General features: G+C 38.9%; 104 protein-coding genes, 1 tRNA gene, 1 pseudogene and 1 riboswitch (1 of these 107 only partly in view). Of the genes and pseudogenes, 22 read left to right on the top strand and 84 right to left on the bottom strand.

All coding sequences use genetic code 11. From position 1 onward, the window contains the following. Positions 1 to 110 precede the first annotated feature (110 nt). The 4 genes from ACMKPP_RS01470 to ACMKPP_RS01455 form a co-directional block, all read right to left on the bottom strand. Positions 111 to 857, bottom strand: a complete 747-nt coding sequence (locus ACMKPP_RS01470; RefSeq protein ID WP_004698107.1) for a BUD32 family EKC/KEOPS complex subunit — start codon at positions 855 to 857, stop codon at positions 111 to 113. A gap of 461 nt (positions 858 to 1,318) precedes the next feature. Then, positions 1,319 to 2,194 (bottom strand): CoB--CoM heterodisulfide reductase iron-sulfur subunit B family protein, encoded by an 876-nt coding sequence (locus tag ACMKPP_RS01465; RefSeq protein ID WP_004698224.1) that lies wholly within the window; start codon positions 2,192 to 2,194, stop codon positions 1,319 to 1,321. Further along, positions 2,194 to 3,156, bottom strand: a complete 963-nt coding sequence (locus ACMKPP_RS01460; protein ID WP_008714753.1) for a succinate dehydrogenase/fumarate reductase iron-sulfur subunit — start codon at positions 3,154 to 3,156, stop codon at positions 2,194 to 2,196. Before ACMKPP_RS01460 ends, ACMKPP_RS01465 begins: the two co-directional genes overlap by 1 nt. 1 nt (position 3,157) lies before the next feature. Then, on the bottom strand, positions 3,158 to 4,876 hold the full coding sequence (locus ACMKPP_RS01455) for an FAD-binding protein (protein ID WP_418369196.1): 1,719 nt from the start codon (positions 4,874 to 4,876) through the stop codon (positions 3,158 to 3,160). Positions 4,877 to 5,763: 887 nt separating this feature from the next. On the opposite strand from ACMKPP_RS01455, the gene ACMKPP_RS01450 reads away from it, so the two are divergent. Together ACMKPP_RS01450 and ACMKPP_RS01445 are read left to right on the top strand one after the other, a co-directional pair. Next, positions 5,764 to 6,438, top strand: coding sequence for a response regulator transcription factor (locus tag ACMKPP_RS01450; protein WP_004698139.1), 675 nt, complete (start codon positions 5,764 to 5,766; stop codon positions 6,436 to 6,438). After that, positions 6,416 to 7,831: a sensor histidine kinase gene (locus tag ACMKPP_RS01445; RefSeq protein ID WP_004694649.1), complete on the top strand. Its 1,416-nt coding sequence runs from the start codon at positions 6,416 to 6,418 to the stop codon at positions 7,829 to 7,831. The genes ACMKPP_RS01450 and ACMKPP_RS01445 overlap by 23 nt, the downstream gene beginning before the upstream one ends. Before the next feature lie 168 nt (positions 7,832 to 7,999). Here the strand turns inward: ACMKPP_RS01445 and ACMKPP_RS01440 are convergent, their stop codons facing one another. The 4 genes from ACMKPP_RS01440 to ACMKPP_RS01425 all read right to left on the bottom strand — a co-directional run bounded on the left by ACMKPP_RS01440 (position 8,000) and on the right by ACMKPP_RS01425 (position 11,888). Further along, on the bottom strand, positions 8,000 to 9,313 hold the full coding sequence (locus ACMKPP_RS01440) for a DUF445 domain-containing protein (protein ID WP_058948265.1): 1,314 nt from the start codon (positions 9,311 to 9,313) through the stop codon (positions 8,000 to 8,002). Further along, entirely contained in the window at positions 9,310 to 10,545 is a 1,236-nt protein-coding gene (locus tag ACMKPP_RS01435; RefSeq protein ID WP_058948266.1) for a DUF445 family protein, read from the bottom strand. Before ACMKPP_RS01435 ends, ACMKPP_RS01440 begins: the two co-directional genes overlap by 4 nt. A 96-nt stretch (positions 10,546 to 10,641) precedes the next feature. Next, positions 10,642 to 11,343: an MBL fold metallo-hydrolase gene (locus tag ACMKPP_RS01430; RefSeq protein WP_123138172.1), complete on the bottom strand. Its 702-nt coding sequence runs from the start codon at positions 11,341 to 11,343 to the stop codon at positions 10,642 to 10,644. Positions 11,344 to 11,531: 188 nt separating this feature from the next. After that, complete coding sequence (locus ACMKPP_RS01425) at positions 11,532 to 11,888, bottom strand: winged helix-turn-helix transcriptional regulator (protein WP_004694640.1); 357 nt, start codon at positions 11,886 to 11,888, stop codon at positions 11,532 to 11,534. A gap of 440 nt (positions 11,889 to 12,328) precedes the next feature. On the opposite strand from ACMKPP_RS01425, the gene ygiD reads away from it, so the two are divergent. Further along, positions 12,329 to 13,123: a 4,5-DOPA-extradiol-dioxygenase gene (ygiD, locus tag ACMKPP_RS01420; RefSeq protein ID WP_123138173.1), complete on the top strand. Its 795-nt coding sequence runs from the start codon at positions 12,329 to 12,331 to the stop codon at positions 13,121 to 13,123. 170 nt (positions 13,124 to 13,293) lie between these two features. Here ygiD and ACMKPP_RS01415 read toward each other — a convergent pair whose 3' ends face one another. The 5 genes from ACMKPP_RS01415 to ACMKPP_RS01395 form a co-directional block, all read right to left on the bottom strand. Continuing rightward, the gene (locus ACMKPP_RS01415) at positions 13,294 to 13,839 is read right to left on the bottom strand and encodes a glutathione peroxidase (RefSeq protein ID WP_418369195.1); all 546 of its coding nucleotides are present in this window, start codon (positions 13,837 to 13,839) and stop codon (positions 13,294 to 13,296) included. A gap of 31 nt (positions 13,840 to 13,870) precedes the next feature. Then, positions 13,871 to 14,665: a hypothetical protein gene (locus ACMKPP_RS01410; protein WP_101928560.1), complete on the bottom strand. Its 795-nt coding sequence runs from the start codon at positions 14,663 to 14,665 to the stop codon at positions 13,871 to 13,873. A 277-nt stretch (positions 14,666 to 14,942) separates the two neighbouring features. Further along, positions 14,943 to 15,602 (bottom strand): DUF542 domain-containing protein, encoded by a 660-nt coding sequence (locus ACMKPP_RS01405; protein ID WP_101928561.1) that lies wholly within the window; start codon positions 15,600 to 15,602, stop codon positions 14,943 to 14,945. 262 nt (positions 15,603 to 15,864) lie between these two features. After that, complete coding sequence (gene pta / locus ACMKPP_RS01400; protein ID WP_008602113.1) at positions 15,865 to 16,863, bottom strand: phosphate acetyltransferase; 999 nt, start codon at positions 16,861 to 16,863, stop codon at positions 15,865 to 15,867. A 57-nt stretch (positions 16,864 to 16,920) separates the two neighbouring features. Beyond that, positions 16,921 to 18,135 (bottom strand): ATP-binding protein, encoded by a 1,215-nt coding sequence (locus ACMKPP_RS01395; RefSeq protein ID WP_101928562.1) that lies wholly within the window; start codon positions 18,133 to 18,135, stop codon positions 16,921 to 16,923. A 345-nt stretch (positions 18,136 to 18,480) separates the two neighbouring features. On the opposite strand from ACMKPP_RS01395, the gene ACMKPP_RS01390 reads away from it, so the two are divergent. Beyond that, on the top strand, positions 18,481 to 19,158 hold the full coding sequence (locus ACMKPP_RS01390; RefSeq protein ID WP_105087231.1) for a lactate utilization protein: 678 nt from the start codon (positions 18,481 to 18,483) through the stop codon (positions 19,156 to 19,158). Here the strand turns inward: ACMKPP_RS01390 and ACMKPP_RS01385 are convergent. Together ACMKPP_RS01385 and ACMKPP_RS01380 are read right to left on the bottom strand one after the other, a co-directional pair. Then, the gene (locus ACMKPP_RS01385; RefSeq protein WP_004694625.1) at positions 19,136 to 19,411 is read right to left on the bottom strand and encodes a helix-turn-helix domain-containing protein; all 276 of its coding nucleotides are present in this window, start codon (positions 19,409 to 19,411) and stop codon (positions 19,136 to 19,138) included. The two genes, ACMKPP_RS01390 and ACMKPP_RS01385, sit on opposite strands and share 23 nt — an antisense overlap. A 501-nt stretch (positions 19,412 to 19,912) precedes the next feature. After that, positions 19,913 to 21,265 (bottom strand): NAD(P)-dependent oxidoreductase, encoded by a 1,353-nt coding sequence (locus ACMKPP_RS01380; RefSeq protein WP_004694624.1) that lies wholly within the window; start codon positions 21,263 to 21,265, stop codon positions 19,913 to 19,915. Positions 21,266 to 21,698: 433 nt separating this feature from the next. Between ACMKPP_RS01380 and ACMKPP_RS01375 the strand changes: the two genes are divergently transcribed. Then, positions 21,699 to 22,886 carry a MalY/PatB family protein gene (locus ACMKPP_RS01375; RefSeq protein WP_077707782.1) on the top strand — a complete coding sequence of 396 codons (1,188 nt, stop codon included), beginning with the start codon at positions 21,699 to 21,701 and terminating at the stop codon, positions 22,884 to 22,886. A gap of 217 nt (positions 22,887 to 23,103) precedes the next feature. Here ACMKPP_RS01375 and ACMKPP_RS01370 read toward each other — a convergent pair whose 3' ends face one another. From ACMKPP_RS01370 to ACMKPP_RS01340, 7 genes are all read right to left on the bottom strand, one after another. Then, a complete protein-coding gene (locus ACMKPP_RS01370; RefSeq protein ID WP_418369194.1) occupies positions 23,104 to 24,750 on the bottom strand; it encodes a DUF438 domain-containing protein in 1,647 nt (548 codons plus the stop codon). 322 nt (positions 24,751 to 25,072) lie between these two features. Then, positions 25,073 to 25,702, bottom strand: coding sequence for a superoxide dismutase (locus ACMKPP_RS01365; protein ID WP_418369193.1), 630 nt, complete (start codon positions 25,700 to 25,702; stop codon positions 25,073 to 25,075). A gap of 369 nt (positions 25,703 to 26,071) precedes the next feature. After that, positions 26,072 to 26,611 (bottom strand): cysteine hydrolase family protein, encoded by a 540-nt coding sequence (locus ACMKPP_RS01360; protein WP_155085814.1) that lies wholly within the window; start codon positions 26,609 to 26,611, stop codon positions 26,072 to 26,074. 230 nt (positions 26,612 to 26,841) lie between these two features. Beyond that, entirely contained in the window at positions 26,842 to 27,354 is a 513-nt protein-coding gene (locus ACMKPP_RS01355; RefSeq protein WP_024061508.1) for a phosphatidylglycerophosphatase A family protein, read from the bottom strand. Between the two features lie 10 nt (positions 27,355 to 27,364). After that, entirely contained in the window at positions 27,365 to 27,760 is a 396-nt protein-coding gene (locus ACMKPP_RS01350; RefSeq protein ID WP_418369192.1) for a hypothetical protein, read from the bottom strand. A gap of 100 nt (positions 27,761 to 27,860) precedes the next feature. After that, positions 27,861 to 28,205: a zinc ribbon domain-containing protein YjdM gene (locus tag ACMKPP_RS01345; protein WP_004698208.1), complete on the bottom strand. Its 345-nt coding sequence runs from the start codon at positions 28,203 to 28,205 to the stop codon at positions 27,861 to 27,863. Between the two features lie 127 nt (positions 28,206 to 28,332). Beyond that, positions 28,333 to 28,695 (bottom strand): MerR family transcriptional regulator, encoded by a 363-nt coding sequence (locus tag ACMKPP_RS01340; RefSeq protein WP_058948280.1) that lies wholly within the window; start codon positions 28,693 to 28,695, stop codon positions 28,333 to 28,335. Between the two features lie 66 nt (positions 28,696 to 28,761). Here ACMKPP_RS01340 and ACMKPP_RS01335 point away from each other — a divergent pair, with 66 nt between their 5' ends. Continuing rightward, positions 28,762 to 29,139 (top strand): carboxymuconolactone decarboxylase family protein, encoded by a 378-nt coding sequence (locus tag ACMKPP_RS01335; RefSeq protein ID WP_058948281.1) that lies wholly within the window; start codon positions 28,762 to 28,764, stop codon positions 29,137 to 29,139. Between the two features lie 489 nt (positions 29,140 to 29,628). Here the strand turns inward: ACMKPP_RS01335 and ACMKPP_RS01330 are convergent, their stop codons facing one another. Next, a complete protein-coding gene (locus ACMKPP_RS01330) occupies positions 29,629 to 30,126 on the bottom strand; it encodes an ECF transporter S component (RefSeq protein ID WP_058948282.1) in 498 nt (165 codons plus the stop codon). A gap of 233 nt (positions 30,127 to 30,359) precedes the next feature. Between ACMKPP_RS01330 and ACMKPP_RS01325 the strand changes: the two genes are divergently transcribed. Further along, on the top strand, positions 30,360 to 30,926 hold the full coding sequence (locus tag ACMKPP_RS01325; protein ID WP_004694596.1) for an NAD(P)H-dependent oxidoreductase: 567 nt from the start codon (positions 30,360 to 30,362) through the stop codon (positions 30,924 to 30,926). Between the two features lie 66 nt (positions 30,927 to 30,992). Here ACMKPP_RS01325 and ACMKPP_RS01320 read toward each other — a convergent pair whose 3' ends face one another. From ACMKPP_RS01320 to ACMKPP_RS01300, 5 genes are all read right to left on the bottom strand, one after another. Next, a complete protein-coding gene (locus ACMKPP_RS01320) occupies positions 30,993 to 31,580 on the bottom strand; it encodes a hypothetical protein (protein WP_058948283.1) in 588 nt (195 codons plus the stop codon). A 131-nt stretch (positions 31,581 to 31,711) separates the two neighbouring features. Next, on the bottom strand, positions 31,712 to 32,032 hold the full coding sequence (locus ACMKPP_RS01315; protein ID WP_287510862.1) for a barstar family protein: 321 nt from the start codon (positions 32,030 to 32,032) through the stop codon (positions 31,712 to 31,714). A gap of 70 nt (positions 32,033 to 32,102) precedes the next feature. Continuing rightward, on the bottom strand, positions 32,103 to 32,648 hold the full coding sequence (locus ACMKPP_RS01310) for a hypothetical protein (protein WP_058948284.1): 546 nt from the start codon (positions 32,646 to 32,648) through the stop codon (positions 32,103 to 32,105). Positions 32,649 to 32,906: 258 nt separating this feature from the next. Next, positions 32,907 to 32,983: transfer RNA gene (locus tag ACMKPP_RS01305), tRNA-Arg, on the bottom strand. A gap of 48 nt (positions 32,984 to 33,031) precedes the next feature. Further along, positions 33,032 to 34,039: a 5'-nucleotidase, lipoprotein e(P4) family gene (locus tag ACMKPP_RS01300; RefSeq protein ID WP_058948285.1), complete on the bottom strand. Its 1,008-nt coding sequence runs from the start codon at positions 34,037 to 34,039 to the stop codon at positions 33,032 to 33,034. 269 nt (positions 34,040 to 34,308) lie between these two features. Between ACMKPP_RS01300 and ACMKPP_RS01295 the strand changes: the two genes are divergently transcribed. Next, the gene (locus tag ACMKPP_RS01295; RefSeq protein ID WP_058948286.1) at positions 34,309 to 35,190 is read left to right on the top strand and encodes a hypothetical protein; all 882 of its coding nucleotides are present in this window, start codon (positions 34,309 to 34,311) and stop codon (positions 35,188 to 35,190) included. A gap of 153 nt (positions 35,191 to 35,343) precedes the next feature. Here ACMKPP_RS01295 and ACMKPP_RS01290 read toward each other — a convergent pair whose 3' ends face one another. The 9 genes from ACMKPP_RS01290 to purB form a co-directional block, all read right to left on the bottom strand. Then, positions 35,344 to 36,807, bottom strand: a complete 1,464-nt coding sequence (locus ACMKPP_RS01290) for a catalase (protein WP_058948287.1) — start codon at positions 36,805 to 36,807, stop codon at positions 35,344 to 35,346. 316 nt (positions 36,808 to 37,123) lie between these two features. Continuing rightward, a complete protein-coding gene (locus ACMKPP_RS01285) occupies positions 37,124 to 37,408 on the bottom strand; it encodes a hypothetical protein (protein ID WP_004694573.1) in 285 nt (94 codons plus the stop codon). A gap of 88 nt (positions 37,409 to 37,496) precedes the next feature. Then, positions 37,497 to 38,885 carry a DNA polymerase IV gene (gene dinB, locus ACMKPP_RS01280; protein WP_287510859.1) on the bottom strand — a complete coding sequence of 463 codons (1,389 nt, stop codon included), beginning with the start codon at positions 38,883 to 38,885 and terminating at the stop codon, positions 37,497 to 37,499. A 2-nt stretch (positions 38,886 to 38,887) separates the two neighbouring features. Continuing rightward, the gene (locus tag ACMKPP_RS01275) at positions 38,888 to 39,232 is read right to left on the bottom strand and encodes an ArsR/SmtB family transcription factor (protein WP_004694570.1); all 345 of its coding nucleotides are present in this window, start codon (positions 39,230 to 39,232) and stop codon (positions 38,888 to 38,890) included. A gap of 539 nt (positions 39,233 to 39,771) precedes the next feature. Then, on the bottom strand, positions 39,772 to 41,055 hold the full coding sequence (locus ACMKPP_RS01270) for an adenylosuccinate synthase (RefSeq protein ID WP_008602060.1): 1,284 nt from the start codon (positions 41,053 to 41,055) through the stop codon (positions 39,772 to 39,774). Between the two features lie 74 nt (positions 41,056 to 41,129). Beyond that, entirely contained in the window at positions 41,130 to 41,402 is a 273-nt protein-coding gene (locus ACMKPP_RS01265; RefSeq protein ID WP_004698285.1) for a helix-turn-helix domain-containing protein, read from the bottom strand. 1 nt (position 41,403) lies between these two features. After that, a complete protein-coding gene (locus ACMKPP_RS01260) occupies positions 41,404 to 41,757 on the bottom strand; it encodes a type II toxin-antitoxin system RelE/ParE family toxin (RefSeq protein WP_255263897.1) in 354 nt (117 codons plus the stop codon). A gap of 273 nt (positions 41,758 to 42,030) precedes the next feature. Next, positions 42,031 to 43,203 (bottom strand): MFS transporter, encoded by a 1,173-nt coding sequence (locus tag ACMKPP_RS01255; protein WP_004698296.1) that lies wholly within the window; start codon positions 43,201 to 43,203, stop codon positions 42,031 to 42,033. A 120-nt stretch (positions 43,204 to 43,323) separates the two neighbouring features. Continuing rightward, positions 43,324 to 44,619 carry an adenylosuccinate lyase gene (gene purB, locus ACMKPP_RS01250; protein WP_008714679.1) on the bottom strand — a complete coding sequence of 432 codons (1,296 nt, stop codon included), beginning with the start codon at positions 44,617 to 44,619 and terminating at the stop codon, positions 43,324 to 43,326. Between the two features lie 429 nt (positions 44,620 to 45,048). On the opposite strand from purB, the gene ACMKPP_RS01245 reads away from it, so the two are divergent. Then, complete coding sequence (locus ACMKPP_RS01245) at positions 45,049 to 45,459, top strand: CAAX protease (RefSeq protein WP_418369191.1); 411 nt, start codon at positions 45,049 to 45,051, stop codon at positions 45,457 to 45,459. 67 nt (positions 45,460 to 45,526) lie between these two features. On the opposite strand, the gene ACMKPP_RS01240 is transcribed toward ACMKPP_RS01245, so the two are convergent. The 7 genes from ACMKPP_RS01240 to ACMKPP_RS01210 form a co-directional block, all read right to left on the bottom strand. Then, a complete protein-coding gene (locus ACMKPP_RS01240; protein WP_418369190.1) occupies positions 45,527 to 46,357 on the bottom strand; it encodes a hypothetical protein in 831 nt (276 codons plus the stop codon). A gap of 4 nt (positions 46,358 to 46,361) precedes the next feature. Continuing rightward, the gene (locus ACMKPP_RS01235; protein WP_012864957.1) at positions 46,362 to 46,766 is read right to left on the bottom strand and encodes an ExbD/TolR family protein; all 405 of its coding nucleotides are present in this window, start codon (positions 46,764 to 46,766) and stop codon (positions 46,362 to 46,364) included. Next, positions 46,763 to 47,368, bottom strand: coding sequence for a MotA/TolQ/ExbB proton channel family protein (locus ACMKPP_RS01230; protein WP_012864958.1), 606 nt, complete (start codon positions 47,366 to 47,368; stop codon positions 46,763 to 46,765). Before ACMKPP_RS01230 ends, ACMKPP_RS01235 begins: the two co-directional genes overlap by 4 nt. A 265-nt stretch (positions 47,369 to 47,633) precedes the next feature. Beyond that, entirely contained in the window at positions 47,634 to 47,891 is a 258-nt protein-coding gene (locus ACMKPP_RS01225) for a hypothetical protein (RefSeq protein ID WP_295816737.1), read from the bottom strand. Between the two features lie 346 nt (positions 47,892 to 48,237). Next, the gene (gene meaB, locus ACMKPP_RS01220) at positions 48,238 to 49,491 is read right to left on the bottom strand and encodes a methylmalonyl Co-A mutase-associated GTPase MeaB (RefSeq protein ID WP_012864962.1); all 1,254 of its coding nucleotides are present in this window, start codon (positions 49,489 to 49,491) and stop codon (positions 48,238 to 48,240) included. Then, a complete protein-coding gene (gene scpA, locus ACMKPP_RS01215) occupies positions 49,484 to 51,673 on the bottom strand; it encodes a methylmalonyl-CoA mutase (protein WP_295816741.1) in 2,190 nt (729 codons plus the stop codon). Before scpA ends, meaB begins: the two co-directional genes overlap by 8 nt. A 4-nt stretch (positions 51,674 to 51,677) precedes the next feature. Further along, positions 51,678 to 53,840 (bottom strand): methylmalonyl-CoA mutase family protein, encoded by a 2,163-nt coding sequence (locus ACMKPP_RS01210; RefSeq protein ID WP_295816743.1) that lies wholly within the window; start codon positions 53,838 to 53,840, stop codon positions 51,678 to 51,680. A gap of 290 nt (positions 53,841 to 54,130) precedes the next feature. Beyond that, positions 54,131 to 54,306: riboswitch (cobalamin riboswitch) on the bottom strand. A 168-nt stretch (positions 54,307 to 54,474) separates the two neighbouring features. On the opposite strand from ACMKPP_RS01210, the gene rarD reads away from it, so the two are divergent. Beyond that, a complete protein-coding gene (gene rarD, locus ACMKPP_RS01205) occupies positions 54,475 to 55,371 on the top strand; it encodes an EamA family transporter RarD (RefSeq protein WP_418369189.1) in 897 nt (298 codons plus the stop codon). A 76-nt stretch (positions 55,372 to 55,447) separates the two neighbouring features. Here rarD and ACMKPP_RS01200 read toward each other — a convergent pair whose 3' ends face one another. Continuing rightward, positions 55,448 to 56,347: a DUF3829 domain-containing protein gene (locus ACMKPP_RS01200; RefSeq protein ID WP_418369188.1), complete on the bottom strand. Its 900-nt coding sequence runs from the start codon at positions 56,345 to 56,347 to the stop codon at positions 55,448 to 55,450. Between the two features lie 132 nt (positions 56,348 to 56,479). On the opposite strand from ACMKPP_RS01200, the pseudogene ACMKPP_RS01195 reads away from it, so the two are divergent. The 3 genes and pseudogenes from ACMKPP_RS01195 to ACMKPP_RS01185 form a co-directional block, all read left to right on the top strand. Further along, positions 56,480 to 56,821, top strand: a pseudogene (locus ACMKPP_RS01195) (EamA family transporter); the annotation flags it as partial. Positions 56,822 to 57,028: 207 nt separating this feature from the next. After that, entirely contained in the window at positions 57,029 to 57,271 is a 243-nt protein-coding gene (locus ACMKPP_RS01190) for a type II toxin-antitoxin system HicA family toxin (RefSeq protein WP_418369187.1), read from the top strand. Between the two features lie 9 nt (positions 57,272 to 57,280). Then, positions 57,281 to 57,658, top strand: a complete 378-nt coding sequence (locus tag ACMKPP_RS01185) for a type II toxin-antitoxin system HicB family antitoxin (protein WP_308521740.1) — start codon at positions 57,281 to 57,283, stop codon at positions 57,656 to 57,658. A gap of 215 nt (positions 57,659 to 57,873) precedes the next feature. Here ACMKPP_RS01185 and ACMKPP_RS01180 read toward each other — a convergent pair whose 3' ends face one another. Beyond that, positions 57,874 to 58,533, bottom strand: a complete 660-nt coding sequence (locus ACMKPP_RS01180; protein ID WP_418369186.1) for a TPR end-of-group domain-containing protein — start codon at positions 58,531 to 58,533, stop codon at positions 57,874 to 57,876. 134 nt (positions 58,534 to 58,667) lie between these two features. Between ACMKPP_RS01180 and ACMKPP_RS01175 the strand changes: the two genes are divergently transcribed. Continuing rightward, the gene (locus ACMKPP_RS01175; protein ID WP_227037232.1) at positions 58,668 to 58,775 is read left to right on the top strand and encodes a type I toxin-antitoxin system Fst family toxin; all 108 of its coding nucleotides are present in this window, start codon (positions 58,668 to 58,670) and stop codon (positions 58,773 to 58,775) included. 263 nt (positions 58,776 to 59,038) lie between these two features. Here ACMKPP_RS01175 and ACMKPP_RS01170 read toward each other — a convergent pair whose 3' ends face one another. The 11 genes from ACMKPP_RS01170 to ACMKPP_RS01120 form a co-directional block, all read right to left on the bottom strand. Continuing rightward, entirely contained in the window at positions 59,039 to 61,861 is a 2,823-nt protein-coding gene (locus tag ACMKPP_RS01170) for an FAD-binding and (Fe-S)-binding domain-containing protein (protein ID WP_311574457.1), read from the bottom strand. 498 nt (positions 61,862 to 62,359) lie between these two features. Further along, positions 62,360 to 63,154, bottom strand: a complete 795-nt coding sequence (locus tag ACMKPP_RS01165) for a sulfite exporter TauE/SafE family protein (protein ID WP_412198391.1) — start codon at positions 63,152 to 63,154, stop codon at positions 62,360 to 62,362. Positions 63,155 to 63,179: 25 nt separating this feature from the next. Then, positions 63,180 to 63,629, bottom strand: a complete 450-nt coding sequence (locus ACMKPP_RS01160) for a GNAT family N-acetyltransferase (protein ID WP_418369185.1) — start codon at positions 63,627 to 63,629, stop codon at positions 63,180 to 63,182. A 12-nt stretch (positions 63,630 to 63,641) separates the two neighbouring features. Next, the gene (locus ACMKPP_RS01155) at positions 63,642 to 65,186 is read right to left on the bottom strand and encodes a ClC family H(+)/Cl(-) exchange transporter (protein WP_004694533.1); all 1,545 of its coding nucleotides are present in this window, start codon (positions 65,184 to 65,186) and stop codon (positions 63,642 to 63,644) included. A gap of 298 nt (positions 65,187 to 65,484) precedes the next feature. Continuing rightward, positions 65,485 to 66,636, bottom strand: coding sequence for a lactaldehyde reductase (gene fucO, locus ACMKPP_RS01150; protein ID WP_302498867.1), 1,152 nt, complete (start codon positions 66,634 to 66,636; stop codon positions 65,485 to 65,487). 499 nt (positions 66,637 to 67,135) lie between these two features. Then, a complete protein-coding gene (locus ACMKPP_RS01145; protein WP_418369184.1) occupies positions 67,136 to 68,284 on the bottom strand; it encodes a glycoside hydrolase family 3 N-terminal domain-containing protein in 1,149 nt (382 codons plus the stop codon). Positions 68,285 to 68,568: 284 nt separating this feature from the next. After that, the gene (locus ACMKPP_RS01140; protein ID WP_004694527.1) at positions 68,569 to 68,802 is read right to left on the bottom strand and encodes a (2Fe-2S)-binding protein; all 234 of its coding nucleotides are present in this window, start codon (positions 68,800 to 68,802) and stop codon (positions 68,569 to 68,571) included. 339 nt (positions 68,803 to 69,141) lie between these two features. Further along, on the bottom strand, positions 69,142 to 69,774 hold the full coding sequence (locus ACMKPP_RS01135) for a site-2 protease family protein (RefSeq protein ID WP_004694525.1): 633 nt from the start codon (positions 69,772 to 69,774) through the stop codon (positions 69,142 to 69,144). 9 nt (positions 69,775 to 69,783) lie between these two features. Next, entirely contained in the window at positions 69,784 to 70,554 is a 771-nt protein-coding gene (locus ACMKPP_RS01130; protein WP_418369183.1) for a carboxymuconolactone decarboxylase family protein, read from the bottom strand. A gap of 89 nt (positions 70,555 to 70,643) precedes the next feature. After that, positions 70,644 to 71,042 (bottom strand): hypothetical protein, encoded by a 399-nt coding sequence (locus ACMKPP_RS01125; protein WP_004694522.1) that lies wholly within the window; start codon positions 71,040 to 71,042, stop codon positions 70,644 to 70,646. Between the two features lie 154 nt (positions 71,043 to 71,196). Beyond that, positions 71,197 to 71,715, bottom strand: coding sequence for a MarR family winged helix-turn-helix transcriptional regulator (locus ACMKPP_RS01120; protein ID WP_418369182.1), 519 nt, complete (start codon positions 71,713 to 71,715; stop codon positions 71,197 to 71,199). A 256-nt stretch (positions 71,716 to 71,971) separates the two neighbouring features. Between ACMKPP_RS01120 and ACMKPP_RS01115 the strand changes: the two genes are divergently transcribed. Further along, on the top strand, positions 71,972 to 72,562 hold the full coding sequence (locus ACMKPP_RS01115) for a nitroreductase family protein (RefSeq protein ID WP_418369181.1): 591 nt from the start codon (positions 71,972 to 71,974) through the stop codon (positions 72,560 to 72,562). 92 nt (positions 72,563 to 72,654) lie between these two features. Here ACMKPP_RS01115 and ACMKPP_RS01110 read toward each other — a convergent pair whose 3' ends face one another. Beyond that, positions 72,655 to 73,692, bottom strand: a complete 1,038-nt coding sequence (locus tag ACMKPP_RS01110) for a heavy metal translocating P-type ATPase (protein ID WP_418369180.1) — start codon at positions 73,690 to 73,692, stop codon at positions 72,655 to 72,657. Between the two features lie 311 nt (positions 73,693 to 74,003). Between ACMKPP_RS01110 and pgtP the strand changes: the two genes are divergently transcribed. After that, entirely contained in the window at positions 74,004 to 75,326 is a 1,323-nt protein-coding gene (pgtP, locus tag ACMKPP_RS01105) for a phosphoglycerate transporter protein PgtP (protein ID WP_418369179.1), read from the top strand. A gap of 108 nt (positions 75,327 to 75,434) precedes the next feature. Here pgtP and ACMKPP_RS01100 read toward each other — a convergent pair whose 3' ends face one another. The 7 genes from ACMKPP_RS01100 to ACMKPP_RS01070 form a co-directional block, all read right to left on the bottom strand. Further along, positions 75,435 to 76,208 (bottom strand): hypothetical protein, encoded by a 774-nt coding sequence (locus tag ACMKPP_RS01100; protein WP_418369178.1) that lies wholly within the window; start codon positions 76,206 to 76,208, stop codon positions 75,435 to 75,437. Between the two features lie 410 nt (positions 76,209 to 76,618). After that, a complete protein-coding gene (locus ACMKPP_RS01095) occupies positions 76,619 to 76,972 on the bottom strand; it encodes a Spx/MgsR family RNA polymerase-binding regulatory protein (protein WP_004698187.1) in 354 nt (117 codons plus the stop codon). 86 nt (positions 76,973 to 77,058) lie between these two features. Further along, a complete protein-coding gene (locus ACMKPP_RS01090) occupies positions 77,059 to 77,379 on the bottom strand; it encodes a HigA family addiction module antitoxin (protein ID WP_004694508.1) in 321 nt (106 codons plus the stop codon). 118 nt (positions 77,380 to 77,497) lie between these two features. Next, positions 77,498 to 77,680: a type II toxin-antitoxin system RelE/ParE family toxin gene (locus ACMKPP_RS01085; RefSeq protein WP_270279071.1), complete on the bottom strand. Its 183-nt coding sequence runs from the start codon at positions 77,678 to 77,680 to the stop codon at positions 77,498 to 77,500. Positions 77,681 to 78,035: 355 nt separating this feature from the next. Continuing rightward, entirely contained in the window at positions 78,036 to 78,752 is a 717-nt protein-coding gene (locus tag ACMKPP_RS01080) for a DUF554 domain-containing protein (protein WP_295818008.1), read from the bottom strand. Between the two features lie 451 nt (positions 78,753 to 79,203). Beyond that, entirely contained in the window at positions 79,204 to 79,809 is a 606-nt protein-coding gene (locus ACMKPP_RS01075; RefSeq protein ID WP_418369177.1) for a DNA-3-methyladenine glycosylase I, read from the bottom strand. Beyond that, a complete protein-coding gene (locus tag ACMKPP_RS01070) occupies positions 79,809 to 80,252 on the bottom strand; it encodes a hypothetical protein (protein ID WP_418369176.1) in 444 nt (147 codons plus the stop codon). Before ACMKPP_RS01070 ends, ACMKPP_RS01075 begins: the two co-directional genes overlap by 1 nt. Before the next feature lie 474 nt (positions 80,253 to 80,726). On the opposite strand from ACMKPP_RS01070, the gene ACMKPP_RS01065 reads away from it, so the two are divergent. After that, positions 80,727 to 82,061, top strand: a complete 1,335-nt coding sequence (locus tag ACMKPP_RS01065; RefSeq protein ID WP_418369175.1) for a hypothetical protein — start codon at positions 80,727 to 80,729, stop codon at positions 82,059 to 82,061. 205 nt (positions 82,062 to 82,266) lie between these two features. Here the strand turns inward: ACMKPP_RS01065 and ACMKPP_RS01060 are convergent, their stop codons facing one another. Beyond that, positions 82,267 to 82,803 carry a flavin reductase gene (locus ACMKPP_RS01060; protein ID WP_418369174.1) on the bottom strand — a complete coding sequence of 179 codons (537 nt, stop codon included), beginning with the start codon at positions 82,801 to 82,803 and terminating at the stop codon, positions 82,267 to 82,269. Positions 82,804 to 83,701: 898 nt separating this feature from the next. Continuing rightward, complete coding sequence (locus ACMKPP_RS01055; protein ID WP_418369173.1) at positions 83,702 to 84,961, bottom strand: hypothetical protein; 1,260 nt, start codon at positions 84,959 to 84,961, stop codon at positions 83,702 to 83,704. A gap of 516 nt (positions 84,962 to 85,477) precedes the next feature. Between ACMKPP_RS01055 and ACMKPP_RS01050 the strand changes: the two genes are divergently transcribed. Further along, positions 85,478 to 86,896, top strand: a complete 1,419-nt coding sequence (locus ACMKPP_RS01050; protein ID WP_418369172.1) for a sodium:solute symporter family protein — start codon at positions 85,478 to 85,480, stop codon at positions 86,894 to 86,896. Positions 86,897 to 87,479: 583 nt separating this feature from the next. Here ACMKPP_RS01050 and dcm read toward each other — a convergent pair. The 12 genes from dcm to ACMKPP_RS00990 form a co-directional block, all read right to left on the bottom strand. Beyond that, complete coding sequence (gene dcm / locus ACMKPP_RS01045) at positions 87,480 to 88,709, bottom strand: DNA (cytosine-5-)-methyltransferase (RefSeq protein ID WP_418369171.1); 1,230 nt, start codon at positions 88,707 to 88,709, stop codon at positions 87,480 to 87,482. 27 nt (positions 88,710 to 88,736) lie between these two features. After that, positions 88,737 to 90,791: an AIPR family protein gene (locus tag ACMKPP_RS01040; protein WP_418369170.1), complete on the bottom strand. Its 2,055-nt coding sequence runs from the start codon at positions 90,789 to 90,791 to the stop codon at positions 88,737 to 88,739. Between the two features lie 12 nt (positions 90,792 to 90,803). Next, positions 90,804 to 91,676 carry a PD-(D/E)XK motif protein gene (locus tag ACMKPP_RS01035; RefSeq protein WP_418369169.1) on the bottom strand — a complete coding sequence of 291 codons (873 nt, stop codon included), beginning with the start codon at positions 91,674 to 91,676 and terminating at the stop codon, positions 90,804 to 90,806. A 27-nt stretch (positions 91,677 to 91,703) separates the two neighbouring features. Beyond that, complete coding sequence (locus tag ACMKPP_RS01030; RefSeq protein WP_418369168.1) at positions 91,704 to 94,466, bottom strand: Z1 domain-containing protein; 2,763 nt, start codon at positions 94,464 to 94,466, stop codon at positions 91,704 to 91,706. Between the two features lie 27 nt (positions 94,467 to 94,493). After that, positions 94,494 to 95,924 carry an ATP-binding protein gene (locus ACMKPP_RS01025; RefSeq protein ID WP_418369167.1) on the bottom strand — a complete coding sequence of 477 codons (1,431 nt, stop codon included), beginning with the start codon at positions 95,922 to 95,924 and terminating at the stop codon, positions 94,494 to 94,496. 383 nt (positions 95,925 to 96,307) lie between these two features. Next, on the bottom strand, positions 96,308 to 96,916 hold the full coding sequence (locus ACMKPP_RS01020) for a hypothetical protein (protein ID WP_418369166.1): 609 nt from the start codon (positions 96,914 to 96,916) through the stop codon (positions 96,308 to 96,310). A gap of 319 nt (positions 96,917 to 97,235) precedes the next feature. Further along, positions 97,236 to 98,102 carry a sigma-70 family RNA polymerase sigma factor gene (locus ACMKPP_RS01015; protein ID WP_418369165.1) on the bottom strand — a complete coding sequence of 289 codons (867 nt, stop codon included), beginning with the start codon at positions 98,100 to 98,102 and terminating at the stop codon, positions 97,236 to 97,238. A 290-nt stretch (positions 98,103 to 98,392) separates the two neighbouring features. Further along, positions 98,393 to 99,457, bottom strand: a complete 1,065-nt coding sequence (locus ACMKPP_RS01010; RefSeq protein ID WP_004694443.1) for an AAA family ATPase — start codon at positions 99,455 to 99,457, stop codon at positions 98,393 to 98,395. A 461-nt stretch (positions 99,458 to 99,918) separates the two neighbouring features. Further along, the gene (locus tag ACMKPP_RS01005) at positions 99,919 to 101,067 is read right to left on the bottom strand and encodes a glycoside hydrolase family 3 N-terminal domain-containing protein (protein ID WP_077707855.1); all 1,149 of its coding nucleotides are present in this window, start codon (positions 101,065 to 101,067) and stop codon (positions 99,919 to 99,921) included. A gap of 413 nt (positions 101,068 to 101,480) precedes the next feature. Beyond that, on the bottom strand, positions 101,481 to 102,911 hold the full coding sequence (locus ACMKPP_RS01000) for a [FeFe] hydrogenase, group A (protein ID WP_287510767.1): 1,431 nt from the start codon (positions 102,909 to 102,911) through the stop codon (positions 101,481 to 101,483). 323 nt (positions 102,912 to 103,234) lie between these two features. Further along, entirely contained in the window at positions 103,235 to 103,609 is a 375-nt protein-coding gene (locus tag ACMKPP_RS00995) for a surface-adhesin E family protein (RefSeq protein ID WP_004694437.1), read from the bottom strand. Between the two features lie 112 nt (positions 103,610 to 103,721). Beyond that, positions 103,722 to 104,819: an ArsR/SmtB family transcription factor gene (locus ACMKPP_RS00990; RefSeq protein WP_004694435.1), complete on the bottom strand. Its 1,098-nt coding sequence runs from the start codon at positions 104,817 to 104,819 to the stop codon at positions 103,722 to 103,724. A gap of 102 nt (positions 104,820 to 104,921) precedes the next feature. Here ACMKPP_RS00990 and ACMKPP_RS00985 point away from each other — a divergent pair, with 102 nt between their 5' ends. Beyond that, the gene (locus tag ACMKPP_RS00985) at positions 104,922 to 106,277 is read left to right on the top strand and encodes an MFS transporter (RefSeq protein WP_077707858.1); all 1,356 of its coding nucleotides are present in this window, start codon (positions 104,922 to 104,924) and stop codon (positions 106,275 to 106,277) included. Positions 106,278 to 106,725: 448 nt separating this feature from the next. Here ACMKPP_RS00985 and ACMKPP_RS00980 read toward each other — a convergent pair whose 3' ends face one another. The 4 genes from ACMKPP_RS00980 to sfsA form a co-directional block, all read right to left on the bottom strand. Beyond that, a complete protein-coding gene (locus ACMKPP_RS00980) occupies positions 106,726 to 107,097 on the bottom strand; it encodes a hypothetical protein (protein WP_004694430.1) in 372 nt (123 codons plus the stop codon). Between the two features lie 79 nt (positions 107,098 to 107,176). Beyond that, entirely contained in the window at positions 107,177 to 109,645 is a 2,469-nt protein-coding gene (gene gyrA, locus ACMKPP_RS00975) for a DNA gyrase subunit A (RefSeq protein WP_418369164.1), read from the bottom strand. Between the two features lie 170 nt (positions 109,646 to 109,815). After that, positions 109,816 to 110,622: a hypothetical protein gene (locus ACMKPP_RS00970; RefSeq protein WP_418369163.1), complete on the bottom strand. Its 807-nt coding sequence runs from the start codon at positions 110,620 to 110,622 to the stop codon at positions 109,816 to 109,818. A gap of 222 nt (positions 110,623 to 110,844) precedes the next feature. Continuing rightward, positions 110,845 to 112,107 (bottom strand): DNA/RNA nuclease SfsA, encoded by a 1,263-nt coding sequence (sfsA, locus tag ACMKPP_RS00965; protein ID WP_418369162.1) that lies wholly within the window; start codon positions 112,105 to 112,107, stop codon positions 110,845 to 110,847. A 392-nt stretch (positions 112,108 to 112,499) separates the two neighbouring features. Between sfsA and ACMKPP_RS00960 the strand changes: the two genes are divergently transcribed. The 3 genes from ACMKPP_RS00960 to ACMKPP_RS00950 all read left to right on the top strand — a co-directional run bounded on the left by ACMKPP_RS00960 (position 112,500) and on the right by ACMKPP_RS00950 (position 114,756). After that, positions 112,500 to 113,456 (top strand): DUF1858 domain-containing protein, encoded by a 957-nt coding sequence (locus tag ACMKPP_RS00960; RefSeq protein WP_413084729.1) that lies wholly within the window; start codon positions 112,500 to 112,502, stop codon positions 113,454 to 113,456. A 1-nt stretch (position 113,457) separates the two neighbouring features. Then, positions 113,458 to 114,123, top strand: a complete 666-nt coding sequence (locus ACMKPP_RS00955; RefSeq protein WP_008714572.1) for a hypothetical protein — start codon at positions 113,458 to 113,460, stop codon at positions 114,121 to 114,123. A gap of 345 nt (positions 114,124 to 114,468) precedes the next feature. Continuing rightward, entirely contained in the window at positions 114,469 to 114,756 is a 288-nt protein-coding gene (locus tag ACMKPP_RS00950) for a cupin domain-containing protein (RefSeq protein ID WP_004694414.1), read from the top strand. Between the two features lie 163 nt (positions 114,757 to 114,919). Here ACMKPP_RS00950 and ACMKPP_RS00945 read toward each other — a convergent pair whose 3' ends face one another. Continuing rightward, a protein-coding gene (locus ACMKPP_RS00945) for a nitroreductase family protein (protein ID WP_418369161.1) crosses the window boundary here: on the bottom strand, positions 114,920 to 115,343 show its 3' portion. It continues 98 nt past the right edge of the window; only the last 424 of its 522 coding nucleotides appear in the window; its start codon lies beyond the right edge, outside the window; its stop codon occupies positions 114,920 to 114,922.

The raw sequence follows: 115,343 nt of genomic DNA, 5'->3' as shown, positions 1-115,343 counted from the left end.
TTGAAATAGAAAAAGACCTCTACCTAATGTTATCTAGAAGTTTATCAATCTAGATAACACCGGTAAAGGTCTATAAAGTGCTCTTACTACGAGTACTATCCATATACATATTATTCGGTTTTCAAAGCCAACATAAAGTCATATGCTTTAACAGCGGCTTCAGTGTCCACAAAATGTAGAGGATTTAACATACGACAGAATTTAAAAAGATATTCATGTTTACCCAGAATGTCTTTTATATGTAGAACGGTCTCACGGGCTGTACAAGCTGAGCTATAGCCATTCATCATAGCATATAGATAACATATAGGTAAATTATCCTCTCGGAAAAAACTGTGAACAAAGACGAGTAAATCCCAGCCTTGCGGTGTTAACTCAGGCCAACGACGGCTATTCTCCCAATCTAGCAGAGTAATCTTATCTTCTTCTGGCTCATAAGTAATGTCTCGCATGGCAGGACGACCATGGCTTAAACCATAATCATGCAAGCGCCCCAATGTCTTGCCAAACATATAAAAAATATGACTTAACATATCTTGCAAACTATCATCCTCTGGATGTTGAGCAGGCAATTGGCTATAATATGTTAACGTTTTGCCACAATCTTCTGTAACAAAATAATGTTCTCTAAAACCAGCAATAACAGGAGCTACTGGTAATTGCGTATTCACAAAAGAAATCTTGTAAAACTCATAATCAAAAGAAGCTCTAGGTGCGGGCTTAATCCAACTAGAGCGATGGTTACTTATATCCTGTTTTACAAAGTACTGTTTGTTGTTAAAATCCACAGAAAAAACACGATGTTCTGTCTCTTGATCAATCATTCGATCGATATATTCTAATAGCATATCATTCATTATTTTCCCCCCGTATATACACTCTATAATGCTAATCACCCTCTCAAAGCATAATAACTAGTATTTCCAATATAATATCTCCCAAATTTATATTGTATAGTCTAGTATATATAGCATTATAATAATTTATGAATTACAACATATTAGCTATTACTCATATAAGTGTATACAATTTGTGTACTTATTATACTACAATTATCAATCGATATCAAAATCAAATTTATTTATAAAGTTAGTATTTTACTGTATTTATTTTACATTTATCGGTTTATATATATTTCACGATTAATATTTCAGTACACTTAAATCCAAATCTATTACCATTAATATTACTGGAGCTCTATTTATAAAAAAGAAAAATCCCCTAGCCTAAGCTAGGGGATTCTTCTGGTAATTATGATAATAGGTTTAGATTCAGACTACTATATAGACCAACTCTGATCATGTCTAAATCAAACGAATTAACCTACAAATTTTGTCACTGCCGCAGTATCAGTTAAGTGACGTTTAGGCATACCCATTTCAGCAGGAGAAATGCCAAGAGCAAGACCTACTAATTGGGACATGTGCAAGATTGGCATATCTTTGCCACCGCCAACAACTTCTTTAGCTTCTTTTTGGAACATATCAAGTTGCATTTGGCAAAGTGGGCAAGGAGTAACTACGCAATCTGCACCTTCTGTTGCCGCATCTTTATTGATAGAGCCAGTCATTTGCATTACGGAATCATGCGCAGGGTATACAGCATGGAAACCGCAGCAATCAAGTTTACGGGAGAAGTCGATTGGTGTAGCACCGATAGCAGAGATCAAATCTGCTAAGGATGTAGGCATTTGATAATCTTCGAAGCCCAATTCAGTTTGAGGGCGAAGAATATGGCAGCCATAGTATTCAGCTACACGTAACCCAGTTAATGGTTTAACAACTTTAGCTTTCAATTTGTCCAAACCGTAGTCGCGGATCAATACCCATAAGAAATGAGTAATATCAGTTGTACCGCGGTATTGTTTACCGATTTGAGCTAATTTTTTGTTAACTTCGTTCTTTTCTTTTTCGTTTGCATCAAGTTCATTTTTAGCTTCACGAAGCATCAAAGTACAAGTATTACATACAGTTAAAAGGTTTAAACCCTTTTCTTCTGCTAATGCAATGTTACGTGCGTTTGTAGCGAGTGTAACTTCTGGAGCGATATCTTGAACGTGGGAAGCGCCACAGCAAGTCCAGCCGTCAAGTTCTTCCAACTCAATACCTAATTTTTTAGCTACAGCAACTGTTGCTAAGTAATCTTCTTTGGCAGCGCTTTCAAGAACGCAACCTGGGAAAAATGCGTATTTCATTATTTGCTTACCTCCTCAGCTGCTTTCATAAGTCTGCGAACACCATCAATACCGTTTACAGGTTTTTGAGGTACTACAAGTTCAAATGGGTTGATTTTGCTGTGTTTCCACAAACGCAATGCATAGAATGCTTGTTTAGCGGAATCTACAACACCATCAGATTTCAAGCTCATAGAAACTTCTTTCAAGCGACCAGTTTTGTAAAGGTCCTCTTTGAAAGCAACTGCATGGCGAACGCCTTTGCTGTTAGTAAGGCCAGCTTTTGTAGCTTCTTTACGCAAGTTGGAAATGTCTTGAGCAGGTTTTAAGTGTTTAGGGCAACGGGAGATACAGTTCATGCAGTGAACGCATTTCCAAAGACCGTTGTCGAATGCAGGTTGAATGTGAGCCATAGGTGCATCATCACGGCTATCCAATACGAAACGGTTAGCTTTTGTGAATACATATGGTTCCAAGAAGTCGTCTTCGCGAGCAGTCAATTTGTTACATTCAGACGCACAGCAACCGCAAAGGATACATTCTGTACCAGCAACGAATTTTTTGAAGTCAGCTGGAGTTTGGCGAACGATTTTGTCCCCTTCGTTGAATTCAGCTTTAAGGAAAATCCAAGGAGCAACTGTTTTCAAGCGATCAACTTTGGATTCCCAATCAACAACTAAGTCACGGATAACACGGAAGTTGCCGATTGGAGCGATTGTCAATTCGTCTGTGCCATAACGTTCTGTTAATTCATCGATTTTAGATTCACAGCCGAGCATCGCTTCGCCATTTACACGAATGGAGCAAGCGCCGCAAACTGCGGAACGGCAAGCTGCCAAGAATGTCAATGTTGGATCTTGAGTATCTTTAATTTTTTGAAGGCCCCAGAGGATTGTACGGTCAGGTTCGTAATCGAATTTGAAAGTCTGTACAAACGCGCGACCTTGTTGGTAACGGTGAATATGGTAGGTGATTTGTCTCATCTTAGTACTTCCTTTCTTGTGGTTCGTATTTAGTGAACACTACGTCGCGTTCTGTTAATTCGTATTGACCGTCAGCACCTAATTTGATCAAGGAATGTTTTAAGTATCTTTCATCATTACGTTTAGGATGGTCTTCACGAATATGAGCACCACGAGATTCACGGCGGTGTAAAGCGCCCATAGCAATAGCTTTTGCTACTGTTAACATGGAGCCAATTTCACAATAGTTTACGAATGCCATGTTGTAAGTACGTTCAGGGTCACCTACATAGCAAGTTTTATAATCTTCAATCAATTGTTCGATTTCTTTTAAGGCTTCAGTAATACCTTCTTCATTACGGAAGATACCTACTTTATTCCACATTGCATCAGCCAATGCATCGCGGATTTCTACAACCGGACGACCGCCTTCACGGGATGTTACTTCTGTGAAACGAGCTTCCCAAGCTTTTGCAGCTGCAGCAAGTTCCGCATCTACGTTAGGTTGTTCATGTGTTTCAGCATAATCAGCTGCGCCAGCACCGGATACTTTACCGAATACCACGCCGTCTGCCAAGGAGTTACCACCCAAGCGGTTCGCACCGTGGATGGAGATACAAGATGCTTCGCCAGAAGCGAACAAACCAGGCAATTCACATGCACAAGTTTTGTAATCCACTACGTCGATACCGCCCATTGTATAGTGACATGTTGGACGAATAGGTACCGGTTGAGTCAATGGATCACAATGTTCGAAAGTCATAGCCAAGTCACGAATACCATGAAGTTTTTCGATGATAACTTCAGGACCTAAGTGACGAAGGTCAGCTACTACGTATGCGTTAAGACCGGAACCGAAACCACGACCTGCAGCGATTTCATCTTCGATTGCTTTCGCTACAACGTCACGGGATGCCAATTCCATTTTGTTAGGCGCATATTTTTTCATGAAACGTTCGCCTTCAGAATTAAGAAGATAACCGCCTTCACCACGAACCGCTTCAGACATCAAGATACCGGTACGACCAAGACCAGTCGGATGGAATTGGATCATTTCCATATCCTTCAATCCGTTACCGGCACGGAATGCCGCTGCCATACCATCGCCAGTGGAAAGGAATGGGTTTGTAGTACGAGTCCAGAAGATACGGCCTGCACCACCAGTAGACAAGATAATAGCTTTCGCTTTAATTTGTTCTACGCGACCTTCTTTCATGTTCCAAACTACAGCGCCACCAACGTGACCTTCTGCAGATTTAACAAGATCTAAAAGATACCATTCTTGTAAGAAGTGTACGCCTTCTTTCAAGCATTGTTCGTAAGTTGTGTGCAAAATAACGTGACCAGTTTTATCCGCAGAGTAGCAAGTACGTGGATAGGATTGACCACCGAAGTTACGTTGCGCAATTTTATTCTCTTCAGTACGGGAGAATGGAGCACCCATGTGGTCCATTTCAAGTACGCCTTCTGGACAACGAGAGCAGAAGAATTCGATTGCATCTTGGTCGCCAAGATAGTCAGAACCTTTTACAGTATCGAAAGTATGAGTTTCAACTGTATCTTCAGCTGCAACGTTGTTCAAACATGCATTTACACCGCCTTGCGCCATTGCTGTTGCAGAGCGAGTTGGGAAAATTTTAGTAATAAGAGCTACTTTTAAGCCTTTGCGACGACCTACTTCAAGAGCCGCACGCATGCCGGCGCCACCGCTACCTACTACTAGAACATCAAACTGTTCCATAATGACCTCCTCATAACTACCTATTAATAAGAAACCTGTTAGACTATCTCATTTCAAAAACTTATAAAAATTTTTGATAACCTAATCATTTTTCTTTCAAGAAAAACCCCATACTTATGCGATTTTTCTTATTTCTTTACCTATAATTATAGAGAGCATTTCAGGTCATGTCTAAACCCTATTATGCATAATTAATTTTGATTAATCTAATTGATAATTTATTTCACTTAGCATTTTTAAGGTAAAAAGAGGAGTCAAAAAATTACCTATATGAATAATTTTTACAAGAAGTTAAGGATTTTACGAAAGTAGTTCGGTTCCGAAATTTTTCTATGTTTTTATTTCCTTTGGTATCTATAGAATTCGCATAAACACTAGCTTTTTAATTATTGCTAACCATTCCTAATAATTAATATCCATTAAATTCCTACTAAATTTACCTCGAATTTAATCATCGAAAATTATCGTATTTCTCCGTTCATAACAAGCATTTATTTCTGTGATAATAATTATCATAAGTTTTTTTAGTGATTTATCGCACATCATCTAAAATCGATAAAATCACCCTCATCTATGCGCATACGGCAATCTTCGATATAGTTAGATTTTATTCATTAGCAGAATTCATTAAGTTTCAGTCTTTCACCATTTTTAAGGCTTTCAAAAATGAAGAAAAGTCTTGTAAACTCGCATGTACATTCATCTTTTGCTCATTACTATTGTATAAGGTATGATAATAGATAAATAAGTTATATAATATTATATATATAGTCACCTTATATGGTGTTGTGGCTTTCAAAAAAAGAAAGTTTATATATATATATAATGACTATAATTAATGTAGTTGGAGAGCTATATTTTTAAATCATACATAAGGAGAACAGAGAATGAAAATTTTACTTGTAGAAGACGAAGAAATGCTGAATGGTATCACGGCTAAATATTTACGTGCAGAAAATATGACAGTTGATACATGCTTCAATGGGCAACAAGCGATCGATTACGTTAACACATCTAGCTATGACGTTATCGTAATGGATATTATGATGCCAATCCTCGATGGTATCAGTGCTCTTGCACAAATGCGTAACGACGGTAATACAACACCTGTATTGCTTTTAACAGCAAAGGATTCCTTACAAGATAAAGTTACAGGCCTTAACACTGGTGCAGATGATTATCTTGTAAAGCCTTTCGATCTTGAAGAGTTAACCGCTCGTATTTATGCATTGGCTCGTCGTAATGCGCGTCATGCACAAAACGATATCCATGTAGGTCCACTTACCATCAATGTTCCTCAACGTACTGTTAAACGCGACGGCGAAACAATTACATTGACTGCAAAAGAATTCGACCTATTATTCTATTTAGCAAGTAACGAAAATATCGTATTATCTCGTCAACAAATCCTTGACCATGTTTGGGAATACGATTATGAAAGCTACTCTAACCTTATCGACGTATACATTAAAGATTTGCGCAAGAAAATTGATACTGATGAGAATGTAAAACTCATTCAAACGGTTCGTGGAGTAGGGTATGTCCTCAAAACAGAAAACTAATGATCCTCACCGAGATCTAGATACCATGTCTGGGGCAGCCACCGATTTATTTAATCGGCTGCCCCTAACCTTTAAAATTATGTCTTGGTATACCATCTTTTTGCTTATCATTTTGATGGTTGCATCCGCATGGATTTACGCATATACACATGAATCCGATAACAAAGAAGTGCGCGAACGCTTACAACAACAAGCGATGATTATGGCTACGGATATCCGCAAGTTTAAACCGTACCAAGATAATACATTCTTCTTTGTATCAACTCAAGATGGCTATATTATTAAAGGCGCCTTGCCAGATGGGTTTCCAAACCAAACAATCCTTTCCTTAGGCCAAGTTGGTGAAATTGCTGCTGGTGATGATACCTTCTACTACTACGATACTCCGGTCAACGAACCGAACTATCGTGGTATTTTGCGTGCTGTTACAAAAGTAAAAACAGCCTCTAAAAAGACGGAAAACCTTTTATACAGCTTACTGTTAGGGAATATCATTTTCTTACTAATTTCCTCCCTAGGCGGTTATCTTTTCATCAAAAAAGGACTTAAACCGGTCCGAACTTTGACGAAAACAGCTAAAGTCATCGGTAAGAACAACGACTTGAGCCGTCGTATCGACATTCCGGCTCGCACAGCGAGAGATGAAATCTACGAACTAACTACAACATTTAACCGTATGATTTCAGGTCTTGAGGATTCTTCCAATCGTGAAAGACAGTTTAGTTCTGACGTATCTCACGAGCTACGTACACCAATTGCCGTTATTAAAGCAGAAAGTGAATTTGCTCTAAAATACGGTCGTACAGAAGCAGATCTACGGGAAGGTTTAACACATATCTTAGAGCAAGCTAAGTTCATGACTAACCTCGTAAGCCAACTGCTTGATGTAGCCCGCCTTGAAAATGCACAAGGTCTAAGCTTTGCACCTGTCAATGTATCATTGATGTTATCCAATATGGTCCACGACTATACAAGACTCTGTACAGAAAATACAGATAAACAGATTACGATTACATCTCATATTGAGCCTAATTTACATATGAATGCTCACGAAGTATCATTACGTCGAGCTATCACAAACCTAGTGGACAATGCCATTAAGTTTACAAACTCTACTATTGATATTTCGGCTAAACTAGTAGGCAGGGACTTAGTCATTACCGTAACAGATAATGGTATTGGCATCGAACCTGAAGCTCTGGATCATATTTGGGATCGGATGTATCAGACGGAACAATCGCGAAATAAAAAGTCTAATCACGGCATCGGCCTAGGCCTATACTTTGTAAATAAAGTTATTAACTTACACCATGGTACAGTAACGGCCACGAGTGAACCACAAGTAAAAACTACATTTACCGTGCGATTGCCGTACAATACAAGGGAAGAATAACATAAAAGGGACTGACCAATGGTCAGTCCCTTTTCTATATCCATTTTAATTCAAAAAGCCCATAATGTAGAATTAATTAAACCATAAAAAACTAGCATATAGAAGCTCCTTCTATATGCTAGTTTTTGTGTATTTAATTTTAAAGCAACTTATTATAGATAATTAACTTTAGCCTACAAATTGTTGCCAAAACGGCATATATACATATTCTAGGAAGGTCCATACAAGCAGACCCGCTACAGCACCAACGATAGCACCATTAATGCGGATCCAGCTGAGATCGTCCTCCACCTTAGATTCAATAAAGTAAATAAATTTATCTGTACTGAGGCCACCTAATACTTGACGTATGATAGTTTCAATAAGGTCATACCCTTGTTCAAGTACATAGTCGCCAATATCGTGTAAGGTTTTTTCAATACGATTTCTAAGATCTTCTGATTGACCGTAAACATTCCATAACTCAAGAGCAATATTAACTAAAACCTGAGCCGGAGTTTCTCCATTTTCATCCCCTACAAGCAATAGTTCTTCTATATAAGGGCATAAATGGTTTTCGATAACAGATTCCCAGTCTTGTTCGCGAATCCAGCGTTCCCACGCTTCGTTAAGAGCATCGCAGACTTCATGGTTCTCTTCAATATTACGAATTGGTTCTACCCATTGTCGCAACCAAGCTGTTCGTTCGGGGCTATTGGGCCGTTTCCAGCTTTCCAGCATCGCATAGGCCTCTTGGACAATAGCCTCTGCCATTTCTTGATAGTTTACTACATCGGTAGCTTCGGACATAGAAATAAGGAAATCAGACCAGAACCCTTTTCGCTTTTTCTTATGTGCCTCTTCTGCTACGACAGCGGTAAGCCAGGTAACCATAGCTGGATGATTAATCCGTTCTTGAATCACGTTTAAAACTTGTACGACCATGCTTTCATAGCGATTATGCTCACATAAATCGAGTAATACGTGTTTCAAAACGGGCACGAGAGAATGTTGTTGAAGCAATCCACGAATGCGTTTTGCCCCCCATTGTGCCCATTCTTCATTAGTTTGAGATTTCCATAAAAGGTGTAGTCCTTGATGAATCACAAGGCGTGCTGCTCGTTGCCCCTCAGGAGACAACAAGAACTTCTCAAACAATGGCACAAATTGCACATTTTTTAATAATACTTTACAACGCTCCTTGGTAAGCATCTTCGTCTCTACAAGTTTAATAACGCCATTAATGAGGCGATCTTTATTTCTAGGAATTAGCGCTGTATGATATGGGAAACCTAGTGGCTTACGGAATAATGCTGTTACAGCGAACCAGTCGGCCACACTGCCGATGAGGGCAGATTGAACAGCCCAGTACAACGGTTGATACCAACTTTCATAGCCAAAGAAAAATTGTCCTACAAAAGCAAAACAATACAATACGGCAGTCAAGCCTAAAATGCCATTAGCACGCTGTTTCAAGGTAAGGGATTTCAAATAACTAATCATTTGAGCACCCCCTCTACAATGATGGTCAAACCGTATAAGGTGCCCCCAAGGACAGCCCCTATAAGGGAACCATTAATACGCACCATTTGAAGGTCATAGTACATTTTGCCACGAACAATTTGAGTGATTTCATCAGGCGAATAGCGAGATAATTCCTGACCTACCACACTGTCGATGAGGGGGTTCAATTTCTGCAACCACGGAATACTACGCAACAAGAAGAACCGCTCAAACGGCGCCTGCTTGTCTGGATTCAACAAAATTTCGGTGCCGAGCACATTAAAGCGATCCATAACGATGTCCATGAGGCGTTTCCAGTCCAATGTATCCCCATCGATAAGTTTGCCTTCCCATTCTTCAAGAACCATTCTAATCCACTGATTTTTATGTTCTTCGATGAAAGCTTGCCATTCTGTATTGGTTTCTAGGTTATTGAAGAATCGAATTGCTTGGCCCCATACATAGCGCCCCAATGCAGAATCGATAGATTCATTTTCCTTCAAGAACTGAACGGCTTTTTTCTGTACCGTCTCTACCAATCGTTCTGGTGAAAGTCCATCTCCACCAAAGGCGATAGCCAATTCACGAAAGAAAGAATCCTTTGTATAAGTTTTCATAATGTCTAGCATGACGCGATACAAATAGGGATATACCTGATTTGATGCGATAACACGCTGACATGTGCGGTTAAAATAAAGCCAAAACACGCTTGCTGTGTGACGTTCTAGCATACAACGACCAAAGAGAATAACAAGGGGTGTTGCTTTCCAGTTTGTAACCCCCTTATAAATGGCCTTATTAATCTCTTGGCGCATCGGTTCAATATCCATATGAGATAAAACTTGATTCCCCACACCGTACAAGAGATTTCGAATTTGAACTTGTCCCACATCGCTCATGCCGTATTCAACGATACGGACCATAACGCGTTCTTTTTTGATAGCATAATACATCTGTGGCACGCGCAATAGCTCTTCGCTGAGCATAGTGCGACCTATCTGAATTAATCGTTCCTTACTGCGCGGCAAGATTGCCGTTTTAAAAGGAATGCCTAAAGGCTTCGTAAAGAGAGCCGTTACTGCATACCAGTCCGCGAGGCCACCTATCATAGCTGCCCCAGAGATATGCATGATAAAGGCCCAAAATGTATCATGTCGCTGTGGATATGAAATTAAAAATATAATAGCCATGACAACCAACAGGGTGGTTGCCACTGGTTTGGTTTTCATCATCACTTGATCCTAACTTACTCAATTACGCATATAGACTGTTCCTATATAACGTAGTGACCTCGAGGCCTACGGACTTTCACAAATTATATCTACAATCTAAAAAGTAGCCTCATCGCCATCTTTTTGAGGTTCCCAAATCGGCACCTCCCCAAAGAGAGCTTTAAAGTATACAGACGGTGTCCATAATGGACCATTCAAATGCATTGGAATAAAGGCTTTATTCACCTGTACACGGCGCAAAAATTCAATACTACCCCACTCCATAGCGTCTTCCAAACGATTGTCTACAGGGAACATCGCTACATCTACGGACAAGCCCTCTAATTCCTTGAACTCACGCCAAGCCATGCGCTTTGCATCCGCATTGTTTTCTGGCGTATCACCAAGCCAATGCCACCAATTAAGGTCTCCTGCATGGAAGATAGAGTCAGAGTCGATATTCGCCGTATTTGTCTTTATGTAAAAAGAGCCCCCTTCATCGGTGCTGCCATACATATGGATGCCTACATCATCTAATAGTGCATCTTGGCCAGGGCGCATGGTAATACATTTTTTTACCTTGCCCTCTAACGGCACATCTTGATGACAAATATAGCGCGTTTGAGGACCATCAAACTCCGTAATGGATGGGTTAAAGTGATCTCCATGAGTGTGACTTACGAAGAACCAAAGTTCACGACCTCGTTTAGCCAACTGCCAAACAATATTATTAGGATCCTTATAATAATCAAACACATAGCAACGCTTACCATCCTCTACGAGAAATCCGCTATGCGCTAAAAAAGTAACATGTAACATTATTATCAATACCTCTAATTTATTGAGAATTTATATCATTCGTATTTTTTATTATACCATATTTTTCTAAATGCATGGCATAAACAAATGGCTATTCATGACACATATAAAGGACTTTTTTAAAGTCTTATCAAATATATAGTGCCCCATATGTATCATAATAAGGGCAGAAATGCCGCTGGCATTTCTTAGATGCGGCCAGCGGCTTTCATATAGTCGATATATTGGTTACCCCAGTTTTCAAGGGAAGCTAATACAGTTTTAAAACCAGCCCCCACTTCGGTAAGGCTATATTCAACCTTTGGTGGAATGGTTCCATATACTTCACGATGTACAAGGCCATCATCTTCCATTTGGCGCAACGCTCTTGTAAGTGTAGCTTGTGTAATTGGATGTAATCTCCGTTCTAGTTCACGGAAGCGCACAGGACCTTCAGATAATTCATGCATAATCAACAAAGACCATTTGCCAGCCAATAACTTTTGACTCGTTGCAAAAGGACATCTGCCAACTAGATCATGAACATTTACAAGTTGCTCTGCCATTGTCATTCTCCTTATATATCTAGCTTAAGTAGCTTGTTATAACAAAAATAATACCTATAGCTATGCTACTCTTTATCGCTATACTACAATTTCTATTTCGGTATTAGAAATATTTCCACTTAATGTAGTTCAAATCATATCACAATTTTTTAGAATTGCAAGTATTTTATAGTATCATTTTTTAGGGTACAAAAATTTTTGAAAAATTTTTAATCAGTAAATATCACAATTCTATCATATTTGATAGTACCTATCTCAAATAATTCTACTATTCAAAATATTTGCACCAATATATAATAAACTCACTAACTAAATACAATTATCGGTTGGTGAATCAATAACTATTAGATTTAGTCATCAACATTTATAGCTAAACAATTGTATCAATTTTACAGCATTAAACAGATTACACATTATCAATTGAAGGATTAGGTGATATTATGAAACGCATGCCTACACTATTCGTCGGTCACGGCAGCCCTATGATGGCTTTAGAACATACAGAAACAACAAATACTTTCAAAAGTATAGGACAAAATATAATTAACAACTATGGCAAACCAAAAGCCATACTTGCCATCTCTGCCCATTGGTATGCAGATGGCACCTACATTCAAAGTGCAGAGAATCCAAAACAAATTTACGATATGTATGGATTCCCTCAAGAACTCTACGAAGTTGTGTATCCTGCTAAGGGTGACAGCAATTTAACGAAAGAAGTACAAAAATTACTGGGTAACTCCATTTCTATAAATAACACTTGGGGTATCGACCACGGCATGTGGACCGTGTTAGTTCACATGTTCCCTGATGCATCAATTCCTGTTGTCCAACTATCTATCAATAAATACCTAAGCCCAAAAGAAGCCTATCAATTAGGCGTAAAACTTCAATCATTACGCGATGAAGGCTATCTCATCATGGGCAGTGGTAATATCGTTCATAATCTAAGACGCATAGAATGGGATAATCCATCTGGCACCTCCGCCACAATTGAGTTTGACCAATACATTTCTAAAGCAATCTTAGAAAATGATGTAGATACTGTTGTTAATTACACCCAACATCCTCAGGCTAGCTATGCTGCACCTACACCAGATCACTATCTACCATTAATCTATATTATGGCCGCTAGCGAAGGGACAAAACCGACTGTATTTAATCAAACCTATAAGTCGGGCTCCCTATCGATGACGGGATTTATCTTTAAAGATGAGCCTCAAAACATACTTTAAGCCCATAATGATACAAAAAATCTCCTAGGAAATTTTTATTTCCTATTCACATAAAACCTTACATTACTATGTATAAACAAAAATAAATATATATATATATATATTTATTTACGCAAAAGAACCGCTAGTTACAAAAACTAGCGGTTCTTTTCTTTACCATACTAATGACTCTACTTAATAAGTTTTTTAATGAAAGCTTCCATTTCCATCGGTTTTACAACAGGCTCGAAGCGCCCTACCACATTACCTTTACGATCTATAACAAACTTAGTGAAGTTCCACTTTACCTCATCGTCCTTTAAATAATTAGGATCGATACCATTGAGATAATCTGTAAGCATTTCAGTTTTATCACTAGGTGGGAAGCCTTGGAATGGTTGTTCCCGTATCATGTATTTGAAAAGGTCTAATGCACTTTCATCGCGTACATCTGCTTTCCCCATAACGGTAAAAGTAACACCGTAATTCAATTTGCAGAAAGATTGGATTTCGTTATTAGAACCAGGTTCTTCCTCTCCAAATTGATTGGAAGGAACCGCAATAATTTCTAAGCCTTGCTCTTTGTACTGCTTATAAAGAGCCTCTAGCCCCTCATATTGGTGAGTAAATCCACATTTGCTTGCCGTATTAACAATGATAAGAACTTTACCTTCATAAGTTTGTAAGGATTGTAATTCCCCAGACTTAGTAGGGAGGGAAAATTGATATACAGACATGGAATCTCCTAATTTAAATTAAAAATCTTTATTACACTAATAATGTTTTCACATCATAATTAAATTTTGCCGTTGTTTCCGCCGCAGTTTTTTGCCATTCTGTTGTTGCTGTACCATCTTTTTCAAGGAAGAATCCAGAGTCAAGATAGCGAATAATAATATAGTTGGAATCCTTTTGATCAAAACCGTTACCGCGGGAGAAGTCGATACCATGTCCGGTATTACGTGTTACGATAGCTTCCAACAAAGGCAACGTAATAGCATTCAACGTAATTTTCATATCACATTTGTCGAAAATCTTTTTAAAGAAAGAACTAGGTTTTTCTTCTTTATATACTAATAGTTTACTAATTGTACCATTAGATGCACACACTACGCGACGAATTTCATTAATAGGAATATCTACCTTACCATTCGAAATAACACCGTTTTTAATAGTAATTTCTCGTTTACCCATATAGGAGTAATCTAGTGGCAATTGAAGAGTATCTAAATTCGCAGGGAAGTCCGCTGTCAATTTATGGCGAGCAAAAGCAGCAATGATTGCTTTGGTTTCACGAATATTATGACCAGTATTATAATCTGTACGGTCAGTATCTAAATCTTGACCTTCTATATTTTTCCAATTATGGTCTCTAAATATAATCGAATAGTTACTATTTGAATTTAAATATCTTGTAAGATGAAGCTCATTTACATCATCAAAATCAATGTCAGTTATAACTTGTCCATTCGAATCTTTACAGAGTACACCATTGTAACTAACCGTCAATATACGATCCGTACTTTCAAAAACAACAGGATTTGTGTCGAATACAGAAATCATAGCCCTCTCCTTTTCACGACTTCAAACATACCTACACCTGTATATATCAAGTGCATTTGCTCAATATATTGATTAAAGATATTAATCAAATATAGTTAATTTAATCATACACCTTCTATATGAATTTATGCAAATGATGTATTTCCCCCATACTATAGCTACAAACTCATGATTCTCAAGATAACAAAAGACACCAACCATTCAATTGGTGTCTTTACTACATACAAGGAGCCATTTTGCAATAGCTCCTTGTTCGTTATATAGATGATATTATAATCTATTTCATGTCAAACAAAACAGAATTTTCTAAGAAAATATGTTCATGAAGGCCTTCTTCTAAGGCTTTCATGGTCTTAAATACATAGACATAAGTAGCACAACCATCTGCTGGTGCCGTGTACTGATTGGTCAATGCACTTAAGGATTCCAAAAGTACACCTGCAGCTTCGTGTTCAGCACGAAGTTCTTCAAAGTCTACGGGTTTCCCCGCTTTAAACTCAGGGAAGTCTACATGTTCTTCATGCCGGAAATGAGGTACAAGAGCGGATTTGAGTTGCAAAAAGGTTTGATAAATCTTTGTCAATTCCTCACCATGATGGTCATAATGTACATTTAGCAGTTTTGCCAACCCTTGGTCAATTTCATCAATCATATTTAATTGTTCTCGATGGTAATTATGAACGATGTAATCAATCAATTGGTCTTTAGAATAGCTAAGCACCTCTGCACGAGAAGATTTCTGAGCAACTTGTACATCATTTAGCATAGCAATGTATGCATCCACATCTTTACCTTTTTCTGCAATAGCCTCCGCTAAAGGATGTCCGCCACCACAGCAAAAATCAATTCCATCTTTTGCTAATACATCCATTAACTCTGGATTTACTTTAACCGCATCAGCTACGGTCATGGATTTATTAATAGTCCCAAAACTCATAAGATACACCTCCAATCGTTTACGCCGATCTATTTTCTTATAGTTATACTATACGACCAACCATGGATTCTGTCTGTCGCAGTGGCTACGAATTTGAAAGTAACATGACAACAATGGTAACGCTGTAGGAAATAACATGGCGTGATGAATATAAAATATATGGATATATGTTGAACATACAAAAAGCTGGCCCTATAGAGCCAGCTTTCAGCATATCAAAACATACATGACATATGTGTATATATAATTATGTAGGCAGCTATTAGATACTTTCAACAGCAGCGATAGCAGCAACGTCTACAACGTCTTGAGCAGAGCAGCCACGAGAAAGGTCATGAACTGGTTTAGCCAAGCCTTGAATCAATGGGCCAAGAGCATCAGCGCCGGAGAAGCGTTGTACCAATTTGTAACCAATGTTAGCAGCTTGAAGATCAGGGAAGATCAAGATGTTAGCTTTACCAGCTACGTTGGAGCCAGGAGCTTTCTTTTCTGCTACGGAAGGAACGATGGAAGCGTCCAATTGTAATTCGCCGTCAAATTTGAAATCAACGTTGCGTTCTTTCAAGATGTTAACAGCTTCAACCACTTTATCTACTTCTGGAGTGGAAGCGGAACCTTTTGTGGAGAAGGACAACATGGATACGCGAGGGTCAGCCATGCCAACAACTTTGCGAGCTTTTTCTACAGTGGATTCTGCAATATCAGCCAATTGTTCGCTAGTTGGATTAGGCAATACGCCGCAGTCAGAGAATACTAGCATACCGTCGTCGCCATATTCTTTTTTGCTTGTGAACATGAACATGGAAGAAGATACAGTTTTAAGACCTGGTTTAGTACCTACAACTTGCAATGCAGCGCGCAATACGTTTGCTGTTGGGCAAGCGGAACCAGCAACCATGCCATCTACTGCGCCAAGGCGAACAAGCATAGCGCCGAAGAACAAGCAATCGCCTTTCATAGTTGCGTCAGCTTTTTCAGGAGTCATGCCTTTTTTAGCGCGCAATTCTACGAATGTATCAACCATTTCTTGGTAACGATCATAGTTGGCTGGATCGATAATTTCAGCACCTTCGATGGATACACCAACAGCTTTAGCAGCCTCAGCGATTTCAGCAGGATTACCAACGAGTACAGGTGTTACGAAACCTTCTTTCAAAATAATTTCAGTTGCTTTCAATACGCGTTCATCTTTGTATTCTGGCAACACGATTTTTTTACCTAATGGTTTTACTTGGTCTTTTAATTTTTGAATTAAATCCACGATTTTTGCCTCCTTAACATTGGCTTTACGCCATATCAATACTATTATTATAGCAAGTTAACGACTCTCTAACAACCATTCTAAAACATTTCGTTGTTGAATTCCGTCGTAGTTGGCATTTTTATTTAGTTCATCTAAGGTGAGCAAAAACTTAGAGTATTGGTCTTGTACCGCCTCAAGCGGTGCTAGTTCTCGGCTCAAAGTATTAGAGTCAAGTACGGTCTCACTAACTTGATAATATTCGGTAATCCCCCCTTTTTGTGCTACAAAATCTATTTCACCCTTAGCCAGTTGCCCTACATATACGGTGTATCCTCGTCTAATGAGCTCTAGAAAAACGATATTTTCTAGTATATGACCTGTATCACGACTCGCATTCCCCACTAGCAAATTTCGTAATGTTACATCAACACTATAATACTTTGCATTGATACGTAGTAATTCTTTACCTCGTACGTCATAGCGATTTACCTTATATAACAACAAGCTATCCTGTAATCCTTGTAAATACCGTTCTACAGTTTTATTATCGATTTTTCGACCTGCACTAACGAGAGAGTTGGCTATTTTATTTGGTGAAAGTAAACTACCAACATTCGCCATAATATACCGCACTATATCTTGTAAAATTGTGACATCATTAATTTTCAATCGAGCCACAACATCATGCAATAACAAAGTATTATATAATCCACGTAAATATTCTTGAATATCAAAGTCTTCGCCCCCTAATTGCTGAGTATAAGGGAAGGAACTTTCACGAAGATAGGCCTCATAGGCAGGAATCAAAGAATACTGATTACCCTCATACTTGCTATGGTAAAACTCACTGAAGGACAATGGCAACATCTGAATTTCCACATATCGTCCAGTCAATAATGTGGCGATATCAGAAGACATAAAGTATGCATTGGAGCCCGTAATATATAAATCTGTGTTCTCTTTTACAAACAAGCTATCTACGACACGATGAAATTGATCTACATGCTGAATTTCATCAAGAAAAATGTAATTCGTTTCATTAGGCTGCATACGTTCTAAAATATATTGATACAACGCATGGTAATCTCGCAAATGCTCGTATTCCAATTCTTCAAAATTAATGGAAATAATCTGTTCAGGCTTCACATTATCTGCCAATAACTTATCTTTAAACAGCCTAAACAATGTAGATTTACCACAACGGCGTATGCCTGAAACGACCTTAATAATAGGCCGCTCTCGATTACGCCGTAAAAAATCTAGATATCCTTGGCGCTGAATTAACTTCATAAGGGCCTCCTCATCTATGTACCTTCTCATAGATGGAACCCATGTATTAGTAATATCAGATATCATATCACTTACCTAATAAATTTGGATTCCATTCCAACTTCATATTAATTTTATCATAAAGTTGGATTTCACTCCAAATTTTTATTATTTTAAGCATAAAATTGGATTAGATTCCTAAAGTTTTACTTTAAATTTAAACATACAGCACTTCAATTAATGTTTATCTATGAACTACATACCAATAATTGAACTCTTTACACATAATACGCTACAATAATAGAAACAAAATACGGATAGCCAAATGCCAATTTATATTCCTTATACACCCCTTTAGGAGGTCTTATGGCGAATACAGAGACAACGATCAATGCTGTTATACATCCAAAATACAATGACACACCTATAGACATAGAGAAAACAATTAAAGCCTTGGAACGCAATAATTTTGTAGTCCATTATTTCGAAACTGGTACTGAAGCTATTTCCTATTTAAAAGATCGTATTCAAAACAAACATGTAGCCATCGGGGACTCTCGCACGTTACTAAAACTCAATGCTTATGAAGCCCTATCCGAAGTCAACAAAGATGTAACGGATATCCAACGTCCCCTTCCTGGTGAAAGCTTCCGCGACACCGCATTGCGCACCATGGGACGTGATGTATTCCTTACCTCAGTCAATGCTCTTGCTCAAACGGGGGAAATGGTCAATATTGATGGTACGGGTAATCGTGTTGCCGCCTCACTCTTTGGCTCTCAAGAGGTGTTTTTTGTGCTAGGCATCAACAAAATCACGCCGGATTTAGCTTCCGCCATCTATCGTGCACGCAATGTGGCCGCTCCGCTCAACAGCAAAAAGAATAAAAAGAGCTCTCTCAATCCATGTGCTAGATTAGAAGAAAAATGCTATGACTGTGGTTCTCCAGATCGTATATGCAATGCATTAACGATTTACTATAAAAAGATGCGCAATATGCAAACCATGGAAGTCATCATCATTAATGAATCTTTAGGCTTCTAATGGTTTGCGGCCCATTCAAAAAATCTTGTATATTCATTTCTCCAAGTCCATACACGACTCTGTAAATTGTGGACCACCGAGGATCTACGGCACCACTTTCAAGGTCACTAATATAAGATTGGGCTAAACCAGATTTATCTGCCAATTGATATTGAGTCATTCCCAATTGTCTGCGCCAAAGTAAAATCAATACACCAAGCTTGTGAACTTCTTGTCGAACTTGTAGATCTTGACAACATACGATAGGATTCATGCCAACCTCTATCTACTTTCTCCCTCAACACATATTTATGCCTTTACTATAAATCTGGGCTCAATCATTTCCTAGTAGTGGTTGAAAAGCGATAACACAAAAGCCTTAACAAAAACTAATGTGTAAATCATTTTAATTAAGGCTTTTGTTCTATGCAGATTTCATTGCGTAGGATTTCATCATTTCGTGGAATTTTAGTATATATAAAAGTTATTATCATTAAAAATACAGATAGTAAATCAAAAATACAGGTATTATCTATATATTGCAATTCTTTTACAGTATTCATACATTATGCATACACTTGATTTATAAAATTACCTAGTTTTATTTATAATACAAGAAGACTATACGATATAAAGTAAATGCGATATATAGTAAATGCGATATATAGTAAATACGCAATATTGTTAAAATACATTTAGAAATAATAAGTCTATTAACAATACAAAAGGACTATACAGCTGAACTGTATAGTCCTTTCTATGTATTTATATAAAATTATTGATTTGCGCTTTCTTGTGCTTTTTTGATTTCCATGTATTTAACCATACCATCAACGGCTTTTTTAGCTTCACGCATAGCCAATACTACGGTAGCAGGTTTATGAACAACGTCACCACCTGCAAATACGCCTTCGCGACTAGTCATACCATATGGATCTTCAGATGTAATAATATAACCTTTTTCATCTACTTTTAAGTTATTACCTTCACCTACAAGACGAGCATTTGGTTTATGACCTGCGGCGATAATGATTTTATCAACAGGCATGACTTGGAAGTTACCAGTACCGTGGATACCTGCACCATCTTCATTAAGCGCCATCACTTCATATTTGAAGCCTTCTACCTTGTCTGTACCTTCTACGCCTACTGGAGAAGCGAACCATTGGAATTGAACGCCTTCAGCACGGGCCTCTTCGTATTCAGACAACAAGGCTGGCATTTGTTCTTGGCTACGACGATATGCTACTGTTACCGCTTCGCAGCCTAAACGTACGCATGTACGAGCCGCATCCATCGCTACGTTACCACCGCCGATGATGATAACACGGTCTCCTTTTTTAACAGGAATTTGATTTTCATCAAGTTCCCCATTTTCTACCAATTGTACATTCGTCAACAAGTACATTGCTTGGAATACACCAGGTACTTCATCGTTTTCCATGCGCACGTCTTGAGGAATATGCGTACCAGTACCGATGAAGATAGAATCATACCCTTCAGCAAAGAGATCATCCAAAGTTTTATCTTGGCCGATAAATGTATTGCATACGAACTTAACGCCTAACCCTTCAAGACGAGCGATCTCACGACGTACAACGGCTTTAGACAAGCGGAATTCCGGAATACCAAATAAGAGTACGCCCCCTGGTTCAGATTGACCTTCAAATACGGTTACTTCATAACCGAGTTTAGCCACATCACCTGCTACGGACAAACCTGCAGGACCAGACCCTACTACCGCTACCTTACCAAGATCTTGTTTAATCTTCTTAGGTTTGCGAAGTTCATTGATGCTTTCAAAGTCAGCAGCGAAGCGTTCCAATTTACCGATGTTAATAGGCGGTTTTTTCGCCTTATTCATGATACAGTTGCCTTCGCATTGATTTTCTCGTGGGCACACGCGACCGCAGATAGACGGTAAATTTGTTCGTTCCGCCAAGATATCATTAGCTTCACCAAAATTACCACGTGCGATAGCTTGGATGAAACGAGGTATTTCGTTTTCAATAGGACAACCCATACGGCATAAAGGTTTTGGACAATTTAGACAACGTTTCGCCTCCGCGAGCGCTTCCTCCATCGTATAATCCGCATCAAAATGTAGTGGTTTTAATTCGTTACTCATGGCACATGCCTCCTAACAAGGATCCAGTATACTATACTTACAGCGTTGCATGCACCTAAGCATTCCGATGAGCCCTCTCACATAGGGACGCCGCCACATGCTGCTAACATTTATCTTTTGTAACCATTCGATAGACGTGTGGTCACTGGTCAGACTCACACTATTCTATAGTATATTCTAAATTGTGAAAGTCCCAACAGTCAAGCAAATATAACACCTTTTGTATACGAATATAGCCCCTATTCATGCAAGGATTGCATAGATTTTATACAAGTCCATTTACATATAATAGGATGCATGTATACTGATAATAGATACAGTAATAAGAATTAGAGATACACCTTACGGAATAGAAATATCTATTTCGTAATTAAATATACATATAAGAATTAAAGATATAAAAGCCAAGGTATATCCTTATATGAGGTTTCTTATGAACACAGCAGAATTCACTAGCAAATACTATATAGACCGCCACGGTTCTCATTCCCGCAAATGGGACGGTGAGCATTTAAAATTCACTCGTACCGACCTATTACCACTATGGGTAGCCGATATGGACTTTATGCCACCTCAGTGCATCCAAAATGCCATCTGTAACTATGTGAAAGCCAATCCGTTAGGTTATACTATGACAAATCCAAATTATATAGAGGCTGTTATAAGCTGGTATAAACGTCGTCATCATTGTAATCTTCAAGAAGAATGGCTCGCTAGCACCCCCAATGTCATTACCGGTATTATGTGGTGTATTGGGGCTTTCACAAAACCAAACGATTCCATCGCCGTTCTAAGTCCTGTATACGGCGCCTTTGATACGAGCGCCAGCGATGCACAACGTCACATCATCGCAGTTCCGATGAAACGGAACGAAGATAATCGCTATACTGTCGATTATGAGACCTTTGAAATAGCAATTATCGAGCACGATGTGAAGCTGTTCATTCACTGCAACCCACACAACCCTGTGGGCCATGTGTGGACGGAAGAGGAGATGGGCCGATTATTTGGCATCTGTAAGCGCCACCATGTGCTCATCATAAGCGACGAAATCCATCAAGACCTTATTACAGGCCCAACAGCCTTTACATCATCCTTAACCGTAAAGAGCGGAGCCTATGTAGATAACATGATTGCCATGTCCTCCTTGTCCAAGTCGTTCAATATGGCTAGCTTGCACCACGCAGAGGTTATCATTCCTAACGAAAAGCTACGAAGCCAATTCAACGCCTATAAAGCTCATGTATACCATACGGACTCAGACGTTATTGCCGAAACTGCCATCACAGCAGCCTACACTCACCCAGAGGCCGAAGCATGGTTAACAGATGTACTGGCCATGGTTCGTGAAAACTATGAATATCTATGCCGAGAGCTTTGTACGGCATTACCAAAAATCCGCATCAGCCCTATGGATGGCACCTATTTAGCGTGGATTGACTTTAGTGCCTATGTAAAGCCCGAAGATATGCACGACCTATTTGAAAACAAATGCCACCTCGCACCAAGCTTTGGCGAATGGTTCGGAGACGAAAACTACGCAACCTTTGTACGTCTGAACTTGGCTACAAGCCTAGAAAACATAAAAACCGCTACCCACAGCATTATTAGAAATATTTAACATATCAGTCATATTAAGCATAGTAATTGTATCCAATCATACTATCCCCTACACAACCTTAGTACATACAGCGATGTATGTGCGGTAAACTATAAGGCATACAAAAAGACTGCTCTACCACCAAATCGTGTAGAGCAGCCTTTTTTCTATATATGTCTTACTTTTCTATATATGTCTCATATATGTTACCTATTCAGGTTACCACATATATAGGGTCTTATTTAGTTCTAGCGAAATGATCTTTTGCAAATTGCATGTCTTGTACGAGTTCCAATGTACCAATATAGTTATTGTTTTGATCACGAACAGCCATGTAATTGACATAGAACGGACGACCTTGTTTTTCAAGCCATACTGCTACATTATCGCGATCACCTTTACGGAAGGAATCAATGATACCACGTACGATTGGTTCTACCTTTGGCGGATGGCAGGAATACACATCGCGACCGATAGCTGTCGTAGGGCGTTTAAAGACCTTTTCACCATCGTTGAAGTAACGGTTAATGTCTTCGTGATCAACGAAGGTGACTTCCATTGGCATTGTATTAAGCATGGCATTCAATTGATCCACAGTCAAGGTACCACCGATTAGAGCAATGGTATTATCATCGCTACTTGCTTTTGTTGTTTGTGTTGCTAATGCGGTTTCAGCCTCTAGCCAAGCAGTGCGTTTTACCCCAAAGATTTCTTCATACTGTGCTGTATCTTTGTAGATTTGGTACCACTCTTCAGTACTGAAGTTTTCTGCACAGATTGGGAACAAAATATTTTGTTCTTTATAAATCATTTCTTGCGCACGTGTAAGAAGCTCATCAAAACGTCTATACCAATCATCTACGCTTTGGCTAGACTTAGCTAAATCACCTAGTTGGTCCCGAATATCACCATCAACAGTCCACATGACCATAGATGGACCAGAAATATCATAGGCTACTTTCAAATGCGGATACAAAAGGTCACCCTTCTTAGCATAGTGAACAGATACTTGACGCACTGCATTTACATCATCAACGGTTGCCGTTTTATCTGCCACCTTAGGTCGAATGGATTCAATTAACGCATCAAGAGCCTTGTTTTCCTCTGTTAATTGATGGAGTGGATGTCCTACAGTTTCAATCAAGGACACCACACTTTTGCTCTTCTCTTGAGCCTCTAGCACAGCCTCAACCTTAGCATGTTCTGACTCCATTTGTTCATGAATGGTAGAACCGTGGAACAAGGCGGAGTGAAGGTCACATAATTGTTGCACCTCAGCTAACGGTGTACCTTCACGCATGAGACCTTGCTCAGCTTTCATAATTTCACTAGCCTCAACATGGGCGAATTGACTAGCAAAATCTTCACGAACGGCACCCAGGTCTTCGCCTGTGCCTAAACGTTTCAGGAATCCTTTAAGTTGCTCTACACGTTCGCTATCTTGAACAGCATCTTCAGCCTTAGCTTCGGAATTTTCTTCCGTGTTAGCTTTCGCTGTAGTAGATGCTGCTGCATTTATTTCTACTGCGTCTGCTGCAACTGTACTAGAAGCTACCTTAGCAGATGCATCCGTAACATTAGACTTTGTAACCGCTGCAGTAGGTGCCACGCCAGGATGACCCGTAGATTCCGCATCATCACCCGATAGGTTTGGCATGTCACCTTCTAAGGTAAAACCAGCTTTCATAAAAGCACCCACGATATCAATCATGGATACACCTTTCATCTTAGCCCCTTTTGGGATAGTCATGATTTTGCCAACAGAATTCAACATCACCTTATTTGTGATTTCGCTGAATCCTAATTCCTTCATAATATCTGTTACTTCAGGATATTCTTTTACCAAATCATATACAGATTTGGATAAATCTAATTTCTTTTCCATTTTGTTCCCCTCGTGTCAAAAATTTCTATACTATACTTATAAAATAGTATCATCCCTCTATATATGTATATCACACATATGAGGCTATTTATTTACGGTAAAAGGTCTATATGTAATGACCTATGGTTCTATGATAAACGATATCGATTAGAAAATCTGTATCCATGGCTATACTTTTGAAAGTTATTTATAAGATGAAATAACAGTAATAAAACACCGGATAATCGATCATGTAGACCAACTATCCGGTATTTACGTTACATTATATTATTATGCCTGTTTCTGTTTCTGTTTCTGTTTCTGTTTCTAACAAGTGTACCACTTAATCATGATGTGGTTTCAATGCTTTTTCGTAGTTTTCAGAAACTTTGTCCCAGTTAATAACGCGGAAGAATTCCTTGATATAATCTGGACGACGGTTTTGGTAGTGCAAGTAGTATGCATGTTCCCAAACGTCTAAGCATAGAATTGCTGTTTTACCTTCCAATATAGGATTATCTTGGTTTGCAGAGGATGTCACTTCTAACTTGCCATCTTTATTAACCACAAGCCAAGCCCAACCAGAGCCAAAACGTGTAGCTGCCGCAGTAGAGAAGCTTTCAACAAACGCATCGTAGCCACCAAGTTCAGCGTCAATAGCCTCTTTCAAAGGACCTTGCAATTTAGAAGTATCTGGTTTTGTCATAATTTCCCAGAACATGGTGTGGTTCTTGTGACCGCCACCATTATTGATAACAGCTTGACGGATATCTTCGGGCACATTAGCAATATCGCCGAGAATGCAGTCTACACAGCCATACGCAAGATCCGGGTATTTCGCGATGGCAGCGTTCAAATTATTAACATATGCTTGATGATGCTTGTCATGATGCAATTTCATTGTTTCTACATCAATAACAGGCTCTAGGTAATCATAAGCATAGGGTAAGGGTGCGAGTTCGAAAGGTTTCATAATAGTCCTCCTTAAATTTAGGGCGTAGAACAATGTTAACTATTTCATATCATCGTTCTTGTGAAAGCGATTCGATGCACCTGCATCGGTAGTATAGAATCAATCTACTAGCATAGCATATATACTTCAAGAAGAGACGTATTATCCTAACTTTAACCAGAAGTTAAGATATACTTTTTAGCCAATAAATTGATATGAATTATCATTCTTTATCTAATTGTACACATTATATAGAAAAACGTCAATATAAAAGGCTAACATAAAAAGGCCATGGGAACTCCCACAGCCTTTCATTAGTTGATTGTTATGTGACTTTTACTCAGCAATAACACATAGTTCTACATAAAAACATATACAGATATATACAAATTATTCAACAATGCACTGACACATTTTCATCGTTGTTAATGCCGCTTGATGGGACTCCTCTGTTACGCCAGCACAACAGCTCGAATCAATGTGAATAGGAATCTCTGGCAAGCCTGCTTTCAACATAATCGCATTGGAAACAACGCAAATATCTGTGCATAATCCGATGAGCGTAATAGACTCAATAGGATTTACCCTATCCATGCCCTCTAACCGAGTGAGCAGCTCAAAAGAAGCAAAGTTTGGTTTATCTACAAATGATACAGGGCTCATAATTGATCGACCTTCTGCAGCCTCAATCAAGCCATCCACAATATGCCAGCCCTCGGTATTTTTAACGCAATGTGGCACTGGTAAAAGCTTTCCTTCTTGGTGTTCCAAGTAATCTCTATCATGCGTGTCACGCGTAAAGATGATAGGACCATCAAAGCTTTCAATTTTCTTACGTACATTATCTACGATTAACTGTGCTTGCGATGAACCAAGGGCACCATCTACAAAATCATTTTGCATATCGATAACTACTAGAACCTTTTGCATAGCTCCTCCTGTATATAGGCTACAAAACAAAGTACTTATTTCCAATCAATATTATTTATACTCTTTATTATTTATACTCTTTATTCTTTATACCATCAATAGTATCTAGCAACTCTATACATTGTTATCATGTTGTTGTGAAAGTGTCATCAAGTTATTGTGAAAGTGTTATCAATGAGTCATCGAAGCCCACCTCATACTTTATCGACAAGTAGATATATGACGGACTTCTATTCTTCTGCTATAGCATGTTGCACGCGATTTGGTTCATTATGTGCCAATTTTCCTGCCGCTGCTGCCGCTACAGCACCTACTAAATCATCGAGGAATGTATTACAGCGTCCCCCTTCTTCGCTATCTAGTTTTTTGATGATACCTGGCTTCACCTTGTCTAAATAGCCATAGTTTGTAAAGCCAATGGACCCATATAAATTAACGATGGAAAAGGCTAAAATTTCATCAATCCCATACAGGCTTTCATCATTAGCAACAATACGTTGCAATGGCTGAGATAATTTATTCTGCTCCGTTAACTTATCAAGCTCTACACCCGTAATAATCGCATTATGCACCTCGCGTTTAGATAGTACAGAAGCCACACTTGTGCGACACTCTTCTAGTTTTAAATTCGGCATATACGGTTTTTGTACGTAAAAAACAAGCTCTGCAATGTCATCTAATGTGACACCACGCTCAGCGAGAAGATCATAAGTATATTTCTCTAAATCTTTCGTAGTTTCCATAAGCCCTCCTTTATCGTTTCTTAGAATTAGTATCAGGTAGCATGACAATACTAACGGGAATCGTTACAACAAGCGCTTCATCAGTATCAACATGTTTAGTATTCCAAGCCGCTTCTTTAGCAGCCTCCTCAAAGATAGGGTACGCTTCACGATCTAGTTTCCAATTATTAGGACCTGCTTCAACAGCTACAATATTACCCTTATCGTCCGTCTTAATCTCTATAGGAACGATTAATGTTCCATCTGCACTCGTTTCAAAAGCCTCTGGTGGAATAATCACGTTATAAGAAATTTGTTGTTGTAATTCATAATTACGCTTGTCCGCAGGCTTTATATCTGCAGCCATAGAACTAATAGGACTCATTGCAGACACTAATAGTGCCAACAATATAACACGGTTAAACATAGTTTCCTCTCATCTAAAAACTCTCATACTATATGCATTATAAGTTGATTATACCACGAAAAAATCCCTACCGAATTTTTATCGGTAGGGATTTCTTAGATTAGATTTTCTTAACCATTTCGGATTTCAATGCCATCGCACCGAAGCCATCAATTTTACAATCGATATCGTGACCATCGCTTGCATCGGTGATGAGGCGAATATTTTTTACGCGCGTACCTTGTTTCAATACGCCCGCGCCTTTTACTTTGAGGTCTTTTACAACAACCACTGTATCGCCATCAGCTAGTTCGTTGCCGTTAGCATCGCGAATAATACCCGCTTCAGCTGCAGCTTGCGCATCGGCCGCTGTCCATTCGTTGCCACACATAGGGCAGATAAACATATGCCCATCTTCGTATGTGTACTCGTCGCCACACTTAGGGCAGTTAGGTAAATTTGCCATTTAAATCTCCTTTGTTTATTACATAATGAAAGTATTATATCATACCTTGGAAACCAAGCTCTATATTGATATGATGACCATTAGCTCCATATTGATACGATGGCTATATAATGTCTACAATAAAAACCTACTCAATCTCATTTTTCTTTACCAAAGTTTCATACAACTCCAACTTATCTTCAAGATTATTCTTATAGCCTTCCAATCGTTTGATTTCGGCCTCAATAAATCGATAGTGTTCCTGCAACAGTGTCATTCTTTTACGGGCCGTATGAGCTCCGGCATACCGCAAGTCCGCATATCGCTTGATGTTCGCAAGCGGCATTCCCATGTCTTTCAAGCGTTTAATAAACTGTACAAAGCCCACGTCCTCCGCATGGTAATTGCGAATGCCGTTCTGTCGCTCGATGTGAAGGAACCCCTGATCCTCATAATATCGCAATGTAGAAATGGACAGCCCTACCAATTTTGAAAATTCACCGATTTTCATACTTTCACCACCTTGACCTCAAGTATACTCGAGCATATATCATACGTCTAGATGGAGGTAATAATTATGAAAGAAACACGTTTTAACATCGGTATGAACACATTGAAACAGATTGACGGGATGCACGGCGAGGAGGTGTATAACACAATTCAAGAGATTTCACCGGCCATAGCCGATTTATTGGTCGAGCTATTCGGCGACATCTACACGCGTCCCAACCTGGATTTCAAGGAACGGGAACTGATTACGCTCGCATCCCTGTTAACGCTGGGCGGTTGCGAGGCTCAGCTGAAAGTACATACCAACGCGGCACTCAATGTCGGTATCGCGCCCGAGCAAATCGTAGAAGTCTGCACCCACTGCATCCCCTATGCAGGATTTCCACGCGTGCTGAACGCACTGTTTACGGTGAAAGCAGTCTTTGAAGAGCGAAACGTACTGTAATTAAGGAACGACGACAACAAAAATAGAGGACCCCGACGGGCCCTCTCAACAACACTATTATATTATGTACATTACACGACACATCCAGATTGACGATATACGCCAATCTCATTATAATGTAATAAAGAGATAGTCGACGAGTGGTTCCGTCAGGCTCATCCCAAAACATTATAAGACATGCAGAAATGGCCTTTCGTTTTCAGCTACCAGTTGGTAACGAAAGGCTATTTGTCGTTATTACGACAAATCAGCACTATCAATGCGCCAAAGGAAATAACGACAGTTAAGATCCCGAGGACAATCATAATGACTTCATAAGCATTCATAGGCTTTCACCCCCTTCAAAGAAAAAGGGTGACCCAACCTCGTTCGACTATCTTACGTTTATTATAAACCGAACTTATGTTCTATGCAATAATAAATCTATTAATAAATATTAGTCTATTTATAACTAACAAAGGGAGACTCTTGATAGAGTCTCCCTATTTACTATCCAAGTCGTTTACACAAGATCGCATAGAGTATCATGCTAATAATAACGCTCATAACAGCTTGAATAGTATTAGTTAAAATACTTGCAATGGCTACGCCTGGGTCGAATACAAAGTATTCAGCGATAAAGTAGCCGGCTACGATAACAATACCGCCTACGATAGTTGCTACCAAGGCAGAGGTAGTTGTCTTATTCTTATAGACAGTACCGACAAGATAGCCTTCAAGGCCTTTCACCACGAAGGTGATGGGTACAAAGACTACATAGCCGAGAAATAAATCGGCTAGCGCCGGGCCGAGAGCACCAATATAGGCGCCATATTTTCGACCTAATAATAGAGCTGACGTCATAATAACGACATCTCCTACATTGAAATAGCCGCGAATGCCAGGTACTGGAATTTTCGTATACATTGTAAGCAATGTAGCGAGGGCAATCAATACGGCTGTGAGTACTAACATAGATGTAGTACTGCGGGTTTGAACGTGTTGCATAGCGTCCTCCTTATAAAAAAATAGACATGTGACTATATCCATCACATGTCTATACTATATACCTTTATAGTAACACCTGCAAATAAAAGAAATTAACAATACTTCCTTAGCAAATTCTATTGTCATTTACTTTCAGAATAAATACTCTTCACTAGACTTTAACTTAATATAGATACCATTTTACTATACAAATTGCTTCAACCTGACGATGATTAAATAGAAAGGAACTAGCCATGAATATTTTAATCATTTACACCTATCCTAATCATCAAAGTTTTAATGACGCTATTCTGAAAGTAGTGCAACAGAATCTTTCAAAAGACCACAATGTGAACACCTTGGATTTATATGAGGAGCAGTTCGATCCTATATTGCGATTTGATGACACGCACAAACGTCGAGATTTAAGCACTGTGCCGGACATGGAAAAGTATCGCAACTTAATTACTTGGGCAGACCATTTCATCTTTATCTACCCAATTTGGTGGAGTGGTATGCCGGCAATGCTCAAAGGCTTTATCGATCGCGTGTTTACAGCGGGCTTTGCCTATTCATACGGAAAACGAGGGCTTATAGGTCATTTACAGGGAAAATCCGCCTGGATCATCACCACCCACAATACTCCCGCCTTTTTGACGCCGTTTATTCAGGACTATGGCAAGGTGTTAAAAAATCAAGTTCTGAAATCCTGTGGCATTAAACCGGTTACACATACCCAGTTGGCTGGCACAGAAAACAGCTCAGACGAAAAACGCCGGCGCTTCTTAGACAAAATCGCTAATATCGCCGGAAGTATATAAAATTTATTATTCGTATAATTCTGGGTATCCTAATATGGAGTCATACTTCAACGTAGCAATCTATTCCTAAATTCCATTAAACAATTCTAACAAAATAGCCTCTCGCTCTTTAGTTTGATTTAATAATGGTTTACATAGTAAAAGCACTTGAAGTGAATAGTAGTAGAAGCTAAAGTATAGGTCATCTGGAAACACCTCATCTTCCTCATACCGAATCATATCTTCATCTTCATCGTATACTTCAGACCAAAGGTATTCTTCATCGAGCATATCCACAAAATTTGGTAATGGATCCGCATGTTCCAGCACAAGGCTATCTCTAATACTTTCAGCAATGACAATAAACAACTCTACTAATGCTTCTGCTAAATAACGAGCCACTTCATTTTGACCTTGCGCTTCAACGGCTTTTTTGAAAGTACGCAATAAAAAAATTAATGCAAACGGCGTAGAATGCCATAAAGTCGATTGATGTTCAATATTTAAGGCTATTTTCTTACCAGCCTCATCAACCGCATCAACACTCTCCATAGCCCATAAAGCATCTAGTTCCCCAGGAAAATCTGTGGCACGACCGTAAGCTGTCGTCAAACGATGCCACGGTATATCACTGATCTGCACAGTTTCCATGTATCTTTGAGTCACTGTATTCATTATATCTACTCCTTGTATCTATGCCCTTTAACAATAATTATGTATGACCACTCTATTTTACCAATTCATAGGTATCTATAAAATGAAGAAATGAAGTTTACCTATCTAGACTTATATACAATACCCTATATTTAGAGTTTCTCTAGTGTACAATCATGTCCACTATTATCTGTATCTAAGATGATTTCTTCAATCTCAGCCATTATTTCTCTCCCTAAATTTCTAATGCTTTTATCATAGGAAATCCACCGAATATGGATAGGCTCACCATATTCATGGCGACCAAAACCACCTCGGAGTACATCGTTGAAAGCATCTAGATTATCTCCGATATGCCAGCCTAAACCATCTGTAAACACAGCCTCTACTTCTTGATAGAACCCTTTTATATTAGAAAATTTTCGACCATCAATAGTAAACACTTGTCTTGCTATCGCCTCTACAATCTCCAATTAATTCATCCTCTCCTTTTATCTTTTTATAGATATATAAAAGTTCAATATAAATCATATCGTAAAAATTTTATTTATCATCAATTTTATAAGGATATGGTGGATAAATTAACTTTAACTTAGACAACCGCTCTTTATAACCTTCTCCACTCCTTGTTACACCATAACTATCTCTAAACCATTCTTTCCCTTGAAAGTCTCTAAAGAATACACCTATCACTAGAAATTTAGACATTCCTAAGCCTCTATGTTTCATAGTAAAGTATTCTATATAATGCCCCCGTATCTCTCTAACATAACAAACTTTAGAAATACATTCACCATTAAATAAATCCATATTATTTAATCCCTGAAGAATAATAACATCATATACCTTAAAATCAGATTTATTATTAATCACAACAAAAGACTCTCCTAACTCTTGTTGTCCCCCACGCTCAATAGCAGGTTCTATTTTAACGGCTTCACTAAGCGATTTATAGTACTGTTCTCTTCTCCAAAACTTTTCAGTATTTGTACGAGCCCTCCAACTATTATACAAACCAAAAAGCGAAATAAAAAAACTAGATATTGCTATAATAAGCCCCCAATCAAAAGTTTCTATATTCACAAACATACTATTCCCCCTTAACTAATATATCCTCACGGTACTACTATAATCATTCCATTAATAGAAGCTGTTATTATTACTAACACACCATATAATTCTAAAAAATAATACCAATAAATATCATACTATTGTCTTACGTTGCTAAAAAAAGGAGATTACTTAATTCAAGTAACCTCCTTAATTGTAGCCAAATCAGAAAATTGGCTTATCTACCAGGCTATTTCTACTTTTCTATTATAAGAAAGAAATAGATATCTATTTTTATGGTGCGCCTAGAGGGAATCGAACCCCCAACCTACAGTTTAGGAAACTGACGCTCTCTCCGGTTGAGCTATAGACGCATGTATACTTTATTATATCGTTTTTAATAAAGTATACGCAAGACATCCTTATTGTTGTAGGTATTGGTTATTCACTTGTTTTTGTTCTTCTGGGCTTAGGTTTTGGTAGCCTTTCGCTAGTGCACTTACCCAGGATCCGTAAGCAGGGTTTGGAAATACGACAAAAGTAGTACCAAAGTCCTCTTTATGATTGTCGATGATGGCATTTCTTTCAGCTAGTGTCTTGCCTTTTGTGCCAATAGGGAAATCACCGGCGTTATCGCCCATGTATACAACGACATAATATTTTTTAGCAATCATATCAAAGCGAGGTTGTTTATCAGAGTCTTTTTCGAATAGTAGTACATGGTCTTTATCGACAGATGGGAATCCTAGTTCTTTAAAATTCTGTATCGTTACGTCAAGGTTTACAGGTGCGTAGCGATTTGAAACATAGAAGATTTCTACCCCTTGTTTATGAACTTCATTTAAAAATTCAACGGCTCCAGGCATGGCTTGCGATTTTCCTTGATGCACGGCTTGACGCCACCAAGGAGCATCAAAACGACCATTACCGTTTGCTATACTTTCACCCATCAACTTGGTATTGTCCACTACGGTTTCGTCCGCATCAAGAACGATAGCTAAAGGTTTTCTTTGATGAGATGGATCAGTAACGGCCATCTTAACGGCATTCATTGCCACATTGTACCCTTGATACGCCAACGCTCTGTACTCTGCAGAGGTGCGCATCCATAGCAAGCCCATCGTTTCAGTTTCGGCTTGGTACTGTTGCTTTTGCTTGAGGGCTTCCTGTGCCACTACATCATTAGCTACTACATTATTAGCTACTACATTATTAGTTACTGTATGATTTGCTGTAGCACTAACTCCATCATTCTTAACTGCTGTAACAGTAACAGGCTGAGCTGGTTGAGCCTGCGTTACAATAGCTGCGGGAGCAGAGTTATTTGCTTTCACCGTCGCAGGAGAATTCGCCTGTACTACAGATCCAATACAAAGGCTTCCTCCAATACAAGCCACCGCCACATACCATGCCAAACTACTAGATTTCATAACTGCCTCCTATTCACATGTAACATTTCGTGCAAATTCAACACATCATATAATTCTACATAGTTATACTAAAATCCTATTAAAATTTGTATATTTCTGAAAGTAAAAAAGAGCCTATGCACCATACCATAAATCGATTCGATTCAGGTAGTTGCTTAGGCTCTTTTAGGAGTTAATAAGTACGGTTTTAAATCTATCTATGCAAAAACTATGCTATAATACAGCTATTGATGGTATTAGAGATTTCTTACTAAAGAGAGGTATATGTAATGAAACTATGTAAACGATCAATTATTGTCAGTTCACTATTAGCTGTATTAGCTATATCATCTGCATATGCAGCTGCCCCTGTGCAATCTACCGAAAACACAGATACTGCTATAGTTGATATGGATTACTCCAATCTTCCAGAGCTAAAAAAATCTATCGAAAGTGCAACACCGGCTATGGTCCAATCTACTCTTGCTGCTTCTAAGGGAAAGCCTACTAAAGATAAGCCCGTCTATTCGACAGTCACTATGACCGGTAACCGTGTTGTATCCGTAAAGACCTACAAAACTAAAGAAGAACAAGAAAAGGCCATGTTAAAGGAGCGTGAACGCTTAGACAAGGTCAGTGCGAAACGTCGTGCGAAACGGAAAAATGAAACTCGCGCAGATATGCTAAAAGGTTTAAAAGCAATACCTATGTATCCACCTGTTAATGAAACACGAGCATTACAAAGCGAAATGTTCTCTCAACCATTTGGGAGACAACTCGATTTGCGTTTAGTAGAGGCCTACACACAAGATTATGACAAGGCCAAACCCGGCGATATTTATGTCTATGCAGATTATGTGGACTATACATCTAAGCAGCTATTAGGTGAAAAAGATGGTACTACGGCTATTTCAGCCATGATTCTACGTACAATCATGAGAAAAGACGAAAACAAAGCTTTCAGCATCGATGTAAATGCGTACTTCATAAATCCAACAACACATACGATTTCCATAAGTCGTTCTGAAGATGTAAAAGGCATCAATATCAAGAAAAGTGAAATAGCTGAAACCGTATTTAAACTACCGACACACCAGCTACAACCGGGTGATTCACAATATGAAATTGCTAAGCTTATGTATCAAGACCTAACAAGTAAAAAATTTGATTAGTAATATTAAAATACACTCTCCACAACAAAAGCCCCTCCTTACTATGAACTACATAGCAAGGAGGGGCTTCGTGTTAGTTTAAGGAAGTTCTTTTATCGCGTTAGTATTGTGTAGATAAACTATTTTAATATTGTTTAAATAGTATCGTTAGTCTTATTTTACATCGCTAAAATCGATGTTCATGCCCAAGGCTTTAGCAACGCCTTCACCATAAGCAGGATCACATTGATAGCAATGTTTTGCATGACGTTCTTTGATGAAATCAGGTACACCATTCATAGCCGCTGCGGTATTTTCAAACAAAACTTGTTGTTGTTCAGGGCTCATGAGGCGGAATAATTTACCTGGTTGTGTGAAGAAGTCAGAGTCGTCTTCATAGAAATCATATTGGTAAGCTGGACCAGATACATCGAGAGGAGGATTTTTGAATTCTGGTTGTTCAGCCCATTCACCAAAGCTATTTGGTGCGTAGCCAATTGTTGACCCATGGTTTCCATCTATACGACCTTGACCATCGCGATGATAGATATTTACAGGGCATTTAGCGGCATTAACAGGGATTTGATAATAATTTGCCCCTAGACGATAGCGTTGCGCATCGGCATAAGAGAACAAGCGACCTTGAAGCATTCTATCAGGAGAGAAGGATACACCTGGAATGATAGTTGTTGGTGCAAATGCAGCTTGTTCTACATCTTGGAAATAATTTTCTGGGTTACGGTTAAGTTCCATCACACCGACTTCGATCAATGGGAATTCGTCATGATACCATACTTTTGTTAAATCGAATGGATTGTATGGCATATTGTTAGCTTGTTCTTCCGTCATCACTTGGATGCATAATTTCCATTTAGGGAAATCGCCTCTTTCAATAGCCTCAAAGAGGTCACGTTGGTGACTTTCACGGTCACTCGCCACCACATTAGCCGCCTCAGCATCGGAAAGATTTTCAATCGGCTGTTGGCAAACCCAATGGAATTTAACCCATACGCGCTCATCGTTTTCGTTGATAAGACTGTATGTATGACTGCCGAAACCATGCATTGTGCGGTAGGATTTAGGAATACCACGGTCACTCATGACGATTGTTACTTGGTGGATCGCCTCTGGCAAGCTAGTCCAGAAATCCCAGTTTGCTGTCGCATCGCGAAGATTTGTTTTCGGATTCCGTTTTACAGCGCGGTTCAAATCAGGGAATTGCAATGGATCGCGAATAAAGAATACAGGTGTATTGTTACCTACGAGGTCCCAGTTCCCTTCTTCCGTATAGAATTTTACGGCAAAGCCACGAATATCGCGTTCTGCATCGGCCGCACCACGCTCCCCGGCAACTGTGGAGAAACGCACAAATAACGGTGTTTGCTTGCCTACTTCAGAGAAAATTTTTGCTTTCGTATATTTTGTAATGTCATTGGTTACTGTGAAAGTACCAAATGCACCGGATCCTTTAGCATGCATACGGCGTTCAGGAATCACTTCGCGCTCAAAATGAGCTAATTTCTCCATGAGCCAAACATCTTGCATCAATACAGGACCACGTTTACCTGCTGTAGCAGAGTTGCGATTATCTGGTACGGGAGCACCAAAGGCTGTTGTTAGTTTCTTTTCATTATTCATGTTACAAACTCCTACTTAGAGATCAAAATGAAAGTAATTTACTTTACATAATTTTTAAATCATACATCTTAATTACGATAAAAATTATTAATGGATAATTATTATCCATTAATATGTAATTAGAATATCACAAATTTTTTAACATAACAACCCTAAACTTTTACAAATCTTGTATACACGATATCATTTATAATTTTAAAATGAGAATTTCAATGCTATATATTTAAAACCTATTAAGATATACCTACAAAAATACGCAAAACAAAAAACACCTTGTTTCTACTAACTTGTAGATCACAAGGTGTTTTCATTCAATTTATGCTGGACGACTCCAGTCAACTTGTACGTCGATTGCTTCCCACATGCGTGTTAAAGCTAACTTAAGGTTATCCAAAGATTCTAATGGTTTTACGGTCAACCGTTCATACGTATCAAGACCTGTAGCATGCTCAATAGCATGTTCATTATTTAAGTAAGCGATTACCTTATCAACCCACTCTTGTTCAGGTAAATCTACGGACACTGTTTTTGTTTCTGTATCATAAGACAAGAAACCATTGCTGTTTACGCCATAATGGATGGCCACACGAAATAAACTCATATCTATACCTCTCTTGCGGTAATTTATTAACACTACACCCATATTGTAACATGAACAATTATATTAGCGAAAGTATTCAATATAAACTTTATAAGTCCTTTTTGACGATCTTTTTAGGTTCTTCAATAGATGCCTCTGCATCCACGGCCGCTTTCAACTCTGACCGTTTCCTACGTATTCCATTGTCTCCGTGAAAGCGCTGCCATAATGCACCACTCATAACAGCAGTCTCACCAAATTTAGACTCTAAGGAGTCTAACACGCTAGCAAGCTTATCCTCTGTTTCATCCTGTGGGGAATCAAAGAGACTATCCTGCATAGGAACCTCCTCATCGAGACCACTCACAGTAAGACCTAATAGTCGTATAGGGCCAGGCGGATCCATACAGGTAATCCCTTTAAAACTACTACATTTAAAATTCGTAGACTTTACCTTTGTAGTGGCCCCTAACGGTTCCGTATCTTTCTTAGACTCTTTAGGCCGCTTACTCGTCTTATCCTGCATCAATTTATTCCACAGAATCAATGCTGTTTCGAAAAATACATGTTCCTGGTCTGATGGTGTATCTAAACGTTTTTGTCTTGATACGGTAGTGAAATCATCGTAGCGCACCTTAATAGATACAGTGTGTCCATGAAGGCTACGCCTTCTAAGCCGTTTCGATAGACGGTTCGCAAAGTACCTAAACTCTAATTCAATAGCACGGCCCTCTGTGAGATCTTCTTCGTAGGTTTCCTCCACTCCAATTGATTGTATCTTGCGTTCTGTTTCAACAGGTCTATCGTCGATACCATTCGCCAGCTCCCATATGCGCTTTGCCTGATTCCCCACGAGAGGAATTAAACTGCTTTCATCAGGCAAAGACTGAATATGACGCATCAGGTGAAAGCCACCGGCTTTCAAAATTTTCTCTGTCCGAGGACCAACACCCCAAATACGTTTAATAGGCAAAGGAGCCAACACCTCTTTTTCACGACCGTATGGGATGACTACAAGACCATCGGGTTTATCTAAATCAGAAGCCAATTTAGCAAGAAATTTATTGGGTGCTAAGCCTGCAGAGATAATAAGTCCTGTTTTCTCGAATACACGATCTTTAATGGCTCGCCCTAGCGCTTTAGGGCCACTATACATGGTAGACATGCCACTCACTTCAAGAAAGGCTTCATCAATAGATAAAGGCTCAATATAAGGGGTGAATTCTTTCATAATGGAAAAAATTTGGTTCGACACCTCTTTATAGCGATCCATTCGAGGATATACATAAATCCCATCAGGACAGAGTTTCTTAGCCCTCGAGATTGGCATCGCAGAGTGAACACCAAATTTTCGGGCCTCATAGGAACAGGTAGCTACGACACCACGTGAAGAAAGACCACCCACGATTACGGGGTGGCCTTTATACTCTGGATGATCCAGTTGTTCTATGGACGCGAAGAATGCATCCATATCAACATGCATAATCCAACGTCTCATTGTTACGCTTCTTTTTCGTGCTCAGAAATGCGGCAGTATTTAATTTGCGCGCAAATGCACTCATCTTTAGTTTTGTATAATTGAGGGAGAATATCTAAAATATCCGCAAATGTAGCTTCATTAATGGAGTAACGCGTCCATAAACCATTACGTTGAGAGTTAACTACACCTGCATCAATTAAGATTTTCATGTGGTAACTCAACGTAGATTGAGACAAATTGAAGCTCGCTAAAATATCGGCTGCACATAATTCATTGCAAGACAACATATCGATGATGTGTAATCTTGTTTCATCGCTTAATGCCTTAAAAATCGTCGCTAAACGTTCGTAAGAAACTTCAACCATATCTTTAACTCCTCAGATCCTTATCAAAAAATATCAATCTACTTCTTGGTACTATTATATACTATTTCTTAATGTAAATCTATTTTTTTCTTTATATTTGTATCTTAATAATTTATTATGAATACAAAAAAATTATAGATAAGTAAATTTCGCCTCATTATAAACTAATTTAAGCACGTAGCTATTTGTATAAAATGAATATTTTAAACAAATTTTCATTTTATAGATTTATCTGAGTATACATTTTTCTGTATATATAACAATTACGCTCTATTATTCGTTATATATTTTTCGATATGCTCACGCTTTAATAACTATAAAGCATACTTCGATATACCGCACTACTGTAGCAACCTAAAGGATTAGATATAGAGGATCCACGTTTGTATTCTACATCCATTCAATACAAAAGACCCCTCTGTGAGGGGTCTAATCTGTATAATTCTATAAATCGATTGCATAGCAAGAAATGTTAAAATATATAACACTCTATCAATGCTACCAAATGCAAATTTTCTATTATATCAAATTAGTATAGCTTAGAATACATTTACTAAATCGATAGTTTGGCTACGGTTAGGACCAACAGATACAATGCCTAAAGGCACGCCTGTTACTTCTGCAATACGTTCTACATATTTGCGAGCATTTTCAGGCAATTTATCATATTCACGGATACCAGAAATATCAGTTTCCCAACCTGGCAATGTTTCGTAAACTGCTTCACAAGCTTCAAGATCTTTTAAGTTAGCTGGGAACCCTTCTACGTCTTTACCATTCAATTTGTAACCTACACAGATCTTCAATTCTTTAAAGGTATCAAGAATATCCAAACGTGTAATAGCTAAGTAATCAAGGCTGTTAAGACCTGCTGCGTATTTTACAACCATGAGGTCTAACCAACCACAACGACGAGGACGACCCGTTACAGTACCGAACTCATGACCAAGTTCACGGAGATTATCACCAGTTTCGTTAAGAAGCTCTGTAGGGAATGGCCCTGCACCAACACGTGTAGCATACGCTTTTACAACACCAAAGATGTTTTTCAAGTAGTTAGGACCCACACCAGCGCCCGTGGAAGCACCACCTGCGATTGGATGAGAGGATGTTACGAATGGATAGGTACCATGATCAAGGTCGAGCATAGTAGCTTGAGCACCTTCGAATAATACCTTTTTATCCTCTTTTACAGCTTTAAGAACAGCCGCATTAGTATCTGTTACATAAGGTTTCAAGGCTTCAGCGTATTTGATGTAATCCGCTAAGATTTCATCGTAGCTAACAGGTTCAGCATCGTATACCTTAGTAAGCATTTTATTTTTGAACTCTACATTGTACGCTAATTTTTGTTTGAATGTTTCCATATCATACAAATCGCAGATACGGATACCGATACGATTGATTTTATCAGCGTAGCAAGGACCAATACCATTTTTAGTAGTACCGATTTTAGCATCCCCTTTAGATGCTTCTTCCGCAGTATCTAGAGCGATATGGTATGGCATGATTACATGTGCACGATTGGAAACTTGAAGGGATTTAGCAGATCTGCCTTGCTTTTCAAGACCTTCAATTTCTTGTAGCAGAACTTTAGGGTCGATAACAACACCAGTACCCACGATATTTTGTTTGTTATCGTATAAGATACCACTTGGTAAAAGGCGAAGTGCAAACGCTTTATCATCAACTACAACAGTATGACCCGCGTTATTACCACCTTGACTGCGCACCACAACATCCGCACGTTCTGCGATCCAGTCAACAATTTTACCTTTCCCCTCGTCACCCCATTGAGTGCCGATAACCATACTAGTTGCCATATCTATATCCTCCATATGAAAGTCTAAATAATTCAATATCATTATACAACAATGTTCGGATTCTGTGAAAGTATTTATACAAATTCAATCTTTAGTTTCTTCCCAAAAGCACGAGCTATCTTCTGCAATGTTTTCAAAGATGGATTTCCATTTCCATTTTCAATCTTGCTAATATCGGATTGTGTAATACCAGTTAATTCAGATAATTGCATTTGCGTCATATGAGCTGCAAGGCGAGCCTCTACAATATTCTGAATGATTTGATATTCATCATCTAACGCATCCCACTCTTTTTTAAACTTCGGATTTTTTAATTGCTTTTCTAAATATTGATCTAACGTTTCCATATTATCTATACCTCTCAATATAATCCTTTTTATACTTAACAGCCAATGTAATTGCATCCTTAGGCGTTTTCATAGATTTTTTAACAAAACCATTCGTCAAAACAATGCATTTTCCCACAAAAAAGAAATATAATATCCTAGAAATATTTGAACCTTGTTTTGTACGCAACTCATAAATGCCCTCTTCTAAATATTTAGACTGAGGCTCTCTCAAACGATTGCCATATAATTCGAGTATCTTTAGATCTCGAATTGTTTTAGCTCGCTGCTTATCTGAAAGTTCATTTAAGAATACTTTTGCTGGTTTATCTCCACTTAGAGTTTCATAAAAAACAACAGAAAACGTATCCATCATATTCCTCCTAATACTAGAAGAAATCTTTACCTCAATTATATGTTAAAACATATATCCAGTAAAGATACAGAAATATAGAGATATAAAAATTTAAAGTCTTACTATATCCAATATAGATAACTGGTTTATTAAAGTAAACAAATGGGAGGTGACCAATGGTCACCTCCCATTTATTGACATTTTAACGAGTCAAAATATTCTATTTTAGTTCTTTTATACGATTTTGCTACTTACATGCTATTATGTCTTTAATATGACCCTATTGCAGCGATGTTATTTTGGTTCTTTTAGCCAGAAGCTCATTAAGAGCCCTATCAACCCTACAGGTATTAATGTCATCAATGCCGTTTGTACGTCATAAATATCTGCTAGATGTCCTACATAAGGTGCCACAAGGCCACCTAAGGTAATGCCAAGGCCTAGCGTAATACCAGATGCAAAGCCCGCATTTTTAGCAAGGTATTTTTGACCTAACACCGTAATTGGCCCGTATTGTGAGAACACACCAAAGGCCATCGGTATCATGGCACCAAAGAAGCCCCAAATATTAGACACAAATATAAATACTAAAACAGAAGGCAAGAAAATCAGATTACCTAAGCGTACAGTTTTAAGAAATCCAAGTCTATCAGATAAAGCCCCTCCCATATAGGTAAGAACGGCCCCCATCGCAAAGTACGCAGTAAGGGCCAAACTAGATGCACTAGCTTCACCATTAATAACGGTAATATACAAAATAGGAATAAAAATAGCCAATACAGAGAAGAGTATAGATCGAGAGGCAATCACAAAAAATAACTTACCAAAGCTCGCCCAATCATTTGTAGCAGTACTAAGAACCTTAGAACGACTTTCACGGTTACCAGTATCAACAGTATCAGCAGTATCATCGGTATCAGCTTCACCCTCGCCCATAAAGGCATAGAGATATAGCAATACGCCAAGTAGCGCGATAATCGTAAATACCCAAAGGAATTGTCCCCCAAAGACATATACACCCCCAGCGAGGAGAGGTCCAAGTGCAAAGCCAGCGCTACCACCGACTGCAAAGCGCCCCATAGCATTACCAAGCTCATGAGATTGCGTACGATTTACCAGTAGAGCTGCCTCAGGATGGAATAATGCGGCCCCTACCCCGGCCAAGAGCGACAAAGCAAGAATCATTTCGTAACTCGTAGCAATCGCTATAGCACTAATGGATACCAATGTAACCGAAAAGCCTACAGGAATGAACCACGGCACGCGCCAACGATCTGCTACATAGCCCAAAATAGGCTGAGCTATGGATGCAACTACGGTGTTACAAAATATAATAAACGCCGATTGATAATAATTAAGTCCAAAGTTAGTAATAAAGAATGGTATCAACGCAGCTAATGAACCTTGCCCAAAGTCATTAATGCAGTGAAAAATAGGTGGTCCGTACTTTCTTATGATACGTTTCATATAACCTCCTAATACAAAACAGGTAGGCACAGCCAACGCCTATTGCATGTACCATTGTACCATAGGCTGGTTGGTCTATACCTACCCTAATTTTATATGTTATGTGGAAAGCGCCTACAATTATAGGCCAAAGCGAGCCATGATTGTATCTACATGTCTTAGCAATTTATATGGGTCAAAGCATGCATCGATTTCCTCATCAGTCATGTACTTCTTAATGTTTTCATCAGCTTTTAAACCTGTTGCAAAGTCTTTGCCTTCAAGCCAGCGTTCCATAGCATGTTTTTGAACCCAACGATATGCTTCGTCACGTACCGCACCTTTATCGACAAGGTGTGTCAAAATTGTTTGGCTAAATACGAGGCCCCCTGTAAGGTTAAGATTTTTAAGCATAGTTTCAGGGTATACCAACAATTTATCAATGGTTCGGATTGTTAGGTGCAACATATAATTTAACGAGATTGTCGCATCCGGCAAGATAACTCGTTCTACAGAGCTATGAGAAATATCGCGTTCATGCCACAATGCTTGATCTTCGTAAGCAGATTGTGCATAGCCACGAAGTAAGCGAGCCATACCGCAAATTCTTTCACATGTGATAGGGTTGCGTTTATGAGGCATCGCAGAGGAACCCTTTTGTTTAGGGCTAAAATATTCTTCTGCTTCGCGCACCTCTGTACGTTGTAAGTGACGGATTTCTAAAGCGATTTTATCCAATGTGCCGCCTACAACAGCAATAGTGGACAACAATTCAGCGTGACGGTCACGTTGCACCACTTGTGTAGCAATTTTAACAGGTTCAAGACCTAATTTTTCACACACATATTGTTCTACGAATGGATCGATATTGGAGTATGTACCAACAGCGCCAGACAATTTACCAACGGCAACGCTTTTACGCGCATGTTCCATGCGTTCAATATCACGTTCTACCTCTGCCATCCACAACGCCAATTTCAAGCCGAATGTAGTTGGTTCGCCGTGGATACCGTGGGTACGGCCAATCATAGGTGTGTATTTGAACTCAGCTGCACGACGACGCAATACTTCGTGCAAACGCTTTAAATCATCAATTAAGATATCACAGGCTTGTTTCATCATATACCCAAGCGCCGTATCTTTCACATCTGTAGAGGTAAGACCAAGATGGATGTATTTAGCCGCTTCAGGACCTACGTATTCGCCCACTGCTGTTACGAAGGAAATGATATCATGATTCGTTTCCTTTTCGATCTCATGAATGCGCTCAACGTCGAAATTGCCCTTTTCCCGAATTGTTTTCGCCGCTTCTTTAGGAATAACGCCCAACTCAGCTTGTGCCTCAGATGCGAGGGTCTCCACCAATAACATTGTGTCGAATTCGTTGCGTTCGCTCCAAATATGGCCCATTTCTTCTCGTGTATAACGTGGTATCATGATATCTCCTTTGCATGATAAAAGCTAGATTTATAGGATTATTGTACCATATGTGAAAGCTCCATTCAACGAACGGAACTAAATTTTCCGAATGATAATTATATTAATTTTACTTATCGTTCGGCTTTAGTTGTCAAACCGTAGTTGTTCAATCCTAGAAAAAAGGATGTACATATTGAACTACAGAGTCTAAAACAGAAAAAACAAACACAATCATACCATTGATAACATAGATAACAATAACTTGAACTATACTCTCTCTAATTTCCCATATAGTCATATAGTAATAAATTAATTAATACTATATCATAGCTATACATTGTGATATATAATAAACATACAGACTAAATGTACTGCGAATAATTGCTCAATCTATACACGAGCTTTATGATAATAGTAATAAACATTTCTACTATGGGGGAGGCTTTCATGGCAACTTTAAATCGTAAGGAACGCCGCGCACAGCGCAACGAATCTAATACTATAGGTATTCTATTACGTCTATTCTTTATGCTCAGCTTTATCGGCTTGGCGGTAGTCCTTTTTGGCGAGTTTGATTACAACTTTATCTGCTCCATCTTTACGGCAGACATCGTAGTATCTTTAATTTACGTAATGATGAATAAATCGCGTATTACTACATCCTTAGCAGTACACACTAATGTACGCGTTATCATCGCATTTCTCATCATGTTGATTACCATGTTCTTCTACGCTTTTGCATTGTGGCGAGCTGATCAATTCAGCACACCTATGCAAGTCACATTATTCATCGGTGGCGCCATCGTATATCTAGCCGTCTTCAACTCTACAAAAACAATGCTTACCAATCAAAATTAATACAATCTTTTTTCACAACCATAACAAAGAGGCATATCCCATACTAATGTATGTAAGATATGCCTCTTTATTGTCCTAAAACAACAGGAACCGCTAGATATACGGGTTCCCCTCTTCGATTGATAATAGAACCACTGCTTTTAACGATGCGCATTGCTTCCTCTTTTACAGGTTGCGGCACATCTTCTGCGATGAGCGGTGTATGTTCTCCCACGATGACATGTCCATCAACATCAAAGTTAACGCGCACTACAACCCTACCTGTTACGATTGACCCCTTCCCCTGTTCTTGTACAGTTCTTAAATATTCTTGGGGGTTGATATCCGACTTTTGTAAAAGCGCTTGTTGCCCTGGCGTTAGGAGCCCCCAAGCAAGATCAGATAGGAAGGATAAATCACTAGCTTCGGCAAAGCCATTTCCATTGGCATTAGGATCAGATGTTATATCCTTACCCATAGGAGCATTGTCAGGCTTAGAAAATTTACCATCTTTAGAATCCTTTCCACCCGTAACTACAGCTTGTTCATTATTAGTTGTTTCCGATTCTATGGCCTTTAGAACGACCCATTCGCGACGAGCATTAGATGTAGTCTTATTGGCATTTAAATTGTGAATGCTTTCATCACCTGTATTTTCCGTTACAAGAGGATCCGCCTTAGGCGCAGGCCCTTTCGGAGTCGGAGGTTCAACCGATGGCTTATCCTTAGATGTAGGCTCAATAGCGGTAGTTTCCGCATCACTTTCACTATCATCAGGCAGATGAAAGCTAACCTCTGCTGCATCATAAGCCACACCTGTTCCAACGATACCACGTAAGGAAAGCCCCATGCCAGAGATAAGCATGATTGTAATGCCTAAAGACACAATAAAAGGTTTCAGATAATGTGATTCAAACATGGAATCACTTCCGTTCCGTAGCGACGCTAATGTATTTAGCACCGTTCACCTTGAGCATATCCAAAAGTTCAATAACCTCGTTATAATACACATCTTTTGAGGCCCGGATAACAAAAGCTTGTTGAGGAGCTTGTGTAACGATAGATTTGACCTCTTGCGCCAAACGATCCGAAGAAATTTCCTGATTATCAATATATAGCGTGTGCGTTGTAGTCAAGGTAATGGTGATAGGTTCGATAGACTTCGCCGTAGACGTCGATGCAGATGGTAAATTTAGCGGAATTTGTTGCTCTGTATTCATATACAGCGTGCCTACCATGAAGAATACGAGTAAGAAAAATACGATATCAATCATGGGAATAATCATGATGGTAGGCTCTTTTTTAACCCCTAATGTGCGTCGTCTCATATATCATGTTCCTCATTGTACGCATCAAGGATATTACCGCACTCATGTTCTAATGTCGCCACAGAATCGTTGACCTTTGCCGCACAGTAACTATGAAAGCCAAGCGCAATAATGGCCACGGTCAAACCTGTAGCCGTTGCCACTAAGGCCTCAGAAACACCACCTGTAATAATAGTTGGGGCCCCAATATCGCCACCTACCACAGCAAACGCACGAATCATGCCGAGGACCGTCCCCAACAAGCCCAACAACGGAGCCATTGTTACAATCATACTGAGCCAACTAAGGCCTCGTTTTAAACGTTCATCAGCGTACGACACTACATCTTGAAGGCGGTTTTCCAAGCCATTATAATTCTTTGCACTGCGGATAGCACGGGCAAATAAAGAACCAAGTTCCTCTGTATCACGTTCCAAAACACTTGGTAACATAATCCAAGATTGGTTCTTTTCTAAGACCTTATTAAAACGGCGCAAGTCCTTTGTAAACTTCCGATATAAAAAGATACGTTCAATGCCAATCATCAAGGTAAACAGTAAAAAAATCACTAGCGGATACATAACAAATCCACCAGCTGCAAATAAATGCGCTATACTACTCATACTAACCTCCAAAAGCCACATACCTTTAGGCTCTATCCGGGTTAATTATACCACGTTTTATCCCCTCTAAAACAGATAGGGAGCGCAAAACCACAACATAAATAGATATAGGATGACTTGCAATATACACATAGACTAATTCACTAGATAGACATAGGCTAGCTAAATCCGACAGGACAAAATTAAAATGCAAAAAGACTGCACTAGAAATGATATACATTCTAGTACAGCCTTTTGCACTTTCTTTTACGCTTACCTTAATAGATTAGTCTTTTTTGATAAAGCCAACTATAAAACCACCTACTGACAAAGCTAATCCTAAACCGCTACAGAACATGCCGATAGAATACCACAATGTGTAAGATTGGTTATTCTCAGAAATCGCCTTTGCTGCCGCTTGAGCATTTGTAGCGTTTCTCGCAATTTCCAAATTAGCCGCCGATGGATCTGGATTTAATAATAGAATCACAATACCAATAATTAGAACAACTACACCTACAGGTAATAATAATTTTTTGTTCATTTGAATGCCCCTCTCGTAACATTAAACGATAAATAAATATTATAACTTAATTATACACTGACTTTTGCATTTTAAAAAGATGAACTTATATATTAATCATCTTTTATTAGACAATTAATCAGAACTAGTTATTATGACAGAGAAAAAAGCATAGTATACAACTACTATTGATCTAAATCCAACAGTGAAATTGATACTATGCCTTTTACAAATACATCTTTAATTATATCGAAATACATACGATTGCTAACAGAGTTCGTATTAAGATAAGTTATGCCGGCTTATCTAATATGTATTTAGTAATACAATACATATTTAACAATACAATATATATTTACCGATCTACTTATTGCAAAGACTTATCGAACACGCCAATTAATTCTTCAACGGCTTGTGATTCGCTCATTTCACCATCTAAGACAGCATTTTCGACTTCGCCCATGCGGCCTTGAATGACTACATTGTTAAAGAATAGGTTGTGCAAGTGTTCGTCAATCATATCGCGCACCCAACGGAGGGATTGTTCTTGACGGCGTTTTAAGAAGACCCCATTTTCTTTACCTTGTTCAGTGAACTCTTGGATAACATCCCACAATTCATCGAGGCCATCCTTTGTGACAGCTGAACATGTGTAGGCTTGAGTCTTCCATTTTTCCGTAGCCGGACGGATATAATGCAACATACGGTCGTAGTCGCTACGAGCAATGAGAGCTCGTTTGAGATTATCCCCATCAGCCTTGTTGACCACAATAGCATCAGCAAGTTCCATAACGCCTTTTTTAATGCCTTGCAATTCATCGCCTGCCCCCGTCAAAACGATGAGCATAAAGAAGTCTACCATGGAGCGCACAGTAACTTCGCTTTGCCCAACCCCAACGGTTTCAACGAGAATGATATCGTACCCGGCAGCCTCGCAAAGTAGCATAGTTTCTCTACTTTTACGAGCCACACCGCCTAGCGTACCACCAGCCGGCGATGGACGAATATAAGCCTCAGGATGTTTCGTCAACGTTTCCATCCGCGTTTTATCACCCAAAATACTGCCTTTTGTGACTTGGCTCGTAGGGTCTACAGCCAATACGGCAACCTTGTAACCCGCTTCAATGAGCATGTTACCGAAGGCTTCAATAAACGTACTTTTGCCGGCCCCAGGCACACCAGTAATACCGATGCGCAATGCCTTGCCTGTACGAGGCAATACCGCTTGCAACACTTGTTGAGCTAGTTTGAAATGGTCCTTATTATTACTTTCTACTAATGTGATAGCCCGTGAAAGTATAACGCGGTCCCCCTGCTCGATACCGCGTACATAATCAGCGACAGTTAATTTCTTTCGCCGCTGTACGGGACGTACCGCTGGAGCCAGATGAGCAGAGCTAGATAAGAGTCCGTCATGCATTTCCTTGACGCCTTTCATTACATGACACGCATAAGTGTCATCTTTCTTCGCTTCTTCTGGCACCCAGTCGGGACGATAGGTACTACCCTCTGTGCTTGCGTTTTTTACACCTAATTCAGGGGCCTTGCCTTCACCAGTGGTGAAAGTTGCGTCCTGTGTATTGCGCAATTCATCCGGAGTAGACCGTTTGTTATCAGTCATGAGACTCGTCTTGAACGTGACTAGTCAATGTTTCTAGTAATTTTTTCGCCGCTACTGGCAAAACTGTACCAGGGCCAAAGATAGCCACTGCGCCATGTTCGCGTAGGAATTCATAGTCCTGAGCAGGGATTACGCCGCCGATGGCAACTAAAATATCTCCACGGCCCCGCTTGTTGAGTTCCTCTACAAGTTGAGGCAATAATGTCTTATGCCCCGCCGCAAGAGAACTAAATCCGACAATATGAACGTCATTATCCACCGCATCTTGTGCTGTTTCTTCTGGAGTTTGGAACAAAGGTCCGATATCCACGTCAAAGCCCATGTCCGCGAAGGATGTAGCGATAACTTTGGCACCACGGTCATGACCGTCTTGGCCCATCTTCGCAATCATGATACGAGGACGACGACCTTCGAGTTCTTCAAAGTTATCCGCCATTTGACGTACTTCTTTGATTACATCGTCATCTTCAAATTCACTAGAGTATACACCGGAAATAGAGCGAATAACCGCTTTATGACGACCGCATACCTTTTCAACAGCAAAGGAAATTTCACCCAAGGATGCACGGGCACGAGCCGCTTCAAGCGCAAGAGCAAGCAAGTTGCCTTCGCCCGATTCTGTAGCCTTTGTGATCGCTTCAAGACAGGATTGAACTTTTTCTTCATCTCGGTTAGCACGCAATTGTTCGAGACGACGAATTTGCGCTTCCCGTACAGCCGTGTTATCTACGTCGAGGATATCCAATGGGTCTTCTTTATCTAGACGATATTTGTTGATACCAATAATCGCTTCACGACCAGAGTCGATACGAGCTTGGCGACGTGCAGCAGCTTCTTCGATACGCATCTTAGGAAGCCCTGTATCGATAGCTTTCGCCATACCGCCAAGAGATTCGATTTCTTGAATATGACCCCAAGCGCGACGAATCAATTCATCTGTCAACGCTTCTACATAGTAGGAACCGCCCCATGGGTCGATAACCTTACATACCTTAGTTTCATCTTGGATGTAAAGCTGAGTATTACGCGCAATACGTGCGGAGAAGTCCGTAGGCAACGCAATGGCTTCGTCAAGCGCATTCGTATGTAGAGATTGCGTATGGCCCAAAGCCGCGCCCATCGCTTCCATACATGTACGAGCCACGTTGTTGAACGGATCTTGTTCTGTAAGAGACCAACCAGATGTTTGGCTATGTGTACGAAGTGCCATGGATTTAGGATTTTCAGAGCCGAAACTATTGATAATCTTAGCCCACAACATACGAGCTGCACGCATTTTTGCCACTTCCATGAAGTAGTTTTTACCGATTGCCCAGAAGAAGGACAAGCGTGGTGCGAACTGGTCAACGTGAAGGCCCGCATTAACACCGGTACGGATATATTCGAGACCATCGGCCAATGTGTAACCTAATTCGATATCCGCAGTAGCGCCCGCTTCTTGCATATGGTAGCCGGAAATGGAGATACTATTGAACTTAGGCATGTACTGGGATGTATACGCAAAGATATCGCCGATAATGCGCATGGACGTAGCTGGAGGATAAATATAAGTATTACGTACCATGAACTCTTTCAAGATATCATTTTGGATTGTACCAGCCATAACCTTTTTATCTACACCTTGTTCTTCACCAGCCAAGATGTAGAACGCCATTACTGGCAATACGGCGCCATTCATGGTCATGGATACAGACATTTGATCAAGGGGGATACCGGAGAATAAAATTTCCATGTCGAGGATGGAGTCTACCGCAACACCCGCTTTACCAACGTCACCTACTACACGAGGATGATCGGAGTCATAACCACGGTGAGTAGCAAGGTCAAAGGCGATAGACAAACCCTTTTGGCCCGCTGCCAAGTTACGACGATAGAACGCATTGGATTCTTCCGCTGTGGAGAAACCAGCGTACTGACGAACCGTCCAAGGACGCGTTACATACATCGTGGAATAAGGTCCGCGCAAATACGGAGGCACACCGGCCATGTAGTCAAGGTGTGTCATTCCTTCATAATCCATCTCCGTATAGAGCGGTTTCACCTGGATCTGTTCCATCGTCGTATTGTATAACTCTTCAAAGCTTTTTCCTGTTTCTTTTTGAAGTTCAGCAAGCCATGCATCGCGAGATGTTGCTGTCTGAGATTCCAAGCCAAGAGAGGAGAAGTCTGGATTTTTAAACATGAGCTCACATCCCTTTCTTATCTTGTAACTTATTCAAGATTTCGTAACAATTTGCACGAACAGAAATGAAGTCGTCCACGCCAGCTTCACGGTACACAGGTTCTAAGTCCTTAGGAGGTGCCCCTGCTAAAATAACCGTTACATTCGGCATAGTTTCTTTCAATTCCTTAGCAAGTGGTGGTACCAATTCTGGATATGTATCATCTGTAGAACAGATAACGACAACATCAGCACCACTTTCACGAGCAGCTTTCGCAGCATCAGCCGTTGTTTCATGACCATCATTTTTGATAACTTCAAAAGCACCTACTTCGAAGAAGCCTGTGGAAAAGTCCGCCCGAGGTTTATGTTGAGGGATTGGGCCCATATTGGCCAAGAATACCTTCACATTATCTTTCGTACGTTGTTTATAATTCTCAGTGCGCATGCGAAGTGCTTCAAACTGTTCAGTCCAGCGATGAGCTGCAATGGATTCAATGGTTTCGGAAGCAATATCACCAGCGTCTAAAGCCTTCCGGATTTGACGTATTGTTAATTTTTGTAATGCACCGAGTTCAATAAGACCAATCAAAGCGCCTGGCTCTGTAGTACCTGCTTCTAGGGTAGCCTGTGCTTTCACAACCGCATCTGGCTCCGCACTTGCCAAGTACTCCTCGATTTGAGCAACCCGTTTTTGACGCAATGTTTCTTGATTTTCTGGTTTTGGATCAAGCAATTCTTCAGTCATGTTCGCATACATGTTATTACCTACAGCCACATCTCTGCGGAATGCAAGGTTTTTGAAGCGTTCGTCAAGAACTGCTTTAACTTGAGCTTGTGGATAGCCTTCTTTCAAAGCTGCTACGATACCACCTTTAGCCTCAATAGTTTGGAACTCAGCCCAAATTTTTTCACATAATTCGGCTGCCAATGTTTCCACATACCAGGAACCGCCTACAGGGTCCACAGGTTGACGCAACTCGAATTCAGTTTGCAACATAACTTGAATGTTACGGGCAATACGGCGAGAGAAGTCGTCAGCTTTGCGAATTGGTTGGTCAAATGGGGACACTTCAAGGCTATTCAAACCGCCTACAACGCCGGAGAATGCCTGTGTCGTGTTACGCAACAGATTTACATACGGATCGTATACGGTCTTTGTGAAAGCCGATGTTCTGCCGTGTACATGAACAGCACGGTCAGCTTCTTCTGCACCAAAGGCCTCCATAATGCGCGCCCAAAGCACGCGCAATGCACGTAGTTTAGCAATTTCCATGAAGAAGTTTGCCCCCAAGGAGAATGTAAACATCATGCTTTTAGCAATAGTATGAATATCGATGTTCCGTTGTGCTAATTGACGCACATAGCAAACTGCTGTTGCCAATGCATAGGCAACCTCTTGCACATCATTAGCGCCACCATTAGCGTATACATCGCCAGATACAAGTACAGTTTTAAGCTCTGGAGCTTGTTCTTTAGCCCATACAACAGTATGTGCCATTTCATCAAAGGCTGTATCTAAAGACATATGCAATGTACCATCTTTAGCCCAAACACCAATAGGGTCTGCGCCAACGAGACCTTTCAAGTCAGAGGTCTGTTTTTTAGAGCCTTTCACCGTAGCGGCTAGCATACCGAGCAAGATAGCTGCAGAAGCACCTGTTTCAATGTATAAAGGATTTTCCTTTAAATTAAAACGTTCAATCAATTGGCTACAATCATCCATAGTAGACAGAGATGTACCGCCGATACCAACAGCTGCGCCTACTTGCACATCTTGATCATGGCGTGTTGCTTCATCAAGGCGAATATTGTGAATGGTGCCACCTTTTACAATTTCGTATAAACTTGCATGGTTAGCATCCTTAGGAAAGGATTCGTCTACATATTGGGATACGCCCCAAGAGTCTTTAATATAACCACTTGCCTTTGTGCCACGTAGGAACTCACCTGCTCCAGGATATACACCCTTTGGAATTTTTTCTCCATGCAATGCAGGCGTGTAAATTGGTTGTAACGTAATTCCCTCATAGGTTTTAGTGAACATCTTCTTATGGAAGTCGCCACCTTTTAACGCTTTTTCAACCTCGGCCTGCCATTGTTCATACGTAGGTTTCTTAAACTCATCAAAGGATACAGGTGCTAATAAATCACGTTCAGCATCCTTTGAAGTCTTTTTGTCAGACATATATGTGCCTCCTTTTCAACTCGAAACCATACCGAGAAACAGCGCACCGTACCTGCGAATTGTTAGATATATGAATCACTCGAGCTTTATCTTATTGGACCACATCAACCTCAAAATGTGTCCATCGGTTTAATGTCTATAAAACTTGACGCATATACTCAACATCCACTCTAAGGGCAATAAAAAACGTGCCACCTAAAGTGACACGTAAGGTTTCTTATTGAAAGGTACACTAAAAAATACTGTAGACAGCATACCCCAATCCCCTTCCTATCGCTCGTAGGTACATAACGGTGATTATCAAATAGGCAGTTCTCCTGGCTCGGGATCATCACCTCGCTTTCGCCTTCCCAGATTACTCCAGTGACATATATGAAAGCAGGCTCATCCTTACAGTGGCGGGACCGCATCGGCTTATACCGATTTCTCTATTAAGTCTTACGACACCTATTCTCTATATTCGTTGTTCTAAGTCCAATATAGTGTAACAATATGCACAAAGTCAATGAACATAACATTTAATCATAAGTACCAAAACCAAAGTTATAACTGAAAATCATATGTAATAACTAAAATGCATGGGTTAAGAATTTAAGAATTAATGATATAATAAGTGCTATCACGAGGAGGCATTATGGAACATACAAGTAAAAAAGGGTTAATTACAGCCCTTAGTTGTTATATAATTTGGGGCTTACTCCCTCTATATTGGGCATTATTAAACCATATTTCACCGTATAATATACTGGCACAGCGCATTATCTGGTCAGGTATTTGCATGGCGATCGTTGTATTTGGCCTACATTTTAAACAATTCAAAAAGGACTTTCAATTACTAAAAGAACAACGTTCACAACTATTCCTACTTTTAGTTGCGGCAGTCATCATCAGCGTAAACTGGTTCACCTACATTTGGGCCATCGCCAATAATCAAGTTATGAACACGAGCCTTGGCTATTACATCAACCCACTCTTCAATGTAGTATTAGGTGTCATCCTATTTAAAGAGGTTCTATCTATACCAAAAAAGCTGAGTGTCCTCATCGCTACCATCGGCATCGCCTTACTCACCTATCAAGTAGGATCCTTGCCATTAGTATCGATGATCCTCGCCGTTTCCTTCGGTCTTTATGGGGCCGTAAAAAAGAAACTACTCATCTCTCCCTTTACGAGCATCGCCTTTGAGGCCTGGCTATTAACACCGTTAGCCTTACTATATACGACCATGATCGATAATACAGTGTGGTCTTATTTCGGCACAGACTGGTATACCTCCATGCTGCTCATAGCCTGCGGTCTAACTACATCTGTTCCATTGGTGCTATTCTCCTATGGTGCGCAACTATTGCCGCTCAACCTACTAGGCTTCCTGCAATATGTATCCCCTACCATTGCCTTGTTGCTAGCCATCTTTTACTTTGGTGAAAGCTTTGGCACACCACAAATGATCGCCTTCGGTTGTATCTGGATAGCCTTAGTATTATTCTCCTTATCAAGCCAAATTACAACGCGCATTAGCCTAAAAAAGTAAGATATATCGTATATCAACTAAAAAGCTGTATCAAATGACATTCTCATTTGATACAGCTTTCTTTTATATAGACTTATTAATCTAACTCATTCATATTGGTCGTATTCATATTAGAAATGTAATGGTTATAGGCCTCAATCATACGATTATAGTCGTTATCTTGTTTTGATTCCATATAGGTACGAATTGCACCAATTGTAGAGTTTACAGAAGTCTTAACAGAATCATACTTAGGACTAGTAATGCCATTTGATACATCACCAATAGCTTGCAACTCTTGATTGATAGCATTTACATCTAGTTGTTTTTCACTATCAATCTTTTCTAGGACCGCAGTAAGTCGCAAATGAACCTCTTGTGCTGCAGCTGCATTTTTCTTGCCTGCATCACGCAATTGTTGTAACCGTTGTTGCAAGCGGTCCGTATTGATTTTATGCATAACATTATCAAAGTCAGCATAAACAGGAACAAATTGTTCATACAATTGAACATATTTAGGACCTAATTGTTGCTCCTTAGCATAGTTATCTGTGGTATACCCTTTAGATTTATAGTATGCATCGAGCTCTTCGGCCACCGGTGTAATTTCATTCAATTTTGAAAGCAGCTTATCTAAAGGCTCCTTCATCTCATCATAAGGAATACCGGCTTGCTTAGCCTCTTCTAATTCTTTTTGTAGCTGCTTAAAGTTCGGCGCATTAAAAACAGTTAAATGCTGCCCAGCTTTTAACTCATTAAGAGTTGGCGTATTCGCATAATCAAACATTACAGCCATGCGATTGTATCGGCTTACAGCTTTCACATATTGATTAAATAACTGCACCTGATCTTGCTCAGACCGTTGCGCAATTTCCTTACGGCTCTGTTCAGTACCCTGCCATAACTCTGACATACTACAACCGCTCAAAAATAATGGGGATGTTAATGTCGCCGCACACAACACAGCCATTGCTACCCTTTTACCAAATGGTTTCATGATGAATCCTCTCCTTTCATCAATACACAACCTAATTTATATGTATTAATTATATACTAATAAGATTTTTATGAATAGGATTAATATATAAAGATCATATTTGATAACTAAAATGAATAGGTAGTGCTAGGTGCCGTTGAAGCTTGGCTTTTGACACCGCTAGCCTTGCTATACACAACTGTCTTCGATACTACCTCTTGGTCTTATTTTGGCACAGACTGGTACACTGCTTTGCTCCTCATGGGCTGTGGTTTAACTACAGCAGTTCCTTTTATCCTTTTCTCCTACGGAGCTCAACTATTACCACTCAACCTACTAGGCTTTCTTCAATATTTAGCTCCTACAATTATATTTTTACTATCTATTTTCTATTTTGAAGAAAGCTTTGATATACCAAACATCATTGCCTTCTCCTGTATTTGGATAGCACTTGCCATATACACCATGTCCAATCAACCAAAGCAAACGAAATAATTAGCTATACAAAAAGCTGTATCAAATGACATTACCATTTGATACAGCTTTTTTACACACTAATATTACACTTATTTAATTTACCTCTTAGCCCTATTTATTCAATTCATGCTATTCATTATACAAAACTATATTGTCAAGTGACTAATAGGAACATAGGTGACCAATAGTCACCACTATAACGATACAAACGATGCTAGACTACAAATGAATAAACTATACGCCTATCCATTGTCTAATACGTATACACGTGTTATAGTGAAAGAAGAACCTATGAAGGATAAAGATTTGCTTAAACTACTTCTACAAAATGGTTGGAAGGATGTACGGCAACGCGGTAGTCATCATCGTTTGAAAAAAGATGATCAAGTGGAAGTCATTGCCGTACACGGAAAAGATGTTCCTACAGGTTTATTACATGCTATTCTAAAACGAACAGGACTAAAATAAGGAGGCCCTATGAAATTTATATACCCTGCTATAATCCATGACGATGCCGATGGTTTCTGGGCTGAATTTCCCGATCTCGAATACACTAGTAGCACCGGCTCAACACTAACAGAATTAATAACCAATGCACAAGAGGCTATGGAACTCTATATATTAGGTGCTTTAGAAGATGGACAAACTCTACCTACCCCCACATCTATTCGCAACTTACCATGTACGGACACAACATATCCTACATTAGTTCAAACAGATATTGATTTAGCTAAAAATAGTAAATCTGTAAAGAAAACCTTAACGATTCCTGCCTGGCTAAACGATAGAGCATTAGCTAAAGGGATTAACTTTTCTCAAATTCTACAAGAAGCATTAGTAGAGAAAACAATGTAATTTACATCATCAATTGCTCAGCAAAAATAGAGCTACTGTCCATAAAATAACTGGTAAAGTGAGGTACATGATGCAAAGCATCCACAGAATCGTTACGAAATAGAGCAATAATTTTAGTACATATAACACATCAAACCATACGCTATGACAATCCTCTAATGTTGCCATATATACGGAGAGATGCTTCACAAAAAAAGGAACTTTCACATCCATATCTATAATCCAACTAATGTTTTAAATCGTCCGTTATTGTGAAAGCGTTCAAAATGGTCTTGTTCGGCTGCAACAGCTTTTACAGAAGGATCAATTTTTATAGCCTTTTCTAGCCAATCAAGGGCCTTAGTATCATCCCCTTGGTCTGCATAAATAGTAGCAATACCATACACAGACCAGGTGTTACTAGGGTCCTTTTCCAATACCTTTTCAAACCATTGTTTAGAATCGTTTAACTGACCTTGCAACTTATAGACCATGGCCATGTTATAGTAATTAGCCACATTGTTAGGATCTAAATCATAAGCCTTCTTAGTATCTGTCAAACCTTTAGCCGCATCACCGTTTAATGCTGTTGCAAAGCCCCGTACAGAATAGGCTTCTGCATTATTAGCATTGTCCTTAATGGATACGTTAGCTTCTTCTATGGCTTTCGTATACTCACCAGCGGATAAGGCTTGCTTTGCTGCCATTAGATGATCATCTTGCTTAGCAGGTTTACTATTTTCCTCAGTAGATGTAGCAGAACCAGTTGCAGTGGCGGAACTAGTTGCATTTGATTCTGTTTTATTGCCATTCCCATTGTTACTATTCGTATTTTGGTTCCATCCACATCCAGTAAGAGCAATCATTACAAAAAAGAAAAGTATAATTTTCTTCATTCAGAATTCTCCATTCTTAAATCCTATGCAAGTCTCCATATTTAAATCATATGCAAGACTCGATATGTAATCATATACAAGACTCCATATCATGATGATATAATATAAAATACCTCCCGAAAGGAGGTGGTATATTGCAGGAGCTGTTTTATGCACTCTGGGGCACCTTGCTTGCCCCTATTATTGTTGCCTTAGTTGTAACTACCTACAGCTACTGGCTTAACAATAAAAACAAAAAATAAGCAAGAAAAAGGACGAGCTGCCACTCGTCCTTTTTTTTGGTTATATTGCAGGTAATTTCATACACTCTACTACCTACGTTTAGTATACCACATTTTTTAGAAAAATAAAGAATTAGCAATAAATCTCATAAAATCCCTAAAAAACTATTACTAGTTTTAACATAATTTGCGAGCAATATTAAAGCAGCATTAATATAAACTACCAGTTACTTTAACATAAACTACTAGCAACGTTAACGTAAATAGCAATAGATATACAAGACTTATTTCTTAGCCTTAGAACAACGATCTAATAAAAATGCAACGCCAACGAATGGGATGCCACCATTTTCACCAAGACCGATTTCACAGGTAGAGCTGGAGCTTACGCCTAGTGTTGCACCGTATTCAGCGATTTCAGCAGCAAGGTCTTTGGTAGCACATTTGTTAAGTTCTGGTGTAAAGAACCCTTTTTGACCTGCAAAGCCATCGCATGCAAAGGATTTAATGTTGAATACATGGTCTGTACATAGACGAGCCAAATCTTCAATATATTGAGATTTATTCAAGGATTTAATCTTACATTGTTTGTGTACGATAACCCGTTCATCGCATTTTTCAATATCGAGATGAGGCACAACGTATTTACACAAGAATTCAGAAATATCGTTGATTTCTAAGTCTGGCATGTGTTTGAAAGCATGGTTGAAACATGCACTATGATCAATCACGATTGGATATTTACCGTTTTGAGATGCTTGCATCAATGCATCGTGTAAGTCCTTAACAGCGCGCTCATGAACGTCATCATAGTTTTCAAAACTCAAGCCACAGCAGAGGTTTTCGATATGTTGAGGGTAGATAATATCGATATGGGCCTTGTTGCAAAGGCTTTCCACTACTTGTTGCAAGCTGCGTTCATCGTCGTAACCTTGATTAGGTTTGAAGGCGCGGTTCGCACAAGTACTAAAGTATACAACCTTTTCAAAATTAGTTGGTTTAATACGGCTTCTCAATCTGTAACGATTGGCCTTAGGTGTAGTCTTAGGAATGTACGGAGTAATACCTGTTACACCATGTAAGCCTTCTGTAATCTTGGAAATCGCTTTTTGTGTAACGATAGAACCTGCAATACCTTCGAGACTTACGCCGGCACGAGCCATTTGAAGTGTAGTAGGGAAATTATCGTAAATCTTCTTAGCTAATTCCGGTGCTGGAGGATCGATGCGGCGCATGGATAATGCAATTTGAGCAGTATCGATGCTGAGCGGGCAAAGACCTTTACACATGGAGCACGCAGCACAGGTATCTACACCAAAATATTCATAGCCTTTTTTAAGTTCCGCAGCCAATGTGAAATTGCCTTCGTTTTCAAGGCGTTTTGTTTCACGCAACAATGCAATACGTTGACGAGGAGTCAATGTTAAATTGCGGCTTGGACAATGTTTTTCACAGAAACCACATTCCATACAGATTGTAAAAGCATCATCGATAACGCATTGAGCTTTAAGATTTTTCTTATACACATCTGGATCATCTGTGATGATAACATCAGGATTCAAGATGCGTTCAGGGTCAAAGATGGCTTTGATGCGACGATTGATTTCGTACGCTTTGCGGCCCCATTCCATTTCAACAAATGGTGCCACCATGCGACCTGTACCATGTTCGGCTTTCAAAGAACCACCGAAACCAGATACGCGTTCGGACATTTCTTCTACCAAATCAGCAAAATTCTTAGTATCTTTAGGGTCACTGAAGTCAGGTGTGATGTTAAAGTGAACATTACCAGACAAAGCATGACCGAAGATTACACCACCGTCTACGAAATCGTATTTGTGGAACAATTCGGTAATCATTTCGATACCCTTAGTGAAATCTTCGATTTGGAAGCACACGTCCTCTGTAATAACAGTGGTGCCTTTTCTACGTTGACCACCAACGATTGGCAAAATGCCTTTACGGATAGCCCACCAAGAATCGTATTCTACAGGGTCTTGAGAGTAAAGACTTGGGAGGGCTGTTGGGATATCTTTCAACTTGTCTTTAATGAAAGCCAAGTTTTGATCAACCGTTTCTTTCGTGTAGCTTTCAGTTTGGAACAAGATGGCACTCGTGCCTTCAGGCACTTCACGAACGAAGTCAGGCACATTATCTAAGGCTTGAACAGCGCGCAAGGACTGATAGTCCATCATTTCCGCAGCAATAACCTTTTCACGGCCCATATTAGCCAAAGCTACAACCGCTAGGGATGCATCATTCAATGTACTAAAGAACATGAGTCCACAGCCTTTATGAGGCACGTCTTCAACCGTGTTATATACAACTTCGGACACGAAGCCCAATGTACCTTCAGAGCCAATGAACAAGTGATTAATGATATCGATAATATCTTCAAAATCAACGAGAGAGTTCAAGCCGTAACCTGTGGTATTTTTGATTTTGTACTTATGGTGAATCAAGTGCGTCAATTCTTCATCGGCCAAAATATCCTTACGTAATTGTAAGATATCTTCTACCATTTGAGGTTTTTCTTTAAGGAATTGATCAATACTCTTTTGGTCAGACGTATCAAGGATGGAGCCATCTAATAACACAACGCGAATAGACCGAATTGTTTTATACGAGTTCTGCGCCGTACCACAGCACATACCAGAGGAGTTATTATTCAAGATACCACCTACTAATGCTGTGGCAAGCGTTGCAGGATCTGGACCAATTTTACGATTGTACGGTTTCAATAAATCATTCGCATCGGAACCGATAACACCGCATTCACATTTCAAGGCTTTCCCATCATCGATAACTTCCATTTTCTTGAAGCCATCATTACATACGATGAGCACATCTTCACTGGAGCATTGACCAGACAAGGAGGAGCCGGCCGCACGGAATGTAAATGGTGTCCCACATTGTTGACACAAACGAATAAGCCGTCTTACTTCTCGTTCATCTTCAGCTTTAACAACTACCTTTGGTAAATAGCTATAGCAAGACGCATCAACGCCATATGCATAACGACGTAAATGATCGGTGTATACGCGACCTTTACAAATCTCATTTGCCTCCTTGGCAAAACGTTCATAATCTCTAATAAGTGTACTCACTTCTATTTCCTCCTATCCTTTCTTAAGGAATCTATTACTTTTAGTATACGCCGTTCTCATTCTCCTCACTATAATTATGCATAATTTATATCTCTTCTAATAAAAATCGATATGCATTACCTTTTTATTCCCTCAGTTGAAAGTACATCTCATTAGCATTATCATGTACCCATTTTTCCTCATATACAATCAAGAATCCTTATTTATTAAGCATGTATAGATATAGTCAGTAATTATATGCTAAAACCTCTCTAAACAACGATTCGTACTACCTATAATTCTATAGTAAATACATTACCAACATTATGCATAAAAATAGTATGATTTATATATTTTAAATTTTTCATTCTCATTTATAGTTCTCTATGACTTTTAGTTATACCCTTTTATAAAATGCTGAAAATACAGAAAGCTCTCTAATGATAAACGCTTACGAATCACCATTAGAGAGCTTTACTAAATTATGCTTATTAAAGATAGATTAATTATAAAACCATATTATCCCAAAATACCAGATTTAAGAATGAGGCGTACCGCCAATGCAAAGACAGCTATGCTCATGAGGGCGAGGATAGCTTTTGCTTTGAGACGTTTTGCAATACGAGCACCTACTTGAGCACCAAAGATAGCGCCAATACTAGTAGGGATAGCAATACTAAAAATGATGTGGCTTTCAATTAAATGTGTAATAACCCCCACCGTTGTTGATACGGCGAGAATAGATTGACTTGTAGCCGTTGCCATATGGGTAGGAAAGCCCATGAGATAAATCAAAGCCGGCACATGGATGAGGCCACCACCGATACCAAAGATACTCGAAATAAAGCCAACAAAAAAGCTAATACTAATACCGATAGATTTACTATAGCTCAACTGCTCAAGAGTAAGGCTTTCTTCCTTTCTTTCCCCTTTTCTAAAATTTTTAAAACCAATCAAAACGGATGCACACAGCATAAAGCATCCAAAGGCAAACATAAAGCCTTTACCAGAGAACCATCCAGACATTTGGGCACCTAAAATAGCCCCTGGAAAGGTAGCAAAACTAAAGATGATAGCAGCGTTGATGTATACCTTTTTTTGCTTAAGATAAGCTATAGATCCAGAAATGGCGTTACACATAACAGAAAAAAGCGATGTTCCTACGACCATAGATGGAGACCACTCTGGGAACCAGTACATAAAAAGAGGCACAAAGACAAGTCCTCCACCGGCACCGATGATGGTACCAATCATAGCTGCTAAAAAGCCAACTACGGTAAAGAATATATAAAATATCACTATATTATCAAGCACATTAAGACCTCCCATGCCGTTTGAATTATTGTTTCTCCATATATACAAAGGATAATCCCGTATCATCCTGTATTTCTCTAACGGCTTTATACCCCATGTTTGTATATAACTTTATATTAATCCAGCTTTTTGTACATGTATATAATACGCGCCGGTCTTGGCTACATTGTTCATCTACGAAAGCTAATAATTTCCGAGCCAACCCTTGTTGCCGATAGTCTGGATGCACCATCAAGCGACCGACCTCTACTACGCCATCGTCATATTGATAACGAATGCCTCCGATTATCTTCCCCGCATCATCTACCATTTTATAGGTATGCCACTGGTTGAAAGTACCTCTATAATCCTCTTCCGACTCCATCAATGCAGGAACCATTCGACTACCAATCATCTCCGCTTCGCTTTCAAATGTAAGTAATTGCAATCGATACAATTCTAATATATCTGACTCGGTAGCTTTTACAATCTCCATCTACCAACACTCCTAATTAGATTGAAAATACGCCTTCGCTGCTTTCAATCGGCCTCGTTCACAAGAGACTTGTAGTTCGTCACCAGGTTCTAGCTTTACATCGCCTAATGGCACAATGTAGGTACCATTACGGCGAATACTTACGATCAATGTACCATCTGGTAATGCCAAATCTTGTAACTGTACATCCGTATAGTTTGCCACCACAGGCACCTTCGTTTGAAAGAAGGTTTGCACCGATTCTAGATTGCTTTGACCACTCATGGCTTGCAACAAGGAATCGTAAATCGGCGGTTCTTTTAAAAGATCCGCCACAAGATAAGCCACTAGCGTAACGGTACCGATAGCATAAATATTAGAGAAACTATTCGTCATTTCAAGGACGAGCAAAATCGCCAAGATGGGAGTACGCATAGCTGCGGCCAACATCCCTCCCATGGCACAGATAACGAACTGTGGTACAAAATCAGGAGAAATAAGTCCTAAGGTTGAAAGTAAGCTTTCACAAAAAGCACCTGTTGCAGCACCAATCACGAGCATGGGCAAAAATATGCCCCCTTGAGCACCACTGCCATAGCAGAAGGTGGTAAGTAAAATCTTGCCTAATACGATGCCACCTAAGAGCAATACGCCATGAGATTGAAAGGCAAGCTGACCCACAAGGTCATTGCCCCCACCCAAGAGGAGCTGCGAATCAAAGCCAATGGCTGCCACCGCCACAAAGGTAAGGGCTAATTTCAAGAATCGAGAACATTTGAGCCAGTCAAAGAACCTCTTGAAAGCAAAAATCATACGGCAAAATAACACGCCACATAGCCCCATGATAACACCAACCATGAGCAGTATCGGGAAATATTCAAGAGGAACTCCTGAGGTCACCGTAAAGCCCAGCGCTGGTGTAAGTCCAAAGATACTAACTGTAATATAGTTAGAAATCAAAGTTGCCACGAAGGTTGGTACAACGAGATACGGATAAAAGCTTTTATGTACCTCTTCAAAGACGAACATCGCCCCCGATACGGGCGCACTAAAGGCAGCTGTTAAGCCTGCCCCAGCACCTGCGGATGTCAAAATACGCTGTTCTCGTAGTCCCGAATTCATCCAGTAGGACACAATCTTCCCAGCAGAGCCGCCAATCTGTACGGCTGGCCCTTCACGACCTACGGAAAATCCTGCAAAGCCGGTCAGTACGCCACCAATCATTTTAGATACTAGTGTCCGATAGGGCTTCATATCAAAGAGTCCAAGCATTTCCCCTTCAATTTGCGGGATACCAGAACCACCAGACAATGGGGCCCATGCGAGCAATCGATCTACAATAAACGCAAAAATGACCATTACCACAAGCCAACCTATGGCCCATTCCATAGTAATATCATCCATCAAATGCCACCTGATATGCTCTGATTCAAGTATCAAATAGCGGTATGATGCCCCAAAAAAACCTGCAATCACCCCAACAAGAGCACCCTTTGCAATGAGCTCCGTTAAGAGCACTCGATTCATGGACATATCTGCCAAGGTAGAACTACGCTTATTAAATTTCCATAATTTCATAACATCCTCCTTAGCAGTGACCAAAACCAACCGTTCCTCTGCCGACATAGGTCTACACGAACTATGCATTCATATCCTTAGTATACTTATGTAAACCACCATTTTCAAGAAAGGATTACGTATAAAAATAGCTTTCTCACGGAACACGAGATCAAAGGTCCGAATCACAAAACAATAGATAGCGCTTTAAACACAAAGCTAGCCACCTCTAAAAAGAGATGGCTAGTTTTGTTAAGCAAGTGTGTAAATGTATTTTCTTTACACATTCGGAGGCATTTGAAATATGTAAAGACGCTAATTAGAATATGGATTCATAGATGCCGATTATTTCTTCTAAAGAGGCATCCCGTGGGTTACCAGGAGTACATGCATCGTTGAAAGCAGAATCAGCGAGGAATGGAATGTCTTCCCGTTTTACGCCTGCTTCGCTAAGAGATTTAGGAATACCTACGTCATCAGCTAATTTCTGAATTACGTCGATAGCCGCTTGACGATAGGTTGCTTCATCCATAGCATCTACATTAGGAACGCCCATAACGCGAGCGATTTCACGATATTTTTCACCTGTAGCAGGGGCATTGAATTTCAATACTGCTGTTAACAGCATCGCACAAGCCTTACCATGAGGGATATCGTACACAGCACTTAATGGATGAGCCATGGAGTGAACAATGCCGAGACCTACGTTGGAGAAGCCCATACCCGCGATGTATTGACCTAAAGACATAGCTTCACGGCCTGCATAATCGCCAGCCACAGCGCTACGCAAGGAACGACCAATGATTTCGATAGCTTTCAAATGGAGCATATCAGTTAGCTCCCACGCACCTTTTGTGATATAACCTTCTACGGCGTGTACGAGGGCATCCATACCTGTGGCCGCGCAAAGACCTGTCGGCATAGACGCGGACATATCAGGATCTACGATGGCAACGATCGGGATGTCATGCGGGTCAACGCAAACAAATTTGCGGTTCTTTTCAACGTCTGTAATAACGTAGTTGATAGTAACCTCTGCAGCCGTACCAGATGTTGTTGTAACAGCAATGATTGGCAAGCATGGATTTTTAGTAGGCGCTAAACCTTCAAGGCTGCGTACATCGGCGAACTCAGGGTTCGTAATAATAGTAGCAATCGCCTTGCTTGTATCGATCGGGCTACCGCCACCAACAGCAACAATAACATCGGCGCCAGCCGCTTTACAAGCCTCAACACCAGCCGTTACGTTTTCAATGGTAGGATTTGGTTTGATACCGTCGTAGACTTCATAAGCAATACCTGCCGCATCAAGCAAATCCGTAACCTTTGTAGCCACTTTAAATTCAAATAAATCTGGCGTAGATGTAACGAGGGCTTTTTTGAAATGGCGATTCTTAATTTCGTTCACAATCTCCTGAATCGCGCCTTGTCCAAAATAGGACGTACCGTTCAACATTATTCTGCGAGCCATATACTTCACTCCTAACAAAACAAACTATACAATAAAAAATAAACCGACAGAGAATCACTTTACTTATTAATTCTCTATCGGTTTAATAAAATCCTTGATAGCACGTTATGTATACACTATATATTTTATTATTTTAGTGTTTCTAATGTTTGTTTCCACTGAAGCGTTAACTCCATTTTAGCAAGAACTTGATTAAACTGTATAATTGGTAAACTTTCTTTTAAAAGTAATAACTCACTTATAATCTCATCAAGCGTAATAGGGAATCTAAAGACTTAAAAGGCTTAGACATAAATCCCTCCTACAAACAAAAAAACTCGCCGACCCTTGGGTCGACGAGTGTTGCGCGTTACCCGTAAGTTTCGCACAGTTTCTCTGTGTATTAACTATAACAAAGTTCTCCATTAAGTGTCAACTCAGATTCGCCGTCCATGAATAGTATTTCCATTGTCTATGTTCGTGATATACTCTTAAAATTCCTTCCTTAAAATAAGAAATTCTAAGAAATTTTATTCATTTTCATAAGCAAAATCCGTTTCACCGATTCATCGAGTCGTTCTTTCGAGATACGACCGTCTTTCACGGCTTTCATAAGACCGTTATAAGCCTCTTGCATGTGTTCGTATTCGTGACACACGAGCAAGATATCACTGCCGGCGAGGATGGATTGCACCGCCATATCGCCAAAAGTATAGTGATTTGCAAGGGCCCCCATGTCCATATCGTCCGTTACCACAACGCCATTATAGCCTATGTCCTTGCGCAACCAATTGGTAATAATCGCTTTCGATAAACTAGCAGGATGATCTGGATCGATTTGTGGGTACATCGCATGAGACACCATGATTGTATAGGTATTCGATTTAGACTGTTTGATAAGGTCTATAAATACCTTTGTGTCCTCTGAAAGCAATGTTTCTTTAGAGGCAGAAACGATACTTGTGTCCGCGTGCAAGTCTACATCAGTCTTACCAATGCCTGGGAAGTGCTTATAGGAATACCACAAGCCCGCTTCATCATAAGCCTTGCCAATGGCGCCTGCATAGCGAACGACCTCATCAGGGTTCGTACTAAAGGAACGGCCATAGGTTAATCCCAAATCCGCCACAGGAGCAAAATTAATATTGAATCCCAAGTCTTTTAGTTCTGTACCAGACTGTTTTGCCAAGGATACAGCTTGCTCAACGGGCATTTTGCCTACCTCCTCAGCGGGAGGAACCTTGATGAGCTTATCGTCCATGCGCGCTACCGCACCGCCCTCTTGGTCGATGCCGAGGAACAACGGCGTTAATCCCGCGCTTTTACCAGTCTTATTGATGTCTGTAATGAGCGTTTTAACTTGATCCTTGGACTCCATATTACGATCAAACAAAATGATGCCCCCCACGCGGTACTCGTTGAGCATGAATTTAGCATCATCATTCAACGTCTTGCCGTGAATGCCAATCATCAACAATTGGCCCACCTTGTCTGCATCGGACATATTAGCCACTAACTTGTCCACCTTTTGCTCTGGTGAAAGCTCGCTTTGTGCCACGGACTCATAGGTCACAGGTTCTGCCTTTGAAGTAAATGGATTATGTAAACCGCAGCCCGTTGTGAGTGCTAATGCACTAATCATAGTGGCTGCTATGAAACGTCGAAACATGCATACCTCCCTCAAATCTCTAAAAAGTATTATGTATAGTATATCAAAAAATATAAACGAGCCCAACATAACCAACACACGACAAGCAGCATTATAGTACATGTATCTTAAAAAACAAAAAGATTGTTACTCGAGAACCCAACGGGTATATCCATTGAGAGAATCAAATAACAATCTTTATATGTTTCATTTTTGTTGTGTAAACATTATAGTTTACATTTTGGAGTGTAAACTATGTATCTTACATTTTGGATGTATAAAATGTGTATGTTACATTTCGCAAATTAAATTTTGCCTTGCTCTTTCATTTCCGCTAAAAGCTTTACGATACGAGGCCCACAGCCTTTGCCACCGCAAGCGCCCGTGCCAGCACGAGTTGCTTCTTTTACTTGTGGAAATGTATGAGCACCATCTAAAATGGCTTCCTTAATCGTTTTGCGCGTAATACTACGGCATGTGCACACCTTTGTAAGCTTGTCCAGAATCGCCTCTGGCACTTGATTTTCTTCAAAATTCATATGTAATTCCTCATTTATTCACTTGAATATCTATATACGGTATTGATTTAATATATCGATTTACGTGTCGATTTAGTGTATTGATTTACATATCGATGTAGTGGATCAATTTACTCTATCAATAGTATCTAATAATACACTGTAATATTAATATATCGAAAATTTACGATTTCTGTACTTAGTATATCATACTTAGCAAATTATATCGATACTTTTTAATATAGTGAGGAATGTAAAATAAAATTTGAAAGATAGGACTTACCATAAAGTGTTTACTATATAGTATTTTCTACATAGTATTACCATATAGCTTTTACCATATCAGCCTTAATCTAAATCCTATAAAATAATGCTCACGATACGGTCAAAGAATTGTAAAATCGTTTGTTGTAATGGAATGAAAATCTTATCTGCAATAGGTGTATTAAGCAATAAGATAAGTACAATCAAGCTGACAAAGCTTAACCGTTCCAATGTAAATTGCAAATCCCTAGGCAACAAGCTTGTAATAATGCGACTACCATCAAGTGGTGGTATGGGCATCATATTGAGAATGGCAAAGTTAATATTATATACAACAATCAGTGTCAGTACTAACTCTAATGATTCATTTGTCAACAAGCCGTAGCTTTCAAGAAAACGAAGTGCTAAGTAGCCTAAAAAGGCCATCAGCACATTAGACGCAGGTCCCGCAATAGATACTAAGGTATAATCTGTGCGAGGATCGCGGAAGTTAGACGTATCAACCATTACAGGCTTAGCCCATCCAAACCCACCGATAAGAAATGCTATAGAGCCGATTAAATCAAGGTGAGCCACGGGATTCAATGTCAAGCGGCCCATGGAGCGCGGCGTAGAGTCGCCGAGCATATCTGCTACCTTGGCATGAGCAAATTCATGCCCTGCAGCTGCAATGATAAGCGCTGGAATAGACGCTAAAATCATCGTTAAACTAATACCAGAAAATAACATAAAACTCCTTTATTGTTTGGCTTCCCATGCAGTAAAGCCCTCTTGAATGCAACGAAGGGCATTTAAGGTACGGGGATAGCCGATATACGGCACGCATTGGGATGCGATGTTAATCAAATATTGTTTGCTGTTTCCTACGTTCAAATTACCTTCTACATGAGCCTTGAGTTGAGCTTCACAGCCACCTTGAGCCGCAAGGAAGCAGAAGGTAATCATTTCACGATGAGCCACGCTGAGCCCCTTACGAGTATAGTAATCACCGAACATATTGGCAAGCCATTTATTGATATGACGAATATCTTCTGGCCCTTCTTGGTAAGAATTGCGCATAGACTCCCCAAAGATTTCCACTTGTTTTTCTACGCCCTTTTCTAGACGAGACTCACTAGTAATAGTGCTGCGAGAGGAATCAACAATAGCCTCTCCTCGATAGTCAAAAATCTTATTGGTCACCTTAAAGAATGGGCGCACACGTCCGATGCCAAGATAGGGCACCGCTTGATAAATGAGCTCTACCACTTCATCAGGAATAAGGCCAAAGTTTAATGCTGCCGGTAGCATTAATGCATATTCATCAACAGCTGAGGCGCCTACTAATGTAGCGAGAATGGCTAAGAAGCGATCCTTTGCCGATACATTACGGCCTTCTTCGGTGATGACTTCATCAAAGGCAAAATTATCAAACAATACTTCAAACTCTGGATCAATATAACCTGCTGGGGCTGCAATATCAGGGAACATACGCTCCGTATAGGCTTGAGCAAATTCAGATTTAGACATAAAAAACCTCCATAAACAACACTGGTGAAAGCCCAAAAGGAGCTTTCACCAGCAATAGTTATGTAATTATTACGGCACGGGCCATCAGATTATAACGCTGGGAATTCGAAAGTTGTGCCGTATACTTCTTTCCAAGCAGCCATAAACATATTGAACTCATTTGTTCCAGGTTGAATTTGGTAAACTTGACCATCTGGAGCGTAACGATATACAGTATGTAAGCTTGGATTAACAAGATATTTGAACAATGTAGCTTCCCCGTATTGGTTATTATGCATGTTAATTACATTAACACCAAATACGTTGTTACGGCTGCTATCGATACCTTTAAACTCAGATGCTTTATCAAAGAAATACGTTTCTGTACCATTTGCACTATTTGGAACCTCTGGGTAGTTAGCTAACCCATTCCAGTTTTCTGCGTTTGCAACACCACCTACTAATAATGTACCGGCTAATACAAATGCACCTAATAAATTTTTATTCATAATGATCTCCTTTGTGCCACGAGGGCAAATCACGAATCAGTCATACTCTCACATGACTTGAATACAATACGCTATATGTATAGTATATCACATTTTTAATAAAATTTTTAGATTTCCAAGGTTACAGAATATATGCATATGAGGTTGTATCAAATTAGCCCTTCATGTTCTCTGCTGTTTTTGCATTTGCGTTATCGATTGCTTCTAGCAATTTATTAAGCAACATACGCAATTGACGTGTCTCTTCTACGTCAAATATAGGACCTGACGATTCAGCCAAGCGGCGTGGTATATGAACCGCTACATCACGTAATGCTTTGCCCGTATCAGTAAGGGTTACCATAACTACGCGTTCATCTTGACGACTGCGTTTGCGTTTCAAGAATGCTTTGGCTTCTAATTTCTTTAAAAGCGGTGTTAATGTACCGGAATCAAGGCGCAATACTTGTCCCAATTCCTTAACGGATAAATCACCATATTGCCACAATGCCATCATTACGATGTATTGAGTATATGTCAAATTTAAAGGATCTAAGTGACTACGATATGCATTAACAATTTCCTTTGCCACTACATAGAGTGAAAAGCTCAATTGATTTTCCAATCTTAAATATTCTGAATCAGGAACATCTTCTTTATGTTTGTACCCTTCAAGTACACCAATTTCTGCCATATTCTACCTCCATATGCACACAATTATCTACTAATTAATTGTACACAATTTTACGGTAAACAGTCAACGCAAAAAGCCCACTTTGAACAGATATTTTTAAATTTGTCAATTAATTAATATTTATTTTCTTATTCGTTAAGAATTAGGCACTTCTATAGAATTAATAGGAAGAAATTATACGTCCCCTACTAGGTCCTTCCTCGTAGTATAATAAAAGAAACTCTATATCAAATCCCATTTGTCATAGGAGGACCACATGAACACCTTAGAATGTATTAAAACTCGTCATAGTACACGTAAGTTTAAAGCTGATCAATTATCTCGAGAGCTCATCGATCAAGTGCTCGACGCAGGTCGCCGTGCTCCATCTGGTGGCAACACACAATTAACACATTTCATGGTTATCATAAACCAAGATGTGCTCAACGAATTAGTAACTCTTGTTCAAGAAGAATACGGCAAAATGCCGATTACAGAAAATACTTTACCTTACATGGTGAATATCATTAAGATGTCCGCCGAAGGCAAATTTGTATTTAACTATAATGCACCTGTGCTCATCGTATTAGCTAGTCAAGCAAACTATGCTAATAATTTTGCTGATGTATCTTGTGCTATGCAAAACATGATGCTTGCATGCAACGAACTAGAACTTGGTAGTTGCTGGGTTAATCAAATCCGTCATCTTCAAGATAATGAACGCATCCAAGCCAAAATGCGTGAACTAGGTCTTAGCGAAGACGAAAAAGTCTACGCTAGCCTCGCTATCGGCTACCCAGATCTACCAAATGGTCTTAACCGCCGTGAAATCAAAGCAAAAGGCTATCCTGTAACATATATTGATTAAAGATACTATTAGTTTCTTAGCTATTCCTATAAGATAATTAGGTCAATACAAAAGCGCTATCTATCCCACAACTCTAATTGAGTTTGTAAAATCTACCATGCCCCTTCAAATACGCGTTTGCGTGCTGCTTTTACGAGTACGGAATGATCATCCTCTACTACGTGATTAGATTTGTAAGCCCATCGTAAGAGTAGTGCAGAGTTCGCTACTACGAGAAGACTACCAGCGTTATGAACAAGGGCTCCCCAAACTGGGGATAATGTACCAATCATAGCCAAGATGATAGCTACGAAATTCAAAAGAAAGAAGAAAGAAAGATTAATTTTAATAGTAGTCATCATGCGTTTAGATAATGCCACTAAGTGAGGAATTTCCTTTACATTATCGTTTACAAGAACGATATCTGCTGCCTCTACCGCGATATCGCTACCAACACCGCCCATGGCGATACCCACATCGGATTTTTTAAGGGCTGGTGCATCGTTTACACCATCAACGGTAACATATACAATGGATGCACCTCGGTTCAAATGCTCATGAACAGCCTCTTTCACAGAGTCAGCAATAGAAATATTAGACAAGGTCATCATTGCTTCATTACCAGCCAAAACGGCTTTATCTTGTACAGTCGCCTCTAAGCCTTTGCCAGGAACCATACGGAAGGAATCTATGGAATCGAAGCTTTCACCATAACGAGTAGCAAAGCCATTCACGATAGCTTTGCCCAATGGATGCTCAGATTTAGTCTCTACCGAAGCAACCAATCGATACAACTCATCAGTAGGCATGGAACCCACAGTCTCAACGGCGGTCACCTCAGGTGTACCATAGGTCAAGGTACCTGTTTTATCAAAGGTCATCGTATCAACCTTCGCCAAGCGTTCCATAATATTACCGCGACGCACGAGAAAACCGTGTTGGCTCGCATTAGAAATAGCCGCCATAATCGCTGCCGGCGTTGCCAATACGAGAGCACAAGGACAGAACACAACGAGGATGGTTACGGCACGAATGATTTCTCCAGTTACCACATAGGTGCCAACCGCGGCCAATAACGCAATCACTACAATCCATGTGACCCAACGGTCAGCCAAGCTAACGATTTTCGCATTACCTTGTGTCAATAACAAAATATGTACAATTACTCATATACACTCAAAAGTACAGGAAAAATGCAAATTCAATGAGATTATATTATTCATGCATAGCCTCATTACGCAAATGCATGAACAGTTATTTATATATATTTGCAAATTGATAATTTTTACATAGAAGATATTTTGATATTTTCAACCTATTCAATACTATTTCACCCTAATTAATGTTATCCATAATTCAGTTTTCTAATAACTATTTATTATAATAAAAAATTAAGTATAGTCGACTACATACCCTACATGGTATTATTACAAATGACATGTTGTAGAAAGGATGTGTAACGATGTCGATTTTCTCTCCTGCTCCTCATATTGAACGTTTACCAGAGGCGCAAATCGATTCCACCTACAAACGTCTTCGACGCGAAGTCTTTGCAGGTACATTTATTGGTTATGCTACATTCTATTTGATCCGTCAAAACTTTAGTTTAGCTGTTCCGTACATGATTGCTGAGTACGGCTACACCAAAGCGGATCTTGGTATAGTTATGACCATCTTATCCATAGCTTACGGCGTAAGTAAATTTGTTATGGGTAATGCGTCTGACCGCTCTAACCCAAAATACTTCTCCACAGTAGGTCTATTGCTTAGTGCTTTAGTTATGTTATTATTCGGCACCTTACCAGGTGTTATGAGCAGTATTCCTATCATGTGCGTTCTTGCCTTATTAAACGGTTGGTTTCAAGGTATGGGCTACCCTCCATATGCGAAAAACATGGTAACTTGGTTCTCCCGTTCCGAACGCGGTGCTTGGTGGTCCTGGTGGAACGTTTCCCACAACCTAGGTGGCGGCATCATCGCTCCTCTTGCTACGCTTGGCATCTACCTATTCGGTACATGGCATAGTATCTTCTTCTTCCCTGCCCTTATCTCTATCGTGTTAGCGATTATTACCTTTGTATTATTGAAAGATACGCCTCAATCCTGTGGCTTACCGCCTATCGAAGAATACAAACATGAAGTCGTTCATACACATACAGAAAATGAAGAAAAAAGTACTTTCAAAGAAATCTTCTACAAATATATTTTGCATAATAAATACTTATGGTATCTTGCGATTGCAAATATCTTTGTATACTTCATCCGTTACGGCGTAGTTAGCTGGGCTCCGACCTATTTAACCGCTGTGAAAGGCTTCACAAAAGAAGGTTCCCGTTGGGCTTACTTCTTATACGAATGGGCTGGTATTCCAGGCATGCTCGTAAGTGGCTACTTGAGTGACCGCGTATTCCGTGGCCGTCGTGCTCCAGCTACGATTTGCTTTATGTTATTCGTTATCTTGGCGATCCTCGTGTACTGGTTTAACCCTGCAGGCAATATTCTCATCGATAACTTAGCACTCATCGCTATCGGCTTCCTCATCTACGGTCCTGTTATGATGATTGGCCTTCAAGCAGCAGATATGGTGCCACGCGTAGCAACAGGTGGTGCTACTGGCCTTACAGGCCTTCTTGGTTACCTCATCGGTTCTGCCGGTGCTGGTGCTTTCATGGGTCTCATGGTTGACCTCTACGGTTGGGATGGTGGTTTCATTGCCCTCGTTGGTGCATGTATCCTATCCATCGTATTCCTACTCCTCACCCTTGGAGACAAAGGACAACAATAGAATATGTACTGTATAATACGTAATGTATAAATACGTACTGTACAACTCACTGTTGTATATACAAAACTCCCCTAGTAATACTTATGATTACTAGGGGAGTTTAATTATTTATGCGATGCACAAGGAGCCGTTTAATACTTTCAAATTATACACGAGACCAAGTCGCGCCAAGCCATGCAATGCAGCGGCCGTTACAGGATTGATAGATCCTAACACACCAGCACCGATGATGGCAACGTGGAACAAAATGGACACGATGAGTAAGCCCAAATGACATTGTTTCGCCTCTTTTGAAAGCCCCGCTGTTGGAGAGTTTTCATCTACGAGAGAGCCCATCATGAGTGCCACAAGAACGAGTTCCAAAGAGCATGGGCAAAGGATAACTAGCAATGTAATGGTATGCATAAAGTTCTGCGTCAATGCATAGGAACCCATGGAAAGCAACATAACAGCCACAACAATAACAGATGAATAATTGTTGATGCCCTGACGCAAGGCTACAAGCTGTGTAGGCATGGTCGGCAACATATCATCATCCAATGTATAATGTACGTCGCCCGTAATAAGCTGCTCTAAGAAAAAACCACCATGTACGATGAGTCCTACATAAGCCGCCGTATGATAATCTCCAATCGCAATAAGCGCCACCATGGCTATCACGATGAGAAAATTAGCATGAATCTCTAAATGATCCAAAATACTTTGCACGCTGTTAATGAGCAATGGCAAGCCACAAATGATGACCGTTACCCACGCCAAATCAATAGCTGGGTTCATAGGCTCCGTAAGCACATCTAATATAATAAATAACAAGCCGAGTGCCAAAATAGCCCCCTGCGTACGCAGAGAAACCTGCGCTGATAAAGACTGTAAAAACTTCATATAGACCTCTCTATAAATGAGATACCGGCCTTACTTAATCCGGAAATAAAATACAAAACAATTTGTTAAATAGTAAGGTACACCCATGCAATATGACACTAATCTTGTGTTAATATCCTACTAATATTAACCTAACAGTAATCAACTACCGATCTGGAGTACCTTTTGTTTCTATTCTAAATTTTATGGTACCCATAGGGGTATATCTATTGTGTTAATATTATACAAAATATATAAGTTATATACAAATCAAAATTTTTGATAAATGAAAAATATCTTAACCGTAAAAGGGATCCTAGTCGTGAGCTCTAATTTCTTTATTAAAACGTAGAAAGAACAGGTCCCTAAAAACGACTTAGCTCGCTATGGAGGCTTTTAGGGATCTGTTCTTTCGGTTAACTAATATGAAATTAGAGCTTCAATGCCTCAATCCATTCTGCTTCTTTAAATCCAACGAGTACTTTGTCTTCAAGAACCAAGATAGGACGTTTTACAAGCATGCCATTAGATGCTAATAAAGCTAGTTTTTCTTCTTCACTAAGGTTTGGCAATTTATCCTTTAATTGTTGTTCACGGTAAATCATACCAGAAGTATTAAAGAATGCTTTCAAATCCTTGCCAGATTGTGGATACCAAGCAGCGATTTCCTCTGCTGTAGGATTTTCGGACTTGATGTCACGATCTGTGTACTTAATTTTGTGATCATCTAAGAATTTCTTTGCTTTTTTGCATGTTGTGCATTTAGGATATTCAACGAATAACATAGGTTCTCCTTATATCAATATTCAATGTTGTAACAACTTACTTATTTAAGTTAATTTTACCAAATACATCGAAAATTATCAATCTCTTATTGACAGTCTACGGGTTCTAATGAAGCACAATGTGTAATAGAGGATAATACTTCATCCATACCCTCACTAAGTTTTGCGGTACGCAAATCAACATCCATCTGTAAACGCAAGAAATACCCTTCCGAAACACCAAAGTATTTTGCTAAACGCAACGATGTATCTGCTGAAATAGACCGTGTACCATTCAATATTTCTTGAATCCGTGAAACAGGCACATGTATATCCTTAGCTAATCGATATGCAGATAGTCCTAATGGATCCATAAACTCTTCCTTTAATATTTCACTAATGGTAGGTGTAGGAATAAACTTTTCCATATTAATTTCCTCTCTATTAATGATAATCTACAATTTCTACATCATAAAAACTACTAATATCTTTCACTTTAAAACACAGTCTATATTGACTATTAATTCGCAAACTATACTGTCCAAATCAATCTCCTTGCAACAACTCCAAGCGATTACCTGGTGGCCAACGTAAATCTTGTAATGATTCAGCATTATCTAACAATAGTAATTTACGAAGAGCTAGCCTTTGTATAAACGGAGAAAAGCGTTTGGAAAAGCTTTGATAGTAAACTTTTTCTGTTTCCTTATCCTTAAATCCGATAATCATAGAATCTCTCCTTTGATTATACCTGTTAAACAGGTATAATTCAATAACATATACTTGAAGAATAACTATACATAGAATTGAAATTATTCTACAAACAATTTTGGTAAAAGAATTCTATAAAACATCATTTAAATCCTACACTTGCGATGACTCTATTGGTCACCTATTTCGGAATGTAATAAATTTACCTTATTGTCATAATTGAATTTAAACTATCATTAATTCGCACATCTACTAAATTGATTTTGAAAAGTAAAAAGACCTACATCCTCGACCGTATCATGTACAAAGTACACATCAAAGGTTCAGAGAATATAGGTCTCTTATAAAAATCTATATATTATTGTAATGCTAATTATAGCAAAAATGTAAGCCCCATTGCCATGAAGATGGCTGGCAAAAGGTTTGCAATACGTACTTTACCAGGCCAGATGAGGTCGATACCAACGCAGAAAATCAGAATAGATCCGACGTAGGATAGGTTATCGATGGCACTAGGTGTCATCAGAGGCGCTGCAATATGTGCCATTGCCGTGATGAGCCATTGCGTAATACCTACAGGAATAAAGGAGAACAGCGCCCCTTTTCCCATAGAAGATACCATAACCATAACGATAATACCATCGAGGATGCCTTTCAATAATAGCGTTTGATAATTTCCAGTAAGGCCGTCTTGAATAGAGCCCAGTACCCCCATAGCACCTACAGTAAACGTCAAAGATGCAGTAATAAAAGCATGTGTAAACTTTGGATCACCAGCATTGCCAGTGCGAGCTTTCACCCAATCGCCAAACACGGTAATCCAATGATTAAGATCGATAATTTCGCCAATCACGGCGCCTACGACCATGCTAATAATCATCAATAGCGGCCCCGTTGTTTGTAGAGATCCGTTGACAATGACGAGCATATATCGCATGGCCCCGCTCATACCGAGGAGGAGCACGATAATACCGCTCACAATCATGAGCGTCTGCTTTAAATTTTCTTTCATAAAGCGACCAAACGCGAGGCCACATAGGCTACCAGCTATAATGAGACCAATGTTAATGGCCGTTCCCAAACCAATCATATATTTCCCTTCTTTAATTGTGAAAGTAACACTATCAATTTACTTCAGTATAACAACTACATCGAAAGAAATCAATTTATATGGTATAAAATATATACTATGAAATTGGATTAATTAAAGATTCTTTAAGACCATATATATATAGCCTGTTTAATGCTGTTATATGGCTCCCTAATACAGTATTGCTCCTCTTATAACATTATATACAGCAAAAAGCCTCTACCCAATAAGGTAGAGGCTCTGTATAGTTTATAGCGTTGAGAGAGAACTAATGATAGACCCGCTTAGGAGAGAGAGAGTATATGTGTTTATATAAAGCGGGCCAACATGAGATGAGTCGCTATCGCCTCATCGATTTTAGTGTACACCCAATTCCACATAACAACAAATTCAATTATGTAAACTCAATCATGCGCAAAAACTATTGTTAACTAATTTCTGCTTATCTCCCTTAAGCTTCATCGTCTACAGGTAAACGTACAATATCTGCTGTTTTATTAATCTCCTCAAAACAAGGGCAGTCTTTACCGTGATCATTGATGAGCCCACTAGCTTGTAGGTGTGAATAAATTGTTACAGGCCCTACAAACTTAAATCCCCGCTTCTTTAAATCTTTGCTAATCCGCGTGGATAGACCATTTTTAGTAGGAAAATGCCCTTCAGGATGGTTTTCATAGATAATTGTCTTATGATCTGTGAACCCCCAAATATAGTTGCAAAACGAACCAAATTCAGATTGAATACGTTTAAAGGCAGAAGCATTATTGATGATAGCTTCGATTTTAAGGCGATACTTAACCATCCCTTCCGTCTGCATGATTCGTTCGATGTCGCTTTCACCATAAGCAGCAACTGTATCAATATCAAACTGATCAAAGCATGCTCGAATAATATCTCGTTTATTTAAGATCGTAAGCCAGCTAAGTCCACATTGGAGGTTTTCAAGACAAAGGTGTTCAAATTGAAGTTGATCATCATGAATTGGTCGGCCCCACTCATAATCGTGGTACTCATGATATAAAGGCGTCGTCGGCCATTCACAAGTAATCTTTTTCATTATACACCTCCATGTGCCCATACAAGGACGTCATACATGAGCGCTACTACGAGCCCCATTACTAGATGACCACCCACGTAAAATGGCACCAAATAATAAATGAATAAAAGTAGGGAATGCAAGGCTTTACGAAGCCATACAATCGGCGTGGATGTGTCGTCACCTACCTTACTATCAAGCCAATTATGGACGGCATAAATAGGTGTTCCTAAACGGCGAATCCAGTCCGGAACACGTACCCCAGGATTCAAACCAGGGCAATAGAAGATCACCAAGGGCAACGCCACCACATCAATGACGAGCAGTATGGTTAGCATAAAAGCGAACCAATCTAATTCGCCTTCCCATGTAAAAGGCTGTGCCATGAAGCGGACGCCCCACAAATAGGCCTTGTATACGATATACGGTTCTAATAGCCATAATAAGGGCTTCACTACACTCATGGGACTACCTACACCAAACAAAAAATAATAAAAACTACGCATTTGCGTAGTCATTTCATATATACAACATTCCGATTATATCGACTGAATACTAAGGATATAGTGATTTTCTAGGCCAGAAAATCACTTCATACACACCATTTTTTAGTCCTTACATACGTCGATTTTCATACTAATATTATATCAGATTTTGCAGTTTTTGTGGGATTATATTTTATAAAAATTTTATCAATTTACACTATTTATATAACCTATAGACCTAATATTAAGATAATCACACTGAAATCAGAACCTGACGCTACAATACCTATAAAAAAGGACTCATGCCCCATAGGGGGTAGTAGCATGTAAGCAAAACACGCTTCCATGTCACTAAAAAATATAGCCATTTAGTTATATAATTATACTTAATAACATAACCTACGGATTACTACAATACCAATAAATACGAAAATGGGAGCGGGAGATACCACCATGACTAAACTACCACTATTAGCGTGTGCTTTCATCATAAGCACTATATTATCACCAATAGACGCCATCGATGTTAATATTCCTGGTGCAGATTCTAAAATTTCCAAGGATGCCTACATAAATTACCAAACCACAAACCCGGATATTGAAAAGGATGTAGCAAACTATGTAAAAACATTAAAGTTAACGGACAAGGCTAACGGTATTAGTAAAAACGAAATTGAGTATACTAAAGCAGCCTCTATATATCGCGGTCAACATTACCATAATACAATCATATCCATTCACGATAATTACAACCAAATTCGCCTTTCATTCCCTGTAGCGGGCATAAAAAGTGATTATCATATAGGGCGTTACAAAAATCCGAGTCGAACCATTGAAGACTATCGAGTGTTAACCGATAACGGAAGTCTCAATTTAGAAATTGACTACGCAGATTTTAAAGATTACGACTGGCGCAACACCAAAATAGCTTATGAAAAGCTAACAGACAAAGACGTCCGTAATTTCTTGCAAGCCAATGCGAAACGAAAGTCCTCAAAACAGATTTCTGATATAAAGGGTACTGTATTTTCATATCCTACTGTTACCTACAGCACTTGGGATAGCATGAAGATGCCACACCTTAAAAACAGTAAAAAAACAACGCTCACCATCGACACGATTAATTTTAAATTTAAGGGCTATAACATGCGTTATCCTTTATATCACGCAGGGTTTGTCTATTATGATAATAACCCCGTTCTGAACAAGGTTCCTACAGATAAATTATTGGCTAATTATGTGCTTCCCTCTGTACAAAACCTAAATGAATTAAATCAATATTCACGCATAGAAAGCTTAAACGGTGTACAATACCGTGTACCAAAAGACGCCATATACGAAGGTGAAAGTAAGGGCACCGACCACCAAGATATTAGATACTACAAAAAAGGAGACATAACATTCTTTATTTCTACTGACAATGTTCCTAAAAACCCATATGCGCATGAACTTGTTATAAATGGTCATTACAATTTTAAAACTGATTTAAATACGTTCTGGGATATTTACCGTTACCATCCATCAGCATCAGACTATATCAATTACTCAGTTGTATGGAACAATAACATCCCTGGTCTAACCATACACAGCTATGAACCTAATAAGGATGATCACATTCTAAACTTTAACTCCTATGATGGCATATATAGTTTTACTTATACTATCTTCTATCCAAGTTTTTTAAGTGCTGAGGAAGTTCAAAAATTACGGAATATGATTGAGTTCTTTGATTCTACCAATAATCCTAATTTTAAAATGCAAGAACACGTTCTATTCCCAGAAACATAGAAGATCTATATCAACACCATTATAAAATAGCTTTCATAAGCATTATATTATACAAATATATAAATTAACTAACAAAAGTCGAGCAACTAAACGATAGAAGCTCGACTTTTTTAGTACTAGAAAACTAAAATATACTTAGTTAAGATACAGCATTCACGGTATCCCAAAGAATTGTATGTATGTCTTCATTTGTTATGTGGACAGACTAGTCCTCTATGACATCAACTACTTCACCAATGTACATATAATGTGGTTCCCAACGATCATGCCCAGCTTGTGTATATACAGCAGGATTAGATGCATAATAGTCTTTTACCTTTTCTGCCAAATAGGCTTCATCAAACTGATGTTCATATAGCTTTTTACAAACAAAGGTTAACTCTGCTTCTTTGAAAGTCACCCCATCGCCTGCCGCAACTGGCGTTAGGCCAGAATTTGCCACCTTATTTTCATCGCGACCAGAATGAGACCCTAAATAACCAAGCGCCTTGCGATAGCTTTCAGGGAAGAAACTAACTGTAAAGGTATCGTATTTCGCCATAAACTCTTGAGTGTAACGCGCTGGATGAATGTACACCGTCACCGTAGACATATCGCCGCCATTCGGGCCCCACACGTTGCCCATGCTGCCCCAACTAACTGTACACGTATTAAAATCCTCAAGCGTACCGGCTGTAACAAGAGCCCAATGATCCTCGAATATGGTAAAAGCTTTGTAATCCTTCGTTTCAAATGGTTTCATAAGGACCTCCAGTTTATCTCAATTTGACGATATAAATCTTTACCTCTATAATATAGGTAGATAGTCAGACGAGTAGTGACGTCAGGCTCATCTCACAAACTAATAATATGTAGAAATGGCCTTTTCGTTTTATCTAATTTCCGAAGAAACGAAGGGCTATTTTGCTATTTCTAAACAAATAAGCGCCACAAGTGCTCCAAAGGATATCATGACTGATAAAATCCCAAGGATAACCATAATGATTTTATACCCACTCATAAGCACCCCTCCCTTCAAAAACGAAGAGAGGCCCAACCTCGTCTAACTATCCTAAGTCTATTATAGAGAAAACTAATATACGATACAATAAAGACCATATTATATAAATATATGAATAAACTAATAAAAGCCGAGCTACTTAATCCACATAGTAGCTCGGCTTTTGGGTTTATTTAACGTTTGATAGAAGTTCAAAAGTATATTACTGGAATGCTTAAAATAATGGAAGCTGTAATTAAGATATACACTACAAGACATAGCTTTAGCAAAAGCAATAAACTGCCAAATAGGACTTTATAGATAGGTGCTGCTTCTTTCTTAAATCGTATCCAGTCTTTAATTTCATAATATATTTTAGGTTTGTTAAAAGCTGGCGGTAATCGCTTACACCATAAAACAAGCCACAGAATACTGCATATATTACCAAAGAGAAAGAATAAAAATAGTCCGAAATCCTCTAGTGAATATACTTTCAATATATAAATATAATAGAGTAGATGAGTAAACGCCCCCACAAAGTTGACCCATATATAAATGAGATAAGATTTAAGCAAAAGCACTAATATAATTTTAATATATTTGAGTTTACTCATTAGCTCTCTCCTATCTAATAGTATACAAGCTTAAAAAGCAAAGTTTTTTATTGAGTCAACAGTTTAACCCATTCCATATACCAAGGGATAAATACTGAGCTATTTTCGAGTCTCTCCTTATATGACCCTTTCTCTCGCCATTGTGGTTCTTTTCGTAATCTTGCCGCATCATCAAATCCCACATATTCAATCATATCTCTTAGCTGTTTATGTGTATAAGACGTTTTACTTTCATCATAGTTAATGCGATAACTGTAATAGTATACAGAATCTTTCATAACATGACGAAGATAGGATTCATGATTGGGCTTATAGGCATCAACTAAAGAGCCAGGAATTCCATTATTCCACACTACGGCGTACTGTGTAGGCGTCTCTAAATCATTATATTTATGTAAATAATATATTATTGGAACCTTAATCAGCGTATTATCTGTCTCTTTGCTCATGATTGCGCTACGTATTACCCGTATTTTAACCCCTGTATCCTCATAAGTTCTCACCTCATGTCTCTCATTTTCTACGGCTTCACTGACTAACTTAGCCGTCTTAGGAATGCGATAGTGAAAGTTCCCCCAATGCTCAATCTGGCTATAACTATCTAATCCAGCTAAGGATTCTATGGATGGAATAATATAATTACTCATCACCACTTCAGGTGCTTGATCTTGATATGGATCTTCTGTATTAACCCAACCACCATAGGTAATGCCATAGGCAGTTTTTGTATCATTCGGTGTGAATTCCGTATACATCACACGAGCACTGTTCGACATAAATTTCCAAGATGTATTCCGTAAACCTGGATACATATATTTTCCTTTACTTTCAGAATATGTATCAAGTGCTTTGCCATGCGGTGGACCTACCACTAAAAACGCACTCAAGCTTCTAACAGCAAAAAAAGGACCTTCTTTTCCAGACGGAGATTCTACAACATCACCACGAAAGCTGATATTTGGCACGGATATTCTGATATTCTTATCCCCTTCATGAATCAATACAACCGTTGACTGAGAATAATTTGCTAACTCCAAAGCCTTAGCAAAACCAGGATGTTCCAAATTTAACTTATCAAACGTAGATGGCGGATTTGTAGGATTCGATTTTACAAATTGACTGTATGACTCTGCCTCATGCTCCGCAACCTTATTAATATGCCGATAATTCTCATACGCATTAGCAGGAATGCTCGCATCTGCCCCAGGCATAGGCAGCTGTCCGGCTGGCACTTCAATCTGTACAGCACTTACATTTATGGTGAAAGCAGTTGCTAGTGCCATCATAATTACACTTTTACGTAACATAAAATCCTTTCTTTTTCTCTCACATTACAACAAAATAAGCACAACCTTATTAGCATAAGTATACTATGCAAACAAAACTGTGCCTATTATTAATAATTTTATAATTTAGTATATAGGATTTACCTATATTGATATTTATAAGGTTTATCTCAATTTGACGATATATATCTTTGTTCATATAATATAAGTAGATAGTCAGACGAGTCGTAACGTCAGGCGCATCTCTAAAAACAGAAAATCTTGAGAAATGGCCTTTCAGTTATCGAATCATCTAAGATAACGAAGGGCTATTTGTCTTTTCCAAGACAAATAAGCGCTATTAATGCCCCAAAAATCCCGTTAATAACGGGATTTTTTATTCCCAATGTATATATATTCTCCAACAAGCAATAAAACTCCTCTTTGTATTTTCCCCAGTTTTTATGGATAATTAAACTATACTTGATATATGCACCGCAAGTAGTAAGGGTGATTTAGTATGAATCTCTAGATAGTGTAAATTTTTGGAGGTGTCATATGGATTCTCTGACTATTATTTGGGTTATTGTTTGCGCCTATTTATTACTGAATTTATTAGTCGGCGTGTATTGTCATATTCGTGTAAAAGATAGTACTGACTATCTACTCGCAGGTCGTCGTATTGGGGTTCTTATGACGGCAGGCACATTAGCAGCTACAGAAATCGGTGGTGGGAGCACCGTAGGTGTAGCAGCGAAAGCGTATGGTTCTTGGGGTTTATCTGCAGGTTGGTACGTAGTATCTGCAGGGATTGGTGTTATCCTCGTTGCTTTCATTGCACCGCTCTTACGGCGTGCCATGGCAACAACAGTGCCAGAGATCATCGGCCGTCGTTTCGGCGCGTCTAGCCATCTCATTACTTCCATTCTGTCCATGCTGGCAACAATCACACTAGCAGGCGTACAGATTACAGCAACTGCAACTATTATTAGCGTTCTCACAGGGCTTTCAACAGAGCTCGCCATCCTCATCTGCGGCGCGGTACTCGTAATTTATACCATGTCCGGCGGTATGTGGAGCGTTACGATGACGGACGTTATCCATTTCTTCGTCCTCGTTGGGGGCTTCTCCCTCGCGGTGCCATTCGTATTGCACAATGTGGGCGGCTGGGAATCGGTAGTGGCGAAATTACCGCCTGAACAATTAGGATTTACGAAGGTTGGTTGGAAAACCATCATCGGCCTCATCATTATGTACTTCATGACCTTCTCCACCGGCCAAGAATCCGTACAACGGTACTTTGCAGCGAAGGATGAAAGAACGGCCGTTCTCGGTTCTATCATTTGTGGCATTATCATGGCTCTATTCGCCTTTGTTCCTGCGGTTTTAGGCCTCGTAGCATTGGCTGAATTCCCGAACATCGAAGCGAACAATGCGGTGGCAACGGTAGCGCTTAACCTCATGCCTCCTGTAATGGCAGGCTTCGTTATGGCTGCGGTCGTGTCGGCTACGCTTTCATCAGGCGCAGGCGACCTCTTAGGCGCCGCTACTGTATTTACCAAGGATATTGTGGAACATCATTTTGGTAAAAGCCTCACTGACGCTCAGCTCACAAATTACAGCCGTCTGTGCGTGCTATTCCTCGGCATCATCGCCATCATCATCTCCCTCGTAAGCAAAGCCATCATTCCGATGCTCGTATTTGCTTTCACCATGAGATCCGCTGGCCCATTCGCCGCATTCCTACTTGGCCTCACTTGGAAAAATGCAACAGCTGGCGCCGGCATTTGGTCCATCGTGCTCGGCTCCATCGCAGGCGTGTACTGGGAATTCATTGGCAATCCATATGGCATCATGTCTATCATCTTCGGTTCCATCGTCAGCCTCATCGTCTTTGTGGCTGTGGTATTCATTGAACGATCTATGGGTAAACCACCGGCTCCTCCGGCTATACCTGATGATGTAAAAGAAATATAATTAGTTTGTTATAATCTGTGACTTAATAATAGGCCTAAAAGTACTATAAAATTACAATTATAAAACCAAAAACTCCTATCGGTGAAAGTCAATAGGAGTTTTCCTTATGTTACAACAACATCATCAAACTGTATGCCATACACGTGTTCATCATAATTTGACGATATATCATAACCTTACTATAATATAAGAAGATAGTCAGACGAGTAGCTACGTCAGGCTCATCTCGGAAAATATAAGATTTTGAGAAATGGCCTTTTCGTTTTATACTAATCTCCAGATTAGTGGAAATGAAGGGCTATTTGTCTTTTGTAAGACAAATAAGCGCTATTAATGCTCCAAAAGCGATAACCACAGTTATCACCTGTAATAAGAGCATGATTAATTCATAATCACTCATAGGCTTATCCCTCCCTTCAAAAACGAAGAGAGGCCCAACCTCATCTAACTATCCTAAGTCTATTATAGAACGAACTAATATACGATACAATAAGTAACGAATAATAGGAATATATAGATAAATGTAGTAAAGGGGCTGTAACAGAATGTGTTAAAACCACATTCTGTTACAGCCCCTTTAATATTAACGATAAATTAAAAATTTTAACTCATTAATTTGTTCAAAGATTTTAATTAATACATCAACAACTATACTATTACCTGCAAGACGTTCTAATCGTTCACGAGAATAAAGCTTCTTATTTTTTTGTAGTTGAGGGTTGTATTTCAGTATTTTATTATAATCAGACTCATCAAATCCCATTAATAGGAAGCATTCTCTAGGAGTTAGATTTCGATAAGGGCTACCTCCTGTACGATGTTCAGGAAATTCAAGAATACCAGCGTTGGGATGTCGATCTTGTTTAGTCGTTAAAGTACCAAGATATTCATTAAAACCTGTGGGCTTATTAAGAATATCATTACCCTCATATATTTTACGACGAGATGGTGTATCGTTAGGATTAGAAATATTTGCCTCTTCTTTATAGATTGGATTTGAGTAATCCATTCGTAAAAAACGCTCAAGCTTTTTCGGCTTTTTCTTAGCAATTTCTTCTAAATCATTATCTTTAAAATATTGCTCTACGAAAGTCTGAATATCATTATTCGGTAATAAAACACTAACCATAAAGGTCCTTACACGTCGCTGCGGGCTACCAAAATTAGATGCATCTAATGTATATACTTTATTGTAATAACCTAATCGCTCTAGCTGATTTTTCCAATCATTAAAATTAGATGCATGTCTCTTAGAAAGAATATTACTAACATTTTCCATCAATAAAAACCGAGGCAATTCTTTTCCGTTCATTTGAATTGACTCCAAAATTCTTTCAACTTCCCAAAGTAACCCTGACCGATTATTCGCATCACGATCAATGCCCGAATGATTATTATGCCAAGCACCACCAATAGACAAATCTTGGCAAGGAAAAGAATACGTTAATACATCAACATCACTCGGGAAAGTAAGATGATCTACCTTTTGAATATCACCTAAATTACGAGTTCTATTATATGCAGCCCATATAATTCGCAATACTTCTACTGACCACGCCTTTAAAGCAATTCTAGAGATAGGATTCTTACCATCACTACTAAGATTGAGTGGAACTAATCGCTCTAATAACTCTAGTTTTGTGAGATTCTTATAAGGAGTTATATCTGGAGCACCATTATGTATAAAATCATAAGCAACAAAAGCTGATATATCCCATTCCAATATATTAACCACTTTATAGTCAATGCCTAATTTTTTTAATGCTTTAGCCTGACTGCCAATGCCACTAAAGGCTTCAACTACATTTAACATTAATACTACTCCTTACTACTATATAACTTATTCAGGGAACCCTTCTGAACGGGCACGGTCAAGAGTTTCTAAAATTTTAATACATTGTTTAGCACTTGGGTACCATCCTTTAGTATTGATTTTTATAGCACAATCTATAAAATCTATCTCTTTTTGAGTTAACACGTAATGGTTACTATTCCAACTTTTTAAATTGTACCATAAAGATGCTTTTATCTTAAAAACCTCAATCATAGCCAGATCTTCAGTCCACTCCGTCGTATTAGGTCCTTCAGCTATTAGCTCAGAGGTCAAGACTAATTCATCAATGAAATCTCCTTCTAGAGAAAAAGGCATCATTTTAAAGCGGTCCCAACAATTAGTTTTTTTAGCCCATTCTGTAACATTTTGTACATCTCTACTATCATCAATCAAATAGTCATGTGTGAATTTTGTCAAAATTTTTAACTGGTTACGCATCGCTAAACTAATATTTTGATTTTTCCAGATATAGTTAAAATTAATAGACTTACCTTTATAACGTTTTTCTATAATATCAAAAAGCTTACTCAATGTATAGGCTACGATGTTCGCCTTATAACTACCATACCATTCTGAAGACTTTACAACATTATCAGTCTCTCTAAATAAAATTTTATAGCAAATTAGCTCTTTAAAATAACTTGGTCCAAAATCTTTAGGATTACGGTCCCATACCTTAGAGATATCTTCCATAAAATGAACAAAAGCTTTTTGCCCCCCGGCACTAGCTATATGTGGGCGACTTGAAAATATATTAACAAGTTTTGCCAATTCAGTTTTATCAAACTTCTGTTTTTTAGGATATTTTGCTTCAAAATTCTTTTTAGTAGATACCGTAGCTTTATGCGTTTCTTGAGCATATGATCCACGCGCACGCTCATAGTACCAATATGTACCAAACTGTTGACCATGTAGAGCAGGAACACTAGTTGTTTTCGACAATTGCTCAATTCTAACATGATACGGGTGGTTAGCAGATAAATCGGCTTCATTTACTTTATTCTGACTATTAGCATATCTAGAAATATTGGCAACGAGCTCTGCCGAGTTTTCATCTGTAACTACAGAAATCTTCATCGGTACATAAATATCATTAATATTTTTTTCTAAATGTTCTTTTTTGTCTAAAAGAGCTGATGCCAATGACGCTGTAGTTTGTCCACCATTTACAATTTGAAGATTTTGACAGGATATTAATATTGGAGTACCATTATCACTATCAATTTTGATAGAATCCGCAGTACATGTAATACCATTATTATATGCAAAAAACTTATTAGGTTCTTTTATAATAGTATTTCTGATACCTTTATTAACTTTCCCTCTAATTTGTAAAAAAGAGCGCACATTACTCTCTAATAGTTTAGCCCCAAACTTATTATATAGTTTTGCTAACACAATGCCTGGAATACAGGCCATATAACCTTGATAAGCTTCACCACTTGTAACCGATAAGCAAGGAATTGGTTTATCGCTAAATTCACTAAATTCTATCTCATAATCTTCCTTCAAAGTTAAGTTTTGGGATAGTTCATATAATCTAGCTATATCCCATACATGATATTCTATAGGAATATCTCCGATTTGATCTGCTTCAAGAGTTTTAATACGAGTAGACATCTGATTATTAGTAAAAAGATAAATTTTATATTTTTGAATATCAAAAACATTATTCTTTATATCTAATGCCAATCCATATCCTGGGGAACTCTCCTCCGCATGACTAAGTATATAGTCAATATCTTCAAGAAAATATCTAGCACGTTTTACTATTGTGTCTATCTCTGTAGCTGTAACTACATTATCATCATGACGGTAATCTACAAGTGCTAATGACATACAATTGGATAACTCACCATAAACATATCCATCTAACTGTAATCTATGTTGACGATAGCCTATACCTTCATATTCAACAATTTGAAATTCAGATTCAAGTTCATTATCTCCTAATAAACCAGATGCAGCCTCTAAAAAAGCTGCTTTCGTACTAACACCAGTTCCATATACACTCGTCTTAATCTCTTCATCAAAATCTTGTTTATATTCTACTAACCCCATAATATTTACTCCCTAAGAAATTTTAAACTCGGAAATAGAATCTAAATTTAGATTATAAGAAACCGATGTAATAGCCGTAGATATATCATTACGTTTAATTTTGGGGAACCCATCAGTAACACTAAAGTAATCCTTACTGATAATTCTAAAATAAACTTCATCAGCTTGACTTGAACCATATCCAACTAATAATAAATTCTCTCTAAATTTATTTAATAAAAGATCTTCATTAATATTGGCATCAATTTCATCAATAACCATTGTTAAAGATATAGCTTTGCTATCATGAACATTTGATTCTTGTACAGTTACAACAACGAGCTCTCCTTCACTAATGTCTGAATCTAATTGTTCCAAAGAGGAAATTCTTATATCTCGTTTTCCTAAAATAGTAGACTTAACCTCAAGCCAACTATCTAAAAGAATAAAGTCTTGCTTACCACCTTTAGGACCTTGCCACATTTCTAAAGCTTCTGATACTCCATACTTTGGAATTAAATCTTCTTTTAATACTAATAACTCTGCCATCAGCCCTTGTTGTTTTAATGGCCCAAACGAATCTGGCACCTTAGAAAGCAATTGTTGCCAATGCTCATATCTATGACATAAGGTTTCAAGGGCCTTCTTTTCAGATTGACTAAAATCAATAGCTTTTATAATGTCTCGAAAGATATATTTAAACATATCTTTACTGCTATCACTTGAAGATGTCAAACTAAATAAAATTTGCCATTCATCTCTATTAGGATTGTACATTTTATGTACAGATATCAATTTAGTCGATAATAGAGTTTTAGGCTCATATTTACTTATAACACTATATACACGATAGCCATTAGCATTATCCCCTTTATAAATTCTCAAAGGCCATTCTGGATTTATCAATCCAACTTCAACTTGTAATTCTTCCCATTAATCATCATCTTCTCCTAAATCATCAACTTCAGATAACATATCATCGTCTATGTCATAATATTTTTGAAGCCATTTTACGTTAACCTTATATTTATAACTAAGAGCTTTTGGTTCACGAAGTTTAGGTATACCTAGTGCAAGACCTACCAAAGGTTGATCTTGAATAATATTTTCAGAAGATTTTAAATCTATTAAATAAATAACCAATAATGGTCTCCGCTTAAATCCTAGATCAAAGAACCTACTATCTGGTATGGTTACTTCAGAATAATCAGTTTTTGGATCACTGTCCGCTAACAGTTTAAAAAAGGCTTTATACTCTTTCTCTGTTAACCCACTAGATACAACACCTGGCGACCCCAAACGTCTGGAATTTAAAGCAATCGTATCTCTACATATATTAGCAGCAGTACGCTCTGTAACACGGATTTTTTCATCAAATATATCAAATTTACGTTTAGATTTACCTTGAGCAATTGCAATATCCCAACTGTCAAGAAGCTCATCTGTACTTTCTTCAAGTAATTTTGCAATTTGGCGTGCATCAAATTTAATATTCTTAGAATGGGTATCTATATTTCTCAAAAACTCTACAATATAATCCTTCTTAACACGTAAAATTTGTTTAGTAGACTTATTATGCAATGATTCCGTTTCTGGATTAGCTAATTGATATCCTTTGATTTTTAAAAACTCAAAAAATTCTTTTACTTGTATAACATTACCATCTATTGACTGTTGGCTTCTAGAGAAATAAGGTGTTTCAATATAATTTCCATTAAGAGAAATATCTACTTCATAATCACCTGCACTCCGCATTTTATTTCGTGCTGTTACAATTAAAGCTCCTTCACTTGAACGTACTTTAATACCAACATCTATAGGCTTATATTTTTTATCATTTATACAGCGACGGATTTCATCTCTAAGCTCATCTGTTGCATCTGAAATATGTTGATACCAACTATAGGATTCACCAGACATCCAAACTTGACATATGTCCTCGTAATTATGCCTATATCCAAACCAACGCCCCATTTGCATTAATGTATCATACATAACAGAATTTCTATAAAAATAACTTACACAAAGTCCTTCTAAAGTTAATCCTCTTGATAAACTTAATCCACCAACAGCAATTATACGTAATCCCTTTTCATATACTTTATAATCTAATAATCTTGATGCATTTCCACCATTTATAGATTCTACTTTAATATTTTCAATAGATTGAATAAGTTGTTTCTTTATTGTCTCCCAGTTTATTTCACTATTCTCTTTATATTTTCCTGGCAATATAAATTCACTATTATATACATCATATAGAAGCTGAAGTAAAGGATACTGATTATAAGAAGGTAATAATATATAATTTTGAATAACATTTTTCACATTAGAAATAAATATGTTAATTCGATCACTAAGTTCGTTTTGAATAGCAATAAACCGACTTACATTCACCAACATTGAGCGATGTGATGTTATATTACCTCTTAAATCTCTAATTGCATTAATAATAAAGAAAGAAAGTATTGCTTTTTTTAATGATAGTGGTAACTCATAAGGAACTTCCGCATCTTTTTTATGTTTAAGGGGAAGATATTGTTCAAAATCATCAATTTCCCTATACATAGATTTATATTTACCATTTGCTGAATAAATCTCCCTAGCACCAATGTAGTTACTTGGGGAATCTAAAACATATATATAATCACGAGGAAATAAATCCGCATTATACATATCTGCTCCATTACTAGGTTCTATAAAAACATTAGCATATGGTGTTGCTGTATAGCCAACATAACTAGACCTTGCAAATAATGACAAAATTTTTCTTATATATTGGTTAATTGCAGTAGGACTATTATCACTACTATTAGTGTTGATAGATGCATTATCTGCTTCATCATCAATAAACAATAATGAATGATTAATTTTACTGTCTATTGCATCAGTAGTCTCCCTTCTAAAGTATTTATATACTCTATCTAAAACAGTCTTATTCTTTTTTACAACTAAAATTAATGGACTTGATATAGAATCTAATCGAATATTAGAATTAATAAGAGTTGTTTTATTAAAATCTTTAATAGTAGATGTTAATGCAACTGCATTGCGACTTGAATCTTTTCGGCCCACACCAATTAAACTTCTACGTCCTGCATTACGTTCTAAATCAGAGGTATTATCACCAATAAACCCCTCATCAACTCGAGCCTGTGTTTGTTTTCTAAGCTTTTCAATTGTGCCAGTCAAAAGAACAATTACTTTATAACCAGCATCAGCAGCTTTATTAATTACAGAGATATAATTGGCGGTTTTTCCAGACTGAACATCCCCTATAACAAGCCCTTTTTTTGCAAAACTTATATTTTTTTTAGGATCTCCAAGCAAATTAACTATTGATGTTGTAGAATTATCAATTGCATCAACTACATACTTTGAAAATCCTAGATCAGTAGACAAATACTGTTTATACCGCCCCCAATAAGAATCTGTTAAAGGTCCATTACTATACCAATCTTCAAAATCTGAATCTTCAGAAATAACCCAACCATCATTCATAATAATAGAATATTTATGATGTAATGTTTTTCTTATCTCTTCAAATTCCTCAGGTTCTAGATTACAACCGGGTAACATTGTTATTTCTTTAATTTTTGAATCTAAATACTCTTCTGAAAATTTATCAGGCTCATTATCACCTGATAAGAGTGCATCTAAAACATTAAGTATCTTAATTTTCTTTTGCTCATCCATAAATCACTTATACCCTTCCATTTATAATTAAGCATTATTAGCAAAAAAGTCTATTTTCTCTAAAGCCTCTATTAACTCTTCTCGACTCATAGTATCGAAACTAGATAAGTCCTGAAAAAGCTTACGCGCCTCATCTGAATAATCTTTATCAAATGTTTCTTCATTTTTAGCAAGTAAAGTATATGCAGCTTTAAACGGAACTGTAGCTTCTATAAGCTTTATAAGTGCTTTAAATTGTTTTGCTTGCTCTGTAGATAAAGATTCTAAGAATGCTTTATAAATTAGAAGTTTCTTATTGATTTCAAAGAATGTTTCTTCATTTGTTTTCCGTACTTCCCATACATGATCATACTCATCATTAATCAACTTATTACCTTGATAAGTATATACACGTTCACTAGAACCTATAGCACGTTTTACAATAAACTTTAAGTTTTGCTTAATAGAGGTAGGTAAACTTGCGGTTGATTTTTTTATATCAATATCCCAAATATGATCTAACGAATTAGGTATATCTACTCGGATACGAGCTAGTTTATTTAGCTCATTTTTAGTATCAAGTCTAAACCAAGTTCCCCAAATGATTAAACGATTATTTCGATAAACATATATCCCTTGTTTATTGCGTAAATCATCAAGTGTGCCTAATAAATTAATATCTTCTGGACTTAATTTATTTATATAAGGCAAAATATATGGTTTTACCCTAATATTATGGCCTTCTAAATCAATATATTCTTCTGATAAAGGCTGTGTCCCTGGATGTCTTATTAAGAATGGGTCTTTAGCTGCTAACGGACGGTAATTAAATCTTAATTCAATAGGACTTTTACTCGTTTTATCTAAGAAATTATGATAAATAAGTTCTAAGTGTGATCGTGCAATAGATATTTTTTCATCAAATAAAGTATCCGGTTCAGTAGCACCTTCAAGCATCTTATCAAAATCTTCCCAAATAACAATAGTACCCGATTCATAACTATTAAGTTGATCTAAAATTCCTGGAATTGCTTTATTATATTGATTTATCATTTCATCATAATCATAAACCTTTAAAGACCAACCTTGTTGCTCAATGATAAAATCCAAATCCCATGATGCTGCAGATATAACATTATTTTTCTTACTAATAACAGTTAGCTTTCTACACTGTGATAGAGAAGCTGTTTTTAGACCTAAACCGAATCGTCCCAAATCTGATTCAACACGTTGGTCATTTACATTCTTACTACCATAACGCATAGCTATAATTAATTCATCTGGAGTCATGCCACAACCATCATCTAAGATAGCTATATATCTAGGCTCAATACTAGAAAATCTAACATCTATATGTGTAGCACCATTACCAATACTGTTATCAATAATATCTGCCAATGCAGATTCAAATGTATATCCGATAGATCGCGTCGATTCAACTAAAATATCTGCTCTAGGCTCAACTACTTGAACATTCATACCTTATGCCCCTTATATGAAATTTATAATACCGGTTATAATTACTCTCATTCTATCATAATTTATGATTAAATTCATATTATATTCATGCAACAAATGTGATTTTAACAGAATAATTGCTTATAAATTTGCTCAATCTAATTATTACTTTATATATTATTATATAAAATACGTATTTTTTTACTCATGCAATTTCAAGCATTATGTGAAGATTTTTTCATCATTTACACACAAAAAACCACCCCTAACTAGGGGTGGTTCTATTTTTAATATCTACGTTTTATCTTTGCTGCTCCAGCAGTTTCGTTTATTTTCTTATACGCCTATCCTCCTTTCCCAGATTTCTCTCCACCCTCCTACTTCTACTTTCACCATCCAACGAATTATCTCGTTAGGTCTCTCCAGGCGATAAATAGTTCGGCCACGACTTGAGGGTTTTGGCTGAGTTTGATGCGGGCTAGCATTTTTCGCACGTAGTTGCAGTGTTCTAGCATCGCTTCGTTCAGTTTGTGTTTGACATGACGCGGGGATTGGTACACCAAGATGGGTGCAAAGTCCGCCACATGAATATAGCTCGTATCGGGTTCTGGACCTTCCGTAACGATATATTCATAGGGTATAGCCACGTTAAAGAGGCCGTACACCACGTCCTTACCGATAGGGCGGCGACATTTAATATGAGCAAAGGTTAGATGCGGACCATAGGTCTTAGGCGCGGTATAGCTGCTACGTCGATCGTCGCTGGTCATGATGTAATTGGGTCTCAGCCCTTCCTGCATCGCTAGCTCTCGCGTGATCGTGCGCATCGGCAAATGGACCATTTCTTCGCGACCATCCACAAAATAACACTTCGTACTGTCTCCACCACTAGGTTGATAGGTAGGAATAAAACAAACAATGTGATTCTTTGGATTCGTATAGATCAAATCCAAATCTTCTCCCTTAGATAGCCGAGCGGCCATCAAATCTGTTAGTTTATCATTTATTGCCATGGAATCCTCTCCAATCTAATCAGGAACATTCCTTTCAACAATACAATGAACACGTGTTCTGTGAAAGCAGATTAGCATGCTTTAATCTGCTGCTGACTTAATTGTATATCAGCCTGTATAATTTGTAAATATATATACAAAACTATAGAAATTTACGTATATTTAATGACTTTATGATCTTGTAAAAGTTATGTATACCTTGATGTGTCATTATTTTCTCATTTAAATTGAGAATTGCATATTTTATGTATATTTGTTAATCGAGATTAAAAGAAATATGCAATATATAGGATATAAATAAGAAATTAAATTATAATAACTAATGTACACGCACGTCCTTAAAGTCCGTACTCAAATACCTGCGCAGCTTTCGAATGGCTCGTTCGTGACGCCGTTGAATGGCTTGGCGGCTGCAGTTCAGCTCTTCACTAACCGATACCAAGCTTTGGCACTCACCGTAGACACGGCGCAGTAGGTCTCGTTGATCAGGCGATAGTCTACCTAAGGCCCACACAAGGCGCTCTCGCAGCCTATGCTCTTCATCGGCACTCATCACCATATCCGCTACATTCTCGCCAGATGCGAAGATATCCATACCAAAGGCGACGTCTCCATCATCGGTGGTGCGATCTGGGATGTGAATTTCACGGCGATAACGCAATCGTTCACGCTTCCAGTACCGCATGTAACCATACATGATGCCAGCTTTCACAAAGCCTGGGAACGGTACGGTCCCGTTCAAATCAAAGCTATAAATCGATTCTATGAGGATGGCCCAAAGATAGCTCTCTACGTCCTCGCGGAACTCACGGTTTCCCATGCGATTCGTATAGTGCAAGATGAGCGGTCGATACCTGCGACAGAGCTCGATTTGTGCCGCATCATGACGAAGCTCGTCAACGGACCACGGCTGATACCCTACCGTCTGAATCCTCATGTTTGGCTTTTGACAGATGGACACGAGACTCTTGTCCGACAAGGACGATAAGACCTGATGACCACAGACAAGGGTCTGTAATTTCAATTCCTCTGGAATACTTCGGGTAGACTCATCAGCTTTCGATAGTAAAGAATGAGATGGTAATGCCTGTGTTTCTAACGTTTCTGACTGATAGTTGTCATGTTGTAAGTTTGCAGTTTTAATACATATTTTTTGTACTAAAGGTTCTTCGTTTGTGTATAACATAAATCCCCTTTCCTGCCATGGCATAGCGCTTATGTACACAATACCGCGGAAAGAGTGTTTTGACAAATTGGCAATTCCTCGGAATTTCCCTATATTCTGTTATATTTGAGACTTAGTTTCCATCCACAGTACACCATACGTATGCGATTCAAAGGGTAATTGCTGAAAATATATTATTACTAAAAATGACACCACATACGCAATGTGGTGTCATTATAAGAGGAAATATACTATCATTGGGTAATAGTATTCAATCTTTAGGTAGTAGTATTCAATCTGAAATTGTCTGATTAAATCGCAATACACGCGGCTTGGACAAAGTCCTTTAGCTGCGGTTTTACATGATTATAATATACATCAGCGCCATAACCGCGCACGATATCGCCCCAGTATTTATATACATAGCGGTACCAGAAATGGAACATACTGTTCGTAAAATGGTAATCCGCGTACTTTGCGTTCCCACGGTTACTTGCTTGAATGCGACCCACGAGTCCCATCGACATGAGATCGTTCAAACGGGATGTAAAGGTACCACTTTTAATTTGGCTTTCTTGTAAAAGCTCCACGTAATACGGTCTTTCCAAGCTAGCAAGGCCCGTTAAAATAGCATTGGCTCCGGTTATATTTTTCATATCTCGATGCAAGATATATTGTGTTTCTTCAAAGAGAGCTCCCGTTACTGAGAAGAATAAGTTAATAATATTCGTATCGATGCTTTCACCATTATCAAAGTATTGTACATAGGCAGGCAACCCACCGGTTACGGCAAAGACGGTGCGCAAATCATCCTTTGCATAGTGAAGCCCCAAAGATTTCATATCAACTAAGGAAAAAGGTTTCACCTCGAGATATTCGGACACGAAAGGACCGATAAGGCTGCGATCGCCAATGATGCGGCCATCGAGCTGTTCCAGACCATTAGCCATCAATATGATGTTCAAACGACTCGTATCTTTATAGGTATCTAATAAATCGCGCAAGTGAATGGGAAACTGAGGAACTGCTTCCACCAAGGATGGATAATCGTCAATCACCACAGTCTGAGGTGTTTTCACACTGCTTTCAAAAAGTCTCACAAAAGCCTGCTGCAAACTCTCTACAGGCTCGAATGTATCTTGAGCATTAGCAGGAACAAAACGTGCCTCAAGAGCTCTATTTATATCAGCCACATGGACGGATTCATTAGCCATACGCCCCGCCAAATATATCGCCTTATGACGGCGTACAAGTTGCGAAGCCACATAGGATTTACCACTGCGATGAGGACCATATACAACACATAAACTCATTTGGCCCATTGCAATTCGGGACTGGATACGCTCTATAATTTCAGCACGTCCCACAAAATTCATATACTCACCTCCAACTATTTACGGAAATTATTATATCATAATTTTAAATCATTATTAAACTTTTTTTCATATAGTTAACATAGCTTTTTATTATGTTAATTTTTTTACGCATCAAATCAGAGCTTTCATGCGATACGTGTTGCCTTATCATCATAAAAGGCCTTATGATTACTTTATTTTCATATACCTTTGATATCAACATATCCTATAAGGCGTGGTTATATAAGTTATACATTATAAGATAAATTATACATATTAAACTATAGATTTTAATCTATATAGTTTAATCTATATAGTTTAATCCATATATTTTAAAAATGACGTGCTACCTAAAAGGTATAGCACGTCATTTGCATATTAAGCATATTAAATTGTTACTGAATTTTCTTATACTAAGTTTCTTAATGGTAAATATCTAATTCATAAATTCCTAATTACAAAATCTGATATTCTTAAATATCTTATGGATCCATTTGCGTTTGCATTTTCATCAATAAAATGCGCTTAACCGATTCGTTAAGGCGCTCGGTCGTAATCGTTCCATCCGCCACCGCTTGCGTCAGCGCACGATGGACTTCATCGATATGAATCGTATCCGCATCAACAAGAATGAGGTCACTGCCCGCCAAAATGGAAGCCACAGCGTAATCGCCTATCTTTTGATTGGATTGCAACGCACCCACATCGATACGGTCCGTCATAACGATACCCTTATAACCGAGCTCCTTGCGAAGCCAACCGTCTATAATCGGCTTAGAGGAACTCGCCAAGTGTTCGTTATCGATAGCGGGAATCTGAATGTGGCTCATCACAAGCATATAGCTATTCGCCGTCGTCTGCGCAATGAGACGTTTAAAAACGGCTACATCATTATTGCTGAGATACGCTTTCGCCTCATTAGCTGATCCAAAGGATGCATCCCCTAAGGTCACTGCCGGAAAGTAGTTATAAGCGGACCACATATGATTAATTTGGTAACGCTCCACCATGGCAAGGTTTATGTGACCTGCCCACGTGGGGTCAGATGTATAGGACATATTCGGTACGCCAAGGTTAGCATTAGGCCCAATGACCAAGTTAAAGCCCATATCCCGCATTTCAATGGCAGATCGCGTGGCCAAGTTAATGATACGATCCATAGGCAATTGCCCCCACCGATTGGGCTTCGGCAACCGCAAGAAACTTTCATTCCCATGCAATATGCGATCACGATACACCGCAATATAGGGTGTCACCATGCTAGAGGTTATCGCCGTTTGCATAATATCGCTGGTGAAAGTTTTCACTTGGTTCTTATTAATAAGATTTTCATTCGTTAGCATAACGCCACTGACACGGTATTTTCGGATCACATCCTTTTGGGATTGTCCTATCGTGCTACCATGAAGGCTGATCATCATCAGCTGCCCCACCTTATCCTCTTGAGACATGGCCGCAATCCAAGTGTCCACCTTTTCAGACACGGGTTTGTTGGACTCCAGGACGGCACGGTACGATACGGTTCGTACCGTTTCTTGTTCTGCCTGACTCTCATGTTGGCATCCAGTTGTACCAACGACAGCAACTAGTAAGGCGAGGCCACTCAGGACCCGCCGAAAAAACTGGTTCATCTCTCCTAAAAGCTCCTTAATGCTTACGCAATATTATGAATATTATGGGCTTTCTATGTTGCTCTCCCAATGCAACACCCATAAGTCCCCTCTTGATCCGTACAGTATATTTTTATATTATACACTAAATGATTCATCTTTTCCTCATAATAAAATAATTTTTTTTATACTGAATTATTATAATAAAGTTATACAGTAAAAATATGTGAATTTTGAATAATTATATAAAAAAATCCTACGAATCGTTTAAAAAGTGACCGCACTGTAACAAAAGGCTACGTGAGTATCAAGTCACTCATGACCCGTAGGATTTTCTATTTTATGTTGTTATACCCTAAATGGCTAACTCTACTATGAGTGTATAAACATTTGATTACTTTATAACAGCCTGCTGTTTGAGTAATCGGCTATCATTAACCTTTAAATTTAGGGGATGTTGGGCATGTTTCAGGTGTTACGTCTTTACGAGTACCAAGAACCGCGCTGCGGTCTGTGTAGTGTGTGTGTAAAAGTTCGTGTGCCTTATGGCCCAATGGTTCGCCTAAGAAATCTTTGTACAATGTTTGAATTTCTTCATTTTCATAGGACGCAACCCATTTGTAGTTTTCGTCAGCTTCGTAAAGACCGCCGATACGAGCTTCTTTAGTTTTCACAGCTTGCGGCAATTTAGTGCGCGGTTGACCGCCGCCACCGATACAGCCGCCTGGACACGCCATAACTTCGATGAAGTCGTAGTGTTTACCGCTATCTTTCAATGCATTCAAGAAGTCACGTGTATTTTTACCACCGTGAACAACGGCAACGGACAATGTTACGTCATCACCCAATTGAACAGTTGCCTCTTTTACGCCTTCCATACCGCGAACGTCTTCAAGGTGAGTCAACGCGTATGGAGGTGGCTCTTTATCAGTGATGAGCTTGTAAGCCGTACGCATCGCCGCTTCCATAACACCACCTGTGTTACCGAAGATGATGGATGCGCCAGTTTCCATGCCGATTAAGTCGTCGAATTGAGATTCTTCTACTGTGTTGAAGTCAATATGTTCCTCTTGAATCCAACGGATGAATTCACGAGTTGTGATGGAAATATCTGTGTCCATGCCAAGGGATTCGTCATTGTGGTAACGAGCCGCTGCATTTTCTTCTTCCCGTTTCGTTTCTGCTTTTTTAGCCGTACAAGGGTTTACAGATACGGATACGATATTACGAGGATCGATGCCTTTTTTCTCTGCAAAGTACGTTTTAATCATGGCCGCTTCCATAGCGATACAAGAACGTGTAGAAGACAAGTTAGGAATCAATTCAGGGAAATAAATTTCCGCAAAGCGCACCCACGCTGGGCAACAGCTTGTAAACTGAGGAATTTGACCGCCATTTTTAAGGCGTTCCACAAGCTCGGATGCTTCCTCCATGATAGTTAAGTCCGCACCAAAGTTAGTATCTACTACATAGTCTGCACCAAGTTTACGCAAGGCACCAACCATTTTGCCTTCCAAGAATGTACCTGGTTCATAGCCAAAGCCTTCACCGATAGATACACGAACTGCTGGCGCTGTTTGGATTACGACGATTTTTTCAGGATCAGCAAGGGCTGCTTTTACCTTTTCAAGCTCGGATTTAGCATGCATGGAGTCGAATGGGCATGCTGCCGCACATTGACCACAATGAATACATACAGGCACATCGCCGTTTGCATCAAGGTCGTAGTAATCAAGTACGCTCATTACATCCGCACAAGCGCGACGGCATAACGTACAGTTTTTACACTTGGAAATGTCGTGATAAATGGATGGATTGTCCAGTGCAATCGGCACGCGTTTATCGATAAATTCGTATTGAGACATGAGGACCTCCTCTAACAAACTATAACTACCAAACCTATTGGGGCGAAATATGCTAAACTACGGAGCACTGCGCCCAAGCCATACTTCTGCATCTTACCTATAGTATACGCTATGGTGAAAGTTTATACTATGTAGAATTGTTACACTTTTGCACAAAACCTCCAAAAAGTGTAATATAAATCACATTTTACCATAGAAAGATGAATAATTCATCTAAAAAACGCACGCTCTTTAAAAGAACGTGCGCCAGTGAAGCTTTTACAAAATCATTCAATCTAAACAAGCCTAAACTGATCAACAGTGTACTCGTCTGTAGGATTCAATTATTTACCGCCCCAAATAAGTTGGAATACAGCGTACGCAGGCGTACCTGGCTCAACTTTACGGCTATTTTTATTAACTTGTTCCTCTTTTACAACATAACCTTGTGGGTTATAAAGAGTCACCTTAAGATCCTTAACTTCCCGTTTTTTATGATTAAACTCTTCAGTCACGATGTAGTGGTAACCTTCGTAGTCCATAGCTTTAATGTCCATTACCGCTTTTTTATCATCTTTTTTAACAGAATCGTTGTCGATAGACCAAGTAACACCATTACTATCTGTGCCTACTGTATACCAATTAGCCGCATCAACACTACCAATACCGCCGATTAATAATGCGCCTGCTGCCAAAACAGCTGCCAATGTTTTTTTCATATTAATACCTCTCAAAGAAAATATAAAAATATACAAACTAGTATATAAGGAAAAACTAAATGTTATATGAAAACTATCTCTATCAACCCACAACATGGTAATTCATCTTCTCTTAATTTCGAAAGAAGCGATAGAAATTCGGCATAAGTTGAGTAACTAACTCTGTCGGTTCATATAGAACAAACTTCTTCACTTTTCTTGCTTTCAATAACTTTGCGTCTTTTAAAATTTGTAAGTGTCTCGATACGCTTGATTCAGTCATTAATAAAATTTGCGCTAAAGACTGTGTCGTACTTGGTTTTTCCAAAACATAATTCATAATTTGCAACCGCACTGAATCGCTCAAGGCTTTAAAAATAGTAACTAATCCCTCCGGTGTGGAGTTATAATAACTTGGTTGCTCCGCAATATCATAAGTAATAGCAATTCCTTGATTAAAAGATTCAACAAACAGATGCGGCCAAATAAAATAACTTGGTAACAACATAATAGAGTCACTGTCCTTTAAATAAACCTCTTGATTAAAAGGTTTAATAATAGCTAAAGCTCCTTTTTCCCAATGGATTCGATCAATTTGTAAATGATTAAACATCTCTATAAAACCTTTTTCCCTCAAAAATGAAGATTGCTTTTGTATTTCAATTAAAAGCTTTTGCTCAATTGATTTTTCTTTCCAAGTATCATCAAAAATTGATTTTCTATACCAATCAATAAAAGAAAAAAGTCTCCTATAAACACTTGTAGCATTTCGCTTCAAATCTTTAAGCAATTGATCATTTTCATTTAAAGAAAAATCTTTCCACTCTAGTCCTTTTGCTAATGTTGGAATAAAGGCATTTTCTCTATCATCTATTATTCTCTCCAAATACTCAATTAATTGAATAGTCGGATAATTAACCAGAAATTTCTTTAAATTTTGTATTTCCTCTTCAATCGTTGTCATATGATAACGAAAATTACAAAGTAAAATAGGAGAGACCCCCAGTTCATAAAAAAGTTGGAAATAATGAAGATTCTCATAAAATTCTTCAGTAAGTTTATCTTGTATCTCAATCACCCAATCAATATTAGTTCCATGATGGCGCGGATTTAAAAGCACATGTAAACTTCTAAAAAGTTCATTTAAAGGGGAATACACAAATTGTATTCTTTGTATTAACGTTTCATTTGTTTCCAAAGCATAATCGCTAAACCGAATTGTAATAGACATAAACATCCTCCTAAACGATTCGATATTTTTTGAATCGTTTGATTATAGACTTTAGACTTATTATATTATACTTAATAGTTTTAAAGAAAAGGAGAAATCTTTATGAATAAACAATTGCAAGATCTACTCATAACAATTGTTGCAGGTATGGGAATGTTATTATCCACTCTCGATACAGGAATTATCAATATAGCATTACCCTTTTTAAAAGAACAATTTCAAACTTCAACTGATATTGCAGCCTTCACAATAACCGGTTATACTTTAGCTTTAGCTATCTCTATCCTACCTTTAGGCGTATTAAGCGATAAATTTGGAAAATTAAAAATTTCGTATTTAGGATTCGTGCTTTTTGGTCTAAGTTCTTTATTTTGTGGCTTAATTAACAATATCAGTTTATTAATTATTGGACGAATTTTTCAAGGCATAGGAGCGGCTGCTTTACAAGCTACTTCTGCCGCACTAATTACAACTTTAGTTTCTGAAAAACGTAAAAATAGCTCTATTGGTATCCTCGGAATTATGATTGGTTTAGGCCCTATTCTAGGGCCCTCTTTAGGCGGGATCATACTTTCGTTAAGTTTCTGGCAACTTATTTTTTTGATAAATATTCCTTTTGTAATTCTCGGAATTGCATGTAATAATTTCCTTCTCAATAAACTCTCCGAAAAAAACAACAACCGACAATTAGATATGCTTGGAATTACTATAAACACTCTCATGTTAGTTTCTCTCTTATTAGGATTATCTTTATTAAACAAATCACATCTATTTGTAGTTGGTATAATCCTGATACTATCTAGCTTGTTGCTCGGAATTATATTTTACTATATGGAACTTAAGAACAAACACGCACTTATCGATATCAAAGGATTAAAAAATAATCCTCAAGTAATCTCTTACCTTTTTCAAACAGTTACTTTTGGCTTTGCCTCTGCAATGATCTTTTTACTTCCCCCCTTCATTTTTGAACAATCATATCATCTAGAAGTGGGGCAAACTGGATTTCTTGTTCTAGGAGCTCCTACAGGGCTGGTGCTTTTTTCAAGAATATCCAGTAAAATCAATAACGGCAATAAAAATAAGCTATTTAGCCATATTGGTCTAAGTATTATTATCATATCCTTGATTTTTCTCTTACTGATCAATCCTAACTGGCCTTATCAACTCTTAACATTAGGATTATTCATCTACGGTATTGGTGGAGGATACTTTCAACCTGCTAATATTGCCAGTATTATGCAAGCCAGTCCTATGGAAATCCAAGGAAGTACAGGAGCTTTGCAACGAATGCTGCAAAATGTTGCGATTTCAATCGGTTCAGCTATTGGTGCAACTTGCTTAAATATCTGGTCAAATGATTTATTATTAGCAACTCGAATTGGATGGGGAATTACACTAATTCTGGTTATTATAAGTTTAAAAGAAGTATTTAAATTTTCCCATCATAATAGTTAATACAATCTAATCCAGAGGCTGTAATTAAAACTAAGTTTTAATTACAGCCTCTTTGTCATATCTATTCAATAACACACCTACCTAAAACAAAAACACACTCACCTTGGAATATTCTCTCTGTATGAAAAAATGAATCTGACACGATTGAATATGGATATTCGCCCTGTAAAAGTACTAATGATATAGAAAACCTCGAACTACTCTGAAAACGACTTAGGTCACTTTTTCTCCCTAGGAAGTCTAGCAAGGCCCCTTATGGGATTAAATAATCCAACGGATTTGAAAGCTGATATTCGCCCTGTAAGAGTACTAATAATATAGAAAGCCCCGAACTATTCTGAAACCGACTTAGGTCACTATGGAGGCTTTCAGGATAGTTCGGGGCTACTTATACGTTCTGAGTATCTAAATAGACAGAGCGAATATCAGCTTCTATTAAATTGTTGGATTATTTACCCCATAGGGCCTGCATAACTTCCGCCCCCATGGTATCCGGTTCAATTTTCGTAGGTTTTTGTGCTTCTTTACTGGATAACAATGCTATACCAGCATTGCTATATACTGTTGTATCAAGTTCTGTCCATGTTTTTTCTTTGCGATCAATCCGTACTGTGTAAATATATGTAAAGCCTTCAACATTGTTAATTTTAACAAGTACTGTAGCCGCATCATCTGTTTTATATACAGAAGAGTTGTCAATAAACCATGCCGCATCGTCAGCATCAGCATCGATATAGTACCAGTCAGCAGCACTAGCTTGACCAAAGCCACCTACAAAGAAAACTCCTGCTGCAAACATAGCAGCTAACCATTTTTTCATTTTTAAACTCCCCAACACTAGAGGCGACCATCTTAGATGGTCGCCCATGGTTACTCAATAGTTAATATAGTGTTTTATATTATTCTACTTCTTCTTCGATTTCAGCGCCTGGAATAACAGCAATACTAGCTACCTTATCACCTTCGTCGAGGTTTTGTGTTTTCACACCAGAAATAGCTTTGCCCTTCTTCACAGCGATATCATTCATATTGAAGCGGATGATTTTGCCTTGCTCAGAAATAAGCATAACTTCATCATCATTATGAACAACCTCTACAGCCACTACATCGCCAGTTTTGTTCGTAATCTTGAAGTTCTTAGAGCCTTTACCACCGCGTTTTTGCAATGTATAAGCTTCCGCATCATTGCGTTTACCAAAACCTTCTTCAGAGATAGTAAACACTTGTGCTTCACTTTCATCAGTATTAAGAACACCAGCGCCTACAACTACGTCGCCTGCATTCAATTTAATGCCACGCACACCGTGAGCCGCCCGTTTCATAAGGCGCACATCATGCTCGCTAAAGCGAATAGCGATACCCAACTTAGTACCAATCAAGATGTCTTGATTGCCAGTCGTTACGTTAACGGAAATCAAACGATCGCCTTCGTCGAGGTTAATCGCATTGAGGCCAGAACGACGGATATTACGGTATTCTTCAATAGCCGTACGTTTTACAACGCCAAATTCAGTGACCATAAATAAATTTACATCTTCATGGACACGTTCAAGGTCGATCATAGTCGTAACAGATTCACCTACCGCGAGTGGCAATACGTTAACCATAGCGGTGCCACGGGAGTTGCGGGAGCCTGCTTCCGGCACTTCGTATGCCTTGAGACGATATGCACGACCTGTAGATGTGAAGAATAACAATGTATTATGGGTCCGCACATGCATAATTTGCGTTACATAATCGTCTTCCTTCGTCTTCATGCCGATAACGCCAGCGCCGCCTTTATGTTGGTTGCGATATACGTTCGCGTTCATCCGTTTGATGTAACCTTGTTTAGTCAAGGTAATCACCATCTCTTCGTCAGCGATGAGGTCTTCTACATCAAGGTCGGACGTATCGATTGTGATTTCAGAACGGCGAGGGTCGCCGTATTTTTTCTTCATATCATCGAGTTCGTCTTTGATGATTTGACGTTGACGCGCTTCGCTACCCAAGATAGCTTTCAAGTCTTCGATCAATGCCAACAATTCCTTGTATTCGTCTTCGATCTTCTCGCGTTCCAATCCTGTTAAACGGCGTAAACGCATGTCGAGGATGGCTACCGCTTGTTTCTCTGAAAGCCCGAATTTTTGCATTAATGCGTTGCGTGCAATTTCGTCAGTTTGAGAACTACGGATTGTGGCAATCACTTCATCGATATGGTCGAGAGCAATCAACAAGCCTTCTAAGATGTGTGCACGCGCTTCGGCTTTGTTAAGCTCGAATTGAGTACGGCGTACGATAACGTCTAGACGATGATCTAAGTAGTAACCCAATACTTCTTTCAAATTCAATACGCGAGGATGACCGTCTACGAGAGCTAGCATAATCACGCCGAATGTTTCTTGAAGTTGAGTGTGTTTATATAATTTATTAAGTACGATGTCTGGTTGCACATCGGCGCGCAATTCGATAACGATGCGCAAGCCTTGGCGGTCAGATTCATCGCGAAGTGCTGTAATGCCATCGATTACCTTATCACGGCTCAAGTTCGCAATTGTTTCAATTACGCGAGCCTTATTCACTTGGTAAGGAATCTCAGTCACTACGATCTTATGCTTGCCCTTAGACATCTCTTCGATGGTTGCACGAGCACGCATTTTAACGCTACCACGACCTGTGGAATACGCTTTTTTGATGCCGTCTCGGCCCAAAATGAGCGCTCCAGTCGGGAAGTCTGGACCTTTGATTTGCGTCATCAATTCATCTACAGTCACATCCGGATTGTCGATGAGCATCGCTAGGCCATTACATACCTCGTTAAGGTTATGTGGTGGAATATTTGTCGCCATCCCTACGGCGATACCACTGGAACCATTGATGAGAAGATTTGGAATCTTCGCTGGCAATACAGTTGGTTCTTGCAAGCTTTCATCATAGTTCGGCATGAAATCAACAGTTTCCTTGTCGATATCGGCAAGCATTTCCGTTGTAATCTTCGCCATACGTACTTCAGTATAACGCATCGCAGCAGCACTATCGCCGTCGATGGAGCCAAAGTTACCATGACCGTCTACCAAGAGGTAGCGCGTATTGAAATCCTGCGCCAAACGAACCGTCGCATAATAAACGGAGCTATCACCATGTGGATGATACTTACCGAGTACGTCACCGACGATACGAGCGGATTTCTTATACGGTTTATTTGGCGTCATGCCTGTTTCGTGCATCGCGTACAAAATACGGCGATGTACTGGTTTCAAGCCATCGCGCACATCTGGAAGCGCACGCATAACGATTACAGACATTGCATAATCGATATACGCGTTCTTCATTTCTTTATCAATCTGAACGGGATGAATATTCCCGTGGGACCATTGTTGGTCTGCCACAATCTCACCTCATTTTACTAACACTGATACTAATTCATCATATAATTATAGCATTTTTGCGTATATAACGCTATATTTTGTAAAAGTTCCTTCCCATTACATGGCCCAATTGTACAACTGTTGCATAGCTGCAATTAATTCTATAAAATATAGTAACCTCTATCTCTTATTTAATGAGCCGCATGTTGTATCATATCATCTAAAATGCTAGCAAAGTCTCGTTCTACAGCCGAAGTGTCGTTACCAGTACTGCCAATACCTGTTAGCATGGTTTCTTTCCAATCATTTTTTGCCATAAATCGAAAGGCGATCAAATACTTAGCTTTTGTTTTGTCCGCTTCTCCTTTTGGTAGATAATAAAAGCCTACGCTTCTATCAGAACGAGGGTGCAATAACGCTGGGTTGTCTTGCGGTTTATACAGGCTATATATAGATTTCATAAAGGTTAGAATATCTCCACCCTTTACAGATTCGTCTACAAAGATAATCTCATCATATGTGAATAGAGATATCTTATTAGTACCTGCTACACGTGTCGCTTTAGACTTAGCTAACTCCAAGGCTTCCTCGTGCGTCGCCATCCGCATACCATACTGCTTAGCACGCTCCACTAACGAACCATTCAAATGAACTAAATACGCTTGTGAATACGCAAAATCCGCATCATTTTTTCGCTCGCCACCAGGGGCCGGCAATGTTGGCCGCTTGACTACAGAATTTGTAGTAAAAGAAATACCATTACTTTCATCATAAAACACATACACATTTCGCTGGAATGGCTTCTCCTTCTCCACCACAGATGACTGAAGAACAAGATTCGGATGCACAACTGAGAACTCTTTCTCCACGCTAGACTTGATATCCTCTGGTGTAGCAGGATCACCATTCTCCGTCGTCCAAATGAAAGAACAACCACTCAACACAACACTACAAACACCAACGATACCTAACAACACAAACTTAACAAACAACCTCATACACAAAACCTCCCCTCTCTCTATGTAGAAACTATAGAATGAATATGCTGGGATAACTATGGATAGGACTATATTATTATTGATGGGACACCTCTATAGCTAGTGTTTTAAAAAGTGCTATTACCTATTGATGAGCGACTTAGGTCACTATGGAGCGAAGAGATAGGTAATAGCACTTTTTAATTAATTACGTATATAGTTCTCGGGCCCCATCAATAATAATTACCTATTAACTAGTTCATCTAGCATATTCATCCTGTAATTTTCTATTACGTTCATAAATTTTTTATTGTGTATCGGATTTTTACTCATTCCGAATAGATGGCTATTGCATTCACAGTCGCTGCACCCAAAGTTCGATACATTCCATTCCGCAATAGCTCGCACTGCATCAGCGAGAGCACATTCTACGTCAATTTTAGTTAGATCTACATCTGCACTTTCACGAGCAGCCGAATCATCATAAAATTTACCTTTCTGCCGTTCCTGAGCGGAAATTGTCATAGCCTGCGGTCGCCCACTGGTACGTATTGGCAAGCCTGCTATCATTTCGCAGTGACCTCGGAAGTAATCTAAATGCCAGTGCATTTTCTTCCGTTTTCGTTTATGACGTTCAATGCGTTTCGTCAAATTTGCCTTCGCAGAACCAACGTACATATAGTAACCAGATTTGAAATGCATCATCCCTTTAGAACCGATTTCGAAATCTAAATCGTGATCGAGGTGCATGACCATCACATACACGCCACTATCATGAGCCTCTGTATCGAGGACGCTACTCGGATAGGAACATTCATGTGTCACCGTAGGCATGGTGAAAGTTTCATCCCAAGCCACAGCAACGGCTTTCCAATCTAATGAAGGTGCCACCTCTTTAAAGGTACGGGCAAATTCCAAGTCCGTATGATAATCTGGCAAGAACCACTGCGCTTGGTCCCATTGTACGAGGAATAGAACGCCTGTGTGGTAGCCTTCATTTTGCAATTCTTTCAGATGCAATAAATGCTTGCGACCCCGTTCTGTAATAGCATCAGGAAACATGGCACCCGTTTTGGAGAACAACGTACAGGACTTAACCTCTAGTAAGAACTCATCCCCCTTATCATTGGTGAGGAGCAAGTCAAAGCGAGATGATGTGCCGTGTAGTTTAACCGTATACTCCCGTCTTACTACGCGCCACTCCTCCCAACCAGGGATCAGTTTATTTTCGATTAAATGTTGCGCCACATCGTTGCTGTAGTTTGTATCGAGCATGATAACAACGCCATCACGTTCTATACCTATCACGCGGTATTTCGTCTTCGCATCCGGCTTATCGTGAGGGACGATGTACATCGTTACCCCCGTAAACAAAAGCTCCCACATGCGACCAGGATTTGGCAAATGAGCGAGTATGCTTTCACCATTCAAATCTAAAGTCACCACAAAACGATTCGGGCGACCTATATATGTTGCTTTTAAAATAGTATCGTAAAGGACTTTCATCGTTTCTCCTACATCAAAACATTCTATGTGTCTATTATACGATATGTTACCCTTGGGTTTCATCTATAAACAGTATCGTATATAATTATAGTTAGTAACAATCAATAATTAATATTAAAAAGTTCTATTTTTGTAGCTTGGGTTACATTATTGTTTGTTAAAATGGTTTATACTAAGAGCGTCGGGTCAGTATTCTAAATACCCATACTGATCATTACGTCGGGTTTTGTTGAGGCATCGCCTAGTTGATCTCATCCCACTTGTCCGTATATATGTGCGAAGCTTTCACAAAACCCTAGGGCGTAAATAATTAATATATAAAGAGTTTTATAGATTAACTAAGTAGTTTTAGCCACTATTCTCCGCAGAGAGGGCTCGAGAAAGGATTTATCATGGCACAAATTGCAGCAAATTTACAACGCATTAAAAACGGCCAACGCCGTTATGCAATTACACCTCGCATTCCAGGAGGTTTCATTCAACCTGATCAATTACAAAAATATATCGACGTAGCGAATGAGTTCGGCGCCGTTCTTAAATTAACTGGCAGCCAACGCATTATGATTACAAATTTGAAAGCAGAAGACGTAGATAAAGCATGGGAGATGCTTGGCATGGAGCCAGCGTACACTGTATCCAACCGCGTACGTAGCGTAAAAATCTGCCCAGGTACTACCTTCTGTAAACGCGCTAAACAAGACAGCGTACATCTTGGCATGCAAATCGAACGCAAGTACTTGTCCCTTGAAATGCCAAGCAAAATGAAAATCGGCGTGTCCGGTTGTCCAAATTCTTGTACTGAAAGCCGCATGAAAGATGTGGGCGTTATCGGTACTGTAGAAGGTTGGAATGTATACGCTGGCGGTAGCGGCGGCGCGCATCCTCGCATCGGCGACCTCATCGCAGAAGTTAAAACAGAAAAAGAAGCTCTTGCATTAGTTGATCGAATCATCGCATACTATAAAGAAAACGCACAAATCGAACGCATGGGCGAATTCATCGACCGCATTGGTTTAGAGGCTTTCAAAGCAGCTGTATTGGACGACCTCGAAGGGGCTCCAGCTGAAAGCAAGTCCGAAGAACCAGCTGTGTTCTTACCTGGTCAAGGTAACGATCCTGAAGTGGAAGCACCACGCCTCGAAGCAGGTGCCCCTATCACTCCAGACACAATTATTCGCGACATCGTTGAAACCTATCCAAATGTTGTACCTGTATTACAAGGTATTGGTATGGGTTGCCTAGGTTGCCCATCTGCAACAGCTGAGCCATTATGGCAAGCCGCAGAAATCCACGGTTTTAATGTATACGATTTAGTAGAGAAATTAGAAACAGCACGAAAAGGAGCTTAATATGTCCGCATTCTTAGGTCACATCCATTACTGGTTATATCGCAAAATTCAATTGCTTGTTGAGCGTGAAAATTTGATTTTAGAAAAAACTTCTAAAGTTGTTGATGATTTGGCGGAGGAACTACACTCCATCTCCGTAGATACATACGGCGAACCAATCAATCCAAGCATTCCTTTGGAAAACATCATCGACCACGGCAATATTCACGGCTGGTTAGCTAACCAAATCAACATTGCTTCCGTTCGCGAAGCGGCTTTCATCAAAGACATGCTCGACACAAATTCTGGCGATGAAGCAGTACACGTAGTAACCGCTATCCTCGATGCCTTTGCAGTACAAGGCCAAGCATGTGGCGTTGTGGCTCAAGACAGCCTTGAAGAACACACTGCACCTGCGATTTACAATGCGTTACAAAACTTCTACGTAAATGGCATGCCTTGCGATGGCGGTGACCAAGTGGTTTCTGAAAGCCCAGAAGAATTTACCTGGGTTGGCGACCACAGATTACAAGCAGGCTACTGGCGTACAGCGGGCGTTGACCCTAAATTCATGGCATTAGCCTACCAAACATGGTTCGAAGCTTTTGTAAAAGCTATCGATCCAGCCTTTGAACTTGTAACGACAGAAGAAAACGGCACACGTTTATATACAATTAAGAAAAAATAAATCCATAACAGTTCGTTTGATTAAGAAAATATAAACGGATGAAAATGGACGAAAAAACGAACGTAACATATTACGTTCGTTTTTTATATAGTAAATGTATCGTTGTATATTTAATTAATCTTTATATATCCAATCTACCAACATTTACTCCACCCTATTTTACTCAATATAGGTAAAAAAAGCATACAATGTTGAATGTAACATATTTTTTCAAAACTGTAGCTATAGGCACAGCATTGATAAGCAATATCATTTATAATATAATTATAAGGTAATTACACAATGTAAAATTAAATGTTAGCGTAAGCTTTCAGAACATAAAAAGCTAGAATTAGGAGGTCCATTATGGCAGGCACAGTTAATCAAGAATTAGGTTTATTATTCCAAGGCCCTAACTATGTAATCGTAAAAAAAGGCGGCAAAGCTGGTGAAAAGGTGGAAAAACACAACCACCCTGAAGCTAATGTCATTTTTACAGTTGTAAAAGGTAAAGTACAAGTGTTCCTTAACGAAACGGAAGAACATGTACTTGTACCAGGCCAAGTATTGGAATTCAATGGCGATAACTACATCCAAGCAACACTCGTAGAAGACAGCGAGTTCGTTGTAAACCTCATTCACAAACCTGAATAAAATACCAAAGGACAGTTGATACAAGCAACTGTCCTTTTTATATGGTGTATGTATTAAAAAGAAATAATATAGTTATTAGGTTTTATATAGCTATTTAGTGGTTCAGTTATATCCATAGTTATTAAATACCCACAGGATAATACACAATCTAAAGAGTATTCTTTTAAAAGGAGTTATAAGTTGTAAATTCCCCCACATCAAAGCGTTTCGTATGACCTGGTGCAGGAACACAGTCTGAATGAGGGTAACCAATTGGGAAGATGGCTACAGGAATGATATTATCAGGCAAGTTATATGCCTTGCGTACTTTAGCAGGATCAAAGTGAGCAATCCACGTTGTACCTAAACCGATATCGGCTACGGTAAACATAATGTGAGAGCCTACAATGCTGGCATCTACAACGCCTAAATCTTCATCGTCGTATTCCCGCTTCCAGCTCACCGTATTATCGTAACAAACAATGATTGCCAACGGTGCATTAAAGTGACCATTTGTGCAGCCTTTTAGTTTGTTTAAGCTCTCTTCAGTATTTAATACAAGCAGTCTTTGCAGCTGGTAGTTATGAGCCGTAGGTGCTAATCTAGCT

Origin of the sequence: Veillonella parvula, assembly GCF_048309325.1 — a bacterium.
GTDB classification, from domain to species: domain Bacteria; phylum Bacillota; class Negativicutes; order Veillonellales; family Veillonellaceae; genus Veillonella; species Veillonella parvula_T.
This window is presented reverse-complemented; position numbering and strand designations above follow the sequence as displayed.

Excerpts from the sequence above, each read along its gene's own strand:
- ACMKPP_RS01470 (WP_004698107.1), bottom strand. The coding sequence starts at position 857 with ATGAATGATATGCTATTAGAATATATCGATCGAATGATTGATCAAGAG.
- ACMKPP_RS01465 (WP_004698224.1), bottom strand. The coding sequence starts at position 2,194 with ATGAAATACGCATTTTTCCCAGGTTGCGTTCTTGAAAGCGCTGCCAAA.
- ACMKPP_RS01460 (WP_008714753.1), bottom strand. The coding sequence starts at position 3,156 with ATGAGACAAATCACCTACCATATTCACCGTTACCAACAAGGTCGCGCG.
- ACMKPP_RS01455 (WP_418369196.1), bottom strand. The coding sequence starts at position 4,876 with ATGGAACAGTTTGATGTTCTAGTAGTAGGTAGCGGTGGCGCCGGCATG.
- ACMKPP_RS01450 (WP_004698139.1), top strand. The coding sequence starts at position 5,764 with ATGAAAATTTTACTTGTAGAAGACGAAGAAATGCTGAATGGTATCACG.
- ACMKPP_RS01445 (WP_004694649.1), top strand. The coding sequence starts at position 6,416 with ATGTCCTCAAAACAGAAAACTAATGATCCTCACCGAGATCTAGATACC.
- ACMKPP_RS01440 (WP_058948265.1), bottom strand. The coding sequence starts at position 9,313 with ATGATTAGTTATTTGAAATCCCTTACCTTGAAACAGCGTGCTAATGGC.
- ACMKPP_RS01435 (WP_058948266.1), bottom strand. The coding sequence starts at position 10,545 with ATGATGAAAACCAAACCAGTGGCAACCACCCTGTTGGTTGTCATGGCT.
- ACMKPP_RS01430 (WP_123138172.1), bottom strand. The coding sequence starts at position 11,343 with ATGTTACATGTTACTTTTTTAGCGCATAGCGGATTTCTCGTAGAGGAT.
- ACMKPP_RS01425 (WP_004694640.1), bottom strand. The coding sequence starts at position 11,888 with ATGGCAGAGCAACTTGTAAATGTTCATGATCTAGTTGGCAGATGTCCT.
- ygiD (WP_123138173.1), top strand. The coding sequence starts at position 12,329 with ATGAAACGCATGCCTACACTATTCGTCGGTCACGGCAGCCCTATGATG.
- ACMKPP_RS01415 (WP_418369195.1), bottom strand. The coding sequence starts at position 13,839 with ATGTCTGTATATCAATTTTCCCTCCCTACTAAGTCTGGGGAATTACAA.
- ACMKPP_RS01410 (WP_101928560.1), bottom strand. The coding sequence starts at position 14,665 with ATGATTTCTGTATTCGACACAAATCCTGTTGTTTTTGAAAGTACGGAT.
- ACMKPP_RS01405 (WP_101928561.1), bottom strand. The coding sequence starts at position 15,602 with ATGAGTTTTGGGACTATTAATAAATCCATGACCGTAGCTGATGCGGTT.
- ACMKPP_RS01395 (WP_101928562.1), bottom strand. The coding sequence starts at position 18,135 with ATGAAGTTAATTCAGCGCCAAGGATATCTAGATTTTTTACGGCGTAAT.
- ACMKPP_RS01390 (WP_105087231.1), top strand. The coding sequence starts at position 18,481 with ATGGCGAATACAGAGACAACGATCAATGCTGTTATACATCCAAAATAC.
- ACMKPP_RS01385 (WP_004694625.1), bottom strand. The coding sequence starts at position 19,411 with ATGAATCCTATCGTATGTTGTCAAGATCTACAAGTTCGACAAGAAGTT.
- ACMKPP_RS01380 (WP_004694624.1), bottom strand. The coding sequence starts at position 21,265 with ATGAGTAACGAATTAAAACCACTACATTTTGATGCGGATTATACGATG.
- ACMKPP_RS01375 (WP_077707782.1), top strand. The coding sequence starts at position 21,699 with ATGAACACAGCAGAATTCACTAGCAAATACTATATAGACCGCCACGGT.
- ACMKPP_RS01370 (WP_418369194.1), bottom strand. The coding sequence starts at position 24,750 with ATGGAAAAGAAATTAGATTTATCCAAATCTGTATATGATTTGGTAAAA.
- ACMKPP_RS01365 (WP_418369193.1), bottom strand. The coding sequence starts at position 25,702 with ATGAAACCTTTCGAACTCGCACCCTTACCCTATGCTTATGATTACCTA.
- ACMKPP_RS01360 (WP_155085814.1), bottom strand. The coding sequence starts at position 26,611 with ATGCAAAAGGTTCTAGTAGTTATCGATATGCAAAATGATTTTGTAGAT.
- ACMKPP_RS01355 (WP_024061508.1), bottom strand. The coding sequence starts at position 27,354 with ATGGAAACTACGAAAGATTTAGAGAAATATACTTATGATCTTCTCGCT.
- ACMKPP_RS01350 (WP_418369192.1), bottom strand. The coding sequence starts at position 27,760 with ATGTTTAACCGTGTTATATTGTTGGCACTATTAGTGTCTGCAATGAGT.
- ACMKPP_RS01345 (WP_004698208.1), bottom strand. The coding sequence starts at position 28,205 with ATGGCAAATTTACCTAACTGCCCTAAGTGTGGCGACGAGTACACATAC.
- ACMKPP_RS01340 (WP_058948280.1), bottom strand. The coding sequence starts at position 28,695 with ATGAAAATCGGTGAATTTTCAAAATTGGTAGGGCTGTCCATTTCTACA.
- ACMKPP_RS01335 (WP_058948281.1), top strand. The coding sequence starts at position 28,762 with ATGAAAGAAACACGTTTTAACATCGGTATGAACACATTGAAACAGATT.
- ACMKPP_RS01330 (WP_058948282.1), bottom strand. The coding sequence starts at position 30,126 with ATGCAACACGTTCAAACCCGCAGTACTACATCTATGTTAGTACTCACA.
- ACMKPP_RS01325 (WP_004694596.1), top strand. The coding sequence starts at position 30,360 with ATGAATATTTTAATCATTTACACCTATCCTAATCATCAAAGTTTTAAT.
- ACMKPP_RS01320 (WP_058948283.1), bottom strand. The coding sequence starts at position 31,580 with ATGAATACAGTGACTCAAAGATACATGGAAACTGTGCAGATCAGTGAT.
- ACMKPP_RS01310 (WP_058948284.1), bottom strand. The coding sequence starts at position 32,648 with ATGTTTGTGAATATAGAAACTTTTGATTGGGGGCTTATTATAGCAATA.
- ACMKPP_RS01300 (WP_058948285.1), bottom strand. The coding sequence starts at position 34,039 with ATGAAATCTAGTAGTTTGGCATGGTATGTGGCGGTGGCTTGTATTGGA.
- ACMKPP_RS01295 (WP_058948286.1), top strand. The coding sequence starts at position 34,309 with ATGAAACTATGTAAACGATCAATTATTGTCAGTTCACTATTAGCTGTA.
- ACMKPP_RS01290 (WP_058948287.1), bottom strand. The coding sequence starts at position 36,807 with ATGAATAATGAAAAGAAACTAACAACAGCCTTTGGTGCTCCCGTACCA.
- ACMKPP_RS01285 (WP_004694573.1), bottom strand. The coding sequence starts at position 37,408 with ATGAGTTTATTTCGTGTGGCCATCCATTATGGCGTAAACAGCAATGGT.
- dinB (WP_287510859.1), bottom strand. The coding sequence starts at position 38,885 with ATGAGACGTTGGATTATGCATGTTGATATGGATGCATTCTTCGCGTCC.
- ACMKPP_RS01275 (WP_004694570.1), bottom strand. The coding sequence starts at position 39,232 with ATGGTTGAAGTTTCTTACGAACGTTTAGCGACGATTTTTAAGGCATTA.
- ACMKPP_RS01270 (WP_008602060.1), bottom strand. The coding sequence starts at position 41,055 with ATGGCAACTAGTATGGTTATCGGCACTCAATGGGGTGACGAGGGGAAA.
- ACMKPP_RS01265 (WP_004698285.1), bottom strand. The coding sequence starts at position 41,402 with ATGGAAACGTTAGATCAATATTTAGAAAAGCAATTAAAAAATCCGAAG.
- ACMKPP_RS01260 (WP_255263897.1), bottom strand. The coding sequence starts at position 41,757 with ATGATGGATACGTTTTCTGTTGTTTTTTATGAAACTCTAAGTGGAGAT.
- ACMKPP_RS01255 (WP_004698296.1), bottom strand. The coding sequence starts at position 43,203 with ATGAAACGTATCATAAGAAAGTACGGACCACCTATTTTTCACTGCATT.
- purB (WP_008714679.1), bottom strand. The coding sequence starts at position 44,619 with ATGATACCACGTTATACACGAGAAGAAATGGGCCATATTTGGAGCGAA.
- ACMKPP_RS01245 (WP_418369191.1), top strand. The coding sequence starts at position 45,049 with ATGGCAACTTTAAATCGTAAGGAACGCCGCGCACAGCGCAACGAATCT.
- ACMKPP_RS01240 (WP_418369190.1), bottom strand. The coding sequence starts at position 46,357 with ATGTTTGAATCACATTATCTGAAACCTTTTATTGTGTCTTTAGGCATT.
- ACMKPP_RS01235 (WP_012864957.1), bottom strand. The coding sequence starts at position 46,766 with ATGAGACGACGCACATTAGGGGTTAAAAAAGAGCCTACCATCATGATT.
- ACMKPP_RS01230 (WP_012864958.1), bottom strand. The coding sequence starts at position 47,368 with ATGAGTAGTATAGCGCATTTATTTGCAGCTGGTGGATTTGTTATGTAT.
- ACMKPP_RS01225 (WP_295816737.1), bottom strand. The coding sequence starts at position 47,891 with ATGAACAAAAAATTATTATTACCTGTAGGTGTAGTTGTTCTAATTATT.
- meaB (WP_012864962.1), bottom strand. The coding sequence starts at position 49,491 with ATGACTGATAACAAACGGTCTACTCCGGATGAATTGCGCAATACACAG.
- scpA (WP_295816741.1), bottom strand. The coding sequence starts at position 51,673 with ATGTTTAAAAATCCAGACTTCTCCTCTCTTGGCTTGGAATCTCAGACA.
- ACMKPP_RS01210 (WP_295816743.1), bottom strand. The coding sequence starts at position 53,840 with ATGTCTGACAAAAAGACTTCAAAGGATGCTGAACGTGATTTATTAGCA.
- rarD (WP_418369189.1), top strand. The coding sequence starts at position 54,475 with ATGGAACATACAAGTAAAAAAGGGTTAATTACAGCCCTTAGTTGTTAT.
- ACMKPP_RS01200 (WP_418369188.1), bottom strand. The coding sequence starts at position 56,347 with ATGAAACCATTTGGTAAAAGGGTAGCAATGGCTGTGTTGTGTGCGGCG.
- ACMKPP_RS01190 (WP_418369187.1), top strand. The coding sequence starts at position 57,029 with ATGAATAAACTATACGCCTATCCATTGTCTAATACGTATACACGTGTT.
- ACMKPP_RS01185 (WP_308521740.1), top strand. The coding sequence starts at position 57,281 with ATGAAATTTATATACCCTGCTATAATCCATGACGATGCCGATGGTTTC.
- ACMKPP_RS01180 (WP_418369186.1), bottom strand. The coding sequence starts at position 58,533 with ATGAAGAAAATTATACTTTTCTTTTTTGTAATGATTGCTCTTACTGGA.
- ACMKPP_RS01160 (WP_418369185.1), bottom strand. The coding sequence starts at position 63,629 with ATGGAGATTGTAAAAGCTACCGAGTCAGATATATTAGAATTGTATCGA.
- ACMKPP_RS01155 (WP_004694533.1), bottom strand. The coding sequence starts at position 65,186 with ATGAAATTATGGAAATTTAATAAGCGTAGTTCTACCTTGGCAGATATG.
- fucO (WP_302498867.1), bottom strand. The coding sequence starts at position 66,636 with ATGGCTCGCAGAATAATGTTGAACGGTACGTCCTATTTTGGACAAGGC.
- ACMKPP_RS01145 (WP_418369184.1), bottom strand. The coding sequence starts at position 68,284 with ATGTTTCGACGTTTCATAGCAGCCACTATGATTAGTGCATTAGCACTC.
- ACMKPP_RS01140 (WP_004694527.1), bottom strand. The coding sequence starts at position 68,802 with ATGAATTTTGAAGAAAATCAAGTGCCAGAGGCGATTCTGGACAAGCTT.
- ACMKPP_RS01135 (WP_004694525.1), bottom strand. The coding sequence starts at position 69,774 with ATGTTATTTTCTGGTATTAGTTTAACGATGATTTTAGCGTCTATTCCA.
- ACMKPP_RS01130 (WP_418369183.1), bottom strand. The coding sequence starts at position 70,554 with ATGTCTAAATCTGAATTTGCTCAAGCCTATACGGAGCGTATGTTCCCT.
- ACMKPP_RS01125 (WP_004694522.1), bottom strand. The coding sequence starts at position 71,042 with ATGAATAAAAATTTATTAGGTGCATTTGTATTAGCCGGTACATTATTA.
- ACMKPP_RS01120 (WP_418369182.1), bottom strand. The coding sequence starts at position 71,715 with ATGGCAGAAATTGGTGTACTTGAAGGGTACAAACATAAAGAAGATGTT.
- ACMKPP_RS01115 (WP_418369181.1), top strand. The coding sequence starts at position 71,972 with ATGAACACCTTAGAATGTATTAAAACTCGTCATAGTACACGTAAGTTT.
- pgtP (WP_418369179.1), top strand. The coding sequence starts at position 74,004 with ATGTCGATTTTCTCTCCTGCTCCTCATATTGAACGTTTACCAGAGGCG.
- ACMKPP_RS01100 (WP_418369178.1), bottom strand. The coding sequence starts at position 76,208 with ATGAAGTTTTTACAGTCTTTATCAGCGCAGGTTTCTCTGCGTACGCAG.
- ACMKPP_RS01095 (WP_004698187.1), bottom strand. The coding sequence starts at position 76,972 with ATGTTATTCGTTGAATATCCTAAATGCACAACATGCAAAAAAGCAAAG.
- ACMKPP_RS01090 (WP_004694508.1), bottom strand. The coding sequence starts at position 77,379 with ATGGAAAAGTTTATTCCTACACCTACCATTAGTGAAATATTAAAGGAA.
- ACMKPP_RS01085 (WP_270279071.1), bottom strand. The coding sequence starts at position 77,680 with ATGATTATCGGATTTAAGGATAAGGAAACAGAAAAAGTTTACTATCAA.
- ACMKPP_RS01080 (WP_295818008.1), bottom strand. The coding sequence starts at position 78,752 with ATGATTGGTTTGGGAACGGCCATTAACATTGGTCTCATTATAGCTGGT.
- ACMKPP_RS01075 (WP_418369177.1), bottom strand. The coding sequence starts at position 79,809 with ATGAAAAAGATTACTTGTGAATGGCCGACGACGCCTTTATATCATGAG.
- ACMKPP_RS01070 (WP_418369176.1), bottom strand. The coding sequence starts at position 80,252 with ATGAGTGTAGTGAAGCCCTTATTATGGCTATTAGAACCGTATATCGTA.
- ACMKPP_RS01065 (WP_418369175.1), top strand. The coding sequence starts at position 80,727 with ATGACTAAACTACCACTATTAGCGTGTGCTTTCATCATAAGCACTATA.
- ACMKPP_RS01060 (WP_418369174.1), bottom strand. The coding sequence starts at position 82,803 with ATGAAACCATTTGAAACGAAGGATTACAAAGCTTTTACCATATTCGAG.
- ACMKPP_RS01055 (WP_418369173.1), bottom strand. The coding sequence starts at position 84,961 with ATGTTACGTAAAAGTGTAATTATGATGGCACTAGCAACTGCTTTCACC.
- ACMKPP_RS01050 (WP_418369172.1), top strand. The coding sequence starts at position 85,478 with ATGGATTCTCTGACTATTATTTGGGTTATTGTTTGCGCCTATTTATTA.
- dcm (WP_418369171.1), bottom strand. The coding sequence starts at position 88,709 with ATGTTAAATGTAGTTGAAGCCTTTAGTGGCATTGGCAGTCAGGCTAAA.
- ACMKPP_RS01040 (WP_418369170.1), bottom strand. The coding sequence starts at position 90,791 with ATGGGGTTAGTAGAATATAAACAAGATTTTGATGAAGAGATTAAGACG.
- ACMKPP_RS01030 (WP_418369168.1), bottom strand. The coding sequence starts at position 94,466 with ATGGATGAGCAAAAGAAAATTAAGATACTTAATGTTTTAGATGCACTC.
- ACMKPP_RS01025 (WP_418369167.1), bottom strand. The coding sequence starts at position 95,924 with ATGAATGTTCAAGTAGTTGAGCCTAGAGCAGATATTTTAGTTGAATCG.
- ACMKPP_RS01020 (WP_418369166.1), bottom strand. The coding sequence starts at position 96,916 with ATGGCAATAAATGATAAACTAACAGATTTGATGGCCGCTCGGCTATCT.
- ACMKPP_RS01015 (WP_418369165.1), bottom strand. The coding sequence starts at position 98,102 with ATGTTATACACAAACGAAGAACCTTTAGTACAAAAAATATGTATTAAA.
- ACMKPP_RS01010 (WP_004694443.1), bottom strand. The coding sequence starts at position 99,457 with ATGAATTTTGTGGGACGTGCTGAAATTATAGAGCGTATCCAGTCCCGA.
- ACMKPP_RS01005 (WP_077707855.1), bottom strand. The coding sequence starts at position 101,067 with ATGAACCAGTTTTTTCGGCGGGTCCTGAGTGGCCTCGCCTTACTAGTT.
- ACMKPP_RS01000 (WP_287510767.1), bottom strand. The coding sequence starts at position 102,911 with ATGTCTCAATACGAATTTATCGATAAACGCGTGCCGATTGCACTGGAC.
- ACMKPP_RS00995 (WP_004694437.1), bottom strand. The coding sequence starts at position 103,609 with ATGAAAAAAACATTGGCAGCTGTTTTGGCAGCAGGCGCATTATTAATC.
- ACMKPP_RS00990 (WP_004694435.1), bottom strand. The coding sequence starts at position 104,819 with ATGTCTATTACAATTCGGTTTAGCGATTATGCTTTGGAAACAAATGAA.
- ACMKPP_RS00985 (WP_077707858.1), top strand. The coding sequence starts at position 104,922 with ATGAATAAACAATTGCAAGATCTACTCATAACAATTGTTGCAGGTATG.
- ACMKPP_RS00980 (WP_004694430.1), bottom strand. The coding sequence starts at position 107,097 with ATGAAAAAATGGTTAGCTGCTATGTTTGCAGCAGGAGTTTTCTTTGTA.
- ACMKPP_RS00970 (WP_418369163.1), bottom strand. The coding sequence starts at position 110,622 with ATGAGGTTGTTTGTTAAGTTTGTGTTGTTAGGTATCGTTGGTGTTTGT.
- sfsA (WP_418369162.1), bottom strand. The coding sequence starts at position 112,107 with ATGAAAGTCCTTTACGATACTATTTTAAAAGCAACATATATAGGTCGC.
- ACMKPP_RS00960 (WP_413084729.1), top strand. The coding sequence starts at position 112,500 with ATGGCACAAATTGCAGCAAATTTACAACGCATTAAAAACGGCCAACGC.
- ACMKPP_RS00955 (WP_008714572.1), top strand. The coding sequence starts at position 113,458 with ATGTCCGCATTCTTAGGTCACATCCATTACTGGTTATATCGCAAAATT.
- ACMKPP_RS00950 (WP_004694414.1), top strand. The coding sequence starts at position 114,469 with ATGGCAGGCACAGTTAATCAAGAATTAGGTTTATTATTCCAAGGCCCT.